The 113140-nt window shown below is 62.3% G+C and carries 110 protein-coding genes and 2 tRNA genes (2 of these 112 cut by a window edge); 54 read left to right on the top strand and 58 right to left on the bottom strand.

All coding sequences use genetic code 11. The features are described from left to right. Both kynA and A4R29_RS13620 read right to left on the bottom strand, forming a co-directional pair. Positions 1-686 carry the 5' portion of a tryptophan 2,3-dioxygenase gene (gene kynA / locus A4R29_RS13615; RefSeq protein ID WP_082827393.1) on the bottom strand. It extends 151 nt beyond the left edge of the window, so 686 of the gene's 837 nt are visible here — the first part of the coding sequence; the start codon lies at positions 684-686; its stop codon lies off the left edge, out of view. Next, on the bottom strand, positions 683-2308 hold the full coding sequence (locus A4R29_RS13620; protein ID WP_063172115.1) for an AMP-binding protein: 1626 nt from the start codon (positions 2306-2308) through the stop codon (positions 683-685). The genes kynA and A4R29_RS13620 overlap by 4 nt, the downstream gene beginning before the upstream one ends. A 313-nt stretch (positions 2309-2621) precedes the next feature. Between A4R29_RS13620 and A4R29_RS13625 the strand changes: the two genes are divergently transcribed. Further along, positions 2622-3452, top strand: coding sequence for an alpha/beta hydrolase (locus A4R29_RS13625; protein ID WP_024503339.1), 831 nt, complete (start codon positions 2622-2624; stop codon positions 3450-3452). A gap of 48 nt (positions 3453-3500) precedes the next feature. Here A4R29_RS13625 and A4R29_RS13630 read toward each other — a convergent pair whose 3' ends face one another. The 5 genes from A4R29_RS13630 to A4R29_RS13650 are packed head-to-tail and all read right to left on the bottom strand — an operon-like array spanning position 3501 to position 8906. Beyond that, complete coding sequence (locus A4R29_RS13630; RefSeq protein ID WP_063172116.1) at positions 3501-4706, bottom strand: molybdopterin molybdotransferase MoeA; 1206 nt, start codon at positions 4704-4706, stop codon at positions 3501-3503. Then, complete coding sequence (gene moaC / locus A4R29_RS13635) at positions 4706-5188, bottom strand: cyclic pyranopterin monophosphate synthase MoaC (RefSeq protein WP_013531740.1); 483 nt, start codon at positions 5186-5188, stop codon at positions 4706-4708. Before moaC ends, A4R29_RS13630 begins: the two co-directional genes overlap by 1 nt. Positions 5189-5190: 2 nt before the next feature. Beyond that, positions 5191-6003 (bottom strand): indole-3-glycerol phosphate synthase TrpC, encoded by an 813-nt coding sequence (trpC, locus tag A4R29_RS13640; protein ID WP_063172117.1) that lies wholly within the window; start codon positions 6001-6003, stop codon positions 5191-5193. Positions 6004-6006: 3 nt separating this feature from the next. Continuing rightward, positions 6007-7017: an anthranilate phosphoribosyltransferase gene (trpD, locus tag A4R29_RS13645; protein ID WP_013531738.1), complete on the bottom strand. Its 1011-nt coding sequence runs from the start codon at positions 7015-7017 to the stop codon at positions 6007-6009. Beyond that, a complete protein-coding gene (locus tag A4R29_RS13650; protein WP_024503334.1) occupies positions 7014-8906 on the bottom strand; it encodes a SurA N-terminal domain-containing protein in 1893 nt (630 codons plus the stop codon). The genes trpD and A4R29_RS13650 overlap by 4 nt, the downstream gene beginning before the upstream one ends. Before the next feature lie 145 nt (positions 8907-9051). On the opposite strand from A4R29_RS13650, the gene tpiA reads away from it, so the two are divergent. The 5 genes from tpiA to A4R29_RS13675 all read left to right on the top strand — a co-directional run bounded on the left by tpiA (position 9052) and on the right by A4R29_RS13675 (position 14119). After that, the gene (tpiA, locus tag A4R29_RS13655; protein ID WP_063172118.1) at positions 9052-9819 is read left to right on the top strand and encodes a triose-phosphate isomerase; all 768 of its coding nucleotides are present in this window, start codon (positions 9052-9054) and stop codon (positions 9817-9819) included. 170 nt (positions 9820-9989) lie between these two features. Next, complete coding sequence (secG, locus tag A4R29_RS13660) at positions 9990-10460, top strand: preprotein translocase subunit SecG (protein WP_013531735.1); 471 nt, start codon at positions 9990-9992, stop codon at positions 10458-10460. A 209-nt stretch (positions 10461-10669) separates the two neighbouring features. Next, positions 10670-11797, top strand: a complete 1128-nt coding sequence (locus A4R29_RS13665; protein ID WP_063172119.1) for a L,D-transpeptidase — start codon at positions 10670-10672, stop codon at positions 11795-11797. Between the two features lie 137 nt (positions 11798-11934). Then, positions 11935-13572 (top strand): CTP synthase, encoded by a 1638-nt coding sequence (locus A4R29_RS13670; RefSeq protein ID WP_013531733.1) that lies wholly within the window; start codon positions 11935-11937, stop codon positions 13570-13572. Positions 13573-13582: 10 nt separating this feature from the next. Then, positions 13583-14119, top strand: coding sequence for a DUF1697 domain-containing protein (locus A4R29_RS13675; RefSeq protein WP_063172120.1), 537 nt, complete (start codon positions 13583-13585; stop codon positions 14117-14119). Between the two features lie 38 nt (positions 14120-14157). Here the strand turns inward: A4R29_RS13675 and A4R29_RS13680 are convergent, their stop codons facing one another. Both A4R29_RS13680 and A4R29_RS13685 read right to left on the bottom strand, forming a co-directional pair. After that, positions 14158-15615 (bottom strand): NCS1 family nucleobase:cation symporter-1, encoded by a 1458-nt coding sequence (locus A4R29_RS13680; protein WP_027161571.1) that lies wholly within the window; start codon positions 15613-15615, stop codon positions 14158-14160. A gap of 239 nt (positions 15616-15854) precedes the next feature. Then, a complete protein-coding gene (locus A4R29_RS13685; protein ID WP_024503328.1) occupies positions 15855-16757 on the bottom strand; it encodes a LysR substrate-binding domain-containing protein in 903 nt (300 codons plus the stop codon). Between the two features lie 247 nt (positions 16758-17004). On the opposite strand from A4R29_RS13685, the gene A4R29_RS13690 reads away from it, so the two are divergent. From A4R29_RS13690 to A4R29_RS13725, 8 genes are all read left to right on the top strand, one after another. Further along, positions 17005-18516, top strand: coding sequence for a leucyl aminopeptidase (locus A4R29_RS13690; RefSeq protein WP_063172121.1), 1512 nt, complete (start codon positions 17005-17007; stop codon positions 18514-18516). Positions 18517-18568: 52 nt separating this feature from the next. After that, positions 18569-19474: a proline iminopeptidase-family hydrolase gene (locus A4R29_RS13695; protein WP_063172122.1), complete on the top strand. Its 906-nt coding sequence runs from the start codon at positions 18569-18571 to the stop codon at positions 19472-19474. A gap of 18 nt (positions 19475-19492) precedes the next feature. Further along, positions 19493-21154, top strand: coding sequence for an ABC transporter substrate-binding protein (locus tag A4R29_RS13700; RefSeq protein WP_024503325.1), 1662 nt, complete (start codon positions 19493-19495; stop codon positions 21152-21154). Positions 21155-21193: 39 nt separating this feature from the next. After that, on the top strand, positions 21194-22210 hold the full coding sequence (locus tag A4R29_RS13705) for an ABC transporter permease (protein WP_063167981.1): 1017 nt from the start codon (positions 21194-21196) through the stop codon (positions 22208-22210). Beyond that, the gene (locus A4R29_RS13710; protein ID WP_013531725.1) at positions 22210-23181 is read left to right on the top strand and encodes an ABC transporter permease; all 972 of its coding nucleotides are present in this window, start codon (positions 22210-22212) and stop codon (positions 23179-23181) included. The genes A4R29_RS13705 and A4R29_RS13710 overlap by 1 nt, the downstream gene beginning before the upstream one ends. Then, positions 23178-24137: an ABC transporter ATP-binding protein gene (locus A4R29_RS13715; RefSeq protein ID WP_024503324.1), complete on the top strand. Its 960-nt coding sequence runs from the start codon at positions 23178-23180 to the stop codon at positions 24135-24137. Before A4R29_RS13710 ends, A4R29_RS13715 begins: the two co-directional genes overlap by 4 nt. Before the next feature lie 8 nt (positions 24138-24145). Continuing rightward, on the top strand, positions 24146-25132 hold the full coding sequence (locus tag A4R29_RS13720) for an ABC transporter ATP-binding protein (RefSeq protein WP_013531723.1): 987 nt from the start codon (positions 24146-24148) through the stop codon (positions 25130-25132). A gap of 140 nt (positions 25133-25272) precedes the next feature. Continuing rightward, positions 25273-25575 (top strand): DUF982 domain-containing protein, encoded by a 303-nt coding sequence (locus A4R29_RS13725; RefSeq protein ID WP_024503323.1) that lies wholly within the window; start codon positions 25273-25275, stop codon positions 25573-25575. A 110-nt stretch (positions 25576-25685) separates the two neighbouring features. Here the strand turns inward: A4R29_RS13725 and A4R29_RS13730 are convergent, their stop codons facing one another. The 3 genes from A4R29_RS13730 to A4R29_RS13740 all read right to left on the bottom strand — a co-directional run bounded on the left by A4R29_RS13730 (position 25686) and on the right by A4R29_RS13740 (position 28283). Continuing rightward, positions 25686-26384, bottom strand: coding sequence for a DUF1194 domain-containing protein (locus tag A4R29_RS13730; protein ID WP_167355175.1), 699 nt, complete (start codon positions 26382-26384; stop codon positions 25686-25688). Between the two features lie 150 nt (positions 26385-26534). Continuing rightward, positions 26535-27236, bottom strand: a complete 702-nt coding sequence (locus tag A4R29_RS13735) for a hypothetical protein (protein ID WP_145923756.1) — start codon at positions 27234-27236, stop codon at positions 26535-26537. 48 nt (positions 27237-27284) lie between these two features. After that, positions 27285-28283 (bottom strand): DMT family transporter, encoded by a 999-nt coding sequence (locus A4R29_RS13740; RefSeq protein WP_063172125.1) that lies wholly within the window; start codon positions 28281-28283, stop codon positions 27285-27287. Positions 28284-28434: 151 nt separating this feature from the next. Here A4R29_RS13740 and A4R29_RS13745 point away from each other — a divergent pair, with 151 nt between their 5' ends. Together A4R29_RS13745 and dusA are read left to right on the top strand one after the other, a co-directional pair. After that, positions 28435-30417: a BTAD domain-containing putative transcriptional regulator gene (locus tag A4R29_RS13745; RefSeq protein ID WP_063172126.1), complete on the top strand. Its 1983-nt coding sequence runs from the start codon at positions 28435-28437 to the stop codon at positions 30415-30417. Between the two features lie 242 nt (positions 30418-30659). Continuing rightward, positions 30660-31658 (top strand): tRNA dihydrouridine(20/20a) synthase DusA, encoded by a 999-nt coding sequence (dusA, locus tag A4R29_RS13750; protein ID WP_063172127.1) that lies wholly within the window; start codon positions 30660-30662, stop codon positions 31656-31658. Positions 31659-31668: 10 nt separating this feature from the next. Here the strand turns inward: dusA and A4R29_RS13755 are convergent, their stop codons facing one another. Continuing rightward, positions 31669-32373, bottom strand: coding sequence for a TIGR02281 family clan AA aspartic protease (locus A4R29_RS13755; RefSeq protein WP_013531717.1), 705 nt, complete (start codon positions 32371-32373; stop codon positions 31669-31671). Positions 32374-32380: 7 nt separating this feature from the next. Beyond that, positions 32381-32614: a DUF1289 domain-containing protein gene (locus A4R29_RS13760; RefSeq protein ID WP_024503316.1), complete on the bottom strand. Its 234-nt coding sequence runs from the start codon at positions 32612-32614 to the stop codon at positions 32381-32383. A gap of 197 nt (positions 32615-32811) precedes the next feature. On the opposite strand from A4R29_RS13760, the gene A4R29_RS13765 reads away from it, so the two are divergent. Further along, positions 32812-33810: a nicotinate-nucleotide--dimethylbenzimidazole phosphoribosyltransferase gene (locus tag A4R29_RS13765; RefSeq protein WP_063173677.1), complete on the top strand. Its 999-nt coding sequence runs from the start codon at positions 32812-32814 to the stop codon at positions 33808-33810. 12 nt (positions 33811-33822) lie between these two features. On the opposite strand, the gene A4R29_RS13770 is transcribed toward A4R29_RS13765, so the two are convergent. Together A4R29_RS13770 and A4R29_RS13775 are read right to left on the bottom strand one after the other, a co-directional pair. Beyond that, positions 33823-34383, bottom strand: a complete 561-nt coding sequence (locus A4R29_RS13770) for a GNAT family N-acetyltransferase (RefSeq protein WP_244506959.1) — start codon at positions 34381-34383, stop codon at positions 33823-33825. A 21-nt stretch (positions 34384-34404) separates the two neighbouring features. Further along, a complete protein-coding gene (locus tag A4R29_RS13775) occupies positions 34405-35925 on the bottom strand; it encodes a sensor histidine kinase (protein WP_024503313.1) in 1521 nt (506 codons plus the stop codon). Between the two features lie 75 nt (positions 35926-36000). On the opposite strand from A4R29_RS13775, the gene A4R29_RS13780 reads away from it, so the two are divergent. The 4 genes from A4R29_RS13780 (at position 36001) to A4R29_RS13795 (ending at position 38496) form a co-directional block, all read left to right on the top strand. Further along, positions 36001-36621, top strand: coding sequence for a thermonuclease family protein (locus A4R29_RS13780; RefSeq protein ID WP_063167987.1), 621 nt, complete (start codon positions 36001-36003; stop codon positions 36619-36621). A gap of 43 nt (positions 36622-36664) precedes the next feature. After that, on the top strand, positions 36665-37276 hold the full coding sequence (locus A4R29_RS13785) for a glutathione S-transferase (RefSeq protein ID WP_027161586.1): 612 nt from the start codon (positions 36665-36667) through the stop codon (positions 37274-37276). Continuing rightward, positions 37216-37896 (top strand): uracil-DNA glycosylase family protein, encoded by a 681-nt coding sequence (locus tag A4R29_RS13790; RefSeq protein ID WP_013531711.1) that lies wholly within the window; start codon positions 37216-37218, stop codon positions 37894-37896. The genes A4R29_RS13785 and A4R29_RS13790 overlap by 61 nt, the downstream gene beginning before the upstream one ends. A 108-nt stretch (positions 37897-38004) precedes the next feature. Then, positions 38005-38496, top strand: coding sequence for an Lrp/AsnC family transcriptional regulator (locus A4R29_RS13795; RefSeq protein ID WP_006205209.1), 492 nt, complete (start codon positions 38005-38007; stop codon positions 38494-38496). Positions 38497-38523: 27 nt separating this feature from the next. Here the strand turns inward: A4R29_RS13795 and A4R29_RS13800 are convergent, their stop codons facing one another. The 12 genes from A4R29_RS13800 to moaA all read right to left on the bottom strand — a co-directional run bounded on the left by A4R29_RS13800 (position 38524) and on the right by moaA (position 47794). Then, the gene (locus A4R29_RS13800) at positions 38524-39093 is read right to left on the bottom strand and encodes a DUF3299 domain-containing protein (protein ID WP_013531710.1); all 570 of its coding nucleotides are present in this window, start codon (positions 39091-39093) and stop codon (positions 38524-38526) included. Positions 39094-39217: 124 nt separating this feature from the next. Then, positions 39218-39922, bottom strand: coding sequence for a DNA alkylation repair protein (locus A4R29_RS13805; protein ID WP_063172128.1), 705 nt, complete (start codon positions 39920-39922; stop codon positions 39218-39220). A 9-nt stretch (positions 39923-39931) separates the two neighbouring features. After that, positions 39932-40801, bottom strand: a complete 870-nt coding sequence (locus A4R29_RS13810; RefSeq protein WP_063172129.1) for an NAD(P)-dependent oxidoreductase — start codon at positions 40799-40801, stop codon at positions 39932-39934. Between the two features lie 112 nt (positions 40802-40913). After that, complete coding sequence (locus tag A4R29_RS13815; RefSeq protein ID WP_063172130.1) at positions 40914-41735, bottom strand: ABC transporter permease; 822 nt, start codon at positions 41733-41735, stop codon at positions 40914-40916. Then, positions 41732-42451, bottom strand: coding sequence for an ABC transporter permease (locus tag A4R29_RS13820; protein ID WP_024503306.1), 720 nt, complete (start codon positions 42449-42451; stop codon positions 41732-41734). Before A4R29_RS13820 ends, A4R29_RS13815 begins: the two co-directional genes overlap by 4 nt. An 80-nt stretch (positions 42452-42531) precedes the next feature. Continuing rightward, positions 42532-43317: an ABC transporter substrate-binding protein gene (locus tag A4R29_RS13825; RefSeq protein ID WP_013531705.1), complete on the bottom strand. Its 786-nt coding sequence runs from the start codon at positions 43315-43317 to the stop codon at positions 42532-42534. Between the two features lie 157 nt (positions 43318-43474). Next, positions 43475-43984, bottom strand: coding sequence for a molybdopterin-guanine dinucleotide biosynthesis protein B (gene mobB, locus A4R29_RS13830; protein ID WP_024503305.1), 510 nt, complete (start codon positions 43982-43984; stop codon positions 43475-43477). After that, positions 43981-44607, bottom strand: a complete 627-nt coding sequence (mobA, locus tag A4R29_RS13835; protein ID WP_063172131.1) for a molybdenum cofactor guanylyltransferase MobA — start codon at positions 44605-44607, stop codon at positions 43981-43983. Before mobA ends, mobB begins: the two co-directional genes overlap by 4 nt. Positions 44608-44655: 48 nt before the next feature. Beyond that, positions 44656-45576, bottom strand: coding sequence for a DMT family transporter (locus A4R29_RS13840; protein ID WP_013531702.1), 921 nt, complete (start codon positions 45574-45576; stop codon positions 44656-44658). Positions 45577-45795: 219 nt separating this feature from the next. Continuing rightward, positions 45796-46155 (bottom strand): hypothetical protein, encoded by a 360-nt coding sequence (locus tag A4R29_RS13845; RefSeq protein WP_013531701.1) that lies wholly within the window; start codon positions 46153-46155, stop codon positions 45796-45798. Positions 46156-46274: 119 nt separating this feature from the next. Continuing rightward, the gene (locus A4R29_RS13850; protein WP_063172132.1) at positions 46275-46745 is read right to left on the bottom strand and encodes a hypothetical protein; all 471 of its coding nucleotides are present in this window, start codon (positions 46743-46745) and stop codon (positions 46275-46277) included. A gap of 53 nt (positions 46746-46798) precedes the next feature. Further along, the gene (moaA, locus tag A4R29_RS13855) at positions 46799-47794 is read right to left on the bottom strand and encodes a GTP 3',8-cyclase MoaA (protein ID WP_013531699.1); all 996 of its coding nucleotides are present in this window, start codon (positions 47792-47794) and stop codon (positions 46799-46801) included. A 199-nt stretch (positions 47795-47993) separates the two neighbouring features. On the opposite strand from moaA, the gene A4R29_RS13860 reads away from it, so the two are divergent. Next, positions 47994-48347 carry a gamma-butyrobetaine hydroxylase family protein gene (locus tag A4R29_RS13860; RefSeq protein WP_013531698.1) on the top strand — a complete coding sequence of 118 codons (354 nt, stop codon included), beginning with the start codon at positions 47994-47996 and terminating at the stop codon, positions 48345-48347. 65 nt (positions 48348-48412) lie between these two features. Beyond that, positions 48413-49024, top strand: a complete 612-nt coding sequence (locus A4R29_RS13865; protein ID WP_063172133.1) for a pyridoxamine 5'-phosphate oxidase family protein — start codon at positions 48413-48415, stop codon at positions 49022-49024. Positions 49025-49042: 18 nt separating this feature from the next. Here A4R29_RS13865 and A4R29_RS13870 read toward each other — a convergent pair whose 3' ends face one another. Beyond that, complete coding sequence (locus A4R29_RS13870) at positions 49043-49495, bottom strand: MarR family winged helix-turn-helix transcriptional regulator (RefSeq protein WP_013531696.1); 453 nt, start codon at positions 49493-49495, stop codon at positions 49043-49045. Positions 49496-49542: 47 nt separating this feature from the next. Here A4R29_RS13870 and A4R29_RS13875 point away from each other — a divergent pair, with 47 nt between their 5' ends. Next, positions 49543-50451, top strand: a complete 909-nt coding sequence (locus A4R29_RS13875) for an alpha/beta hydrolase (protein WP_027161593.1) — start codon at positions 49543-49545, stop codon at positions 50449-50451. 13 nt (positions 50452-50464) lie between these two features. On the opposite strand, the gene A4R29_RS13880 is transcribed toward A4R29_RS13875, so the two are convergent. Both A4R29_RS13880 and A4R29_RS13885 read right to left on the bottom strand, forming a co-directional pair. Further along, entirely contained in the window at positions 50465-50860 is a 396-nt protein-coding gene (locus A4R29_RS13880; RefSeq protein WP_013531694.1) for a rhodanese-like domain-containing protein, read from the bottom strand. A 55-nt stretch (positions 50861-50915) separates the two neighbouring features. Beyond that, positions 50916-51530 carry a TetR/AcrR family transcriptional regulator gene (locus tag A4R29_RS13885; protein WP_063172134.1) on the bottom strand — a complete coding sequence of 205 codons (615 nt, stop codon included), beginning with the start codon at positions 51528-51530 and terminating at the stop codon, positions 50916-50918. Between the two features lie 99 nt (positions 51531-51629). On the opposite strand from A4R29_RS13885, the gene A4R29_RS13890 reads away from it, so the two are divergent. Continuing rightward, a complete protein-coding gene (locus tag A4R29_RS13890; RefSeq protein WP_063172135.1) occupies positions 51630-52376 on the top strand; it encodes a 3-oxoacyl-ACP reductase family protein in 747 nt (248 codons plus the stop codon). A gap of 210 nt (positions 52377-52586) precedes the next feature. After that, positions 52587-54476 (top strand): L,D-transpeptidase family protein, encoded by a 1890-nt coding sequence (locus A4R29_RS13895; protein ID WP_063172136.1) that lies wholly within the window; start codon positions 52587-52589, stop codon positions 54474-54476. Between the two features lies 1 nt (position 54477). Here the strand turns inward: A4R29_RS13895 and A4R29_RS13900 are convergent, their stop codons facing one another. Both A4R29_RS13900 and A4R29_RS13905 read right to left on the bottom strand, forming a co-directional pair. Continuing rightward, complete coding sequence (locus A4R29_RS13900) at positions 54478-54960, bottom strand: hypothetical protein (protein WP_063167997.1); 483 nt, start codon at positions 54958-54960, stop codon at positions 54478-54480. A gap of 153 nt (positions 54961-55113) precedes the next feature. Next, the gene (locus A4R29_RS13905; protein ID WP_063172137.1) at positions 55114-55371 is read right to left on the bottom strand and encodes a PepSY domain-containing protein; all 258 of its coding nucleotides are present in this window, start codon (positions 55369-55371) and stop codon (positions 55114-55116) included. A gap of 677 nt (positions 55372-56048) precedes the next feature. On the opposite strand from A4R29_RS13905, the gene A4R29_RS13910 reads away from it, so the two are divergent. Further along, positions 56049-56402: a hypothetical protein gene (locus A4R29_RS13910; RefSeq protein ID WP_063172138.1), complete on the top strand. Its 354-nt coding sequence runs from the start codon at positions 56049-56051 to the stop codon at positions 56400-56402. A 400-nt stretch (positions 56403-56802) separates the two neighbouring features. Here the strand turns inward: A4R29_RS13910 and A4R29_RS13915 are convergent. Beyond that, positions 56803-56877 (bottom strand) — tRNA-Val (locus tag A4R29_RS13915). Between the two features lie 129 nt (positions 56878-57006). Further along, the gene (locus A4R29_RS13920) at positions 57007-57690 is read right to left on the bottom strand and encodes a phosphoglycolate phosphatase (protein ID WP_063172139.1); all 684 of its coding nucleotides are present in this window, start codon (positions 57688-57690) and stop codon (positions 57007-57009) included. 324 nt (positions 57691-58014) lie between these two features. Between A4R29_RS13920 and rpiA the strand changes: the two genes are divergently transcribed. The 3 genes from rpiA to gor all read left to right on the top strand — a co-directional run bounded on the left by rpiA (position 58015) and on the right by gor (position 60844). Beyond that, positions 58015-58746 carry a ribose-5-phosphate isomerase RpiA gene (gene rpiA, locus A4R29_RS13925; RefSeq protein WP_063172140.1) on the top strand — a complete coding sequence of 244 codons (732 nt, stop codon included), beginning with the start codon at positions 58015-58017 and terminating at the stop codon, positions 58744-58746. Next, entirely contained in the window at positions 58733-59335 is a 603-nt protein-coding gene (locus tag A4R29_RS13930) for a DUF2059 domain-containing protein (protein WP_063172141.1), read from the top strand. Before rpiA ends, A4R29_RS13930 begins: the two co-directional genes overlap by 14 nt. 117 nt (positions 59336-59452) lie before the next feature. Further along, positions 59453-60844, top strand: coding sequence for a glutathione-disulfide reductase (gene gor / locus A4R29_RS13935; RefSeq protein WP_063172142.1), 1392 nt, complete (start codon positions 59453-59455; stop codon positions 60842-60844). A gap of 60 nt (positions 60845-60904) precedes the next feature. On the opposite strand, the gene mgtE is transcribed toward gor, so the two are convergent. Together mgtE and A4R29_RS13945 are read right to left on the bottom strand one after the other, a co-directional pair. Then, positions 60905-62269 carry a magnesium transporter gene (gene mgtE / locus A4R29_RS13940; protein WP_063172143.1) on the bottom strand — a complete coding sequence of 455 codons (1365 nt, stop codon included), beginning with the start codon at positions 62267-62269 and terminating at the stop codon, positions 60905-60907. A 272-nt stretch (positions 62270-62541) separates the two neighbouring features. Then, on the bottom strand, positions 62542-64446 hold the full coding sequence (locus A4R29_RS13945; RefSeq protein WP_063172144.1) for an ABC transporter ATP-binding protein/permease: 1905 nt from the start codon (positions 64444-64446) through the stop codon (positions 62542-62544). 602 nt (positions 64447-65048) lie between these two features. Between A4R29_RS13945 and A4R29_RS13950 the strand changes: the two genes are divergently transcribed. After that, a complete protein-coding gene (locus A4R29_RS13950) occupies positions 65049-65477 on the top strand; it encodes a hypothetical protein (RefSeq protein WP_063172145.1) in 429 nt (142 codons plus the stop codon). 37 nt (positions 65478-65514) lie between these two features. On the opposite strand, the gene A4R29_RS13955 is transcribed toward A4R29_RS13950, so the two are convergent. Both A4R29_RS13955 and A4R29_RS13960 read right to left on the bottom strand, forming a co-directional pair. After that, positions 65515-66195 (bottom strand): DsbA family oxidoreductase, encoded by a 681-nt coding sequence (locus A4R29_RS13955; RefSeq protein ID WP_063173679.1) that lies wholly within the window; start codon positions 66193-66195, stop codon positions 65515-65517. 17 nt (positions 66196-66212) lie between these two features. After that, positions 66213-68033 carry an extracellular solute-binding protein gene (locus tag A4R29_RS13960; protein ID WP_063172146.1) on the bottom strand — a complete coding sequence of 607 codons (1821 nt, stop codon included), beginning with the start codon at positions 68031-68033 and terminating at the stop codon, positions 66213-66215. A gap of 260 nt (positions 68034-68293) precedes the next feature. Between A4R29_RS13960 and A4R29_RS13965 the strand changes: the two genes are divergently transcribed. Continuing rightward, positions 68294-68923, top strand: coding sequence for an invasion associated locus B family protein (locus A4R29_RS13965; RefSeq protein WP_013531658.1), 630 nt, complete (start codon positions 68294-68296; stop codon positions 68921-68923). Between the two features lie 73 nt (positions 68924-68996). On the opposite strand, the gene hspQ is transcribed toward A4R29_RS13965, so the two are convergent. After that, positions 68997-69320, bottom strand: a complete 324-nt coding sequence (hspQ, locus tag A4R29_RS13970; RefSeq protein WP_027161605.1) for a heat shock protein HspQ — start codon at positions 69318-69320, stop codon at positions 68997-68999. 125 nt (positions 69321-69445) lie between these two features. Between hspQ and A4R29_RS13975 the strand changes: the two genes are divergently transcribed. Continuing rightward, positions 69446-70408, top strand: coding sequence for an AEC family transporter (locus tag A4R29_RS13975; protein ID WP_063172147.1), 963 nt, complete (start codon positions 69446-69448; stop codon positions 70406-70408). On the opposite strand, the gene A4R29_RS13980 is transcribed toward A4R29_RS13975, so the two are convergent. Continuing rightward, entirely contained in the window at positions 70385-71596 is a 1212-nt protein-coding gene (locus tag A4R29_RS13980) for a UbiH/UbiF family hydroxylase (protein ID WP_063172148.1), read from the bottom strand. The two genes, A4R29_RS13975 and A4R29_RS13980, sit on opposite strands and share 24 nt — an antisense overlap. A gap of 70 nt (positions 71597-71666) precedes the next feature. On the opposite strand from A4R29_RS13980, the gene A4R29_RS13985 reads away from it, so the two are divergent. The 8 genes from A4R29_RS13985 to A4R29_RS14020 all read left to right on the top strand — a co-directional run bounded on the left by A4R29_RS13985 (position 71667) and on the right by A4R29_RS14020 (position 79974). After that, on the top strand, positions 71667-72605 hold the full coding sequence (locus A4R29_RS13985) for a DUF2182 domain-containing protein (RefSeq protein WP_082827564.1): 939 nt from the start codon (positions 71667-71669) through the stop codon (positions 72603-72605). Between the two features lie 14 nt (positions 72606-72619). Continuing rightward, positions 72620-73234, top strand: a complete 615-nt coding sequence (locus A4R29_RS13990; RefSeq protein ID WP_013531653.1) for a DUF1326 domain-containing protein — start codon at positions 72620-72622, stop codon at positions 73232-73234. A 23-nt stretch (positions 73235-73257) separates the two neighbouring features. Continuing rightward, entirely contained in the window at positions 73258-74064 is an 807-nt protein-coding gene (gene pcsA, locus A4R29_RS13995) for a phosphatidylcholine synthase (RefSeq protein WP_024503276.1), read from the top strand. A gap of 57 nt (positions 74065-74121) precedes the next feature. Then, entirely contained in the window at positions 74122-75099 is a 978-nt protein-coding gene (locus A4R29_RS14000; RefSeq protein WP_013531651.1) for a quinone oxidoreductase family protein, read from the top strand. 133 nt (positions 75100-75232) lie between these two features. Further along, the gene (locus A4R29_RS14005; RefSeq protein ID WP_063172149.1) at positions 75233-76810 is read left to right on the top strand and encodes an ABC transporter ATP-binding protein; all 1578 of its coding nucleotides are present in this window, start codon (positions 75233-75235) and stop codon (positions 76808-76810) included. After that, positions 76807-77937 carry an ABC transporter permease gene (locus tag A4R29_RS14010; protein WP_027161611.1) on the top strand — a complete coding sequence of 377 codons (1131 nt, stop codon included), beginning with the start codon at positions 76807-76809 and terminating at the stop codon, positions 77935-77937. The genes A4R29_RS14005 and A4R29_RS14010 overlap by 4 nt, the downstream gene beginning before the upstream one ends. Continuing rightward, positions 77937-78857 carry an ABC transporter permease gene (locus A4R29_RS14015; RefSeq protein WP_063172150.1) on the top strand — a complete coding sequence of 307 codons (921 nt, stop codon included), beginning with the start codon at positions 77937-77939 and terminating at the stop codon, positions 78855-78857. The genes A4R29_RS14010 and A4R29_RS14015 overlap by 1 nt, the downstream gene beginning before the upstream one ends. A 49-nt stretch (positions 78858-78906) precedes the next feature. Beyond that, positions 78907-79974 (top strand): BMP family ABC transporter substrate-binding protein, encoded by a 1068-nt coding sequence (locus A4R29_RS14020; RefSeq protein WP_013531647.1) that lies wholly within the window; start codon positions 78907-78909, stop codon positions 79972-79974. A gap of 47 nt (positions 79975-80021) precedes the next feature. Here the strand turns inward: A4R29_RS14020 and A4R29_RS14025 are convergent, their stop codons facing one another. From A4R29_RS14025 to A4R29_RS14070, 10 genes are all read right to left on the bottom strand, one after another. Then, positions 80022-81128, bottom strand: a complete 1107-nt coding sequence (locus tag A4R29_RS14025; protein ID WP_063172151.1) for an acyltransferase family protein — start codon at positions 81126-81128, stop codon at positions 80022-80024. 109 nt (positions 81129-81237) lie between these two features. After that, the gene (rimO, locus tag A4R29_RS14030; protein ID WP_013531645.1) at positions 81238-82551 is read right to left on the bottom strand and encodes a 30S ribosomal protein S12 methylthiotransferase RimO; all 1314 of its coding nucleotides are present in this window, start codon (positions 82549-82551) and stop codon (positions 81238-81240) included. A gap of 136 nt (positions 82552-82687) precedes the next feature. Further along, the gene (locus tag A4R29_RS14035; protein ID WP_013531644.1) at positions 82688-83350 is read right to left on the bottom strand and encodes a TerC family protein; all 663 of its coding nucleotides are present in this window, start codon (positions 83348-83350) and stop codon (positions 82688-82690) included. Between the two features lie 181 nt (positions 83351-83531). Then, positions 83532-83939, bottom strand: coding sequence for a DUF930 domain-containing protein (locus A4R29_RS14040; RefSeq protein ID WP_032808257.1), 408 nt, complete (start codon positions 83937-83939; stop codon positions 83532-83534). A gap of 56 nt (positions 83940-83995) precedes the next feature. Further along, complete coding sequence (locus tag A4R29_RS14045) at positions 83996-84694, bottom strand: DUF2161 domain-containing phosphodiesterase (RefSeq protein ID WP_024503270.1); 699 nt, start codon at positions 84692-84694, stop codon at positions 83996-83998. Positions 84695-84796: 102 nt separating this feature from the next. Next, positions 84797-85594: a sterol desaturase family protein gene (locus A4R29_RS14050; protein ID WP_063172152.1), complete on the bottom strand. Its 798-nt coding sequence runs from the start codon at positions 85592-85594 to the stop codon at positions 84797-84799. Positions 85595-85770: 176 nt separating this feature from the next. Continuing rightward, positions 85771-89601, bottom strand: coding sequence for an autotransporter domain-containing protein (locus A4R29_RS14055; protein WP_063172153.1), 3831 nt, complete (start codon positions 89599-89601; stop codon positions 85771-85773). A 227-nt stretch (positions 89602-89828) separates the two neighbouring features. Beyond that, on the bottom strand, positions 89829-90953 hold the full coding sequence (locus tag A4R29_RS14060; RefSeq protein WP_063172154.1) for a helix-turn-helix transcriptional regulator: 1125 nt from the start codon (positions 90951-90953) through the stop codon (positions 89829-89831). A 206-nt stretch (positions 90954-91159) separates the two neighbouring features. Continuing rightward, positions 91160-91249: transfer RNA gene (locus A4R29_RS14065), tRNA-Ser, on the bottom strand. A 474-nt stretch (positions 91250-91723) separates the two neighbouring features. Beyond that, a complete protein-coding gene (locus A4R29_RS14070) occupies positions 91724-92059 on the bottom strand; it encodes a hypothetical protein (RefSeq protein WP_013531580.1) in 336 nt (111 codons plus the stop codon). Positions 92060-92436: 377 nt separating this feature from the next. Between A4R29_RS14070 and A4R29_RS14075 the strand changes: the two genes are divergently transcribed. The 7 genes from A4R29_RS14075 (at position 92437) to A4R29_RS14105 (ending at position 100072) form a co-directional block, all read left to right on the top strand. Then, positions 92437-93669, top strand: coding sequence for a septal ring lytic transglycosylase RlpA family protein (locus A4R29_RS14075; protein ID WP_013531579.1), 1233 nt, complete (start codon positions 92437-92439; stop codon positions 93667-93669). Between the two features lie 103 nt (positions 93670-93772). After that, positions 93773-94939 carry a D-alanyl-D-alanine carboxypeptidase family protein gene (locus A4R29_RS14080; RefSeq protein ID WP_063173681.1) on the top strand — a complete coding sequence of 389 codons (1167 nt, stop codon included), beginning with the start codon at positions 93773-93775 and terminating at the stop codon, positions 94937-94939. 140 nt (positions 94940-95079) lie between these two features. After that, positions 95080-95754, top strand: a complete 675-nt coding sequence (tmk, locus tag A4R29_RS14085; RefSeq protein WP_063173682.1) for a dTMP kinase — start codon at positions 95080-95082, stop codon at positions 95752-95754. Then, positions 95751-96806, top strand: coding sequence for a DNA polymerase III subunit delta' (locus A4R29_RS14090; RefSeq protein ID WP_063172155.1), 1056 nt, complete (start codon positions 95751-95753; stop codon positions 96804-96806). Before tmk ends, A4R29_RS14090 begins: the two co-directional genes overlap by 4 nt. Positions 96807-96896: 90 nt before the next feature. After that, complete coding sequence (gene metG, locus A4R29_RS14095; protein ID WP_063172156.1) at positions 96897-98447, top strand: methionine--tRNA ligase; 1551 nt, start codon at positions 96897-96899, stop codon at positions 98445-98447. After that, entirely contained in the window at positions 98447-99241 is a 795-nt protein-coding gene (locus A4R29_RS14100) for a TatD family hydrolase (RefSeq protein WP_063172157.1), read from the top strand. The genes metG and A4R29_RS14100 overlap by 1 nt, the downstream gene beginning before the upstream one ends. Before the next feature lie 3 nt (positions 99242-99244). Next, the gene (locus A4R29_RS14105; protein WP_063172158.1) at positions 99245-100072 is read left to right on the top strand and encodes an MBL fold metallo-hydrolase; all 828 of its coding nucleotides are present in this window, start codon (positions 99245-99247) and stop codon (positions 100070-100072) included. 4 nt (positions 100073-100076) lie between these two features. On the opposite strand, the gene A4R29_RS14110 is transcribed toward A4R29_RS14105, so the two are convergent. Both A4R29_RS14110 and A4R29_RS14115 read right to left on the bottom strand, forming a co-directional pair. Further along, positions 100077-100721 carry a GNAT family N-acetyltransferase gene (locus tag A4R29_RS14110; protein WP_244506960.1) on the bottom strand — a complete coding sequence of 215 codons (645 nt, stop codon included), beginning with the start codon at positions 100719-100721 and terminating at the stop codon, positions 100077-100079. Positions 100722-101139: 418 nt separating this feature from the next. After that, entirely contained in the window at positions 101140-101622 is a 483-nt protein-coding gene (locus A4R29_RS14115; protein WP_063172160.1) for a RidA family protein, read from the bottom strand. A gap of 192 nt (positions 101623-101814) precedes the next feature. Between A4R29_RS14115 and A4R29_RS14120 the strand changes: the two genes are divergently transcribed. Beyond that, a complete protein-coding gene (locus A4R29_RS14120) occupies positions 101815-102510 on the top strand; it encodes a TetR/AcrR family transcriptional regulator C-terminal domain-containing protein (protein ID WP_063172161.1) in 696 nt (231 codons plus the stop codon). Between the two features lie 312 nt (positions 102511-102822). Beyond that, the gene (locus A4R29_RS14125) at positions 102823-103794 is read left to right on the top strand and encodes an SDR family oxidoreductase (protein ID WP_024505521.1); all 972 of its coding nucleotides are present in this window, start codon (positions 102823-102825) and stop codon (positions 103792-103794) included. 249 nt (positions 103795-104043) lie between these two features. Here the strand turns inward: A4R29_RS14125 and A4R29_RS14130 are convergent, their stop codons facing one another. Further along, entirely contained in the window at positions 104044-104550 is a 507-nt protein-coding gene (locus tag A4R29_RS14130) for a YciE/YciF ferroxidase family protein (protein WP_013531567.1), read from the bottom strand. Positions 104551-104785: 235 nt separating this feature from the next. Here A4R29_RS14130 and A4R29_RS14135 point away from each other — a divergent pair, with 235 nt between their 5' ends. Next, positions 104786-106495: an HAD family hydrolase gene (locus tag A4R29_RS14135; RefSeq protein ID WP_063172162.1), complete on the top strand. Its 1710-nt coding sequence runs from the start codon at positions 104786-104788 to the stop codon at positions 106493-106495. 46 nt (positions 106496-106541) lie between these two features. On the opposite strand, the gene A4R29_RS14140 is transcribed toward A4R29_RS14135, so the two are convergent. Genes A4R29_RS14140 through A4R29_RS14155 form a run of 4 tightly spaced genes read right to left on the bottom strand, consistent with a single transcriptional unit; the run spans position 106542 to position 110951 of the window. After that, positions 106542-107003, bottom strand: a complete 462-nt coding sequence (locus A4R29_RS14140; RefSeq protein ID WP_013531565.1) for a RidA family protein — start codon at positions 107001-107003, stop codon at positions 106542-106544. 23 nt (positions 107004-107026) lie between these two features. Further along, entirely contained in the window at positions 107027-109306 is a 2280-nt protein-coding gene (locus A4R29_RS14145; RefSeq protein WP_063172163.1) for a xanthine dehydrogenase family protein molybdopterin-binding subunit, read from the bottom strand. Positions 109307-109309: 3 nt separating this feature from the next. Further along, on the bottom strand, positions 109310-110332 hold the full coding sequence (locus A4R29_RS14150; RefSeq protein WP_063172164.1) for an FAD binding domain-containing protein: 1023 nt from the start codon (positions 110330-110332) through the stop codon (positions 109310-109312). Position 110333: 1 nt separating this feature from the next. Next, positions 110334-110951, bottom strand: coding sequence for a (2Fe-2S)-binding protein (locus A4R29_RS14155; RefSeq protein ID WP_063172165.1), 618 nt, complete (start codon positions 110949-110951; stop codon positions 110334-110336). Between the two features lie 182 nt (positions 110952-111133). Here A4R29_RS14155 and A4R29_RS14160 point away from each other — a divergent pair, with 182 nt between their 5' ends. The 3 genes from A4R29_RS14160 to A4R29_RS14170 form a co-directional block, all read left to right on the top strand. Next, positions 111134-111304 carry a hypothetical protein gene (locus tag A4R29_RS14160; RefSeq protein WP_082827566.1) on the top strand — a complete coding sequence of 57 codons (171 nt, stop codon included), beginning with the start codon at positions 111134-111136 and terminating at the stop codon, positions 111302-111304. A 99-nt stretch (positions 111305-111403) separates the two neighbouring features. Further along, complete coding sequence (locus tag A4R29_RS14165) at positions 111404-112579, top strand: HlyD family secretion protein (RefSeq protein WP_244506961.1); 1176 nt, start codon at positions 111404-111406, stop codon at positions 112577-112579. After that, positions 112576-113140: the start of a DHA2 family efflux MFS transporter permease subunit gene (locus tag A4R29_RS14170; protein WP_063172168.1), read on the top strand. Its footprint extends 1031 nt past the window's final position; only the first 565 of its 1596 coding nucleotides appear in the window; its start codon is at positions 112576-112578; the stop codon falls past the right edge of the window. The genes A4R29_RS14165 and A4R29_RS14170 overlap by 4 nt, the downstream gene beginning before the upstream one ends.

Below are 113140 nucleotides of genomic sequence, written 5' to 3' on the forward strand. Positions count from 1 at the left end.
AAATAATCCTCGAAGTCGACCAGCTTCTCGGCCAGTTCGTAGAACATCCAGTAGCGCTGCGGATCGCGGTAGATAGCCTGCCAGGCGACCAGGACCTCTTCATTCTCGGTTCGCGTCTCACGCCAGTCCGTGCGCCTGGCATCGGCACCGATGTCGAATCCGTGGCGCGCCAAAAGCAGCAGCGCTTCGTCGTAGAGCGATGGCTCGGCCAGGATGGCTTCCAGCTTTCCGCTGAGGTCAGGCCGATGCTTGTGAGGGCCGAGCATGGCCAGGTTGCGGTTGCCGGCCATGAACTCGATGGCGCGATACTGCCAGGACTGAAAACCCGAGGACTGGCCGAGCGCGTCGCGAAACTCGGTATATTCGCTGGGCGTCATCGTCCGCAGCACATCCCAGGCATTGTTCAGCTGCTCGAAGATGCGCGCGACTCGCGACAGCATCTTGAAGCTCGGCTCGAGCCGGTCGGCGCGGATCGAGCGGATCGCGGCGCCAATCTCGTGCAAAGCGAGCTTCATCCACAGTTCCGAGGTCTGGTGCTGGATGATGAACAGCATCTCGTCATGCGCCGACGACAGCGGCGTCTGCGCCTCCAGCACTTTCTCCAGGTGCAGATAGTCGCTGTACGACATGCGCTCGTTGAACGACATCTGTGCGCCTTCGGACGCCGGATCGTAGGGCTCGCTCAATTGACTTTCTCCGTGCGCAGCCGGAAGCGCTGGATCTTGCCGGTCTGGGTCTTGGGCAAAGCAGCAATGAATTTCACCGATCGCGGGTATTTGTAGGGCGCGATCGTCGCCTTGACATGGTCCTGCAGGCGCTTGGTGGTCAATGCGTCAGGCGCCGCGCCCTGCACCAGCACGACATGCGCCTCGACGATCTGGCCGCGCTCGGCGTCCTCGGCGCCGATCACCGCGCATTCGGCGACGTCGGGATGTGACAGAAGTGCGGCCTCGACCTCGGGGCCGGCAATGTTGTAGCCGGCGCTGATGATCATATCGTCGGAGCGCGCGGCGAAATGGAAGAAGCCGTCCTCGTCCTGCGTGAAGGTGTCGCCGGTGATGTTCCAGCCGTCGCGCACGTAGTCCTTCTGCCTGATATCGGCCATGTAGCGGCAGCCGGTCGGGCCGCGCACCGCCAGCCTGCCGGTCGCGCCGCGCGGTACTTCGCGCATCTCGTCGTCGACGATGCGCGCCTCGTAGCCGCCGACCGGCTTGCCGGTCGACGCGGGCTTCATGTCGCCAAAGCGGTTGGAGATGAAGATGTGCAGCATTTCGGTGGCGCCGATGCCGTCGAGGATCGGCTTGCCGGTCTTTTGCGTCCACTCTTCGAAAACCGGAGCGGGCAAGGTTTCGCCGGCTGAAACGGCAACCCGCAGCGAAGACAAATCGGCACCTTCATCCATGGCCTTCAGCATGGCGCGGTAGGCAGTCGGCGCGGTGAAGGAGATCGTGGCTTTGTAGGTCTCGATGATGTGGATCATGTTGGGTGGCGTCGCCTGCTCCAGCAGCGTCGCCGCCGCACCGAAGCGCAGGGGAAAAATAGCGAGCCCTCCAAGGCCGAAAGTGAAGGCCAGCGGCGGCGAGCCGACGAAGATGTCGTCCGGCGTCACCTCCAGGATTTCGCGGGCATAGGCGTCGGCGATGATCAGGAGGTCGCGGTGGAAATGCATCGTCGCCTTCGGCACGCCTGTCGTGCCCGAGGTGAAGCCGAGCAGCGCGACGTCGTCGCGGCCGGTGTTGACGGCGGTGAATGTCACCGGCTTGTCGAGAGCGGCACGATCGAGCTCGGCATCATGGTTGGCGGTGCCGTCGAAGCCTATGACCTGTTTGAGGAAGGCGCTGTCCTTGGCGCAGGCGGTCATCTCGTCCATCAGCCTGGTGTCGCAGAGCGCGACGGTGATTTCCGCCTTGTCGACGATCTTGGCCAGTTCGCCGGCGCGCAGCATAGGCATAGTGTTGACGACCACGGCGCCGACCTTGGTGGCAGCCAGCCAGCAGGCGACCATGGCGGGGTTGTTGGCCGAGCGGATCAGCACCCGGTTGCCGGGCTCGACGCCATAATTCCCGACCAGCGCGTGGGCGAGCCTGTTCGTCCAGTCCGACAGTTCCTTGTAGGTGCGGCGGCGGCCATTGCCGATCAGGGCTGTGCGGTCGCCGAGGCCCTTCTCGACCAGCCGGTCGGTAAGTTCGACACCGGCGTTGAGGCGTTCGGGATAGTCGAAGCCGTCGAGCAGTATATCGGGCCATTGCTCCGGCGGCGGCAGGTGATCGCGCGTGAACGTGTCGATATGCGCTGAAGGCCCAAGCATGTCGCCGCTCTCCCGTCTGCTGCCTGGCCAGTGCGCAATGCGCCTTGGCTGGATGTGGTGGATCCTAAGGTCCTGCTCTGAGGAGGCTTCGTGCTGCCCATCACGCCTGCTCGGAGATGCGCGCCGAAAGGGTGAACATCTGCAGGTGAGGGCAGCACAGCAGACCTCCCATTGTCGGCTGTTCGTGCGGGCAGGATCGCACCAGTCGAAATTTGTTTCAAGCCTAAAATGTTTTTGCCCTGGAGCATTGACGCATGGCGTGGCGCTGGCCATTGCTAGCGCAACAGCGATGCCGTTTTCGGGGAGGGCGCAGATGTTCGAACGTCACATCGTCGATTGGGATGATGCCTATGCCAACGGCGCGAACATTGCCGGCAGCGACCGTTGGCCAGCCGCCTGGGCCGAGCCAGCGGCAGCATTCCGTGATGCGCTCTCGGCAGAGAGCCGGGCACGGCTCGACATCGCCTATGGCGACGGGCCGCGCAATGGGCTCGATCTTTTCCTTCCCAAGGCCGCGCCCAAAGGACTGGTGGTGATTATCCATGGCGGTTACTGGCTGGAGACCGACAAGAGCTTGTGGTCGCATCTCGCCAATGGCGCGGTCGGCAGCGGCTTCGCCGTTGCGATGCCCTCCTACACGCTGTGCCCGGACATACGCATCGCAGGCATCGTCCGGGAGGTCGGGGCGGCGATTGGCAAGGCAGCGGCAATGGTTGACGGACCGCTGATGCTGACCGGACATTCGGCCGGCGGCCATCTCGCCACCCGGATGGTGACGACAACCACGCCTTTGGCGCCGGATGTGGCGCGGCGCATACGCCATGTCGTTTCGATTTCAGGTCTACACGATTTGCGTCCGCTCATGCGCACCGGCATGAACAAGGACCTGGCAATCGACGAAGAGGAGGCGCTGGCTGAAAGCCCAGCCCTGCTGCGCCCGATGGATGGCGCCCGCATCACCTGCTGGGCCGGCGGCGGTGAGCGCGCCGAGTTCCTGCGCCAGAATGCGTTGCTTGCCAACATCTGGACCGGCCTCGGCGCCACCACCAGCACCGTGGTCGAGCCCGACCGGCATCACTACGACATTGTCGACGGCCTTACCGATCCGGCGCATCCGCTGACGCAGAGCTTGATCTCCAGCTAGAGCCGAGATCACTTTCTCGTCTGTTATGAACGGCTTGCCTGGAATTCCTCAGCGCAGCATCAAAACGCTGCAAGCCTCGCCCGCGGCTGCTGCAGGGGCAAACGGCGCCCGCACGATCAGCCCGTTGGCGTCGGCCAGCATTCTCAGCATCGAGGAATCCTGAATGCCGAACGGCGTCGCCACCAGCGCGCCGTCATCTTCCCTGACCACGGCTCGGACATAGTCCTGGCGCAAATCATTGGCCGGCATTGCGGTACCCAGTCGCGCTGGGCGAATGTCCTGGCGATGGTTGCGGCCGCCGAGCCGCGCCAGCAGCGGCTTCAGGAACAGTTGCGAGCAGACCAGGCTTGCCACCGGGTTGCCGGGCAGGCCGATGCACCTGATATCGCCGAGGCGGCCGAACATCAGCGGCTTGCCGGGGCGCATGGCGATCTTCCAGAAGCCGAGCGTCATGCCTTCGCCGGTCAGCACATCGTGGATCAGGTCGTGATCGCCGACCGAGGCGCCACCAAGCGTCACGATGACATCCGCACCGGCCGCGACCGCTTTTTGCACCAGTTCGGCGATGGCCTCCTTGCGATCGGCGGCAATGCCGAGATCGAGCGCGCGGGCGCCGACCGAGTGTGCGGCGGCAGCGACGCCATAGGCATTGGACGAGATGATCTGGTCCGGGCCGAGATCACTGCCCGGCGGCAGCAATTCATCGCCGGTGGCGATGATGGCGACCAGCGGTCGTTTCACCACGTTGACCCGGGGATGGTTGGCCGATGCTGCCAGCGACAGTGCCGCCGGGTCGAGCAAACGGCCTCTTTCGAGCAGCATGTCGCCTGTTGAAAAATCGAGCCCGATGCGACGGATATTGCGCCATTGCGCCGTCGGCTCGGTCACTTCGATTTCGCCGCCGCCGAGGTCGCGGACATTCTCCTGGATGACGATGGTGTCGGCGCCTTCGGGCAGCGGAGCGCCGGTGAAGATACGCACCGCTTGTGCCTTGCCGATCCTACCGGCAAAACCACGTCCGGCCGGCGCCATGCCGATCACCGACAGCCTGGATGGGACCGACGTGACGTCGGCGGCGCGCGCCGCATAGCCGTCCATGGCGGAAGCATCGAAAGGCGGTTGGGTGCGGAGTGCCACGACCGGTTCCGCCAGAACACGATCCACCGCCTCGAACAGAGGAACGCTTTCGCCGGCTAGAGGTGCCGCACCATCGAGCAGGCGTTCAAGCGCCTCCGCGATAGGAACCAGCGCCATCAGGAGCTCGCCTTGTAGTCACCCGACTTGCCGCCGGTCTTTTCGACCAGGCGGATGCCGGTGATGACCATGGCGCGGTCTACTGCTTTGGCCATGTCGTAGATGGTCAGGCAGGCTACCGAAGCGGCCGTCAGCGCTTCCATCTCGACGCCCGTCTTGCCGGTGACGCGCGCCAGCGCGGTGACCTTCAGGCCCGGCAATGCATGGTCGGGCTCGATGTCGACGGAAACTTTGGTCAGCAGCAGCGGATGGCAGAGCGGGATCAGATCATGCGTCTTCTTCGCCGCCATGATGCCGGCAATGCGCGCGGTGCCGAGCACGTCGCCCTTCTTGGCGTTGCCGGCGAGGATCATCTTCAGCGTCTCGGGCTGCATCGCGACAAAGCCTTCGGCGATCGCCGTGCGCGTTGTTTCTTCCTTGTCGCCGACATCGACCATGTTGGCCTCGCCCTGCGCGCCGAGATGGGTCAGGCCTGATACCATCGTCAGATAGCCTCGGCCAAAGCCTTGCCTGTCAGAAGCAGGCGCGTCGCGGTGGTGACGTCCTGTTGCCGCATCAGGCTCTCGCCGACAAGAAAAGTGCCGATCTCGCTCTTTTGCAGCCTGAGGCAGTCGTCATGGGTGAAAATACCGCTCTCGCTGACCAGCAGGCGGCCGCCCGGCACCATGGGTGCCAGCCGCTCCGACGTTTTAAGGCTGGTTTCAAATGTTCTCAGATTGCGGTTGTTGATGCCGATCAGCCGCGACGACAGTTTTAGCGCGCGCAGCGTCTCGGCCTCATCATGCACCTCGATCAGCGCATCCATGCCGAGTTCGAATGCCGTTGCCTCAAGCTCGCTCGCCAGGGCGTCGTCGACGCTGGCCATGATGATCAGGATGGCATCCGCGCCCCAGGCGCGGGCTTCGTAGACCTGATAGGGATCGAACAGGAAATCCTTGCGCAGCGCCGGCAGCGCGACGGCGGCTCGCGCCCGGGTGAGAAATTCCGGCGCGCCCTGGAAGGACGGTGCGTCGGTCAGCACCGAAAGACAGGCAGCGCCACCCTTGGCATAGGCCTGCGCCAGCGCCGGCGGATCGAAATCGGCGCGGATCAGCCCCTTGGACGGGCTTGCCTTCTTGATCTCGGCAATCAGCGCAAAGGCGCCGGATTTGCGCTTTGCTTCGAGCGCGGCAAGAAAGCCGCGCGGTGCGTCTGCGTCCTTGGCTCGCGCCTTGATTTCGGCCAGCGGCACACGTGCCTTTGCCGCCGCGATCTCGTCGCGCTTGTAGGCCTCGATCTTGCGAAGAATGTCAGACACGTTTTATCCGTTCGAAATCTCGACCAGCCTGTCGAGCACTTGCAGGGCCCGGCCGCTGTCGATGGCTTGCGCGGCGAGCGCGATGCCGTCGGCAAGCGTCGTCGCCTTGCCCGCCACCACCAGGCCGGCGCCGGCATTCATCAGCACGGTGTCGCGATAGGCGCCGGCAGCGCCGCCCAGCATATCGCGCAAGGCTTTGGCATTGTAGTCCGCATCGCCGCCACGCAGTTCGTCCTTGCTGTGGCGCGGCAACCCAACCGCTTCAGGCGTCAGGGTGAAGCTGCGGATCTCGCCGCCGATCAGTTCGGCGACCTGCGTCTCGCCGGTGGTGGTGATCTCGTCATAGCCGTCGCCATGAGCAACCCAGGCATGCTCCGCACCCAGTGCCTTCAGCGTCTCGGCAACCGGCAGGATCCATTCCGGCAGGAACACACCGACCAGCTGCCGCTTGACGCCAGCTGGATTGGAGAGCGGCCCGAGCAGGTTGAAGATGGTGCGGGTGCCGAGTTCGACGCGGGTCGGGCCGACATGTTTCATCGCTGGATGGTGCGCTGGCGCGAACATGAAACCAACGCCAGCCTCGTGGATGCAGCGGCCGATGAATTCGGGCGAGATGTCGATCTTGACGCCGAGCGCAACCAGCACGTCGGCGGCTCCTGTCAGCGAGGACAGGCCACGATTGCCGTGCTTGGCAACCGGCACACCACTGCCGGCGATGACAAAGGCCGATCCCGTGGAAATATTGACGCTGTGGGAATTGTCCCCGCCGGTGCCGACGATATCGATGGCGCCGTCCGGCGCGTCGACTTGCAGCATCTTGGCCCGCATGGTGGCGACGGCGCCGGAAATCTCGCTCACCGTCTCGCCTCGCACGCGCAGCGCCATCAGGAAACCGCCGATCTGGCCGGGGGTCGCATCACCCGACATGATGATGTCGAAGGCCTCGCGCGCTTCCTCGAAGGAAAGCGCGCTACCGGTCGCGATCTTGGCGATATGGGTTTTCAGCGCGCTCATCTTGTCGAGGCTTGGGCGACGGCGGCCTGGTCGACGCGAACGTCGTACTGCGTCTGCAACTGCGCCACCAATTGGTCGAGCAGGTCGTCCGACATGCCGGAGGTGAAGGATTTCTGTGCGTCATCCGGCACCGAGCTGGCATCGGCCCCGGCGGGCTCGAACACTTCGGCGACCTTGTACAGTATCTGCCCGTCGCCGGTAGGCGAGGGGATCAGGCCGGTACCGCCTTCGCCGACTCCGAACATCGCTGCGGCACCTTCCTTGCCGAAATCGACGTCGTCAGCCTCGCGCTTGACACCGCGCTTGGTCTGCTTTTCCAGCTTCAGTTCGCTGGCAATGACATCGAGCGTTGCGCCGGCCTTGAGCCGCTTTTCCAGCTCGTCAGCCTTGGCGGCGAGCCGCTTGCTTGTTTCCGCCGCCGTCCAGTCGGCCACGACTTTCTGACGAACCTCATCCAGCGTGCGGTCGCGAGCCGGCGTGATGGACGCCACCTCATAGAAGACGAAGCCGTTGTCGGCTGTGGTCAAGGCATCGTTTTCCGTGTTGGGTTCGGCGTCGAAGACGGCTTTGATCAGCTCCGGCGATTGCGGCAGGTCCTTGACGATGCTTGCATCTGGCCGCAGTCCACTGCGATCGATGGCATCGATGGTGACGACCTTCAGCTTCAGCTTGGCCGCAGCGTCGGCCAGCGAACTGCCGGCGGCGCGGGTGTCATCGTAATTGTCGCGCACGTCCAGAAGGATGCGGCTTGCCTCGCCCAGCGCCAGATCCTTGCGGATCTGGTCGGACACCTCGGCCAGCGGCTTCACCACTTCGGGCTTGATCTCGGTGACACGCAGCAGCACCGGACCGAAGGCGCCCTGCACGACCTGGCTGACTTCATTGGCGTTAAGCGCGAAGGCGGCGTCGGCGACCGCCTTGTCGGCGATCTTGTCCTTGGCAAGCGTGCCGAGCAACGTGTCGGCCGGGGTCTTGCCTTCCGCCGTGACCAGCTTGTCGAAAGTGGCGCCTGCCTTGAGCGAATCGAACGCGGCCTTGGCCGCATCCGGCGTCTTGAACACGAGCTGCTCGATGGTACGCAATTCCGGCGTGGTGTAACGCGCCTTGTTCTTGTTGTAATCGTCGCTGACCTGTTGGTCGGTGACGGCGGTCGGATCCATGATGTCGACCGGCTCGAGGCGGACATAGGAGAATTTGCGGTATTCGGGTGCCGCATATGTCTTCTTGTTGGCTTCGAAATAGGCCGAAAGCACGCTATCGGATGGCGCCGCTATCGGCTCCACCAGTGCCTTGGGCAGCGTCAAATAGTCGATGGTGCGGTCTTCGCCGCGATAGAGCGCAACTGCCTTGAAGAAAGTGTCCGGAGCCTTGAGGCCGTCCGAGACCGCCTCGACAATCTGCTGGCGCACCGCCACCTGAGCACGGTTCTTCAAATAGTCCTCGGGTCGCATGCCAATCTGCTGCAGCATATATTCGAACGTTCTGCGATCGAACTGGCCGCCCGGGCCTTTGAAGGCCGGGTCTTCGCGTGTCAGCTCGGCCAGCCGATCCTTGGAAAGTCCGAGGCCCAGCTTGCGGGCCTGTTCATCGAGAACGGCACCCGAGACGAGCTGCGCCAGCACCTGGTTATCGACACCGAGCGCCTTTGCCTGTTCGTGGCTGAGACGTTGGCCGAACTGCTGCGACATGACGGCGAGCTGGCGATCATAGGCGAGACGGTATTCGTTGATCGACACTTTGGTGCCGCCAGCGGTTATCACCGAATCATGGCCGGCCAAACCGCCCATCAGCCGTCCGGAAACGCCCCAGACCAAAAAGCTGAGCACCAGCAGCACCAACAGCCCCTTCGCGACCCAGGTGCCTGCCGCGCTTCTCAATATACCAAGCATTTTTACTTCCGATTTATGCGCATTTTCGCATGCGCCGAGTCTGAAACAAGCGCAATAGCGCCCTTCCGGCCCACTGTCGATTGCTTTGTGGCCTGATTTTGGTAGTGAGGGCCAGAGCCCCGATATCATCCGGAGAAGCAAACCCATGACGCCAGGAATTCGCCCGCTCGTCGCCGGCAACTGGAAAATGAACGGCACCAGCGCCTCCCTCAACGAGCTCAGGATGATCGGCAACGGCTTCATGAGTGGGCTTGACGCGGAGACCGAAGCGCTGGTTTGCGTTCCCGCAACCCTGCTTGCCCACGCCGCCGAGATCCTGTCGCGCACGCCGGTGCATGCCGGCGGCGAAGATTGCCACACCAAGGAGAGCGGCGCCTACACCGGCTGCATCTCGGCGGAAATGCTCAGGGATGCCGGTGCGAGCCATGTCATCGTCGGCCATTCCGAATGCCGCGAGCAACGCGGCGAGGATGACGCCACTGTCCAGGCCAAGGCATCCGCCGCATGGCGTGCCGGGCTTGTTGCCATCATTTGCGTCGGCGAAACGCATGAGCAGCGTGAAGCGGGCGCCACGCTGGACGTGCTGTCGCGGCAGGTCGAGGGCTCGGTCTCGCCAAGCGCCACCCCGTCCAACACCATCATTGCCTATGAGCCGGTATGGGCGATCGGCACCGGCCTGACGCCGACGGCGGCCGACGTCGCTGCGGCACACGCACATATCCGCGAAAAGCTGTCGGAAAAGCTCGGCGGCGTCGCGGCGAAGGTGCGCATTCTCTATGGCGGCTCGGTCAAGCCCTCCAACGCGGTCGAACTGCTCGGCGTCAGGAATGTCGACGGCGCGCTGGTTGGCGGCGCCAGCCTGAAAGCGGCGGACTTTCTCGGCATCGCCGAGGCCTATCGCAATATTGCTTGAAGACATTTTCCCCGCCGGACAGGGCTTCCGGTGCACGAAATCGTTGCAAAGGACGGGTTGCTTCCCATATTCCGGCCACGGGCTTGGAAATGCCGTCAAAGCATTGTATGGAGCCGCCTCCAATTCACCGGTCGTGTCCGCGGCCGGGCAAGGCCTTGCCAGGATAAACTATGGAAACCGTACTGATCGTCATCCATCTCATGGTCGTGCTCGCCCTTGTCGGCGTGGTGCTGCTGCAGCGTTCCGAAGGCGGTGGCCTCGGCATCGGTGGCGGGTCCGGCTTCATGACCGCGCGTGGTGCGGCCAATGCGCTGACGCGTGCGACGGCGATCCTGGCGGCTGCCTTCTTCGCCACCTCCTTGACCCTGTCGATCGTCGCTCGCTACGGCGAAAAGCCGATCGATATCCTGGACCGCGTGCCGGCGACCTCGGACGGCGCCGGCAAAGGCGTGCTCAACCAGTTGCCTGGAACCACAACTCCGGCGCCCGCGGGCACCACCACGCCGACGCCGCCTTCCGGCAACGATGCTTCGGCTCCTGCGACTGCCCCGGCCACTGCGCCTGCCGCCGGCTCGACGCCGCCGGCGACCAACGGCACGGCTCCCGCCGCACCGGCGACCCCGCAGGTTCCAAACCAGTAGTCCTCGGTGCCTGAACGGCGATCTGTGGTCGTTTGAACACAGTCGCGGCAAATGCAGCGGGATCACGAAGATTCGACGGGGTGAGGCATGGCCCCACGCTTGAGGCGGCCGCGCTTATTCGACTATAGATTGCACGCGGCATTTCCGGCGCCCTTGGGGGGCGCTGGGCGACGCCGTGGCAACAAGCATAGAACGATCGGATCTTCGCCATGCAGCTTCGCAGCTTCATTTTCCTGGGACTTTGCGCCGCACTCGGCCTGAGTTCCCCCGCTTTCGCAGGCGTTCCGGCCAATATGGCCGCACAGCCTTCGGCTGAAACAACTTCTGCCATCAACATCGCCGTCAAGAGTGATGCGTCGCAATTGAAGCTTCTCAAGAAGAAGAAAAACCCGACGCCCGACGACCTCGCCCAGATCAAGAAGATCGAGGCCAAGATCGTTGCCGACAAGGAAGCCGCCAAAGCCAAGGCGCTCGAAGCCAGGAAGCTGGCAATGCGCGAGGCGGCAAAGGCCAAGGCCGACGCGGAACGGCAGGCGTTCCTTGCCAAGAAGGGCAAGAGCGCGCCGGCAACCGAGGTGGCCGATGCCAAGCCGGCCAGGAAGCAGGCTGCCAAGATCATCGAGCCTATCGAACCGATAGCGCCGATCCAGTCGGCCGAGCCGCTTCCGGCGGAGGCCATGAACGTCGCCCTGACCGGCAACAATGGCGAACTGCGCAGCGAAGTCATCGGCCAGAAGAAGCCGAGCGGCGGCGGCCTGTTCGCCGGCCTTTTCGGCGGGACGTCGTCCGGCTCCTCGATAAGCTATCTTCCCGAGACGCGGGCTCTCGATCAGGCTCTCGCCAAGAGGGAGGCCAAGAAGCAGTTCAAGGTGAAGCCGGAATTCGTGCCGCAGGACGTGGAATTCACTGGTTACGATGCCGGCACCATCGTCATCGACACCAGCGCGCGGCGCCTTTACCTCGTCGAATCATCTTCCACCGCGCGGCGCTACGCCATTGCGGTCGGTCGCGAAGGCCTGCAGTTCAAGGGCACGGTCGCGGTCGGTGACAAGCAGGAATGGCCGCGCTGGATCCCGACGCTGGACATGCAGAAGCGCGAGCCGAAGCATTACGGCCAGTATAAGGACGGCATGCCTGGCGGTGGCCAGAATCCGCTCGGCGCCCGCGCCATCTATCTCTATGACGGCAAGAAGGACACGCATCTGCGCATCCACGGCACCATCGCGCCGCAGTCGATCGGAACCAGCGCCTCTAATGGCTGCTTCCGCATGATCAACGAGCACGTCATGGACCTCTACAGCCGCGTCAGGGTTGGCACCAAGGTCGTCATCATCTGACGTTTTCGTCATCCTGCCGAAAGGGCCGGCTCAGCCGGCCCTTTTGTTTTGCCCTGTTCACGATCCGAGCGCCTTCTTGGGAAAAAACCTTCGCGGTGGTTTTTTCTCTGGCGGAATCAATCCGGCCGCGTTAAGCGATGACTCCCATGGCGCGATATGTATTCATCACAGGCGGCGTGGTTTCCTCACTTGGAAAAGGCATTGCCGCAGCGGCCCTTGGGGCTCTCCTGCAGGCGCGAGGCTATCGCGCACGCATCAAAAAACTCGATCCCTATCTCAATGTCGATCCGGGGACGATGTCGCCGTACCAGCATGGCGAGGTTTTCGTCACCGACGATGGTGCGGAAACCGATCTTGATCTTGGCCATTACGAGCGCTTCACAGGCCGCTCCGCCAACCAGCAGGACAACATCACCACCGGCCGCATCTACAAGAACATCATCGAGCGCGAGCGGCGCGGCGACTATCTCGGCGCCACCGTGCAGGTCATCCCCCACGTCACCGACGAGATCAAGAATTTCGTCCTCAACGGCAATGACGACTATGATTTCGTGCTGTGCGAGATCGGCGGCACGGTCGGCGACATCGAGGCGATGCCGTTCCTGGAGGCTATACGCCAGCTCGGCAACGACTTGCCGCGCAACAATGCCGTCTACGTGCATCTGACGCTGATGCCCTATATCCCGACGGCCGGTGAGCTGAAGACCAAGCCGACTCAGCATTCGGTCAAGGAACTGCGCGGCATCGGCATCGCGCCCGACATCCTGCTGGTCCGCGCCGACCGCGCTATCCCCAAGGAAGAGCGCAGAAAACTGTCGCTGTTCTGCAATGTGCGCGAAAGTGCCGTGATCCAGGCGCTCGACGTGCCGCATATCTACGACGTGCCGATGGCCTATCACAAGGAAGGGCTCGATTCGGAAGTCCTGGCCGCCTTCGGCATCGATCCGGCGCCGAAGCCGCGTATGGAGCCGTGGCAGGCGGTGTCCAACCGCATCCACAATCCGGAAGGCGAGGTGACCATCGCCGTTGTCGGCAAATATACCGGCCTCAAGGACGCCTACAAATCGCTGATCGAGGCGCTGTCGCATGGCGGCCTGGCCAATCACGTCAAGGTCAAGCTCGACTGGATCGAATCGGAGATCTTCGAAAAGGAGGATCCGACGCCGTGGCTGGAAAAGGTGCATGGCATCCTGGTTCCCGGCGGCTTTGGCGAGCGCGGCTCGGAAGGCAAGATCCTGGCGGCGAAGTTCGCGCGTGAGCGAAAAGTGCCGTATTTCGGCATCTGCTTCGGCATGCAGATGGCCTGCATCGAGGCGGCGCGGTCGCTGGCCGGCGTCGAGCATGCGTCTTCGACCGAGTTTGGTCCGACCGAGGAGCCGGTCGTCGGCCTGATGACCGAATGGCTGAAAGGCAACATGCTGGAGAAGCGCCGCGAAACCGGCGACCTCGGCGGCACGATGCGGCTCGGCGCCTATCAGGCCGAGCTCGCCAAGGGTTCCAAGATCGCCGAAATCTATGGCGACACGCAGATTTCCGAGCGCCATCGCCACCGCTACGAGGTCAATGTCGACTACAAGGAGCGGCTTGAGGATTGCGGCCTGGTGTTTGCCGGCATGTCGCCCGACGGCGTGCTGCCGGAAACAGTCGAGTATCCCGACCATCCCTGGTTCATCGGCGTGCAGTATCATCCGGAACTGAAAAGCCGGCCGCTCGACCCGCATCCGCTGTTCGCCAGTTTCATCGAGGCGGCGGTGGAGCAGAGCCGGCTGGTGTAGCCGGTCGGCCATGCAGACCTATGTCGCGCTGCTTTACAGCATCATTCTGGGCGAGGGCCGCCGGGTCGTCATGGCCGACCTCAAGGCCATGGCGGAAGATTTCGGGCTGAAGAACCCGCGAACCCTGGTGGCGACCGGAAATCTGGTCTTCGAGGCGCCGGCAACTGATATTGCCGACCTTGAACAGCGGCTGGAGGCAGCCTTCGAAAAAACCTTCGGCCGCCATGTCGACATCATCGTGCGTGGTGCCGAGGACTGGCTGAAGTTTGCCGCCGGCAATCCGTTCCCGGCCGATTCGGCCAAAGCAGGCGATCAGGTGGCCGTACGGGTGATGCGCAAGCCTGCGCCCGTGGAGGCCGTGACGGGGCTCCAGGCCTATGCCGGCGAGGATGAAAAAGTGACTTCGGTCGGCGGCGACATCTGGGTCGTCTTTTCGCGCGAGAGGCCAAGCTCGCGGCTGCTTGCGGCGATGAATCACAAGCGCATGGGCACGGGCACGTCGCGCAACTGGAACACGGTGCGCAGATTGGCCGAGATGCTCGGGTAGGTTTTGGGGCGGCTCTCGCCGCCCCAAAATTCACCTTGTCAGGCCTTCGCGGTCCTGGCGCCGGCGCCCAAGGCGGCGGTGCGCAGCACGTAGTAGATGATGCCGGCGATCGCCACGCCGAAGAACCAGCCATAGACACCCCACCAGGACGGCAGCCAGTTGGTGAAGTTGGGCAGGATCGACGAGAAGATGGCGCCGATGCCGGCGGCGATGAAGGCGTTGACGTGCCAGCCGCCCTGGAAGCGGAATTCGCCATCTTCGCGATAAAGCGCCTCGACGTCGACCTCACCCTTCCGGATCAGGTAGTAGTCGACCATCATCACCCCGAAGATCGGCCCCATCGTCGCGCCGATGATGTTGACGAAGGAAGCCGCACTGCCTTCCCATGGCGCGAAGGGATAGAGCAGCAGGGCGATCACGGCCGCGATATAGCCGCCCTTCTTGAAGTCGATCTGCCTGGGAAAGACATTGGAGAAGTCGAAGGCCGGCGAGACGAAGTTCGCCACCACGTTGATGCCAAGCGTCGCAACTGCAAAGGTCAGGGCAGCAAGCGCCGCCAGGAACCAGCTGTCGAATTTCGCCGAGATCTGGTCGGGATGCAGCAGCACCTCGCCATAGACGTCAAAGGCGGCAATGGTGGTGACGCCGGCGACCAGCGAGAACAGGATGAGGTTGATCGGCAGGCCCCAGATGTTGCCCTTGCGCAGCGATGCCTTGTCCGGCGCGTAACGGGCGAAATCGCAGAAGTTGAGATAGAGCGCCGAGAAATAGGTGACCCAGATCGCCGCCACCGCAAACAGCGAGGTCCAGGAGCCAGGCGTACCCGGCACGCCAGCATCCTTGGTCTTGTCCAGCAGCACGTCCATGGGGATGTCGCTGGTGAAGGCAAATCGTCCGGATTTGACACAGAGATAGATCGCCAGGATCAGCATCATCACCCAGACAGCGGGGCCGGCCCAGTCCTGGAATCGGCGGACCGTTTCCATGCCGTTCTGGATGATCAGCAATTGCAGCCCCCAGATGACCACGAAGCAGATCACCTCCAGGCCGGTATGACCGAGGAAGTGCGTGCTGGCGTTGAAATCGGCGAACCATTGCGTGCGGATCAGCAGCGCCACGATCGCGCCCGAGGCGGCGGCAGTCTGCGCGCCGTACCAGAAGCAGGCGACGATGGCGCGCACCAGCGCCGGTATGTTGGCGCCCCAGATGCCGAAAGAGGCGCGGGCAAGCACGGGGTAGGGCACGCCCGTCTTCACGCCGGCATAGCCGACCATGTTCATCAGCGCGTAGATGATCAGCGAGCCGATGCCTATGGCGATGATGAAATTGACGAAGCCGCCGCAGAACAGGAACAGACTGGCGGCAAGATAGTAGCCCCAAAGGCTGTGGACGTCCGACGTCCAGACGTTGAAGATCGAGAATGGTCCCCAGTTTCGAACTTTGGCCGGAGCCAGATCCTCGTTGTACAGATCAGGTGAAGCACCCTGTATCGTCATGGCAATGTTCCCCTTTTTCAGCACGCGCCCTCACGCGTTGGCCGCGTGCAGGTTAAGCCTGCCGCAGGGGAACCGACAAGCAACCTATTTGCCGGCTTTGGCCTTAAAGATATTCAATGAGAACTGCGATTATCGATGCACGGCGATGGTGGGTCATCGCTGAACCACGGATGAGTCGAGGTTCGACGCGGGGATTCCAATCTGAAGCGGTGGCTCCCGACATCTTCGGTTGGGGGCATCTAAGCGATTGCCATCACCTGCTTGTGGTCCGCGACTTCGGCGAGCAGCCAATCCTGAAACAGACCGGTGCCTGGCTTGTTGCCGATGCTGCGACGCTGATGCAGGTAAATGCCGGCCGGATAGGTGTGGCGGGCACGGAACGGCGCGACCAGCTTGCCTTGCTGCAGAAAATCTTGCGCCATCATCGTGTCCGCAAGCGCTATTCCGGCGCCATTGATCGCTTCGCGCATGATCAAGGTGCAATCATCCAGTGTTGTGCTGGATTTTGGCGTCGTTTCCAGAACGCCTTCCTGCTCCAGCCAACGCTTCCATCTCATGGTTTCGCATTCATGGATCAGATGATGATTGACCAGATCGGCCGGCGATCGCAGCGGCACAGGCCCCTCCAGAAGCGAAGGCGCACAGACCGGCGTCAAAAGCAGCGGGATCAGCAGCGTCAGAGCCGGGCCGGCCTTGTAGACGAACTCGTCGACAATGGCCAAATCGAAGTTGGCGCGCTTGCCTGAAGTGGAGATCTCCAGATCCACCGACGGATGCAACCGGCGAAAGTTCGGCAACCGGTCCGCCAGCCAAAGGTTCAGAACGGTGGGCACGCACAAGACCCGGACACGTTGGATCTTGCCGTGGCGCGACCCCTCGGAGAGGCTGACGTCATCGGTGGCGCGCCAGATCGCTTCGAACGCCTCCGAGAGGCTGCGCGCATAGTAGGAGCCCCTTATGGTTGGCGTTATCTGGCGAAAACCGCGTTCGAACAGGTCTTGGCCAAGATTTCGTTCAAGCGCGCGGATGTGCCGGCTGACAGCCGAGGGTGTCAGATGCAGTTCTTCCGCCGCGTCCTTGACGCTGCCAAGGCGAGCGGCGGCCTCGAAAGCGCGCATGCCATTGAGTGAGGGAAGGGCCATTGGCCGATCATGAATTGTGAGTTGAGTTTTTGTCAATCGACATGGGCGGAATTCGCGTTTGATCGCCTGCCCTGTTAGGGGATACCCAGACGACAAGAGCAATTAAGTCGTCTCAAGAAAGCGACCATTTGGGGACCGGCATTATACCACGAACGGCGGAGACCGGCTTGACCAGTCTCCACCGGGGTGAGCGAAGCGTTGCTCGCTACCCGGCTGGTATTGCCGCAATCGGAGAGAGCGCCAGCCTATGCCTCAATCGCCAGCGCCGGTTTTCGAGACCGCGGACGAGATTTCCGCCGCCTCCGTCGTCGTGATCTTGCAAACTGCCCAAACAGGCTTCGGCCCGCGGGCGTCCACCCTGGATGCCGAGATGGGCGGGATTCTCTCTCGTGCATGCTCCGACCCGGCCGCCTTGATCGAATCCGGCAGCTGCATCGATCTTATTGCCCCGCAGTCCGTATCAACCAAGCGCGTGGTCATTCTAGCTCTGGGCAAAGCTGAAGCCGTAACCACCCTGTCACTGGCGCGCGCCGGCGGTCTGCTTGCCGCGCATCTCGAGGGCAAGGGGGAATGCGCGCCCACCCTGGTCCTGGACCCGATCGCCGGCGTTGACCTGCCCGGCGCCGAAATCCTGGCGCGTGTCGCGCTTGGCATGCGGCTGCGCCGCTATCGTTTCGACATGCGCAACCGGCGGCAAGGGGCGGGAGCGGATAGAACCTTGCGGGTGAAACTGGTAGGGGCTCGCGGCCCGGATCTGACAGCGGCGCTGGCGCGGATCAATGCCATCGCCGACGGCGTCGAATATGCACGCACCCTGGTCAACCTGCCGCCGAACCACCTCCATCCCGACAATTTCCACGATCATCTTGAGCCCCTGCGTGAAGCCGGCATCGACATCGAAATGCTTGATGCCGCGCAACTGAAGGAGCTCGGCATGAACGCGCTTCTTGCTGTCGGATCGGGCTCGGCGCGCCCGCCGCGGGTCGCTGTCCTGCGCTACCGGGGCAAGGGTGCTCCCGCCCAACCACTCGCTTTCGTCGGCAAGGGCGTCTGCTTCGATTCGGGCGGCCTCTGCATCAAGGGCGGAGCGCAGATGTTCGACATGAAAGCCGACATGGGCGGGGCGGCCGCTGTGGTCGGCCTGCTGATCGCGCTCGCCCGGCAAGGCAGCCCGGTACACGTTGTCGGTGTTCTCGGCATCGCGGAGAACATGCCATCCGGCACGGCGCTCAAACCGCGCGACATCATCACGACGGCGTCCGGACAGACAGTGGAAGTGTTCGACACGGATGCGGAGGGACGCCTGCTTCTGGCCGACTGCCTCCACTATGCAGCCACGCGCTTCAACCCTTTAGTGATCGTCGATCTGGCAACGCTGACCTATTCGGTGACGCGTGGGTTGGGGTCGATATTCGCCGGCCTGTTCAGCACCGACGATGCCATCGCGTCACAGATGATCGCGGCCGGAGAAACGGTCGGCGAGCGGTTCTGGCGGCTGCCGCTCGACCGGGCCTACGACGAGGGCCTGCAATCGCCGTTCGCGGACCTGCGGCATCATGCCAAGGATATGGAAGATGGCGATGCTCCTTATGCCGCAGCCTTCCTGCGCCATTTCACGGAAGATCGCCCCTGGGTGCATCTTGACATCGCCAGCAAGGAACTGACCGACACCGATCGGCCGCTCGGCAGGCAAGGTGCCACGGCATTTGGCGTGCAGATGCTGGAAGAGTGGGTGCAGGTCACCCGTAACATGAGTTAGGCGCCTGCCGCCACGGACGATAAAAGTACCTTCAATCGCACTGGGAATTGGGATGTCATCTGAGATCATCGGCATGGAAGGACGGGCCGCTTTCGGCGCCTACGAGACCTGGTATCGGGTCAGTGGCGAACTCGGCGGCGAAAAGGCGCCTGTGGTGATCCTGCATGGCGGCCCGGGCGTCGCCCACAATTATGTCGATGCCTACAAGCTTCTTGCGCGAAGGGATCGCGCCATCATCCACTACGACCAGTTGGGCTGCGGCAATTCCACCTTGCTGCCTGAGAAAGGCGCCGATTTCTGGACACCCCGGCTTTTCATCGACGAGCTTGAAAACCTGGTTGATCATCTCGGCATTCGGGCGGGCTTCCACGTCCTCGGCCAGAGCTGGGGCGGTATGCTGGGCGCCGAATATGCCGTGACGCGGCCGCAAGGCCTGAAATCGCTGACCATAGCCAACTCACCGGCGTCCATGGAACTGTGGGTCGAAGAGGCCAACCGGTTGCGTGCGGATCTGCCCGCGGATGTGCAGGAGACACTGACCCGGCACGAACAGGCCGGCACGACGGACGATGCGGCGTACCAGGCTGCCACGATGGTGTTCTACGAGCGGCATGTCTGCCGGGTCGTGCCTTTCCCGCCCGAAGTCACGGAAAGTTTCGCCCAGGTCGTGCGCAATCCGACCGTCTATAATCTGATGAATGGGCCAAACGAGTTCCATGTCATCGGAACGCTGAGGAACTGGAGCATCGTCGAGCGCCTGCCGGCCATCGATGTTCCCACACTGATCATCTCCGGACGTCACGACGAGGCCACGCCCGCGACCGTGCAGCCCTACAAGGACGGCATCAAGGGGTCTCGCTGGGAGATATTCGAGCATTCCAGCCACATGCCGCATGTCGAAGAGCAAGATGCGTGCATGCGGGTGGTGGGAGACTTCCTGGACCACAACGATAACTGAAAAAAGGGGAATCAAGACATGAAGAAACTGCTTCTGGCGGCAACAGCCGCGGCATTGCTGGCCGGTACATGGCTGGCCCCGGCACAGGCCGAATATCTCAAGGAGCACCGAGGCGGCACCATCCGCCTGCTGGCCCGCTCCGCGGCGGGAACGCTCGATCCGCACATCAATTACACGGACCAGGGCTGGCAGATGTACCAGCCGATCTATGACGGCCTGGTGGCCTTCCGCAAGGCCGAGGGCATGGACGGTTTCACCATCGTCCCCGATCTGGCCGAGGCCCTGCCGCAGGTCAGCAATGACGGCAAGACCTTCACCTTCAAGCTGCGCAAGGGCATCAAGTTCTCCAGCGGCCAGGATCTTGGCGTGAAGGACGTCGTCGCTTCTTTCCAGCGCATCTTCAAGGTTTCCGGACCCACCTCCGGCACGTTCTATGCCGGCATCGTCGGGGCCGACAAATGCCTGGCCGACACCAAGAGCTGCACGCTGGAAGGCGGCGTTGTCGGCGACGAAGCGGCCGGCACCATCACCATCAACATCACCAAGCCGGATGCCGAGCTGCTCTACAAGCTTGCCTTGCCGCATGCCGTGGTCCTGCCGGCGGACACGCCCGCTGAAGACATGGGTTCCAAGCCCATTCCCAGCACCGGCGCGTACATGATCTCCGCCTTCGACCCGAACAAGGGCATGACGGTTTCCCGCAACCCCAATTTCAAGCAGTGGAGCGAAGAAGCCCAGCCGGACGGCTATCCGGATGTCGTCCAATATGATTTCGGCCTGTCCGAAGAGGCAGCCGTCACCGCGATCCAGAACGGCGAAGCGGACTGGATGTTCGACGCTCTGCCGAGCGATCGCCTGGGCGAACTGGGCAGCAAGTCCATGGACCAGCTGCACATCTCGCCGCTTTCGGCTTGGTGGTACGCGCCGCTGAACAACCGTCTCGCACCCTTCGACAATGAAAAAGCCCGCCAGGCCGTTGCCTATGCGATCGATCGCAACACGCTGGTCAAGCTGTTCGGCGGCAAGGTGCTGGCTTCGCCGGTCTGCCAGGTCCTGCCTCCGGACTTCCCCGGCCATGAAGACTATTGCCCCTTCACCAAGAATCCGGGCGCCAAATGGTCGGCCCCCGACCTCGACAAGGCAAAGCAGCTCGTCGAGGACTCCGGCACCAAGGGCCAGAAGGTGACGATCATCGTCGAGGACACCGCCATTTCGCGCTCCATCGGCGTCTATCTGCAGAGCGTGCTGACCAGCATCGGCTATGTCGCCGACGTCAAGCCGATCTCGTCGAACATCCAGTTCACCTACATCCAGAACACCAACAACAAGGTGCAGATGTCCGTCACCCAGTGGTACAAGGACTATCCGGCGGCTTCGGACTTCCTGAACATCCTGTTCAGCTGCGCCTCTTTCCGCGAAGGTTCGGACGCCTCGATCAACATCGCCGGCTTCTGCGACAAGGAAATCGACGCCAAGATGCAAAAGGCATTGGACCTCGGCGTCACCGATCAGAAAGCCGCCGATAAAATGTGGGCTGAAATCGACAGGCAAGTCACCGACAAGGCACCTGCGGTCGGCCTCTTCACGCCGAAGCGGCTCGACTTCGTCAGCAAACGTCTTGGCAATTTCAAGTTCAACCGGCAGTTCAACTGGATGATCACCCAATCCTGGGTACAGTAATGGCCTGGGTGCAGTAACGAACCGCGGAGGGGCACGTCCGTGTCGAACGTAGCTGTCGCCGCGCCGCGCAAAACGCGAGGGCCCTGGGCCGTCGCGTTTGCGAAGCTGGCAAGGGACAGGGCTGCCATGGCGTCGCTGGCCGTGTTCCTCCTCATCGTCCTTGCCTGCCTCAGTGCGCCTCTTTATGCGAAATGGGCCGGCGTGGACCCATTCGCCTCGACGCTCGACGCCGTCATCCAGATCGACGGCGCCGACGTTCCGGTGATGGAACAGTCGACTGAGGGGCTCGGGCTTGGCTACACACCGCTCGGCCCGACCTGGCGGCTGGGCAATTACTTCCTCGGCGCCGACAGCCAGGGGCGCGATGTCATGGCCAGGATGCTCTATGGCGGGCTGAGTTCGCTGCTGATCTCCGGAGCAGCCACCATCTTCACCCTGATCCTGGGCACGGCAGCGGGATTGATCGCCGGCTATTTCGGCGGCGTCACCGACACGGTGCTGTCGCGCTTCCTCGACATACTGTGGGCGTTCCCCATTTATCTGCTGGCGATTTCGCTCTCCATCGTCACCATCGCGCATGGCATCACGATAGGACCGATCCAGATCGAGTCCGGCAGTCTGTGGCTGCCTGTCATCATCATCGGTATCGTCTACGTGCCCTATGTGGCTCGTCCGATACGCGGGCAGGTTCTGGCACTGCGCAAAAGCGAATTCGTGCTCGCCGCGATCAATCTGGGCGTACCGGGATGGCGCATCCTGTGGCGCGACATCCTGCCCAACGTCACCACGACGCTGATCGTCTTCGTGCCGCTGATGATGGCGCTGAACATGCTTACGGAATCAGCCCTTTCCTTCCTTTCGATCGGCGTGCAGCCGCCGGCCGCGAGCTGGGGCACCATCATCCAGGACGGACAGGCGCTGCTCTACACCAGGCCACTGGTGGCGCTGGTGCCGGGCCTGGCGATCGCGGTTTCCGTCATGGCGCTCAATGTCTTCGGCGACGGTCTGCGCGACGCGCTCGACCCGCGCTCCAAGGTTCGGCTGGGGCGCGACTGATGATCTACGCAATCCTGCGCCGGTTCGGCCAGATGCTGTTCGTGATGTTCGGCATCTCGGTCATCGTCTTCCTGATTTTCTTCGCAACGCCGGGCTCCGATCCGGCGGCGCGCATCGCCGGCCGCAATGCATCGCCCGAAGTGCTGGAGGCGGTACGCCACAGCTTCGGCTTCGACCGGCCGCTCTACGTGCAATATGTGACGATGATGGAGAAGATCTTCGTCACCGGCGATCTGACCTCCTTCGTCAATCGTGGCTGGAAGGTGGTGCCGGCGGTCATGGATTCGATCCCGGTCACGCTCTCGCTGGTGTTCGGAGCGGCGATCCTGTGGGTGGTCGTCTCCATCATCATCGGCATCGCCGCCGCCGCCACGCGCGGCAGCTGGCTGGATAAGCTGCTGATGGCGCTAGGGCTGCTCGGTATTTCGATGCCGGTGTACTGGCTGGGCGAGGTGATGAACCTGATCACCCAGAGCCGCTACCACGACAGCTGGGCGTTCTCCTGGGTGCCGCCGCTCGGCTACAAGAACTTCTCCGACGATCCAAAGGGCTGGTTCCTGACCCTGGTCATTCCGTGGATCACGCTGTCCATTCTCTACATCGGCATTTATGGGCGCGTGCTGCGCGCGGCGATCATCGAATCCCTGCAGGAGGACTATATCCGTACGGCCCGGGCCAAGGGCCTGTCGGAGACCCGCATCCTGCTGCGCCATGCCTTGCGCACGTCGCTCATCGCCTTCGTCACCTTGTTCGGCCTGGATTTCGGTGCGCTGGTCGGAGGCTCGGCCCTGCTGACGGAGGTGGTGTTCGGGCTGCACGGCATCGGCAAGCTCACTTATGACGCGCTGCAGAATCTCGATCTGCCGATGATCATGGCAACGGTGATGTACGCTTCGATGTTCGTGGTTGTTGCCAATGCGGTCGTCGATTTCGTCTACATCCTTCTCGATCCGCGCCTGAGGACATCATGATACTGTCGGTGCGCGACCTCAAAGTATCCTTCCGCACAAATGATGGCCTGGTGCGGGCCATCGATGGCGTTTCCTTCGACCTCGAGGAGAGCGAGATCCTCGGCGTCGTCGGTGAGTCCGGTTCCGGCAAGACCGTGTCGCTGCTGGCCGTCATGGGTCTGATCACCGACCCCAACGCCACCATCGAAGGCTCGATCCGTTACAAGGGCCGCGAACTGGTGGGACTGCCCGCGCGCGAACTGAGGCGGCTGCGCGGCAACGAGATCGCGATGATCTTCCAGGATCCGATGACCGCGTTGACACCTGTCTACACGATCGGCTGGCAGATCGCCGAACAGATCCGCGCGCATCGCAACATCAGCAAGTCCAAGGCGATGGAGCGCGTGGAGGAATTGCTGGCCGAGGTGAATTTTCCGAACCCGCACGAGGCGATGTCGCGCTACCCGCACCAACTGTCCGGCGGCATGCGTCAACGGGCGGTGATCGCAATGGCTTTGTCCTGCAATCCGGCGTTGCTGGTGGCTGACGAACCGACCACGGCGCTCGACGTCACCGTACAGGCCGGCATTCTCGATCTGGTGCGCAAGCTGCGCGCGACGCACAAGTCGGCGGTGGTCTTCATCACGCATGACATGGGCGTGGTCTCCGAACTCGCCGACCGGGTCATGGTCATGTATGCCGGCCGCGTGGTGGAGCGCGGCAGTCGCGCGGAGCTGTTTTCCGATCCGCGACACCCCTATACGCGCGCGCTGCTCGGTTCGATCCCGCCGCTGACCGGCGAAAAACCACGCCGCCTGCCGGCCATTCCCGGTTCGCCGCCGTCATTGCTGCGATTGCCGCAGGGCTGTGCGTTCGGTCCGCGGTGCCCGGTTCACTATGAGCCCTGCGAGGCCGGCAAACCCGACCTCGGGAGCGGCACTCATGCCGCGGCGTGCTTCAGGGTGGCACAGGCATGAGCGGATCGATGACCGACAAGAACCGCCCCATTATCGAGACGCGTTCGCTGGGCAAGCGCTTTTCCATCGGCAGCCGTTTTTCCGCCGAAGGCAAGCGAACCGTTCATGCGGTCGACAATGTTTCCCTGACCGTGTGGCGCGGCGAGACGGTCGGCCTGGTCGGCGAATCCGGATGCGGCAAGTCCACGCTGGCGCGCTGCCTGGTGAGGCTCTACGACATATCGGACGGCGAGCTTCTGTTCGAAGGCAACGATATCACCTCGAAGTCGCTGTCCGAACTCAGGCCGCTCCGGCGCCGCTTGCAAATGGTTTTCCAGGATCCGTCGGCATCGCTCAATCCGCGCCGGCGCGTCGGCGACCTGGTGGCCGAGCCGCTGCGCATCCATGGCAGGCTCTCGTCGAGCGAGATCACCAGACGCGTGGCGGAACTGTTCGACCTTGTCGGCCTGCTGCCGGATCACGTCATGCGGTTTCCGCACGAATTTTCCGGCGGGCAACGCCAGCGCGTCGGCATCGCGCGGGCTATTGCATTGAACCCGGACCTCGTGGTCCTCGACGAACCCGTCTCCGCGCTCGACGTGTCGGTGCAGGCGCAAATCGTCAACCTGCTTGCCGATCTGCAGGAGAAGCTCAATCTCACTTACATCTTCATCGCCCACGACCTGTCGGTGGTACGTCAGGTTTCAACCCGCATAGCGGTCATGTATCTCGGCTCGATCGTCGAAGAAGGGCCGGCGGAAGAAGTGTTTGCAGCACCGGCCCATCCCTATAGCCAGGCGCTGATCTCGGCGGTTCCTATCGTGGAGACGACGCCCAGCGGGACGCGCAAGCGCATCATCCTCACCGGCGACGTACCGAGCCCTCTGAACCCTCCAACCGGCTGCCGTTTCCATCCCCGATGCCCGATCGCGGCGGAGCGCTGCCGTTCGGAGCGGCCGCAGTTGCGGGAATACCGACCCGGTCGCAAAGTCGCCTGCCACTTTCCGACGATGTAGGCGACACTCACCACCGCACAGGTGATCGCCTTCGCCTGACAGATTTCTCAAAAAATTCCATTTTTTGGCTGGAACCAACCGGCTGTTGGTGCGTTTGGTGGGGTTCGATCGAGCGCATTGCGGTCGACCGGGAGGAAACGATGGATCAATTGCATTTCTTTTCGCCCGTGCGGATTTCGCGCGGGCAAGGACACCCTGCGGAAGAAATCGATAGTGTTGCCGAAGCCATGATGTTCTTGCGGAAATGGCCAACGGGACGGCGCGGTCCGGTTTATCAGTGCGCGCTGAACTGTTGCTCGGCCGCTTTGTCGGGCCAGATGTCGGCCGAGGAAGCAAGGAAAGCGTTCACCGGCTTTGCCCGCATCACGCGCCTTCTCGACGATGACATGGCTTTGCCGGTAGGCGGCGAAGGCAAGGCAAGCGTGCACGCATTGCGGCGATAGGCTGTTGTCCTGACGGTCCTACAAGGTCTCGCGCTGCAGCGGCGCGGGGATCTCGTTGTGCAATGCGCTCCGGGATGGGGCCTCGAAAGTTCGTCCTACATGGCGCACTTTCACAGCGGACGGTCGTCGTTCATGCTTACTTCAGTCACGAGCTTGCGGCGAAGCGCCATGGTGTAGTCGTCTGGCCCCTTCGGCGTCATGACGAAGGCCTGGGAACCGCCAATGACCGATTTGGCAAAATAGGATGCCAGAGGTTGGTCGGGATTCTCATCCTCCGTCGGGATGGCGATGGCATTGATCGTATATCCCTTGGCTATGGCGTTCGACCTGCTCGGCTGGACGGGAAGCCCGTCGTTGTTCTCGCCATTGGAGGAGATATCGATGACTTTCTTTGCGGCCTTTCCCGGGAACTGGTCGAGCAGGAGACTGCCGATGTCGATAGCCGAGGAGACGGATGTTCCGCCACGCCCTCTGCGGATGAAGCCGGTATCGCCTTTCCTGCTGATCACCGCAGCCGCCGCTTTGGCATCTTCCAGTCCGCAGATGCTTGTCCACGGCAGCACGACGCGCGCGTGTCCGGGGCTCGACCACTCAAAATAGGCAACGCCGATGCAACCAACATAATTCCGGCTGATGGCGGCGATGATCTCTGGCGAGGTGAGTGCCGTGGCATGTCCCTCGCGTTGCATATCGGCGATCTTCGGATCGATGGATGACGAAAAGTCGACCGCGAACACGATGGCGACGTCAACGTTCGCGGCATGGGCAGAGACCCCCCAAAACAGCGAAGCTGCAAGTATTCCTGTCATTCTCGAGATTGAACCGGCCGGCGTCAGGAGACTGCCCCAGCCTGTCATCCGCACCCGTTCGCGAAAGGGTGGGGGGCCGGCGTCCTGATGATACACACTGCCAAACATATCATTCTCCATCTCGACATCCGGTCGTTTCAAAAAGCGGGTTCAACATGTGGAAATCTGGCGGGTGGCCTTGGTGCCCACGCCGAAGAGCAGCAGATCGGCCTTGGTCCACAAGAGATAACAGCCGAGCAAGGTCAGTGGCATGGCGAGGGCCGCGAAAGAGCCGCTCCACCAGACCTCAGGCAAAGCGCGGGCGAGGGCCACTGTCGTCGCCAGCATTGCCGGCAACCGGCTGGCGAGCACCGCACTGCGGAACGGATCGGGCCAAGCGGCCGGCCAGATCGAAATTGGCGTGCCGGGCCTGTGAAAGGTGCTGCCGAATTTGCCCAGCGCATGCAGCAGGCCGGAGGTCGCCGCAAGCAATGGATCGCCGAGCAGCAACAGGGCAATGCCGAGCCCGATCGCACCCAGGCCCGACAGGAAGTCGCCTAGACGGTTGAGGGCGGGATCGGGAGCATCCGGCCTTGCCCAGGCCCGGTGATAGGCCTCGCCGCCCCAGAAGAAGACCAGGGTGGTCAAGGTCAGCGCAACAGTGCCATGGCTGCCAGCGAAATATTCGATCACCGCCATGGTGACGCTGCTTCCCTCATGCAAGCCGACCGGCGCGGTGGCAATCTGGATCGCCAGACCGACAATGAGGCCGAGCGCATTGCCGCTGTTGTAGTAGCCACCCGGTCCCTTCATGCGGGCGCGAAGCGCCGATACCAAATGTGCGACCGGAAGAAGGATTGTCCGCGCATCCATCACTGCGCCCCCGCGACAAGTCCGGCCGGGTCTGGAATACGTTTCGCATCACCGGCAAGGGCCATCACATTCCTCCACTGGACCTGAATTGTTGGGATGACGATCGCCCGCCCGATTTGCGGACGCAGTTGCAAAGGCAGGGGCCGCGTCGAAGGGTTGAACCGAAGCGGTTCGCAAGGACGTGCGTGCCTGCGGCGCCCGGTTCGACATTGCAACGGACAGGATCGCACCCAGGATGATGCCGGCACCCAAGACGCTCGCGGACGAGCTCCGCTCGCCGAGAAAGATTGCCGCGCCCAGCGCCCCGAAAACGCTTTCTGCGCTGACGATCACGGCGGCGTGGCTGGCCGGCGTAAAGCGGAGGGCAACCGTCTGTATGCCGAAGGCAATCGCAGTGGAGAACACGCCGAGGATCGCCAGTTCCGGGCCGGCTGCGAATGCGGCGGCCAGCGACAGATTGCCTTGCATTGCACCGAGCGGCAGGGCGAAGGCTGCTGCGCCGAAGAACTGTGTCGCGGCAGCGGTGAACGGCCGCGCATGCACCTGCATGTGCCGGCCCAGCTCGACTGCCCAGAGCGCATAGCAGGCAGCCGAGAGGACAGCGGTAAGATCGCCACTGCTGAACCCGGCTATCCCATCCGACAACAGCAGGGCTCCAACAAGGGTCAATCCGGCGGCGATTGTAAGACTCGCTGTCGGACGTTCGCCTACGAGAAACCAGGCGGCCAGCGGTGTCATTACCGTTGCCGTGCTTACCAGGAAGCTCGCATTGGTGACGGAGGCCCCGAGATAGCAAAGCTGCTGGAGCGTGATGGAGATGGCAAACAGCGCGCCCACCTTGGCCAAGCTGGAAAAATAGTCCGGCCCGAGCGGAAGCCGCTTCTCCATGAAGACAAAGGGCAGCACAAGCAGCCCGCCGATCAGGCATCGCAGACCCACAGCACTCAGCGCGTTGAGATGCACAAGCACCATCTTTTGCGAGACATTGCCGAAGCCCCACAAAGCGGCTGCAAACAGCAGCAGCAAATTGGCTCTTGTCCTGGACACGCAGCCCCCTCGAACCAAGCCTTTCGTTGACTTGGTCGCCTTAATTTAGCAAAGCCTAAACAGCCTGCCGTTACGGCAGCGCTTGAGCGCGAAGGCCGACTGTTGCGAAGCGTTAGTTTTGAGTTAGGATTTCGTCAGGCTGGGATAGCAAATGCAAAGTGAGGACAGCGGCGCTGCAAATAGAATCTCACTCTTCGGCGGTTTCCGGATTGAAAATGAAACGGCCGGTCCGCTTCGGCTGACCGGGAAACGAGGGCCGGCAATCATCGCCTATCTGGCTCGGTGTCCGGGCATGGCGGCGACGCGGGAGAGGCTGGCTGACCTCCTATGGGGCGACAGCGACGCTGAACATTCGCGCAACAGCCTTCGGCAGGCCCTCAGTGTCCTGCGCCAGGATCTGGCGCGAGAGGGGGTGGATCTCATCCATTCCAGCGGTGAGTTGATCGCCCTGAGGCCAGAGCTGGTTCAAGTCGACGTGGAGAAGTTCGAAACGGGTCTCTCGGCCCGTTCCGCCCAGGACCTCGCGAAGGCTTTGGCGAACTACACCGGGCCCTTCCTCGACGGGCTTTATCTGGGAAGCAATACGTTCGATGACTGGATCACATCGGAACGCGACAGGCTGCTCGGCCGCGCGATTGAGTCCTTCGAAAAACTGGCCCGTCTCGTCGACCCCGATGCCGGGCTGATCCTGGCCGATCGTATTCTGACCATGGAACCGACACGGGAGGAATCCTATCGGCTCAAGATGGAATTGCTGCTCTCATGTGGCCAACGCGACAGGGCAATCAGGACATACGAAGCTTGCAGAAGCATGCTGAAGAAGGAGTTCGGCGTCGAAGCCGGCCCTGAAACGCGGGCGCTTTGGCAATCTCTGTTGCTCGCCGCCGACGACGCTTCAAATGTGCAGTCGACAAATGGTGTTCCGTCCAGCCAGCGCCTTGGGCGTCCGTCCATCAGCGTTGCCGACTTCGTCAATCTGACCGGAAAGCAAGGCGACGACTTCTTCGCAAAGGGACTTGTCCAGGACATCACGACAGCCCTCTCCGAAGTGGCCGACTATGTCGTGCTCGCCGCGCTTCCGCCCGAGAAGAGCGGCCCAGGCGAAGAAGCCAAGACACCAGGGATACTCCGGGCGCGATATATGCTCAGCGGCAGCGTCCAGAGATCCGGCAATGGGTTGAGGGTGAATGTCCAGCTCGTCGATGCCGCCGGCGGCCACCACGTCTGGGCCCAGAAGTTCGACGGCCACTCCGAGAACGCGCTCGAATTCCAGGACAGGATCGCACAATCTGTTGTTCTTGCCGTGATCCTCGAACTTCAACTGACCAACTGGAAGGTTAGAGACAAAAGCCCGCCAGGGATCCCTGAAGTGCGCAGGCTGGTGAACGAAGCCCTCATGAAATATTTTGAGATGACTCGGGACTCACTTTTGGTCGGGATAGAGCTTGCCGAAAAGGCCTTCTCGATAGGTCCCGACAACGCCCGTGCAAAGCGGACGCTCTCGATCGTGATATCCATGGGCGTGGCGTTTGGTGCGCTGCCTCGGGAGCGTGGGGTGATCGAGCGTGCGGTCGAGCTTGCGGAAGCCGCAGTGCGGGCGGTACCGGACGATGAAATTGCCCGATGTATTCTGTCGTTCGCTCTCGAAAGTTGCGGTCGCATCGACGAGGCGATCGCCGAATGCCGCCACGCGATCAGCCTCAACCCAAGCTACCCAACTGGCCACGGCGATATTTCGATGCTCTTTGCGTTGCGCGGACAGGTCGACGAAGCGGTGCGTGAGGCCAACGAAGCAATCCGGCTCGGAACGCACGATGTCATCGACTTCTGGCGCCACCACGGCCTGGTTGTGGCGCTCTTCGCTGGCGGAGACAACCAGCGGGCGCTCGAAGCCGCCCGCAAAGTGGTCAGGACAAAGCCTGGCTTCGTTCGCGGCGCCCTTTATTGGGCCGCGACCGCATCGGCCACCGGAAACAACGAAGAAGCGTCCCGGGCCATCCACCATTGCCTGTCACAACTTCCGCATCTCAATCTGAGCAATGTCTGCCCTGGCTTTGTGCCGCGCTATGTAAAGGATCATCATCATTCCCGGTTCCTTGAGATGCTGTCGAGGGCTGGCCTTCCCAGTTCCTAGCCACATCGTTGGCGCAGACACCGTCATACGAAGCTGGAGGGTTCCGTCCTCCGCCCAGGCATCGAAAGCAGACGACGCGTTGGCAATTCCGGCCAGGTCGACCTATACGCTACCCTGCGATTGAGGTATTCGACGCCGCACGCCGTGGCGCCGGCCAGTCATCCGCCGATTTGCGGCTTGGGCCTATCATGGCGCGTGATAGAGCCCGTACGACGCGATCCAACCTGTCGAAGTTATGAAGCATGAAAGATTATCAAAGGTTTAGGATAGCCATAGCGCCCATGATGGACTGGACGGACCGGCATTGCCGGTTCTTCCACCGCCAGCTGTCGAGCCATGCGCTGCTTTACACCGAGATGGTGGTGGCCGACGCCGTCATCCATGGCGCACGCGAGCGTCTGCTCGGCTTCGATGCGTCAGAACATCCGGTCGCGCTGCAGCTCGGCGGCTCGGATCGCGAAAAACTTGCCGAGGCGGCGCGCATCGGCGAGGCCTTTGGCTATGACGAGATCAACCTCAATGTCGGCTGTCCGTCAGACCGCGTCCAGTCGGGCACGTTCGGCGCCTGCCTGATGAAGGTGCCGGACCTCGTTGCCGGCTGTGTCGCGGCGATGAAGGCGGCGGTGACAATTCCCGTGACCGTCAAATGCCGCATCGGCGTCGACGAGCAGGATCCGGAGCCGGCCCTCGATGCGTTGGCGGATGGAGTTTTCGACGCCGGCGCCGACGCATTGTGGGTGCATGCACGCAAGGCGTGGCTGGAAGGGCTGAGCCCCAAGGAAAACCGTGACATCCCGCCGCTCGATTACAACAGAGTTTATCGGCTGAAGGCTAGAAAACATAACGAATTCATTGGCATCAATGGCGGCATTCAGACGATCGAAGAGGCGTTGGCGCATCTCGACCATGTCGATGGCGCCATGCTTGGCCGCGCCGCCTACCACACGCCCGGCATTCTGGCTGGCGTCGATGCCGCTTTCTACGGCGTCCAGTCCGAGCCGTTCGATTTCGCCGCGCTGATCGATACGATGGCGGACTATGCGGCACGTCATACCGAGCAGGGTGGGCGGCTTGGACATGTCACCCGCCACATGGTCGGACTGTTCCATGGCTTGCCCGGCGCGCGCCGCTACCGGCAGATCCTGTCCACCGACGCGACAAAACCCGGCGCCGGCCCGGACGTGCTGAAGGCGGCTTTCGCGGCCGTCGAGCTCGGCGGAGCGGCAGCCGAAGCGGCTTGAGATTCGGGGATCAGTCCCTGAGGATCATGCGGTCGCCGCGCACGTCAAAACCCGACAATGAACCGATGAAGTTCATGCCGAGCAGGCTCTGGCTGAGCATGCCGGGTGCGGCGATCATCACCGACATATCCCTGCGCGTGATGCCGCCGATCGCAATCTGATCGGTTTTCACGGCCGCGGCGCGTGCCATGCCGTTGGCGGTCGAAACCGGTATGGTGTAGTTGAGCGCCGCTGGATTGAATCCGGCGGCTTGTGCGTCTTCGGACGTCAGCACGGTGCTGGTCGCGCCGGTATCCACCACGGCCCGGACCGGGTTGCCATTGACCAGGATGCGCGCTTCGAAATGGCCATTGTCCGCCTTGTCGAGCGTTACGGTGGCGTGACCGTCTTCGATACCCAGGGCCAGCGGACTGCCGGGAACAAGGCCCGCGGTCACCCGGCTGGCGACATCCTGCAGTTCGTAGCGATACTGGTAACCGGCGATCAGCGCGAGCGCGATGGCCGCCCAGGCGCCTAAGTTGCGGGCCATGGCGCCCAGGGGTCGGCCCGAGCGAAGCAGGCCGGCGCCGATAAGGGCGCCAAAGGCGCCGAGCCAGATCAGCCGGCTGAAATCGTTGTTCTCCACGCCGAGGGTGCTGCCGGCGGAATCGTTGAGCATGAGCAGGACTGCTCCCACCCCGATCGCGGCCATCAATATCCAGAACAACCGGCTCATCCGCACCTCACGACAGCGCGTCGCGTTCGCGCGCCATGCGGGTGCGGCGCGTTTCCCGGCGCGGCCGGCGCTCGACCGTTTCCAGCCGGGCCGGCAATTCAGCCATGACGCTGCGGCGCGTTTCCGGCGTCATCCCGATCCAGGCGCCGATTTCCTCGCGCGTGCGACCGCACCCGAAACAGAAGCCGGTTTTCATGTCGATCGAACAGACCAGGATGCACGGGGATTCGATGGCCGTCATGACTTTCTCTTGGGCTTCCATCCGCAATCCCTTGTTCCACCTCCACATGGTGCAACGGTAAAGCCAATGCAAGCCCTCGCGATTGCGCCCTGCGGGGCCGGCTTTGCGGCAAATCCAGGCCCATCATCCCAGAGGTTGTGCCAACCCCGCAAGGCGGCTATGCCGCTTACCAACTCCAGGGAATGATCGATAACAAGATGACCAGCGCACTGCCTTTCGACGATTTTCGCAACCTGTTGGCCAATCTGCCGGCGGCCGACACGGCAGCCGAGACCCGCGTGCGCACGCTGTTTGCCAAGGCCGACAAACCGGGCAATTCGCTTGGCCGCATCGAGGACATCGCCGCCTGGCTGGCCGCCTGGAGCGGGCGGGCTCCGCCCGCGGTGACAAGACCGCTGATGGCGGTCTTTGCCGGCAATCACGGCGTCACGCGCCACGGCATTTCGCCACGGCCGGTGGCGGCGACCGCCAACGCGGTCGAACTTTGCGCCGCCGGAGGTGCCGCGATCAACCAGATCTGCATTGCCTACGATCTCGGGCTGAAGGTCTTCGATCTTGCCCTGCACATCCCGACCGCCGACATCACCGAAGAGGCCGCGCTGGACGAGCGTGGCTGTGCCGCCACCATGGCCTTCGGCATGGAAGCGATCGCCGGCGGCACCGACCTTTTGTGTCTCGGCGATCTCGGCGTCGGCAACTCCACCGTCGCCGCCACCCTGTTTGCGGCGTTGTTCGGGGGCAGGGGCGCCGATTGGGCCGGCCCGGGGTCAGGCGCCGATGCGACGATGCAGGCACGCAAAGCCGACGTGGTCGATGCGGCGCTGGCTTTTCATGACGGCCATCTCGGCGACCCGCTCGAGGCGCTGCGCCGGGTCGGCGGCCGGGAATTCGCGGCGATCGCCGGTGCCATCCTGGCCGCGCGGATGCAGAATATCCCGGTGCTGCTCGACGGATTGGCGGCGACGGCAGCCGCAGCGGTACTGCATGGCGTCAATCCCGCCGCGCTCGACCATTGCCTGCTGGCCAGCCTTTCGCCAGAACCCGCGCATGCACACGCCGCCCAACGGCTCGGGCTGCACCCGTTGCTTGATCTGGGCATCAGCCATGGCGAAGGGGCAGGGGCCGCCCTTGCCGCGGGTCTGGTCAAGGCCGCCGCGCTGACCAGTTCGGGCATGGCTGCGGCGGTACGCGGTTAGCGTCTTGACCTGCTAGCGCCGGAGATTGGGAATACGATAGACGACGGCGTTGTATTTTGGGTTGGAGCGGCTGCCGACTATTACGCCTCCAAGGCGTTCCGCTATTCTTCTGCTGGCCACGTTCCTTTCGGCAACCGGATATTCGAAGCAGTCCGGTTCGAGCGCCTTGGAGGCCCACTCCGCGACAGCAGCAATTGCCTCTTGGCCAATGCCGTTTCCTTGAGCGTCCTCTCTGATCCAGATCCCGAGTTCGGGACACACGGTCTTCGCTGCATGAAGGCCGACAAGCCCCAGACAGCGAGCGTCCGCCAAGGCACGCACAACAAAGTGCAAATCCGATCCGTCCTGGATTGGCGCCAGCCAGGATCGCCATACTTCGGCAAAGGCCGCCAGTGATCGAGGTGGCTCCCACTGCATGAAACGGGTGATGGCGGGAGTGATGGCGACAAAGAGGTCTTCAGCGTCGTCGGCTGTAAACAGCCTCAAGCGAAGGCGGTCCGAGTTGATGTCTATGCCACCGACCATGCCAGTCACCTTCTGCCATCGTGGGGTGCCGTCCTTCTTGCTGGCCATCGACACAGTCCGCCGCGACGCCTACCGCCGTCGAGCCGCCACCGCCGCGGTCGGCAGTGCTGGCAATTCCTCCATCACCCGGCTCAGCGGGAAGATGGCGATCGCCTCGGTGCCTTCGCGCAGCTTGGAATGAAGTTCGAACTCGCCGCCATGCATTGCGAGCAGCCCTTGCACGATCGGCAGGCCAAGCCCGGTGCCTTGCTCGGCGCTCTTGATGGCGATGGAGCCCTGGCCGAAGGCGGAAAGCACGATCGGGATCTCGTCTTCCGGTATGCCCGGGCCATTGTCCTTGATCGAAATGTATTGTCCGCCGCCCGCCGTCCAACCGACACGGACACGGATTTCGCCGCCGGTGGCGGTGAATTTTATCGCGTTCGACAGAAGGTTGAGCGTGATCTGCCGCACGGCCCGTTCATCGGCGAACAGCCGAGGCAGCTCGTGCTCGAAATCCTGGACGACACGGATATCCTTGTTGCGCGCCCTCAACTCCATCATGTGACAGCAGTCCTCGACGATACCAAGCAGCATCACCGGTTCTTCATTGAGCTGGTAGCGGCCGGCCTCGATGCGCGACAGGTCGAGAATCTCGTTGATCAGGTCGAGCAGATGCTGGCCGGATTCGTGCACGTCATGAGCGTAGTCACGATAGGTGGGATTGCTCATCGGTCCCAGCACCTCGTTCGACATTACCTCGGAAAAACCGAGAATGGCGTTGAGCGGCGTGCGCAATTCGTGGCTCATCGAGGCGAGGAACCGCGATTTCGCCAGATTGGCGTCCTCGGCCCGCCGCCGCGCTTCGTCCGACATCGATTTCGCCGTCTCCAGTTCGGCGATCAGCGCATCCTTTTCGGAGCGGAACGACAGCATCATCAGGGACGAGTGGTTGAGATGACGGGCCACATAGGCGAAAAACGGCAGCGACACGACCAGCAGCGCGGCCATGATCGCCTCGACCGGCATCCATAGCTTGGCGCCGGCATAGGCGTAGAGCGCCACGGGAACGGCAAAGGTCGCCAGCAGCGCGCCGCGCAGAGACGAGGTCATCACCGCGGTCGCCGCCATGGCGAACAACAGCACCACGGCCTTGACGATGTGGAACGGATCGACCTCGCAGACGCTGCAGCCAAGCCACACGAACCAAGCCCAGCCGAGACCGCACAGGAAATGGCCGATCAGGAATTCCCGCCGTGCTTGCAAAGGGTTGAGCTCGGAAGCTTCAGTGCGCTCGATGCGCCGCGCCATGAAGGCAACGATAGTGTAGCAGGTTAGCGTGAACAGCGCCCAAAGCCCGATCTCATTGCCGATTCCGGCCAGCCGGCCACCCGCGGCAATCGCCAGCACGAGAAGCGGGATGGCGATGGCGCCGCTTGTCATCGCTCGGGCATGCAGCTTCAGCAGTTCGCGATCGAAATCGGGATTGCCGGCCTGCTGCGAAAGACGGTCACGCGTCTTGCGCACCGCGCGCGCGACATCGCTGTTGCGATGGCGTTTCCTGCGGTCCACAATGAACTTGTCCGCTGTGTTCGAGCGTTGCAAGGGCATCAAAACTTCAATTTATGCGAGCAGCGGTTTCCAAGTGTTAAGCTACGTTCGAATGATTAACCAACCGTTTGCCATATGAGCCGTTCATGGTCGCCGAGGCCGCGCCGGCGATACGTTGCGCGCCCCAGAAGCCTGTGGCGCCGGCTGGTGGATTACGGGCTTGCCGTCATCATCCTCGGACTGCTGATCCTGCTGGCGGCCCGCCTCGACCGGGTGGAGACACGCAAGACGCAAGGCGTGGCAATCATCAACGACGGCGATTCGATCACGCTTGGCACCGAGCGTATCCGCATGCGCGGCATCGATGCTCCGGAATATACGCAGACCTGCCGCAAGAACGGCGCGGACTATTCCTGCGGCACGCTTGCGCGTCAGTCGCTCGTTCGCCTGATCGCCGGCAAGCCCGTCTCTTGTACCGGCTGGCAGCGTGATCGTTATGGCCGGCTGCTCGGCGACTGCACCGCCGGCGGCAAGGATCTCAACCGCGCGCAGGTCGAGGCGGGCTGGGCGGTTGCCTATGGCGACTTCGAGAGCGAGGAAGCCATCGCCCGCGCGGCAAAGGCCGGCATCTGGGCGGGAACGTTCGATCAGCCGCAGAATTGGCGAGACAGCCATCACGGCGAAGTCGTCGAGAAGAAGCACGGCACACTGGCGTCGATCGGCGATGCCGTGCGCGAGATTTTTCGCTTCTGGTGATGCGCATCCTGGAACTGGAACCGAGGACGAACAGGAGGATGGAATGAAGCTCTTCGACGGTGGCCGGGCGCCCAATCCAAGGCGGGTCCGCGTTTTCCTGGCCGAGAAAGGCATCGAGGTTCCGCAGGTGCCCATCGATATGGGCGCGTTGGAACACAGGCAACAGGCGGTCAGCTCGCGCAACCCCTTGCAGCGTCTGCCGGTGCTGGAGCTCGACGACGGCACCGTCATCACCGAATCCGTCGCCATCTGCCGCTATTTCGAGGAGCTGCATCCCGAACCGGCCCTGTTCGGGCGTGGCGCACTCGGCAAGGCGCAGGTCGAGATGTGGCAGAGGCGGATGGAATTCAATTTGCTCAGCTGCGTCACGCAGGCCTTCCGGCACATCCATCCTGCCATGAAGGAATGGGAAATCCCGCAGGTCCCTGAATGGGGTGAGGCCAACAAGCCGAAGGCCGTGGCGTTCCTCAGGCTGCTGGACGGCGAACTGGGCAGCCGGGAGTTCATCGCCGGTGACAGCTATTCGATCGCCGACATCACCGGCCTGATCGCTGTCGACTTCATGAAGCCGGCACGCATCAAGGTACCGGATGAGTGCGCGAATGTGTTGCGCTGGCATCAAGCCGTTTCCAGCCGGCCGAGCGCATCAGCCTGAGAATGACTGCCGAACTCGAAAACCTCGTCGCCAGGGTCCGCGCCTGCCGCATCTGCGTGGAAAATCCGGCCGGCAAGCCGTTGCCGCATGAGCCGCGACCAGTGCTGCGCCCATCATCCACCGCCCGGATCCTGATCGCCAGCCAGGCGCCCGGCACCAAGGTGCATCTGTCGGGCATGCCGTTCACCGACGCTTCCGGCGACCGCCTGCGCAGCTGGCTTGGCGTGACGAGCGACGAATTCTACGACATCGAAAAATTCGCAATCGTCCCGATGGGCTTCTGCTTTCCCGGCCAGGATGCCAAGGGGGGAGATCTGCCGCCGAGGCGCGAATGCGCGGCGGCCTGGCGCGCACCTTTGATGGCCTCTATGCCACGGATCGATCTGGTGCTGACGATCGGTATCTACGCGCAGTCCTGGCACATGGGTGCGGCGCGCCGGCCCTCACTGACGGAAACGGTCATGGACTGGCGCTCCATCTGGGAGAATTCCATCGGTCCGAAAGTGCTGCCGCTGCCGCATCCCTCGTGGCGCAACACGGGCTGGCTGAAGAAGAATCCGTGGTTTGAAATGGATTTGCTGCCTTTTCTGCGTTCGGAAATCCGCTATCGCCTCGGCTGACCTTTCAGCAAGAAATCACTCGCTTTTTGCCCGATCAGCAGAATTTCTTTCTTGTGAAAGGCCTGGATAAGGCAGAGTATAGGCATTCTATTCCTTTGGGAGCACGATATGGATCGCCTCGATAGAAAAATTCTCCGCCTCTTGCAGGAGGACGCGACACTCGCGGTCGCCGATGTCGCCAAGAAAGTCGGGCTGTCGACGACGCCTTGCTGGAGACGCATCCAGAAGCTCGAGGAAGAGGGCGTCATCAAGCGGCGCGTTGCCATTCTCGACCATGAAAAGGTCAATGTGCGCGTCACCGTCTTCGTGTCGATCCGCACCAATTCGCATAGCCATGAATGGCTGCGGCGTTTCTCGGAAGTCATCCAGGAGTTTCCCGAGGTGGTCGAGTTCTACCGCATGAGCGGCGACGTCGATTATCTCCTGCGCGTCGTGGTGCCCGACATCGCCGCCTATGACGCCTTCTACAAGCGGCTGATTGCCAAGATCGAAATTCGTGACGTGTCGTCGTCCTTCGCCATGGAGCAGATCAAGTACACGACCGAAATCCCGCTCGACTACATGGTTCTGGACAAGGAATCGGGTGCCAACGCTGCCTGAGCTGAACGTCACATAAAGTCATCCCGCTTAGTTCTTCTTTTTGTTGAGGAAACTCCAGGGTGAGTTCACCGGCAGAGTGATCGTATCCGGCACGGTCTCGACGCTCACCACATCTGCCTTGCGCACGCTGTAGCCAGACTGGATGATGCTGACGCCGTCGAGGATGAACAGCTGGCTCTTCTCCATGTCCGGCTTCAGCGCGCCGGTGACCGCTACAGGCTGATAGGCCTCGGACATCTTGTAGGGACGGGCCGGCGTAACCAGGACAATCTGGTTGGGCGGCGGCGTCGGCATGTGACTGCAGGCACCCGTCCAGGGTACCAACAGGAACTGGTAGACAAGATCACCGTCGCGATCGACCGGCAATGCGTAGCCGGCTAGCTGAATGCTTTTGTCCTGAAGATTGACGGACAGCGTTTCGCCATGGTCGGGCAATTTTGCCGCGATCATCGGCAGCCCGACGTTTTCGGCGGCGGATTGCGTAGCCGGACGCAGATCCTTCCAGAATATGTGCGCAGTCTCGGCCGAGGCATCGGCGGCAGCGGACACAAACAAAGCGGCAGCGAGCGCCAGGGTTGATTTTAGAGGATTGCTCATCGGCCGCTTCCTTTGAGCCTCAAGTAAAGACGCCGCTGCCAAAGACGTCAACGCTCGAGGCGCATCACATGTCGGCAGCCACTTCACATGTCGGCGAGATCCTGACATGGCGGAACGCGCGCCGTCAGCCTTTCCTGGCGGCGATCCGCGCGAGCGTCTTGGCATTGGTCAGCTCCCTTACGGCGTCCTTGCCGATCCAGCGCGCCGTCTTGTCTGCCGACTGCGCCAGTCGTTCGGCGACAGCCAGGGCGGCACCGTGCATGTTCATCGATCGCTTACCGATCGACCGAAGCGCCCAGTTCACGGCTTTCTTCACGAAATTGCGGCTGTCGTTCGCGTGCGTTTCGATGATCGGCAGGAAGGAGAGGAAGGTCGCCCCTGGCTCCTGCTTCCGGTGGACGACAGACCAGGCCATCATGGCGAAGGCCGTGCGCCGAACGAACTCCCGCTCGTCGGCCGCAAACTCGGCGATCAGTTCTTTCCAGGCGTCCGTATCGACAAAGAGATCCGAGACGCCGTCGACGATGTCCCAGGAGTCGAAACTCGCCGCCCATCGTCTTGCATCTCCAGCAGAAAACCGTTTCGGGTCAGCCGTGACGGAGGCAATGAACTGCGCCTCCATGATGCCGCTGTCCCATAGCTCGAAGGCGCGCTCGTGGTTGCGTTTGATCGTCCGCGCGATCTGCCGCTGCATGCCGTGCGAGATGCCAAGTGCACGGTCGATCTTGATGCCGTAGCGCAATATGCCGAGGCGGTTCTGCTCGGATCCGATGGCGCGAAGATGGGCGACGATTTCCGCGGCACTGGATTGAGGCGAGAGCTCTGCCACGGCAGAGACCTATTTTTCGAGACGGGCGAGCAGCGAGGACGTGTCCCAGCGCTTGCCGCCCATCGCCTGCACATCCTTGTAGAACTGGTCGACGAGTGCGGTGACCGGCAGTCTGGCGCCATTGCGGTCGGCCTCGGCCAGGCAGATGCCGAGATCCTTGCGCATCCAGTCGACGGCGAAGCCGAAATCATATTTGCCGGCGTTCATCGTCTTGTGGCGGTTCTCCATCTGCCAGGAGCCCGCGGCGCCCTTGGAAATCACCTCGATCACCTTCTCGATGTCGAGCCCGGCCTTCTTGCCGAAATGGATGCCTTCGGCCAGGCCCTGGACGAGACCGGCTATGGTGATCTGGTTGATCATTTTGGTGAGCTGGCCGGCACCGGCCGACCCCATCAAGCCGACCATGCGCGCAAAAGCGTCGATGACAGGCTTCGCTTTGTCGAAAGCGTCCTGCTCGCCGCCGACCATCACGGTCAGCACGCCGTTCTCGGCGCCGGCCTGGCCGCCCGAGACCGGCGCATCGAGAAACGAAAACCCGCCGGCTTGCGCCGCCGCCGCCAGCTCGCGAGCGACCTCGGCCGAGGCGGTGGTGTTGTCGATGAAGACCGAACCCTTCTTCATCGATTTGAAGGCGCCTTCCGGACCGGTCGTCACCGAACGCAGATCGTCGTCATTGCCGACGCAGGAGAATACAAAATCCTTGCCCTCGGCGGCCTGCGCGGGGGTCGCCGCCAGGCTACCGCCATGCTGGCCAACCCATTGCTCGGCCTTGGCCTTGGTCCGGTTGTAGACGGTGACGTCATGGCCGCCCTTGTTCCTCAAGTGCCCGGCCATCGGATAGCCCATCACGCCAAGACCGAGAAATGCAACAGATGCCATGAGCTTGCCCTTCAGAATGGAAACGGAATTTGCTGTGAAAGCTCTAGGCTCTGCGCTCAATTCGTCAAGACGCGTAGAGCCTGATCGACTGGTGCAGCTGAATTGAAAATCGTCAGCGTTTCAGGTGAACGGTGATCCGGCGCTCGATCCATTCGACGCCATGCCGCAAGATCTCGACCATCACCAGATAGACGAGGGCGACCCAAATATAGGCCTGGATGTCGAACGAGTTGGCGAAGGCGAGCTTGGCGTTGCCCATCAGATCGTAGACCGTGATGATGGCGACGATGGCGGACGCCTTGACCATCAGGATCAGTTCGTTGCCATAGGGCCGCAAGGCGACGATCAAGGCTTGCGGCAGGATGATCTTGCGCAACGTCTGCAGTTTATGCAGGCCAAGCGAGGCCGCCCCTTCCCATTGCCCTCTTGGCACGCTCTCTATGGCGCCGCGCAGGATCTCCGCCTGGTAGGCGGCCGTGTTGAGCGCAAAGGCAAAGACGCCGCAATTGAACGCGTCCTTGAAAAAATCCCAGAGGCCGATCGACTGGAGTTCGACGCGGAACGAGCCCAATCCGTAGTAGACCAGATAGGTCTGGACCAGCAGCGGCGTGCCGCGGAAGAAATAGACGTAGCAATAGGCGAGGCCGGACAGGATCCGGTTGCTGGACATGCGCCCGTAAGCGACGGGCACCGACAGGATCGCGCCGAGTACCATCGATATGGAAACCAGCGCCAGCGTGACCCCAAGCCCGCTCAGATAAGCCGGCGCATATTTGGCAAAGAAATCGGGATTCCAGGCAAGGAAGAGATAGCTGACGATGCCGATACCGAACAAAATCCATAGGCCCACCAGCGCGTAACCGGCGATACGCCTGCGCGGCCAGCCGCGCGCCCGTGGCGGTGGACGTTCGACCATGGTGGCCGTGGCGCTCATCGCTGCGCCTCCCGCCGGCCAAGCGAGCGCAGGATCGCGTTGGTGGCGAAGGACGACAGGACGGCAAGGCCAAGAAAGACCAGCGAGGCGACGCCGAAGAACAGGAAAGCGTGCTTGGTGACGCGGGCCGCAATGCTGGCATTGCGCAGCGTCTCGGCCAGGCCGACGACCGACACCAGCGACGTGTCCTTGAGCAGGCTGAGCCAGCAGTTCTCCAGTCCAGGAAACGCGATGCGCAACAGCTGCGGCACGATCACCTTGCGCATGGTCAGCCAGTTCGAAAGACCGATGGCGTAGCCGCCCTCATACTGGCCTTTGGGAATGGCGCGGAAGGCGGAAAGGAAAACCTCACTGGCATAGGAGGAGAAGATCAGTGCAAGCACGATCATGCCGGCGACAAAGCTGTTGACGTCGATGGTGACGTCAGGCCGGAAATACCTGACGAGATGCTGCAGCAGGATCGGCATGCCGAAAAAGAACAGGAAGAGCGTCACCAGTTCCGGCAGGCCGCGAAAGACGGTGGTGTAGATGTTGGCGGCAAGGCGCAGCGACGGTTCTTCGGACTGCTTGGCGAGTGCAATGAAAAAGCCGATCGTCAATCCGATGGGCAGCGTGGCAAGCGCCAACGCAATGGTGATCAGTGCGCCATAGGCAATATCGTCAAGCCAGCCTTCAGGTCCCCAACTGAGAAGTGTCCATATGCTCTGGGCTGGCATCGACCGGTCTTATCCCCACGGCATTCCCAAGACGAATAGAAAGACGGCGGGGAAATTCCCCGCCGTCTTGAACTGGCTTATCAGGACTCGGCGCCGTAGACGTCGAACTTGAAATACTTGTCGTTGATTTCCTTGTATTTTCCATTGGCGCGAATGGCGGCGATGGCCGAATTGAGCTTGTTGACCAGGTCAGTTTCGCCCTTGCGTACGGCAATGCCGGCACCAGGCCCGAAAATCTCGACCGGCTGCGGCGAAGGTTGGCCGAGGATCTTGCAGCAGGCGCCGTCAGGCGAGTCCAGAAACTGCTGCAGCACGACGATATCGTCCTCGATGGCGTCGAGACGACCATTGGCAAGATCGGCCTGCTCCTCGGGGCTGCTCGGATAGCCCTTCACGGTGCTGTCGGTGTAGGTCTTCGAGGCATAGTTGAAATGCGTGGTGGTGGTGGCGACGCCGATGGTCTTGCCGGCTAGATCTTCCTTGGTCACGCCTTTCAGCGTGCTGTCCTTCGGCACGGCGATCGCCGAGGGCGTGTTGTAGTATTTGTTCGAGAAGTCGACTTTCTCCTTGCGCTCCGGCGTGATCGACATCGAGGCGACGATGGCGTCGAATTTACCGGCCTGGAGGGCTGGAATGATGCCGTCCCAATCCTGGGCGACGAAGGTGCACTTGACCTTCATCTCATCACAAAGCGCCTTGGCGATGTCGATGTCGAAGCCCACGAGCTGGCCATCGGCGGTAAGGTTGTTGAAGGGCGGGTAGGCGCCTTCGGTGCCGATCCTCAGGGTCTTTTCCTGGGCCTGGGCGACGCCGAGCGTCAGCAGCGCGGCCGAAGCGGCAAGCGCGATACGCAGTGAAATACGCATGATGGTCCTCTCTTTATGGTCCCGGCCGTCGTTCCGAACGGCTCTGTGGGGCGGTGCTTTTGACCGCCCGCTGGCGCGATACTCCCACTCTTTCCAAGAAAAAAGCAACTGCAAAACCATAAAAATGGGCAAGGCTATTCTGCCGTTGCGTCAGCGCTCAAGCAACGAGCCCGGTGGTGCGCTCGATGAAGTCGGCTATCGATTTTGCATCGTCGAGATCGAATACCGGCAGCAGCTCGCCTTCAATGGCAAAATCGGCGGCAACAGCGACGATGTTGGGATCCTCCGCCGAAAGCGGCGTGCGGTCCTTCGCATCCAGCCGGCGGGTTTCGATCTTGCTGTGGGCTTCGCGCTTGTAGCCCTCGACCAGCACGAGGTCGCAAGGGGCAAGCCGCGACAGGACAGTCTCCAATGTCGGCTCATCCTCGCCGCGCAGCTCGTGCATCAGTGCCCAGCGAACGCCGGAGACGATCGCGACTTCGGTGGCGCCGGCCTGCCGGTGGCGAAAGCTGTCCGCGCCAGGTTTGTCGATGTCGAAGTCATGGTGGGCATGTTTCACCGTCGACACCTTCCAGCCGCGCCGGACCAATTCGCTGACCAACCTCTCGGTCAAAGTCGTCTTGCCGGAATTCTTCCAGCCTGTGATGCCGAAGACACGTCTGTTCATGGCTTGATGCTCTGCAACAGACGCTCGGCAGACACAAGATCGTCCGGTTCGTTGATGTTGAAGAAAGGGTCGATCCCCGCCGATGGCGGAACCGGGAACTCCACCTCGACAAAACCGTGCCGGTCGATGAAAGCCGAAACCCGCCTGATATCTTCATCGACCAGAAAGTGCCGCAAGGCATCGCGGCAGCCGATCGGCCAAAGCGCGAAGGTCGGATGCCGCTTGCCGGCCGAGCGGGCAACGGCAATAGAACCGGGGCTTTGATCGGCGGCCCCTGCCAGACGCTCGACAAGGTCCAACGGCAGGAAAGGCGTGTCGCCGGCAGCGCTGACGATCGCCTTGCAAGACCTGTTGGCCGCGGCCCATTCGAGGCCGGTCAGGATTCCGGCGAGCGGACCGGCAAAGCCGGGCACGCTGTCGGCAAGCACCGGCAGTCCAAAGCGCAGGAATCGTGCAGGGTCGCCATTGGCGCTGAGCGCCATCGATTCTATTTGCGGGGCGAAGCGCGACACGACCTGGTCAAGCAGGCAGCCATCGCCAAGCGGCAACAGGCTCTTGTCGCCGCCGCCCATCCGCCTCGACTGGCCACCGGCCAGAACAATCCCCGCAATTTCTCGCTTCATGCCACGAAGCCTGTACGCCAGCCGTCGGAAATCACAAGAATGATCTGGCTAGATTCCGTCCGGAACCATGCTTGGCCCCGTGCTTTCGGCGACGATCTTGCGCCGGCCGACGACCCGCTCGCGGTAGAGCGCATAGAGGCCGGAGCCGATGATGATGGTGGCGCCGACGATCATCGGCAGATCGGGAATGTCCGCGAAGATGAACAGGCCAAGCAGGATCGACCAGATCAGGGCCGTGTAGCGGAACGGCGCGATGAAGGAGATGTCGCCCGCCCGCATCGCCATGATGATGAACTGGTAGCCGATAATCACCAGCACAGCAGCCAGGGCCAGCAGGGCCGTGCTGTTGCCCGTCATCGGCGTCCAGCCGCCCATTGCCGGCAACAGCGCCGCGCCGACGATTGTCATGGCAAGCGCGGTCGCGGTCGACACCAGCAATGTCGGAATGGCCTTGGGGATCCGCTTGGTGGCGAGATCGCGCACCGCGCAGCAGGCGACGCTGGCCAGCGCCGACAGCGAGTAGACGCTGAACCCTTCGAAGCCCGGCCGCACGATGATCAGCACGCCGGCAAATCCGATGGCGATGGCCAGCCAACGCCGCCAGCCGACAGTCTCGCCAAAGACAAGTGCCGCTCCCATCGTCACCGCCAGCGGCAGCGCCTGCAGCACCGCCGAAACATTGGCGATCGGCAGATGGGCGAGGGCGACGAGGAAACTCACCGTTGCGCCGGCCTCGCTGATCACGCGCAAGGCGACCAGAGGCTGCAGCATCGAGCCCGGGCGGGCGAGAGCGCCGCGCTGCCAGGCCAGCAGGCCGACGAAAAGCGAAGCGAAAGCCCCACGGATCAACATGACCTGCGCCATGTTCATCGATTGCGACGAGTATTTGGTTATGGCGTCGTTGAGGGTGAAGCCGGCCATCGCCACCATCATGAACAATGCGCCGCGAAGATTTGGAGACAGGGGCAAGACGGCTACCGGTTCTGCTAATACATATCGCCCAAAAGTGACCTCGGTTTGGGGAAACGACATGCATAAGAAACAAAGACCTGAAGCGCGTGGCTGAATCCGTTCAAACGCGACGCGCTTCAGGCAGCAAGCCTGTAACAGTCGGGCATGAAACAGCAACAGCAAAGGACTGGGCCACAGCCTTGTTTGTGGCCCTGAATATCGCCTGCGATGGCGAACTTACTTCTTCGGCGTAAGCACCTCGGTGCCATTGCCTTCCTTGCCGGCGATCGTCCAAAGACCGTGCAGCGAACCGTCCGCCGCCACCTTGTAGACGACGAGGCCAATGTCCTTGTCCATGACATAGCCGGCGGAGAAGGCATCATCGTTGCGCATGCAGATGCCGTCGGAAGATGAGCCACCAGTTTCCCAATGGATCGCGCAGGTCGTCCCGCTGGTCAGCGTGATGGTGGCTTCGCCGCCATAGGCCGAGCCGTCGAAATTGGTGCCGGCAACCGTATAAGTGCCGCCGATCGACTGCGCCGCCGCGGGCACGGCCGCGAGGCCAAGCAGTGCCAGAGAAAGAACGAGTTTGCGCATGGTGTATCCCCCTGTGAGCGAAGAGCAGCTTCCAGAGGAAGGCTAGGCTGGAACAGACTGGCCGTAAATCCGGCTGCGGTTCGCGAACAAGACTTTTTCTGGGGTGTGGTCCGAAACCGTCATGGCCCCTTGAGACTGCCGGCGATGGCGCCGACCAGCGGATCGTATTTCGACTTCAGCGCCGGCGGGTAGTCGACCCAGACCGTACGGACGATACCGTCTTTCCCAAACAGACGTCGCTCGTAGAATATCTTTCCATCCCTCAGGCCCGACAGCACGGCCCAGTCCTTTCCGGCCTTGCTGTAGGTGATCTTGTAGCCCGGCTCCTTGCTCGCCTTCTCCGCCGCGACAAAGCCTTTCGGCGTGTCGTCGTCGACGTTGAGGATGCCCGAGCAGATCAGGCTGGCGCCATCGGCGCTCAGCCATTGCTGTCCGTCGCCATTGTCGGGCTCCGGCTGGCGATCGGTGAAGACGTCGTCGGGAAAGGTGCAGACAGTGCCGAAGCGATCGTTCACATAGGTGAATGGCGCGGCGACCGCACTGGTTGCTGCCATTGTCGCAATGACCAGGAATGAAGAGTGCAGCCGCATGCTCGCCTCGAAGTCATGATCCCGAAGCGATATTGCATGAATTTCACGGAAGATCAGCCGCCAGTGACGCTCATGTGGCGCGACACCGATGGGCGGCTGGTGCGGCGGTCGATGATGAAGTCATGGCCCTTGGGCTTGCGGCCGATGGCTTCGTCTATTGCTTCGGCGACCAGCTCGTTGCCTTCCGAGGCGCGCAAGGGCGCGCGCAGATCGGCGGCATCTTCCTGGCCGAGACACATATAGAGGGTGCCGGTGCAGGTCAGCCGGACGCGGTTGCAGCTCTCACAGAAATTATGCGTCATCGGCGTGATGAAGCCGAGCCGTCCGCCGGTCTCGGCGACCTGGACGTAGCGCGCCGGGCCGCCGGTCTTGAAGGGAATGTCGGTCAGCGTGAACTGGCGTTCGAGCGACGCGCGCAGCAGCGACAGCGGCAAATACTGGTCGGTGCGGTCGGCATCGATCTCGCCCATTGGCATGGTTTCGATGACCGTCAGGTCCATGCCGCGGCCATGCGCCCAGCGCATCATCTCGGGCAGCTCGGCGTCGTTGAAATCCTTCAACGCCACTGCGTTGAGCTTGACCTTGAGCCCGGCCGCCTGCGCGGCATCGATGCCTTGCATGACCTTGTCGAGATGGCCCCAGCGGGTGATCTTGTGGAATTTGTCGGCATCGAGCGTATCGAGCGAGACGTTGATGCGCCTGACGCCGCAATCGGCGAGTTCGGCGGCAAAGCGCGACAGCTGCGAGCCGTTGGTGGTCAGCGTCAGTTCTTCCAGCGCGCCGCTTTCGAGATGCCGCGACAGCTGGCGCACCAGATGCATGATGTTCTTGCGCACCAGCGGCTCACCGCCGGTCAGCCGCAATCGCCTGACGCCCTTTTCGATGAAAACCGTGCACAGCCGGTCGAGCTCTTCCAGCGACAGCAGGTCCTTCTTCGGCAGGAAGGCCATGTCCTCGGCCATGCAATAGGTGCAGCGGAAATCGCAGCGGTCGGTAACCGACACGCGGAGATAGCTGATCGTGCGGCCGAAAGGATCAATCATGTCCATGCTTCAAGCGCTTCCCGTGGCCGTGAACGGCTTCGTTATATACCGCTATGTGATACGATCCGGCCTGCTGTTCAAGATAGCGCCTCTCGATCTTTGGTAACATCTCTCAGCCGACATCGCATGTCGGTCGGTCTCATCAGACCTTTTCCCGTTTGGCGAAGCGGCGTAGGGAAGGGCGGATGACACGGGATCGAACAGCATGACCGCACCGAAAGAACTCAGGGTTTCCAAGGACCGCAAACTTCTGTCCGTCACCTTTCCCGACCACCATCCGTTCGAACTGCCGGCGGAACTGCTGCGCGTCGCCTCGCCATCGGCCGAAGTGCAGGGCCATTCGCCGGATCAGCGGGTGACGGTCCCCGGCAAGCGCAATGTGGCGATCCTGAAGATCGAGCCGGTCGGCAACTACGCCGTGCGCATCACCTTCGACGATTTCCACGACACCGGCATCTTCACCTGGAACTACCTGCATACCCTCGGCCACGAGAAGGATGCGCGCTGGGAAGCCTATCTCGCGGAGCTTGCGGAAAAGGGATTGAGCCGGGACCGCTAGGGCATCGCTGTCGTGAAGATGTCATCGATCTGGGATAGCGCCGGCAAAGGTTTGGAGGCGAAAACATGTCCGTCATCACCACGGTCGAGCAGCTCGAGGCACTCTATGGCGTTCCAGGCGAGGCCTCGCTGGTCAAGGAACTCGACCACGTCATTCCCGAATATGCTGCCTTCATCGAAGCCTCGCCCTTTGTCGCGCTGGCGACCAGCGGGCCGGAGGGGCTGGACTGTTCGCCGCGCGGCGATCTCGCCGGCTTCGTGCGCATCCATGATCCGAAAACGCTGATGATGCCGGACCGTCGCGGCAACAACCGCGCCGATTCGCTGAAAAACATCATCCGCGACCCACGCGTCGGCCTGCTGTTCCTGGTGCCGGGCTCCGGTACGACGCTGCGCGTCAACGGTCGCGCCCACATCACAACGGATACAGCGCTGTGCGCGTCATTTGCGGTGGACGGCAAGGCGGCGCGATCGGTAACCGTCGTCGACATCGATGCGGTCTATTTCCAATGCGCCCGGGCCATCGTCCGCTCCGAGCTCTGGAACCCGGCAAGGCATGTCGAGCCGAAGTCGCTGCCGACGCCCGGACAGATCCTGGAAATCACCAGCCGCAAGAACATCGACGGCGAAACCTACGACAAGGAATGGCCGGAACGGGCGAAGAAGACGATGTGGTAGGGTTGGGCTGAAGGGCGCTCAAGCCTCATTCAGCACATCATAGATCTTGCGCATCTGCTCGCCGATCATGTCGCATTGTTCCGGCGTCGACTGGCTCATCGCCTTCTCGATCAGCGCCATATGCACTTTCAGCGCCTGCATCAGCAGCGCCTCGCCGGCCTCGGTGAGCGCGAGCCGCAGGATGCGCTTGTCCTTCTCGTCGCCTTCGCGGCGCAGCAGGCCACGCGCTTCCAGCTGCGGCAACAGCATGGTGATGTTGGAGCGGCCGACGAGCAGCTTGCGGGCAAGATCGTGCTGCGACATTCCGGGGTGGCGATAGAGGTTCATCAGCACGTCGAGCTGCGCCGGCTTCAAATCGAGCGGCGCAAGTTTCACCGCCAGCGTGCGCTCAAGCACATGGCAGGCGCGCGCCACCGCGACCCAGTTGCGGAAACGCGGGTTGTCCCAAGGCAGCTCTTGTTTATTGTTCATCTTTGAACTATTATGTTCATGCTTGAACGTATGGATGGATTCTCACTATGGCATCATTCGGGCTGAAGGTCATCCGGGGCGTGTTCGGTGCGGCAGAGCGTGTCGCGCCGCGGCTCAGCGGACGCGCGGCGTTCGAATTGTTCTGCCGCACCCCGAATGTCAAGGCGCTCAGCGATGGCGAGCGCCGCGCTGTCGAGCGTGCGACGGGGTTCATGACCGAGGCGCGTCATCACCGGCTGAAGACCGCGACCGGCTGCGTCATGGTGCACGAGTTCCGGCCCGAGCCGGGCAGGGCGGCCGTCGGCACGGTGCTCGTCGTCCATGGCTGGCGCTCGCGCACCGAATATATGCGCGCCTTGATCGAAGGCTATCGCGCCGCCGGCTACAGGGTCGTTTCGCTCGACCTGCCTGGCCACGGCCAGTCGCAGGGCCGGCGCCTGAACATGGTCAATGCGGTGGATGCGGTGCGGGTTGCCGGCGAATGGTTCGGCCCGTTCGCGGCGGCGGTTGGCCATTCCTTCGGCGGCGCCGTCGCCGCCAATGCCATCGCCGGTTCGGTCAAGAACATCCCGCCGCTGGCGGCGGGACGCCTGGTGCTGATCGCGGCGCCAAGTTCCCTGCCGGCGATCTTTGCCGACTTCAGTCATATGTTGAATGTCGGCCCGCGCTCGCAAGCCGCCATGGCGGACCGGGTCGAGCATCTTTCCGGCCGGCCGCTGCACGAATTCACCGGCGACCGCCAGCTCGCCCAGGCACCGGTGCCGACCCTGGTCATCCACGCGCCGGACGACCGCGAAGTCTCGGCCGATCACGCAAGGCGCTATGCCGGTGCCGGCGGCCATGTGCGGCTCTACTGGGCCGACGGGCTTGGCCATCGCCGCATTCTTGCCGACAAGGGCGTGGTCGAACGCGCGGTCGGCTTCGTGACGCATCGCGAGCCATTGCTGCTGCATTGAGCGGCGGTCGAGATTATTTCTTCTTCTCGCCGGGTTCGACCGGCAGTCCGGCGGCCTTCCAGGCGGTGTAGCCGCCGAGGATGTGCTTGACCGGCGAAAGCCCCATGTCCTGCGCCGTCTTTGTGGCCAGGGCAGAGCGCCAACCGCCGGCGCAGAAGAACACGAAGCTCTTTCCCGAGGCGAAGAACGGCTTGTGGTAAGGGCTTTCGGGGTCGATCCAGAATTCCAGCATGCCGCGCGTGACATGTTTGGCGCCCGGAATCCGGCCGTCGCGTTCCACTTCGCGTGGATCGCGCAGATCGACGAAGATGGTGTCTTCATCGTCGAGCAGCCCGGCCGCTTCCTCCGGCGAAACCACCTCGATCACGGCGTTCGCCTCGTCCAGCAGCTCGCGATAACCCTTTTTCACGCTCTCGTCCCTCCCGGCCTTGCTGGCGGATTTCGAGCACACCAGCCGGCGTTTGTCACGCCGCGTTGCCGCCGGCCAACGTCTGCCAGGCAGCCATGGCCCCGGCAACCGTCGCCAGCAGGGCAGCGTGCGAGGCGCCGTCTCGCGCCTGGATCGACATGCCGTGCTGGACCGTGGCGAAGAAGGTCGCGGCAGCGCTCGCGTCGAAATCCGCCGGCAATTCGCCTTCGGCAATACCGCGCTCCAGACGTTTTTGCAGGGCGGTGTGGTTTTCGGCACGACGGCGGCGCAGATCGTCGCAGATGGCGCCGCGGCTCGAATCCTGATGCAGTGCGCCCAGCGTGATCAGGCAGCCCTGCGGGCGATCGCTCTGCGCATAGGCTTTCGCCGTCAGGCACAGGAATTGTTCGATCGCCTGCCGCGCGGTCGGAGCCTCGTCCAATGCCAGCCAGATGTCGGCACCCTCGGTGTGCGAGTAAAAATCCGTCGCCTCCAGGAACAGCGCCTCCTTGCTGCCGAAGGCAGCGTAGAGGCTGGGCGAGTTGATGCCCATGGCGGAGGTCAGCTCGCTCATCGATGCACCTTCGTAACCACGCGCCCAAAACACCTGCATCGCGCGGCGCAGGGCTGCGGTTCGATCGAAGGTGCGGGGACGGCCTCGTTCCGACATGACGCTCTTTCTGTGTTGATCGATACATAATTCAGTTGACGCCAGCGGGCAAGGCTGACAGATATTTATGTATCGATCATTACATAAAAGGAGAATTCGATGTCTTCCAGCAGATTGAACGGTAAGGCCGCGCTCGTCACCGGCGGCAGTCGCGGCATCGGCGCGGCGATTGCGCGGAGGCTGGCGGCCGATGGCGCCAGCGTCGCGCTGACCTATGTGCATGGCGAGGAACAGGCCCGCGCTGTCGTCGCCGAGATCGAGGCCAAGGGCGGCCGCGCCATCGCGATCAAGGCCGACAACCGCGATGCGGTCGCCATAGACAAGGCGGTCGACGACGCCGTAACCGCCTTCGGCCGGCTCGACATCCTGGTCAACAGCGCAGGCATCTGGCGCGCCGCCCCAATCGACACGCTGTCGCTCGCCGATTTCGACGAGACCATGGAGGTCAATCTCCGGGCCCCGTTCATCGCTTCCAAGGCCGCGGCCGCCCATATGGGTGAGGGCGGCAGCATCATCTCGATCGGCAGCAACCTTGCCGAGCGGGCGACCGACGGCAGCCTCACGGCCTATTCAGCCAGCAAGGCGGCGCTGGTCGGCCTGACCAAGGCGCTGGCGCGTGACCTCGGCCCGCGCGGCATCACCGCCAATGTCGTCCACCCCGGTTCGACCGACACCGACATGAACCCGGCCGACGGCCCGCATGCCGAGCATCAGCGCCGGAAGATGGCAACGCCGCGCTTCGGCAAGGCCGACGACATTGCCGGCATGGTCGCCTGGCTCGCAGGCCCGGAAGGCCGCTTCGTCACCGGCGCTGCCCTGACCATCGATGGCGGCGCCAACGCCTGATCCCGCGGGGATTTCCGGCTGGGGCGGAACCACCCTCCGCTCCAGCCGTCACGATCTTGTGAAACCGTTCTGCAACAGGCTTTCCAAAATTTATGAAAGCTTAACGAAATCGGTATGAATCAGTATAGTCGCGCCTTACATCCGCCATGCGGTGAGCGGGACGATCGAGCGTGCGGAACGGGAACCGGTTGCGGCCGGAGCGGGTGATTCATGAAATTCCTCGGAAACAAAGCAACCGTGATGCCGCTGATGGCAATCACGGCGACGCTGGCTTTCGGTGTACCCCAGGCAGGCGCGCAGGGGCTCTTCGACATGCTTTTCGGCGGCGGCGTCAGGCATGCGCCGAAAGGCGAGTTTCCGCCCCCGCCACCGAAGAACAAGCCAAAGCCGAAAGTGTCCGGTGGCGGCGGCGGCAATGTGAAGATCAGCAGCCCGTCCTACTACACCTACAAGGCCGACCGGCTGGTTCGCGTCGACTTCTCGGCATTGGCCGCGACGCCGGCGCCGGCGACACCGCAGGACGCCGCCTTCGTCCCGTCGGCTACGGGTGCCGCGTTTCGTGATGCGGTTGCCAGCTTGGGCGACTACGAACTCTTAGCCGAGCCCGACATCGCCAAGGCGCTGATCGCGTACTACTCGGCCAATCCGGATTTCATCTGGATAAGCGGAACCAGCCTCAACAGCCGTGCGCAGGATGCGGTGCGGGTGCTTGGCGAGGCTTCAAGCTATGGCCTCACGCCCGCCGACTATACGGTCGAAGTGCCCGCTGCCGGCGCATCGTCGACCGATGCCAATGCGCAACTGAAAGAACTCGTCCGTTTCGAGATGGCGCTTTCGGCGCGTGTGCTGCGCTATGCCCACGACGCCCAGAACGGCCGCGTCGATCCCAACCGCATGACCGGCTATTATGATTTCCCGGCCAAGCCGCTCGATCTGCAAGGCGTGCTGAAAACGCTGGCTCATACCCAGCAGGTGCGCACCTATCTCGAATCGCGGCACCCGCAGAATGCGGAATACCAGGCGCTGCGCGTCGAACTGGAAGCGCTGCAGGCCAGTGCGGAAAACGAAATCGTCGTCGACCCCAAACTGCTGCTGAAGCCGGGCGAAACCAGCCCCGAACTGCCGAAGCTGCTGACCCTGATCGCGCGCAATCTCGATGACGAGATGGGCGGCGCCTATGGCGAGGTCCTGTCCAGGCTGGCCACCAGCGACGTCTATGATCCGGAACTGGTCCCGGTCATCAAGGCCGTGCAGCAGAAGGCAGGCATGAAGGGCGACGGCGTCATCGGCCCGCGCACCGTCGCGACGCTGGCCGGAACATCCAAGGCCGACAAGCTGCTGAAGGTGGAAGTGGCGCTGGAGGAACTGCGCTGGCTGCCCTCCGATCTCGGCAGCCCGCGCGTCTTCATCAACCAGCCGGCCTTCACCGCGAGCTACATCGACAATGGCGAGGAAAAGCTCAAGACGCGTGCCGTCATTGGCCGGACCACCAACCAGACCTCCTTCTTCTACGACCAGATCAAGCAGGTCGATTTCCATCCCTATTGGGGCGTGCCCCAGTCGATCATCGTCAACGAGATGCTGCCGAGATTGCGCAACGATCCGGGCTATCTCGACCGGTCCGGCTATGAGGTGACGGATTCGCGCGGCAAGCGCATTCCTTCGTCGGCGGTCAACTGGGGCGCCTATGGCTCGAACATCCCCTACAGCGTGCGCCAGCAGCCGAGCGAGGCCAACGCGCTGGGCGAGTTGAAGATCCTGTTCCCCAACAAGCATGCGATCTACATGCACGACACGCCGCAGAAATCGTTCTTCCAGCGCGATATGCGCGCGCTCAGCCATGGCTGCGTGCGGCTGCAGGATCCGCGCGGCATGGCGGCGGCGGTGCTTGGCACCTCCGTGGACTATATCGCCGAGAAGCTGAAGCACGGCCACGCGACCGAGAACGTGACACGCACGATCCCGGTCTATGTCGCCTATTTCACCGCATGGCCCGATCTGTCGGGCAAGGTCGAATATTTCGGCGACGTCTACGACCGCGACTCGCGGCTGAAGCAGGCCCTGGATGCCACGGAGGCGGTTCGCTCGCCTTCGAGTTGATTTAGCGCTCGAACAGTGGTCGTCGGAAGCCGGCGTCGCGCCCGGCGATCAGCCAATAGAGCAACCCGGCGACAAGGCCGGCAGCGGCAATGATGCCGATGTCGACCCAACGCTCCGGGTCCATGTCCTCCGGTGCGCTCGGCCAGATCAAGGCGAAGCCGCCGACTGCGGCGCCAGCGCCGAAAACCATGTGCAGCAGGACATTGCGCAACGAGAAGAACTCGGCAATCAGCGCGAAGATCAACGTCTGCAGCGCGGTCACCACGATCGTCAGGAAATAGACGAACATGCCGAGCGGCGGCACCAGCAGCACCGCGATCGGCGAAACGCCCATGACGTCGAAATAGTTGGGCGCGTTGGGCAAGGAACTGAGCACGCCATAGATCACCGCCACGGCGATCAGGCCGACCAGCACCGATACGAAGTAGCCGGCCAACATCATCAATATGCGCTTCATCACGTGCTTTGCCGTCGCCATCCCCATCCCCCAATGCGGCGCCCGGAGCTATTCCAGGAAACGACAGTCAGCCATCAAAGCTCGACTGACGCAAGGGGAGGCGCCCGCGCCAGGGCGATCGCCGAAGTTGGCGCCGGGAGCCCGTGACGCAGCCGAGAACGAATTCGCGCCGGAACGTCCCTATTTCGGCTCCGCCGTCACGGGATCATAGGTGATTTCGACCTTCGCCTTGTCCGCCGTGTAATAGGTGACGGTGTAGGCGCCGCTGTCCCAGTCGACCTCGTCCACATAGCGAAAGCCGTCGCGCTGCTCGACCTTGGCGATGATCTCCGACAGCTTCTTGGCATTGGGCGGCGGCAGCGGCTTGTCGTCCGCGGCCAAGGCCGGCCCGCCGGCGAGAAGAACGGCGACGCTGGTCGCCAGCAGAAATCTGGACATGGCTTTCCCTCAAGTTTCGTCGGACAGAAACTCGCTGGCGCGCCGGTTTGTTCCGCAGCTGGAACAGATGACGATTTGGTCTGCCGATTTGCAGTTGCCCGAATGAGGGGGCCGCCGCCCGCTTGACTTACGCGGCGCGTCGTTGAGCGGGGTGGAGACCTGAACGGGTTCGACGAGGGTCGACGGCGGTCACGATGCTGTGGTGGTGATCGCAATAGACGCGATCCGCCGAGGTCGGCCCGGCACAAAAACGATAACCGCCGGGTACCGACCGGTCTTCGCTTACCGGGAAGCGGCACTGATAGACGCCTAGCTGAATGAGGGGGACGTCTTTCGAAATTGGTCTGACATTTTCAGGCATTGTTTTTCAGGTTCCTGGTTCATAGCCATTGCCGGCTGACGGCCGCTGTGCGACCGCGTCAAGGCGAGCTTCTCTCGTTTTGGAGGGCTGTGGATCACCATATGGTGTCGCTCGCAGTGTCAATGAAGCCCCGAAACCCTGCTTTCGCAAGCCAATCATTGCGACTTATGGCCACACTGGCCGCTGGGAGCGGCGGGCTGCGGAAGCGAATACATTTTGTCAGCAGACAGTGTGGTCGCGTCCCGGAGCATCTCTTCGAACCATTGCGCCGGTGCTAGAGTGGGCCTGCACTCACCAAACAGCAGGGATATGAGGCATGCCCGAAATCACCCGCCGTACACTTCTTGCGTTCACTGCCGTGGCCTCGGTCATTGAACCGACATTTGCCGAAGCGGAAGGGGCCTCACCCGAATTGCGGGCGCTGATCGGAGCCCATGAAACCAGCTATGTCGGGCTTCACAGGGTTGTTCATCAAGCGGGCAGCAGCAGCCACGATCGCAAGAGGGCAGACCGGATTGAACAGGAAGCATTGCTTGCCATCTGCTCCTATCCTGCGATCAGCCGAGGCGACCGCCGGGCCAAGGCCGATTACCTGTTGACCGCCGAGGCTCGGGGCGAACTCGACCTGGAAGAGCACATGCAGGCCATCCTGCACGCGATGAAGCGCTGATCGCGGCTCGACCGGCGTAGGGCAGAGTTTGGCCCCATCGACAGGAGTTCATGCGCGGCGACTATCTCGCCGCCTTCCATTGCTGCGACTACGCATCTTTGGCTAACGGACGAAGCGGTCAGCGACCTGTCGGGCAAGTGGCGCTCGATGAAGCCCGGCCCATGGAGCAAGCCCGAGCGCTGAGCCGGAACAACGCTATACGGTCTTTTGCGCCGACGACCGCATCGACGTGTCGTTTTGGATCGCGAACAGATGAAGGTCCGAAACGGCTCCGACGTCTGCCCGTTCCAGAGATATGCGAGCTACAGCAGCGCGTGGAATTCGCCCAGAAGAATTTTGGCGGGCAAGGGGCGGGGTGTAGTTGCTAGGCATTTTGGGGTGCGGCGTTCAGGAAGGCCGATGGTGGGCGATGCAGGGATTGAACCTGCGACCCCACCCGTGTGAAGGGTGTGCTCTCCCGCTGAGCTAATCGCCCGCTCGTTGCCCGAAGGCCAAGCGAGCCGCGATATAAGGGAGGCAGGTGCGGGAAGTCAAGGCGCTGTCCGGCGTTCTGACGAGGATCGGTTTTGCTGTGCTTTGCGCCCTGTCTCCCGCCGCCTTCCGGTCAGTTTCCGGCGGCAGCAATCAGCCTTTGCGCCAGGTCGAGCGTCAGGGCGTCGAAATGCGAAATGACAGCCGACGGTTCGAATTCGCGCACATGGCGGTCGGTGTAGCCGAAATCGACCGCCACCACCTGAATGCCGGCGGCTTTCGCCGTGTCGATGTCGGTTTGCGAATCGCCGACCATCAGGGCGCGGTGAGGGTCGCCGCCGGCCAGCTTTATGGTCTCGATCAAATGGCGCGGGTCGGGTTTGCGGAAGGCGAACGTGTCCTGGCCGGCGATCGCCGCGAAATGTTTGGTCAGGCCGAGCGCCTCGATCAGCGCCAGCGAGTTGGCTTCGTATTTGTTGGTGCAGATGGCGAGGATATAGCCGGCCTCCTCGAAGCGCGCGATCGCCTCGACGACACCGGGGTAGGGACGCGACTTGCCGGGGATGTTGAGCGTGTAGTGGTCGAGGAACAGTTTCAGCAGCCGGTCGTGCTCCTCGACGGCAAGCGATCGCTGATGGGCGGCGTGCGCCCGCTCGATCATCACCCGGCCGCCGTGACCGACAAAACGCCTGAAGCCGGCTTCGTCAACCGCCGCGATCTCGCTGGCGGCCAGGCTGTGGTTCAGGCTGTCGAGCAGGTCCGGCGCTGTGTCGATCAGCGTACCGTCGAGGTCGAACACGATGATCGGTCGGGTCATGGTCTGTCCTGGGGCAAGTTTCTACAGGGGCAGGCGATAAAGGCTGCGGCGCGTCAAGGCAAGCGCTGGGCCAGCTCGTTCAGGCGGGGCCTGCTTATCAGGCCGGGCATTCGCAGCGTGCCCGTCCGATATGAAAAAACCCGCTTGGACGGCGGGTTGTTGGCGCAAATCAGCACCATGGGCAAAAATGTAGCATAGCTGCACTCACCGGTCAAGGAAATAATTCCTACGCCGGATCACCTTGGGGACCCGCCGCCTGGGGCTTTGACCGGACCGGCAAAAATGCTACGAGCCCGACAGCGAATTTCCGGGGCAATAACCGACATGGATGCAAGGCAGTTGAAGGTCGAAGCCGCGCGGGCAGCACTCGCCCATGTAAGCGACGGCATGCGACTTGGCATCGGCACCGGCACCACGGCCGAGGAGTTCGTGCGGCTGCTTGCCGAAAAGGTTGCAACCGGCATGGCGATCATCGGCGTGCCGACTTCGGAGCGCACCGCGTTGCTGTGCCGCGAGCTTGGCGTGCCGCTGTCGACGCTGGAGGAAACGCCAGAGCTGGATCTCACCGTCGACGGCGCCGACGAAGTCGACCCGGAACTGACCTTGGTCAAGGGCGGCGGCGGCGCGCTGCTGCGCGAGAAGATCGTCGCCGCGGCGTCCCAGCGCATGATCGTCATCGCCGACCGCTCCAAGATGGTCGAGACGCTCGGCCGTTTTCCCCTGCCGATCGAAGTCAATCCGTTCGGCCTGCGCGCCACTGAAATCGCGGTTGCCGCAGCGGCTGAAAAGCTCGGTCTTTCCGGACCGGTCACATTGAGGATGACGGGCGGGCAGGCTTTTGTTACAGACGGCGGCCATTTTATCCTCGATGCATCTTTTGGCCGCATTCCGGATACAAGAGCGCTTTCGAATGCTCTCCACGCCATTCCGGGCGTGGTCGAGCATGGTCTTTTCATCGGGCTGGCTTCAGCGGCCATCATCGCCGGCGGCGACGGTATCCAAACCGTCCATGCCGCCCGAAAACCAGGGAGTTCTACCGATCATGACGTTGCATAACCGGGTTCGCAGCCTTTCCGTCCTTCTGGCGGCCTCGGCCGTTTTCGCCTTCTCGTCGCCGGCGTTTTCGCAGGATGTCACGGAAGCGCACCTGAAGGCCGCCCGCGCGGCGGTCGCTGCGATCCACGCGACCGACCCGTTCGACAACATCCTGCCGCAGGCAGCCGCGGCGCTCGAATCGCAGCTGATCCAGAAGAACCCGGACATGCAGGAACTGATCGGCAAGACCATCAACGAGAAGGCTCTGGCGCTGGCCTCGCGCCGTGCCGACCTCGAGAAGGAAGCCGCACTCGCCTACGCGAAAGTGTTCTCCGAAAAGGAACTGACCGACATCGCCGCCTTCTACAATTCCGATTCGGGCAAGAAGCTGCTCGATAGCGGCCCGATGGTGACCCGCGAATTGGTCAAGGCAGCCGACATCTGGCAGAACGGCCTCGGCCGCGATCTCGCCCAGCAGGTCGGCGAAACGCTGGCCGCTGCCGCCAAGGCAAAGGCGCAGGCAGCACCCGCCGCGCCCGCCGACGGAGCCGCCGCTCCGGCCGATGGCGCAGCGCCCGCCGATGGCGCGGCCCCCGCGGACAACAACTGACGCGCATTTTCAAATTGGCCTTGCGGCCTACTGCGAAAGCCCGGCCTGTCCGGGCTTTTCTTTTGCCGTTTTGCGGCCTACCTGTCTGACACATTTCTGAAGCCTGGGAGCCGCATCATGGCCGGTTACGACTACGATCTTTTCGTCATCGGCGGCGGCTCGGGCGGGGTGAGGGCGGCGCGCGTCGCCGCGGCTCTCGGCAAGCGTGTCGGCATCGCCGAGGAATACCGCTATGGCGGCACCTGCGTCATCCGCGGCTGCGTGCCGAAAAAGCTCTACGTCTATGCCTCGCAATTTCCCGAGCACTTCGCCGACGCCGCCGGCTATGGCTGGACGGTGCCGGAAGCCAGTTTCGACTGGCAGACGCTGGTCGCCAACAAGGATCGCGAGATCAGCCGGCTGGAGGCGATCTACGTCAGGAACGTCGAGGGCGCCGGCGGCGAGACCTTCCACTCGCGCGCCATGATCGTCGATCCGCATGTCGTGCATCTCCTGGGTGAGGATCGCACCGTCACAGCAGACCAGATCCTGATTGCCACCGGCGGCCGCCCGGCGGCGCATCCGGCGCTGCCCGGCCACGAACATTGCATCTTTTCCAACGAGGCTTTCGACCTCAAGGAATTGCCCAAGGCGATCATGATCGAGGGCGGCGGTTACATCGCCGTCGAGTTCGCCAACATTTTTCACGGTCTCGGCGTCGACACCACGCTGGTCTATCGCGGCAAGGAGATCCTCAGCCGGTTCGACATGGACCTGCGGCGCATGCTGCACGAAACGATGGAAAAGAAGGGGATAAGGATCCTTTGCCATTCCGTGTCCGAATGGATCCGCAAGCGGCCGGACGGCCGGCTCGACGCGCTGGTCAGCGGTGGCGAGGTGCTGACCGTCGACCAGGTGATGCTGGCCATCGGCCGCATTCCCAATACCGAGAATATGGGCCTGGAAGGCATCGGACTGGAGATGACCAAGACCGGCGCCATCGCCGTCGACCAATATTCCCGCACCAATGTCGACAACATCTGGGCAATCGGCGACGTCACCAACCGCGTGCAGCTGACGCCGGTGGCGATCCATGAGGCGATGTGCTTCATCGAAACCGCCTTCAAGGGAAATCCGACCGCTCCCGATCACGAGACGATCGCGACCGCCGTCTTTTCACAGCCCGAGATCGGCACTGTCGGCCTGTCGGAGGACGACGCCGTCAAGCGCTTCCCCGACATCGAGATCTACCGCGCCACATTCCGGCCGATGCGGCACACCCTGTCCGGGCGCGACGAGAAGATGCTGATAAAGCTGGTGGTCGATGGCGCGTCGAAGAAAGTGCTTGGCGCCCACATATTGGGGCCGGACGCCGGCGAGATGGCGCAGCTTCTCGGCATCCCGCTGAAGGCCGGCCTGACCAAGGACGATTTCGACCGTACGATGGCCGTGCATCCGACAGCGGCGGAAGAACTGGTCACCATGTACAAGCCGACCTATCGCGTGAAGGACGGCGAGCGGGTCGATTGACGGCAAAGCCGGGTTGAGGAACTCCGCCGCGGCAAGGACATGCCACGGCGGAGATGGTTGCTACAGCAGCGTGCCGCGCAGGATCACCAGCGCCACCGAGAAATAGATCACCAGCCCGGTGACATCGACCAGCGTGGCAACGAACGGCGCCGATGCGCTGGCCGGATCGAAGCCGATGCGCTTCAAGGCGAACGGCAGCATCGACCCCGACAGCGAACCGAAGGTGACGATGCCGACCAGTGCAGCACCCACCGTGGTGGCGATCAGCGGCCAGTGCGGGCCATAGTCGTAGAAGCCCATATACTGCCAGAGCGCGATGCGGCAGACGCCGACCACGCCGAGCATGGCGCCCAGCACCAGGCCGGTGGGCAGCTCGCGCAGCGCCACCCGCCACCAGTCGCCAAGACCGATCTCGCGCAACGCCAGCGCGCGGATGACCAGCGAGGTCGCCTGCGAGCCGGAATTGCCGCCGGAGCTCATGATCAGCGGGATGAACAGCGTCAGCACGATCGCCTTCTCCAACTCGCCCTCATAGCTCTGCATGGCGTTGGCCGTCAGCATCTCCGAGATGAACAGCGCGCACAGCCAGCCGCCGCGTTTCCTGATCATGGCGAGGAAGCTCATCTTCATGTACGGCTCGTCCAGCGCCTCCATGCCGCCGAAACGGTGCACGTCCTCGGTCGTCTCCGCGATCATCGTGTCGATGATGTCGTCGATGGTGACAATGCCGAGGATCTTGCCATGGTCGACGACCGGAACGGCGAGCAGATCGTATTTGGAGATCGTCTGCGCCAGCGTTTCGCGATCGGTCAGCGGGCCGACCGTCACCGGAAGATGATCCGGCGCCACCGTCATGATCGAATCGTCCGGCTCACCGGTGATCAGCCGGCGCAGGCCCGTCGAGCGCACAAGCAGGTGCGTTTGCGGATCGACGATATAGATCGCATAGACGGTCTCGCGCGTCCGCTCCACCTTGCGGATGTAGTCGAGCGTTTGCCCGACGCTCCAGTCCGAGGGCACGCTGACGAACTCCGTCGTCATGATCGATGCGGCACTGCCTTCGGGATAGCCGAGGATGGAGAGCAGCGTTGCGCGCAGCGGCGGCGCAAGTCCGCCGAGCAGCTCGGAACGCGCCGGCTCGTCGAGCTCGCGCAAAATGTCGGCGGCCCGGTCGACCGACATGGCGGTGAGCAGCTTGCCCGCCTTGGCGCGCGGCAGCGCCTCCATGCGTTCCGACGCGCCGTCGAGTTCCGGCTGATCGAAGATCTCGACCAGACGTTCGAACGTCACTTCACAGAGCAGTTCCGTCGCGGTCTCTCGAGGCTCCCTGTTCAGGGCCTCGACAATGTCGGCGACGTGATCGTTGGCTAGGATACGGGCAATCGCGACGGCCTCGTCGCTTGCCACCGTGGTAAATTCGTTCATGGCTCACTCCTTGCCGTCCGGCAGGACATGAACCATGTGAGGTCACGTCAGGGCGGACGGCTGTTGCGTTCGACTGTGACTGTCGCCAGGCATGGCGCGGTGACCTTTCCGCTTGCGGGTTCGCGTTTGATTGTCTGCAAGCGGGCGCAACATAGGAGCGCGCCTTGCCGTGTCAATCGCGGTGAGGAGGGAAAATGCCGACGAGCGGGCAAGATCGCGAGACTGTGATCACCGGCCGCCGTTCGACCAGGCAGACCAGGGTGGAATAGCCGTTATTTCTGCTTCAGCCGGCGCGAGAAGCGCAGCCACTTGTCCTCGACCGGCCTTGGGGCCGGCCTTGGCTGCACCAGAATGGTGGTGAGTTCGGCGGGCAGGGTCGGAACCAGCGGCTTCTTGGTGGCGACGCCGTCGGCGATCGCGACGATGCTGTGATAGAATTCGCTGCCGGTCATTGATCTCGGCGCCACCGCCTCGTGCATGACGGAGATCACCGTGACATCGGGGCAGTTGTCCTTGATGGCCTGGTGGAAGGCGACCTTGCCATCGGGGTCGAGCGCGCCGGTCGCCTCGTCGAGGAACAGCAATCCCGGCTGCTGCAGCACGATGCGGGCCACCACCAGCTTCTGTTTCTGGCCGCCCGACAGAACCTGGTCCCAGCTTTTGCCTTCGCGGCTTTCGCCGGCCATGTGCTCGATAAAGTCGCCGAGCCCCGCCTTGTGCAGCGCCGACGCCACCTGCGCATCGCCATGGTCGTGCTCGGAGCCGGGCAGGCAGACCAACTGTTTCAGCGACACAGGCTGCAGCTTGACCTCCTGGGCGGCATAGAAACTCTTGACGCCTTCGGGGAAGACGATGGTGCCGCGGCCATAGGGCCACAGGCCGTTGATCGCCTTGATCAGCGAGGTTTTGCCGCAACCGGACTCGCCTTTCAGGAAAGTCCATTCGCCGCGCCGGAAGCGCAGATTGGCGACGCTGAGAAAGGGCGTCGCGTCCTCGCCCTGATGCGCCAGTTCGAGCTTCTGGATGGTCAGGCCGAAAACCGGGTTCTGGCTGGCATAGTGGAAGTCGGAGCGGCCGGTCTGGCTGTAGAATTCCTGCGGATGCTGGACATTCTCGATCGCATTGGCCAGCTCGGTGACACGCTGGCTGTTGGCGCGCAACGTGGCGATGGCGGGCATGACGTGGATGAACCACGAACACTGGCCGATCAGCGAATTGACCAGTTCGGAGCCGGTTATGTAGCCCTTGAGGTCGAGACCGTTGTGGATGAACGGCACCAGGCCCGGTCCGTAGGCGACAATGCGGGCACCGATGAAATTGTAGATCAGCTCGAACGACATGTAGACGGTGTTAACGATGTTCAGCCGCGTCCAGGTGCCGTCGATGTCGACATAAAGCCGGCCATGCATGGTCCTTTGCACGCCTTCGCCCTGAGACGCCGCGACATGGAAGGAGCGGCGCAGGAATGTCGTCAGCTCGCCGCGATAGCTGCCCTCGGCCTGCTGCATCCTGACGTTGAGGCGCTCGAGCAGGCCGCCGAGCTTGACCGCGATCCAAGTGTTCAGCGGCACGTAGGTGGCGACGGCCAGGAAGGCGAGGATGGCGCTGCCATAGCTGCCGAGAAATTCCAGCCCCTTCACCTCGACGGAGTTTTCGAGCAGCTTCTGGCCGACGAAATAGAGCGATGTGGCAACGCCAAGCACGCCCATGGCGAGCCCGATGGCGCCACCGGTCATGTCCTTGATGGATTCCTGGACGCGCTGGTCGATGTTGTCGGGGGCCGGTGCGCCGCTGCCGGTCGACGCGTGCTGGGCATGGAAATGCGTATGATTGCCGTCCAGCAGCGCTTCATTGAAGCGGCTGTCCAGCCAACCGCGCCATTTGCGGTGCAACGTCGCCGAGACAAGGTTGCGGATGCCGGTGAAGCCAGCGTCCTTGAGTACGACCAGCAGCACGAGGACGCCGGCATTGACCAAAAGCGAGCGAAGCGGCGTGGTGTTGGCGGCGTCATGGAAGAAGGCGATGGAATTGACCAGTTCGCCCGAGGCTTCGGCGAACCAGACACCGGCCTTGCTGGACAACGCCGTGAGCAGCGCGATCACCAGCGTCAGCGTCCAGGCTTCCTTCCAGCGGTCGGAAACCCAGTAGGCCCGCATCAGGCCCCAGAAGCTGCGCATCGACGACACCGGCGTCAGAAGCGATCGCCCTGCGGCATCGCGAGGTGTTTTTTCCGGTACTGACTCTTGCGATGGTCTACCGACCCGAATCACTATCCCGCCCAAACCTTTTTTCTTTTGTTACGGATGGTAACACCAATTGATCATTTTCCATTAATTTAAAACCGGGCCGACCGGATTGCCCCGACAGCCGTTGCCGTGAGGCAACAGATTACATGCTGAAATATAGCGACAACGGTCGACAAAAATCCGGATATTGCTTTTAATTTCATGTGTTTGATCTATCGAGTCGTGACGCTGGTGCGGCTTCCCTTAGGGAAGGCTTTCACACGGTTTCGTGAACTCGAAATCGTGTCGAGCGATCGGTTTTCTCACTGCGGACGGCCCAGAGAGCTCGAAAATCTGCGGCTCGTGACTCGCCAGGATTGCCGTGGTCGTCCCTGCCGGGGGCAGGAATTGACGAGAGAATCGATCGAGCGGCGCGTTCCGTCTTGTCGGATCGGCTGAGGGACTGCGTTTGACAATTCATCCGCCTGGGATTGAACCTTGCCCGGCATCGTCGACACTCATGCATGTCCGGTTCTCCAATAAGGAAGCTCCCAATGCTTGCACGCGCGGCCGCAATCCTGTCCCTCTTTGCCTTTGTACCTTTGGCGCATGCCGGCGAGCAAAGCATTCCGGCCAGCGCCGAGGGCCAGATCGAGTTCGACACGCCGTCCGGCAACATCGGCTGCATCTACACGCCCAAAGGCGGCACCGGCACCTATGAGCCGAGGGATGGCGGCCCGGAGCTGAGCTGCTCGCGCGTCGAGCCAAACTACGTCACGATTATCCTGGGTCCGAAGGGGCCAGCAACGCTGATCAAGAACCCAGGCGAGCAGGGCTGTTGCAGCGATGTCGACAAGCTTGGCTACGGCAACAGCTGGAGCGCCGGGCCGTTCTCGTGCCAGTCGTCAACCAAGGGACTGACCTGCACGGCGACGAACGGCCATGGATTTTTCATCAGCAAGGCCAAAGCGACGGTGAAGTAACGTTTGCTGCCGTCGCGGTGAGGAGAGGGCGGTCGGCTCAGCCGGCCTTTTCCAGTTCGCCTCGCGCCTTGGCAGCCGCCACCTGGCGAATGGCATCGGCCAGCGTATCGGCATCCTGCGCGCCCATGACGGCGTATTTGTCCTCGAGCAGGAAGCACGGCACACCAGAAATGCCCATGCGCGACGCGGTGGCGATCTCGGTGCGCACCGCCTCGACATCGGCCTCGGTCGGCAAAAGCGAGGCGACCACGGACGCATCCATGCCGGCCTCGCGCGCCGCCTCGACCAGCACGGCATGATCGCCAATGTTGGCGCCTTCCTCGAAATTCAGCTGGAACAGCCGCCGTACAAGCCTGTTCTGAATGGCTTCGCCGGCGGCCCCTGCCCAGCGGATCAGCCGGTGCGCATCCAGCGTGTTCGGCGCCACCTTGATGGCGTCGAAGGCAAAGGAAATGTCTTCCGCTTCGCCCAGCGGCTCGATGCGGGCGTGAATTTCGCGGATGCGCTCGTCGCTGCCGAATTTTGCCAGCATGTATTCGCGCCGGTCCTTGCCTTCGGGCGGAATGGTCGGATCGAGCTGGAACGGCCGCCAGCGGACATGCACGTCGACATCGCTCACGGCCGCGATTGCCCTGTCGAGCCGCTTCTGGCCGATGAAGCACCAGGGGCAGACGACATCGGACACCACATCGACGGTGATGGCGTTCAATTCGCTCATCTCGATCTCCTGATCCCTCAGTTGGGTTTGCGCCACCATGTTGGCAGTTGATACCCGAATATGGGCGTCTTTTGCGGATGTTCCAGGTAGTTCCAGTAGGCGATCCATTGCTGCGTGTTGTACTGCATCGGCACCATGTAGTTGCCGGAGATCAGCAGCCGGTCGAGAACGCGAACGGCGGCAACATAATCCTCCTTGGAACGGGCGCGCAGCATCGCCTCGATTGCCGCGTCCACAGCCGGGTCGGCGACGCCGGCGAGATTGAACGAGCCTTCCGTCCGGGCGGCAGTCGAACTCCAGCGCCCGCTCTGCTCGATGCCGGGTGACAACGAATTGTTGAAGCCGCTCGATCCGACCAAGACCTCGAAATCGAAGCGCTGCTTGCGCGACTGTATCTGATCGCCGTCGAGGCTGCGAATGGTGAGATTGATGCCGATCTTCTCCAGCGTGCGCTGATAGATGCCGGCAAGGCGCTCCTCGTCCTGCGAAGCGGTCAGGATCTCAAAGCCGAAGGGTTTGCCTTCGGGATCAAGCATCGTTCCATTCTGCACGTGGTAGCCGACACTTTTCAAAAGATCGAAAGCTGCCTTCAAGACGCGCCGATCCTGGCCCGATCCGTCGGTCACCGGCGGCCGCCATGTGCCGTCCATGACATCGGCCGGCACGCGGCCGGGGTAGGGCGCCAGAAGCGCTTTCTCCCTGTCGTCGGCCGGATGGCCGAGCGCGGAAAGCTCGGAATTCTGCCAGTAACTCATCGTGCGCGTGTATTTGCCGCCGAACAGGTTCTTGTTGGCCCATTCGAAGTCGTAGAGCATGCCGAGCGCGCGCCGCACGACCGGGTTGGCGAATTTCGGCAACCGCGTGTTGAACAGGAAACCGGTCACCACCGGCGGAATGCCGGTGTCGAAGGTTTCGGCGATCACGTCGCCCTTGTGGAAGGCCGGAAAATCGAGATCGCGCTCGCGCTTCACCGGATCGCTGTCGTCATCGATGGCGCAGAGGCCTTTCTTGAACGCTTCGAGCTTGGCGTTGGCGTTGAGGAAATACTCGATGGTGATCTGGTCGTAATTGTCGAAACCGCGCTTGGCGGGGACATCCTTGCCCCAATAGTCCGGGTTGCGCTTGAAGACGATGCGCTGGCCTGGCTGCACCTGCGCGATCGTATACGGACCGCTGCCGATCACCGGCTTGAGCGTCGTCCTGTCGAAAGTCTCCTTGTCGAAGGCGTGCTTCGGGATGATCGGGGTCAGCGCGATGATCAGCGGGAATTCGCGATCGGCCTTGTCGTTGAAGGTGAAGCGCACGCTGTGGTCGCCGGTCTTTTCGAGCTTGGCGACCCTGGCCATGCGGTCGCTGTAAGGCGGGCGGCCTTTGTCGGTGTAGACATCATAGCTGAACAGCACGTCCTCCGGCGTCACCGGCTGACCGTCCGACCATTTGGCCCTCGGATTGAGATGGAACTCGATGCTCTTGCGCTCCGGATCCATGTCGGCGCTGTCGGCCAACAAACCGTAGAGCGTGAAAGCCTCGTCGGCATTGCGCTGCATCAACGGCTCGAAGACCAGATTGCCGAAGATCGTATCCATCATGCCGCGCGCCGTGGTGCGCAGGCTCTTGAGGATGAAAGGGTTGAGATTGTCGAAGCTGCCGACGACGCAATAGGTGATCGAGCCACCCTTCGGCGCGTCGGGATTGACGTAGTTGAAATGCGTATAGTCGGGCGGCAGCGCCGGCTCGCCCTGCATGGCGATGGCGTGCTTCGGCTCCGATGCGGCCGGCTGATGCGAAAGGGCGAGAAACGATATCGCGGTGATCAGCCAAACAAGAACGCGGCCCATGACCGTCTCCTTACTGGGCGGCTTGATGATTCGGACTGCACCCTAGCATGGCGCCACCGCGCTCCGGCCAGATACATCAGCCCAAATCGCACGGCCCAAATCGCACGGCCAAGAATCGCAGGCGCCGGGCTGGATTCGGCCTCGCTTGCAGTGTAACACGCCCTCCGAAGTCATTCTGTTGCCTCATTTCGGCAACAGGTAGCTGGACCACACGGCACGAAGAAGCCGGTCCCGGGATCATTTGAGAGGAAGTGCACGACATGACGAGCCTGAACAGCAACGCGTACCGCCTGTCGGTCATGGCCGCTGGCGTGGTCGGCTTTCTCGGCGCAGGACTTCCCGCCGCTTCCGCACAGCAGCAGCAGCAGATTCCGCAAGGCTGGTTCAAGGCCTGCACCAAGCAGGAAGACGTCGACATCTGCAACGTCCAGAACATCACCACTGCCGGCAATGGCCAGCTGGTCACCGGCGTCAGCCTGATCGAGCTCAAGGGCAAGGTGAACCGCAAGGTGTTCCAGGTGACGGTTCCGACCGGCCGTCTGGTGCCTCCCGGCATCGGCCTGCAGATCGACACCGGCAAGGCGCAGAAGCTCGACTATGTGATTTGCTTCCCGGATCGTTGCGTGGCCGAAGTGCCGCTGACCGATCAGCTCGTCGCGGCATTCAAGAAAGGCCAGGCGATCACGCTGACTTCGGTCAATTTCCAGAACCAGCCCAATCCGATCAAGATCGCCCTGCAGGGCTTCAGCGGCGCCTATGACGGCCCGGCGCTGCAGCAGTCGGACATCGAGGACAGGCAGAAGAAGCTTCAGGACTTCGTCGCCAAGAACAACCAGGATTTCGCCAAGAAGCTCAAGGAAGAGCAGGACAAGGCGAAGACCGCCAACTGATCGGCCGATATCGCCGAGCCAACAAAAAAGCGGGGTTCATGCCCCGCTTTTTTTGTGATTGTCTTCCAGTAGGCTAATGCGTGGACTGCCGTTTCGGCTGGTAGCCGCCGTCCGGCCTCTTGTCGAACATCTCTTTGATCTGCGGATGCCGGACCGGCTCACCCGACTGATCCTCAAGCAGATTCTGCTCGGAGACGTAGGCGATGTATTCGGTCTCCGAATTCTCGGCGAGCAGATGATAGAAAGGCTGATCCTTGCGCGGCCGCACGTCGGCGGGGATGGCTTCGTACCATTCGTCGGTGTTGGCGAATTGCGGATCGACATCGAAAATGATGCCCCTGAATGGAAACAGCCGGTGGCGAACCACCTGTCCGATTGCGAATTTGGCTGTTTTCATCGTACTCACCACTGAATTCCTTGAGCTTATTTGGCGCAGACCGCGCATCAATTCAATCCCGAGGCGCTTGACGCCCTATTAAGCAACGGGCTAGCCCGGCGCCAGGGTTTCGGACCAGCATAAAAATGTCTGACGTCGTCGGTCTTGTTCTTCCATTCTTCGGCTTGATTTTTGTCGGGTTTCTGGTGGCGCGCATCACCAGGCAGCCGCTGGACGCGCTCGGCTGGATGAACACGTTCATCGTCTATGTCGCGCTGCCGGCACTTTTCTTCCAGCTGCTTGCCAAGACGCCGTTTGAAGACCTGACGGAATGGCGCTTCATCTTCGGTTCGGTCGTCTCGACCTTCATGATATTTTCCTTGATGTTCATGGGATCGGTCCTGACGTCGCGCGGCGAGATAGCGCAATCGACCATCAAGGCGCTCGCGGCCGCCTATGGCAATATCGGCTATATGGGGCCGGGGCTGGCGCTGCTGGCCTTCGGCGAGGAGGCGGCTGTGCCGGTCGCCTTGATCTTCTGTTTCGAGAACATCATGCATTTCGCCATCGCGCCCATGATGATGGCGCTGTCTGGCGACGAGAAGACCACTCCTCTCCGGCTTGCCCTGGGCGTCCTGCGCAAGATCGTGCTGCATCCGTTCATCATCGCAACCGCCCTGGGTGTCGGCGCCGCCTATATCGGCTTTCGACCGCCCGTGCCGGTGGAGCGATTTCTAGAATATCTTTCCCATGCGGCCGCACCTTGCGCGCTGTTTGCCATGGGCGTCACGCTGGCGCTCAGGCCGCTCAATCGCGTCCCGCATGAGATGGTTCCGATCGCGGCGCTGAAGCTGATCCTGCACCCGTTGCTCTGTTATGTCGTGCTGAGCTGGATCGGCAATTTCTCTGAGACATGGGTCTTCTCGGCGGTGCTTCTGGCCGCATTGCCGACCGCCACGAACGTCTTCGTCATCGCCCAGCAGTATGGCGTCTGGGTACAGCGAGCGTCGGCCAGTGTGCTGATCACAACCTGCCTGTCGGTCGTGACCGTTACCGGGCTGCTCTACCTGATCCGGCACAATATCCTAGCGCCGGACCTGTTTCCCTAATCCGCCGGCAAGCGCGGCAAAACCACTGCCGGGACGAAGCCCCTCGCGCATGAAAAAAGCCCGAAGCGGCGCGAAGCCTCCGAGCACGCCGAGCCCGGCAACGCGGGCCATCTGCGCCGGCAGCATGTCGGAAAGCAGCGACATGTTGAGCAGGTTGACCGCGCTGCTGCGCGCCAGAATGTCGGGGCGGCGCTTGAAATCGTAGGCTGCAAGCGCCTTGGCTGCGCCCGGATCGGATCGATTTTCACATGCGATTCCAATTAGATCGTCGACGTCTCTGATGCCGAGGTTGAGGCCTTGCGCACCGATCGGCGGAAACACATGGGCGGCTTCGCCGACCAGCGCCACCCGATCCCTTGCGAAACGCAGCGGCGTCACCGCCGATAGCGGGTAGATCTGCCGGCCCGGCTCGACAGCCACCCGGCCCAGCATCGACTGCATCTGCTGTTCGACCCGCTGAGAAAGTGTCGCATCGTCCAGCGCGGCGAGCTCGGTCGCGGTCTCGGGCTTGACCACCCAGACCAGGCTGGAGCGATTGCCGGGCAGCGGGACCTGCGTGAACGGACCGGTCTCGGTGTGGAATTCGGTCGAGGTGAAGGCGTGGTCGCCGCTATGGCCGAAATTGAGGACGAGAGCTGCCTGCGGATAGGAGCGGGCCGAAGTCGAGATGCCGGCTGCCTGGCGCGCCGGTGACAACCGCCCATCGGCGGCGACCGCCAGCGCTGCGTCGACCGTGCTGCCGTCGGTCAGGACGGCACGGACGTGCTCGGCATCGAGATGCCAGTTCGCCACCATCGACCTCAGCCAGTCGATGCCGGCATGCGCGGCAACGGCGCCGGCGAGTGCCGGGGTGAGGACGCTGTTGGGAAGGTTCAGCCCGAATTCATCCTCGTCGATCTCGCTGGCACGGAAGGTGACGACCGGGCTGCGGATCAGCCGGCTGGTGGCGTCGACGATGCGCATCACTTTCAGAGGCGCCGCCTTGGATATGACGGCTTCGAGCACGCCGAGCCGGTCGAGCACTTTCAAGGCAGGGTTCATCAGGGCCGTCGTGCGACCATCGGGGGCGGTAACCTCCGGCCCGACCAGTGTCACCGGGAAACCTTCGGCGGCAAAACCCAGTGCCGCGATCAGCCCTGCCGGCCCCGTGCCGGCAACCAGTATCCGCGCAGTTTGCTGATGCTCCAAGATCGGCTTCCGGCTTGCAATGCGAGGCGGTCCACCCGACCTGCCGTTCGATCAGCATATAGGTCAGATCATGCCGCTTGATCAACGCGGCGATTCGGCCCATTCGGATGTCATGACCGGTCAGCAGGACGACTTCAGCCATCTCGACCGCGTCGGCCGCGCCGTGGCCGGCATCGCGCGCAATCCCCGGGTGACGGTAAACGTCGTTGTCGGCGCTTGCATCCTGCTTGCATGGCTGTCTCTTGCGGCGATGGCAATCCGCGGGGCTGAGACAGGGATTGCGGGCGTCGGCGCCCCTGGCGACACGATCCTTCGCAGCCTGCCGCAACTGCCGCTGCCCTATTTCCTGGAACGGTTCTTTGTGCTGTGCCTCTCACCGGTCCCTTTGGACGCAGGTCTCGGCTTGCGGGCCGGCGCGCTCGTTTCGATGTGGTTCCTGATGGCGATCGCGACGATGCTGCCTTCGGCGGCGCCGATGATACGCACCTATTGCGAGATCGCTGACACGGCACGCATCAAGGGCGAACCGGTCGTTCACCCGCTGCTGCTGGTCGCCGGCTATCTCAGCGTCTGGCTCGCCGCTTCAATTGCGTTCGCGGCGCTGACCTTGGCCGTCCATGCATTCGCTTCGTCAGCCGGGATTCTCGATCCGGTCGTCGGCATTGCCGGTGCGCTCGCTCTGCTGATTGCCGGCCTCTACCAGTTCAGCGGCCTGAAGGAAGCTTGCCTGAAGAAATGCAAGAACCCGTTCTCGATCCTTTTCGCGAGCTGGAGCGCAAGGCCCCTTAACATCTTTCGGCTCGGTGTCGCGCAAGGTCTGTGGTGTCTGGGCTGCTGCTGGGCCTTGATGCTGGTGATGTTCGCCGTTGGCATCATGAACGTTTTCTGGATGGCGTTGATCGGCCTGTTCACCCTGATCGAAAAACAAACGGCCAGCAGGGTTCCAACCCGGCTGGCCGGTGCGATACTGCTTGTCTGGGCAGCCGCGCTGCTAGTAGTCTCGCTGTGAGTGGGGGAAAATCGATGGCAGACCAGAGCTGGGCGATGAAGGGAGAGCTCGTACTCTCCTGCAATTGCACGGTTTTTTGCCCTTGCGTGCTCTCGCTTGGCAATCATCCGCCGACCGAAGGCTATTGCCAGACATGGGCCGGGTTTCGCATCGATGCCGGCCATTTCGGTGAGGTCGATCTGTCCGGGCTCAATCTTGGGCTGATCATGGAAATCCCAGGCTATATGAGCCGCGGCAACTGGACCGCGGGCCTGTTCATCGACAGCCGCGCCTCTGTCTATGCGGTCAAGGCGCTGACAAAGATCTTCACGGGCAAGGCAGGTGGAACCACATCGCTGCTCTCAATCCTCGTCGGCAAATTCCTCGGTGTCGAGCAGGTGCCGATCACCTATGAGACGCGTGACAAAACGCGTATCTTCCAGATACCCAGGATTATCGACGGAGCGGTCACACCCATCCAAGGCAAGGACCGTGACAAGGATACGGTGATCAGCAATTCGGAATACTGGATCGCGCCCGAGATCATCGTGGCCAGGTCCGACAAGAGCAAGATGCGGGCTTTTGGCCGCAACTGGAATTTCGCCGGCCGTTCGGCCGAAATCTGCAAGCTGGATTGGCGGGGCCCGTGAGCAAGAACACAACGGCCAGGAATTTGGCAGCACGAAAAGCCGCCAAAAAGATCACGGACCGGATTCCGCGCCCGAAGAAGAAGGTCACCTGGCCGCAGGCGAGGGCGTTCTCCGTCCACCTTTTGACCGCCTCGGGGTCATTCCTGGCCTTCCTGTCGCTCGTGGCGGCAAGTGAAGAGCGCTGGACCGCAATGTTCTGGTGGCTCGGGCTGGCCCTGTTCGTCGACGGCATCGATGGGCCGATCGCCAGAAAACTCGAGGTCAAGGAGATCCTGCCGACATGGTCGGGCGAACTGCTCGACAACATCATCGACTACGTGACCTACGTGCTGATCCCGGCCTTCGCGCTCTATCAGCGCGGCTTCATGGGCGAGGGCCTGTCATTCCTGTCGGCGGCGATCATCGTCGTTTCCAGCGCCATCTACTATGCCGACACCGGCATGAAGACGAAGGAGAATTTCTTCAAGGGATTCCCGGTGGTCTGGAACATGGTGGTGTTCACCCTGTTCGTCATCGAGCCCGGACAATGGGTTTCGTTCGCGGTGGTGGTGGTGGCCGGCGTCCTGACTTTCGTGCCGATCAACTTCATCCACCCGGTGCGGGTGGTGCGGCTGCGGCGCATCAACCTTGGGATGACCCTGTTGTGGTGCGCTTTCGGCGCGCTTGCCCTGGCCCAAGCGGCACTCGCCGCCTTCTACGATCAGATCGGCGTGCTGGGCGAGCAGGTCAGCACCTTCACCAAGATCGGCATCACTATCACCGGGCTTTATCTTGCCTGCATCGGTGGCATCATGCAGTTCTTTCCCAATCTCGGTGCCAAAAAGGCCTGATCGGCCACTCCCACAGGGAGCCTGGCCCCACAAGCCTAGCCCACAGGAAGCCTAGCAATGTCCAAAGCGATCCGCATTCATGCCAATGGCGGCCCGGAAGTTCTGACCTATGAGGACGCTGATCCCGGCCAGCCTGGATCCGGGCAGATCCTGGTCCGGCACACCGCGATCGGCCTTAATTTCATCGATGTCTACCATCGCTCCGGTCTCTATCCGCCACCCGGCGGCTTCCCGCTCGTGCCAGGCAGCGAAGCCGCCGGCGTGGTGCTGGAGGTCGGCCATGGCGTCGACTGGCTGAATCCGGGCGATCGCATCGCCTATGCCGTGACGACGGGGGCTTACGCGCAAGAACGCGTCATCGATGCCAGCCGCGTGGTCAAGGTTCCGGATGGCATCAGCGACGAACAGGCCGCAGCGATGATGCTGAAGGGCATGACCGCGGAATATCTGCTGCGGCGGACGTTCAAGGTGAAGGCCGGCGACACGATCCTGTTCCATGCCGCTGCAGGCGGCGTCGGCCTGATCCTCGGCCAATGGGCAAAACATCTCGGCGCCACCGTCATCGGCACCGCCAGCTCGTCCGACAAGATCGAGCTCGCCAGGGCGCATGGTTTCGATCACGTCATCAACTACAAGGAACAGGATTTCGTCGCCGGCGTCGCCGCCATCACCGGCGGCAAAAAATGCGATGTCGTCTACGATTCGGTCGGCAACGACACGTTTCCGGCTTCGCTCGACTGCCTGCGGCCGCTCGGCATGTTCGTCAGCTTTGGCCAGTCCTCGGGACCTATACCGCCGTTCAGCATGTCGTTGCTGGCACAGAAGGGCTCGTTGTTCGCAACAAGGCCGACACTGTTCGTCTACAACGCAAAACGCGAGGACCTCGACGCTTCTGCTGCCGCCCTGTTCGAGGTCGTGCTCAGCGGCGCGGTCGAGATCCAGATCAACCAGCGCTACGCGCTGAAGGACGCCGGCAAGGCGCATTCCGACCTCGAGGGCCGCAGGACCACAGGGACGACCATTCTCATCCCTTAGTTCGTTCTGCCTTGCTATCCCTTGAATTTCCGCTGAAATTCTTGAAGCTCTTTCAAGACGTGTGCCGCTTTCCGATGAGAGCCGGCCGCGCCTACCATGCCTGCGGGAACACAGAACATGTCTGGCTAACCAGATGGGAGGCACTGTGAGTGCAAATCAGGACGGCACGAACCTGCTTGAGGTGCGTGGCCTCACCAAGATATTCGGCACGCTGACGGCGTGCGATCATATCGATCTCGACATCGCCAGGGGTGAGATCCACGCCTTGCTCGGCGAAAACGGCGCCGGCAAGTCGACGCTGGTCAAGATGCTGTTCGGCTCGCTGGAGCCCAATGCCGGCGAGATCTTCTGGAACGGTCAGGCCGTCAGGATTTCCAGCCCGGGCGTCGCGAAAAAGCTCGGCATCGGCATGGTGTTCCAGCATTTTTCGCTGTTCGAGGCGCTGACCGCGGCCGAAAACATCGCGCTGTCGCTGGACGACGGCTCGCCGATCAGCAGCATCGCTGCGAAGGCGAGGGCGCTTTCCTTCAGCTATGGCCTGCCGCTCGATCCTGAATCGCTGGTCGGCGACCTGTCGGTGGGCGAGCGCCAGCGCATCGAAATCATCCGCTGCCTGCTGCAGACGCCGCAGCTCATCATCCTGGACGAACCGACCTCGGTGTTGACGCCGCAGGAAGCCGACAAGCTGTTCGAGACGCTGGAGCGCCTGCGCTCGGAAGGCAAATCCATCCTCTACATCTCGCACCGGCTCGAAGAGGTCAAACGCATCTGCGACCGCGCCACCGTGCTGCGCCACGGCAAGGTGGTCGGCCATTGCAATCCGCGTGAGGAAACAGCCTCTTCGCTGGCTCGCATGATGGTCGGCAACGAGGTGCAGGCCGTGGTGCGCGCGCCGGTCGAGGGCATCGACAAGGCGCAGCCGCTGCTCGAAATCCGCAATCTCAGCCGCAAACCGGCAACGCCGTTCTCGATCCCGCTCAAGGGCATCAACCTGAACGTCCGCGCCGGGGAGGTGATCGGCATCGCCGGCGTCGCCGGCAATGGTCAGGGCGAGTTCTTCGAATCCGTTTCGGGCGAAGTGCTGCAGCAGGATGCCGCCTCGGTGCGCATTCGCGGCAAGGATTCGGGAAGCCTCACCATCACCGGACGGCGCCTGCTGGGCGCTGCCTTCGTGCCGGAGGAACGCCTCGGCCACGGTGCCGCACCGCGCATGAAGCTTTCCGAAAACCTGCTGCTGTCGCGCCATGCCACCGACGGCAACGCGTTCGTCGGTTCCGGCGGAATGGTCAAGAGCGCCGCCATCCAGGCCGCGTCCCAACGCATCATCGAGGCGATGGATGTGCGCAAGAGTGCGCCGGATCCGGAGGCCGCGGCTCTTTCGGGCGGCAATCTGCAGAAATTCATCGTCGGCCGCGAACTCGACCGCCGGCCAAGCGTCATGGTGGTGAACCAGCCGACCTGGGGCGTCGATGCGGGCGCTGCCGCCCACATCCGCCAGGCCTTGATCGAGTTGTCGCGCAGCGGATCGGCAGTGCTGGTGATCAGCCAGGATCTCGACGAGCTGTTCGAGATCTCGGATGCGATCGCCGTCATGCACAATGGCGAGTTGTCAAAGCCGATGCCGATCGCCGAAGCGACCTTCGAGAAGGTCGGCTTGCTGATGGGTGGCGCCGAACCCGGTCACGCCGAACACACGTTGGAGACGGCATGATGCGCCTCGAACTCGTCAAACGTCCGCAGCGTTCCATGCTGTTTTCGGCCCTGTCGCCGTTCATCGCCTTCGCGCTGACCATCATTGCCGGGGCCGTCATGTTCGCGCTGCTCGGCGTCAATCCGCTGACTGCGTTCAACATCTATTTCATCGAGCCGATCAGCCAAGTCTGGCAGTTGCATGAGCTGGCGATCAAGGCCGCGCCGCTCATCCTGATCGCCGTCGGCCTGTCGGTTTGCTACAAGGCCAACATCTGGAACATCGGCGCCGAAGGCCAGTTCATCCTCGGCGGCATCGTTGGCTCGATGCTTCCAGTACTGTTTCCGCAGTTCGAAGGCCCGCTGGTGCTGCCGTTGATGCTGTTGCTCGGCATGGTCGGAGGTGCGGCCTATGCGGCGATCCCGGCTCTGCTCAAGACGCGCTTCGGCACCAACGAGATCCTGACCAGCCTGATGCTGGTCTATGTCGCGCAACTTTTCCTTGACTGGCTGGTGCGCGGCCCCTGGCGCGATCCGCAGGGCCATGGCTTCCCGCAGACCATCCAGTTCAACGATTCGGCCGTGTTGCCGGAACTGATGCCGGATGCCGGACGGGCAAACTGGGGTTTTGTCTTCGCGCTGGTCGCCGCGGTGCTGGTCTGGATCCTGATGAGCCGCATGCTGAAAGGTTTCGAGGTGCGCGTGCTGGGCTCGAGCCCGCGGGCAGGACGCTTCGCCGGCTTCGGCCTCAACCGGATGGTGTTCTTTGCCTTCCTGCTGTCGGGCGCGCTGGCGGGACTTGCCGGCATCTCGGAGGTCTCGGGCGCCATCGGCCAGCTGCAGCCCGTCATTTCGCCCGGCTACGGCTTCACCGCCATCATCGTGGCGTTCCTCGGCCGTCTCAACCCGCTTGGCATCGTTGCCGCCGGACTGGTGCTGGCACTGACCTATCTCGGCGGAGAAGCAGTGCAGAGCGCGCTCGGCATCTCCGACAAGGTGGCGCGGGTGTTCCAGGGCATGCTTTTGTTCTTCGTACTCGGCTGCGACACGCTCATCCACTACCGCATACGCCTGGTCGGCCTGGCGCTGACCAAACCGGAAGGCGTGGCCAAACTCGAAGCCGCACCGAAGCTGAAGGAAGCCCGTTGATGGACATCACCGTAAACATCCTTCTGACCATCGCCACCGCGGCAACGCCGCTGCTGATCGCGGCAATCGGTGAGCTGGTGGTCGAGCGCTCCGGCGTACTCAATCTCGGCGTCGAAGGCATGATGATCATGGGCGCCGTCGGCGGCTTCGGCGCAACCTATCTCACCGGATCGCCCTGGATCGGCCTTTTGGCGGCCATTGCCATGGGCGCGGTGTTCTCGCTGCTGTTTGCCGTCATGACGCTGTCGCTGGCCACCAATCAGGTGGCGACCGGCCTGTCGCTGACGCTGCTCGGCCTTGGCCTGTCCGGCATGATGGGCACCAGCTTCGTCGGCCAGCCCGGCGAAAGGCTGCCCAACCTCGACATTCGCGGCTTGACGGAAATCCCTGTGGTCGGCAGGCTGCTGTTTGGCCAGGATCCGATCTTCTACATTTCGATCGCGCTGACCGCCGCCGTCATGTGGTTCCTGTTCAAGACCCGCACCGGGCTGACGCTGCGTTCGATCGGCGACAGCCACACCTCGGCGCATGCGCTTGGCATCAAGGTCATCCGCTACCGATACCTCGCGGTCATCTTCGGCGGCGCCTGTGCCGGTCTCGCCGGCGGCCATCTCTCGCTGGTCTACACGCCGCAATGGGTGGAGAACATGAGCGCCGGCCGCGGCTGGATCGCGCTGGCGCTGGTGGTGTTCGCCTCCTGGCGGCCATGGCGGGTGCTGGCCGGCGCCTACATCTTCGGCGCGGTGTGGATCGGCCAGCTTCATGCACAGGCTTTTGGCATTCCAGTGCCCTCACAGTTCCTTTCTTCGCTGCCCTATCTGGCAACCGTCGTGGTTCTCGTTCTAATCTCGCGCAACAAGCGTCTGACGATGATGAACACGCCGGCTTCCTTGGGGCAGCCATTCGTTCCGGATCGTTGACAACAAAAACAAACGGGAAGCTCCAAGGCTAACTCAGAGAGGTAACACGATGAAAAAACTGCTTATTGCCCTGATGACCACGACCGCCGCCATGTCGCTGGCAGCGACGGCCGAGGCCGCGGACAAGCTGAAGGCCTGCTGGGTCTACACCGGCCCGATCGGCGATTTCGGCTATTCCTACCAGCACGACCAGGGCCGTCTCGAAGTGGAGAAGGCGCTCGGCGACAAGGTCGAAACCGCCTATCTTGAAAACGTCTCGGAAGGCCCCGACGCCGACCGCGCTTTCGAGCGCCTGGCACGCGAAGGCTGCAAGATCATTTTCGGCACCTCCTTCGGCTTCATGGACCCGGAAGTGAAGGTCGCCAAGAAATTCCCGAAGGTGATGTTCGAGCACGCCACCGGCTATAAGACATCTGACAATCTCGGCATCTACAATGCGCGTTTCTATGAAGGCCGTTATGTGCTCGGCCAGATCGCCGCCAAGGAATCGAAGGCAGGCGTTGCCGGCTACATCGTTTCCTTCCCGATCCCGGAAGTGGTGATGGGCATCAACTCCTTCATGCTCGGCGCGCAGTCGATCAACCCGAACTTCAAGGCCAAGATCGTCTGGGTGAATTCCTGGTTCGATCCGGGCAAGGAAGCCGACGCCGCCAAGGCGCTGTTCGACCAGGGTGCCGACATTATCGTCCAGCACACCGATTCGACCGCTGCCCTGCAGGTGGCCGAGGAGCGCAAGCTGCACGGCTTCGGCCAGTCCTCCGACATGATCAAGTTCGCGCCGAACGCGCAGCTGACCTCGCTCACCGACGAATGGGGTCCCTATTACATCAGCCGGGTCCAGGCAGCCCTCGACGGCACCTGGAAGCCGGACAATGTCTGGCTTGGCATCAAGGACGGCGCGGTCAAGCTCGCCCCCTACACCAACATGCCCGACGACGTGAAGGCGATGGCGGAGGCCACCGAGAAGAAGATCGCCGGCGGCTGGAACCCCTTCACCGGGCCGATCGCCAAGCAGGACGGCACGCCGTGGCTGAAGGATGGCGAAGTCGCCGATGACGGCACGCTGCTCGGCATGAATTTTTATGTGAAGGGTGTCGACGACAAGCTGCCGCAGTAAGCAGCGCAAGAGATCGAAATGAGGAGGGCGCCGCGAGGCGCCCTTTTTCATTCGGCGGGCTGCGCTCCGGCTGAGACGCGACGAAATCGCGCCAGGCCAGCATCGACCGCGCGGCCGAGCCAAATCCTCAGCAACCGCTGTGCGGGTCGTTCGCAGGCGCGCCAGATTGCCCACGAAACGAAAAGCATAAGTGCGCCGCAGCCAAAGGCGGCAAACCATTTGCCGATAAGGGGCGTTGCCGCATTGATGACGAGATAGCCGATGTCCTGGTGCAGCAAATAGAGCGGATAGGTCAGCCCGCCCAGCGCCAGAGTGAGCCCCGATGCCCTGATACGGCCGCGCAGCAGCACCGCACCGATCAAGGCCGCGTGCATGACGACGTTGGCGATGACGAGATTGGCCGACGAAACGGCGATGCCGTAGTGGCCAAGCATCCAGTGCTGCGTCACCGACAGCGTGCCGCAGGAGATCAGGAAGGCGGCGGCAAGCAGCAGCATTGCAGGCAGTGAACGGCCATGCGCATGCAGGTGGTGGACCAGCACGCCGGCGGCGAAGAACGGTCCAAACTCGGTGATGAACAGCAGCCTGGCGGCGCCGCTGCCGATGAAGAACTCGTTCAAGGCCGAGATCGCCAGCCAGATCAAGATCAGCTCCAGCTTGCGTCTCTGAAACAGCCCGGTGAGCAGCGCCAGCGTCACCCAGCCGTAGAACACCAGCTCAAGAACGATCGACCAGTAGACGCCGTCCATGAAGGGCTGGCCGAACGCCGGCGCCAACATCGACAGATTGGCGGCATACTGAACGAAAGAGGCCGAAAGCAGCGGCGACCCGGCAAGGAAGACAATCGCGAAGGTGATCGTCATGCAGAGCAGGAAGCCCGGATAGAGGCGAACGAACCGCGCGACCGCAAACTGGTCCCAACTGCGGTTTTCCGCCGACCAGGCAATGACGAAACCGCTGATCAGGAAGAACAGATTGACGCCGAGATAGCCGTAGAGGGCGAACGGTGCCGCAAGCGGATAACCCTCAGCCAGAATGCCCTCGGCAGCCGCGCCGCGAAAGAAATAATGGAAGAACACGACAGCCATCGCCGCGACCAGCCTGAGCAGGTCCAGCGTCGCAATGTAATTTTGTTCCGCAGGTCTGGTGTTCATCCGCATTTCCCGCATCTACGGTCAGCAAACCATAGAGCGGATCGCGGCTGAGCGGGTTAAGAGGCCTAGATTATCGCCAGATGTAGTAAATTTACGGCGGAACGAGGCGTCAGACCGCCGAACCATAGAGGTCATAGGCGTCGGCACGGTCGATCTTGACGGTGACGATATCGCCTTGGCGCAGCGGACGACGCGACTGGATGTGCACCGAGCCATCGATCTCGGGCGCGTCGTATTTGGTGCGGCCCTTTGCCGATGTGCCATGCGCCTCGTCGATCAGCACCGGGAGGCGCTTGCCGACTTTTCTGGCCAGCTGTGTCGCCGAAATCTTCTGCTGGCGCTGCATGAAGCGGTGCCAGCGCGCCTCCTTGATTTCCTGCGGGACCTGTTCGAGACCGAGATCGTTGGAGCGGGCGCCGCGGACCGGCTCGTATTTGAAGCAGCCGGCGCGGTCGATCTTGGCTTCATCGAGCCAGTCGAGCAGCATCTCGAAATCGTCATCCGTCTCGCCGGGGAAGCCGACGATGAAGGTCGAGCGGATGGCCAGATCCGGACAGACCTCGCGCCAGCCGCGAATGCGCTCGAGCGTCTTTTCGCCATGCGCGGGCCGTCGCATGTTTTTCAGCACCTGCGGCGAGGCATGCTGGAACGGGATATCCAGGTAAGGGAGGATCTTGCCCTCCGCCATCAGCGGGATGACGTCGGCGACATGCGGGTAGGGGTAGACGTAGTGCATGCGCACCCAGATGCCGAGCTTGCCCAGTTCCTCCGAAAGATCGAGGAATTTTGCGCGCACTTCACGGTCGCCGAACATCGACGTCTGGTACTTGATGTCGATGCCGTAGGCGCTGGTGTCCTGCGAGATGACCAGAAGTTCCTTGACGCCAGCCTTGGCCAGTTTCTCAGCCTCACGCAGCACATCTGCCGCCGGCCGCGAGACGAGGTCACCACGCAGTGCGGGAATGATGCAGAAGGTGCAGCGGTTGTTGCAGCCTTCGGAAATCTTGAGATAGGCGTAGTGGCGCGGCGTCAGCTTGACACCCTGCGGCGGCAGGAGATCGATATAGGGATCGTGCGAAGGCGGTGCGGCCTCATGCACCGCGGCCATCACGCTCTCATAGGCCTGCGGCCCGGTGATCGCCAGCACATTCGGGTGCTTTTCGCGAATGACGTCCGGCTCGGCGCCCAGGCAACCGGTGACGATCACTCGGCCGTTTTCCGAAAGCGCGGAGCCGATGGCGTTGAGCGACTCGTCGCGGGCGGAATCGAGAAAACCGCAGGTGTTGACGACGACGAGGTCGGCGCCGTCATGCTTGCGTGCGATTTCGTAACCTTCGGCGCGCAGGCGCGTGATGATGCGCTCCGAATCCACGAGGGCCTTCGGGCATCCAAGACTGACAAAACTCACGCGGGGAGCGGACATAGAGGGTTTCCGGGCTTTTCAGGATTGCCGGCGCAGTACCACACTTATTGCGGCATTGGTATGGGCAGGCCCGCGATGCGGCAAAACGCACGGCGGTCTTGCTTCGACGGAGTGAAGATGCGGATGTCCGCCAGCTTCAGCCGACCACGTTGTTCACATGTGGCCAGACCTCCACCGCGCCACGATAGACCATGTCCAGCGCGACATAGAGTATGATCAGCAGGCCGACATAGGCGATCCAGCGGTGGCGATGCAGCAGCTTGGCAATGAAGGTCGCAGCCAGCCCCATGAGCGCGATCGACAGCACAAGGCCGATGACCAGCACCGGAAAATGATCACGCGCCGCTCCAGCCACCGCCAGCACGTTGTCGAGCGACATCGACACATCGGCGACGACAATCTGCAAGGCAGCCTGGCCAAGGGTCTTGCGCTTCGACTTGCCGGCGACTGCTTGGTCACTGTTGAGGTCCGAATTCGACAGCGCCTCGGTCGCTTCCAGCTCATCGGCATGTGACGTGCGCAGCTCGCGGTACATTTTCCAGCAGACCCACAGCAGCAGGATGCCGCCGGCCAGCAGCAGGCCGACGATCGCCAGCAGCTTGACGGTAATTGCGGCAAAACCGATGCGCAGCACCGTTGCCGCAATCACGCCGATGAGGATCGCCTTCTTGCGTTGGTCAGCCGGCAGGCCGGCAGCGGCAAGGCCGATGACGATCGCATTGTCGCCGGCCAGCACGAGGTCGATGGCGATGACCTGGAGCAGGGCGGTCAGGCTGGCAGCGCTGAAAAAAATGTCCATCGACCGGAAGCCCTTGCTGATTTTGCCGAGTGTTCGTCGATTACCCAGAGGCCCTAACTTGGTGGTCCCTTGGCGTCAAGGGATCACGCGTGGCGCCATCACCGAAGCATCGTTACGTCAAGCCAGATCCAATGCTCGCGGCACTCGCCGACAGCCAGGCAAAACCATGGCCGATCGCCAATCAATCGTAGAGATTATACTTTGCCCAGTCGGCTTCCGGAATCTCGTCGCCGATCCGGTAGCGGAGTTGCAAGACTTCCATATGGTCCGGCCCGGTCTGGCACTTGAATTTCAGCCTATACCACTGCCCCTTGCTGCGAAACGCAGCACCCGGGCTCTTGATTGCATCGGCGCCCATCTCGGGCGTGGCAAAGGCGTAGGCGACGACGCGATCGGCTTTGAACTTGCGATCGTCATGGGTGATGCGGTCGAGCACTTCGGCGTCGCAACGCTGTTCAAGGCGAGTTTGGGGATCGAGTTTCATCAGTCCGGCGCGCAATGCATTGTCCATTGCGCTGGCTGGAAAACTCAGTGTCACTGACGCCAAGGCGGTCATGCAGAGCTTCTTCATGGGCGGGACAAGCAACATATTTTGTCGGAGAAATCAACCGAGCGGACCGCCTCGGACGCTGCGGGAATCTTCAATCATATGGCTGCTGCGTTCAAAATTGCGTGTCGGGATTCGTCGTGCGATGCCTGCGGCCAACGGACCAAAGAGGCACGGCCGGCATCGGTAAGATCGTACAGGCCGCGGTCGACGCGCGCGAACCAGCCATAGACATTGTGCTGCAGGATCTTGGGCGCGATCGGCGTCACCGCCTTCAGATCTCGCGGCCGCCTGGGGCCATCCACCATGGCGGCAGCGCAGGCGAGGGCGCTTTGGCGATAGGCGGTCATGATCGGATTGCGCGATCCTCCTCCGGCAACGGGATCGCCGCGACGGCGCTGGTGCTCGTCGACCAGGCGGGAGCGCCGGCGGGCATTTTTGCGCGGCGCCAGCGCGATCGGGCTGAGAAGCACCTCGACCCGGTCCGTCGCGGTCACGCCAAGCAAGCCGAAGCCAAGCCGGCGGCAGAGATTGCGGAACCTGGCATCGCTTTCGCGTCCCTTGCCGCGAGCCGACATGCGCGCGGCCAGCCACACCTCGTCGCAGGCCGCCGCACGATCGACACCTTGCAGCACCAGTTCGAGATTGAACTGCAGCTTCAACTCGCAGATGACGACAACCGGCGGCTCCCCCTCGCGCAACGCAACAACATCGCAGCCGTCGATCTCGCCTTTGACGACAAAGTCGAGGCTTTCGAGGAACCGCTTCACCGGCGCATAGAGTGAGGTCTCGTTCATGGCGCAAGGTTTAGCCGATTCGAGACGAAAAGCCTTCCGGTGGTTCGGCGTTCTGCGGCTCGAAAGGGGACCGGTGTGGATACCGCAACGCCGGGCCAGCCGTCAGGCTTCGGCGTTCGGCACCGCCCGGTTCGGCAGCTTCCTGCGGCGCAGGAGCGGATAGCCGATCTGGCCGAAATAGGTGGAAGGGATCGGATCGTCGACGCCGTACTTGTCCGGCACCTTGTCACCGGTGGGATTGTAGGTGCCGAACAGCACGTCGAGGAAAGGCAACTGCCCGGCGAAGTTCTTGTCATAGGCTTCGCGCTGGTTGGCATGGTGCCAGCGATGGAACTGCGGGCTGGCGATCAGCCACCTCAAGGGGCCGAACGGAATCCGCACGTTTGAATGCACAAGCAGCGTATGTCCAAGGTAGAGAGTCGAAAAGACGGCGATCGACGCTTCCGAGAAGCCGAGGAAAAAGATCGGCGTCAGCGATATTGCCTTTGTGACGATGGCGTCGACGGGATGATTGTGGAAGGCCCCGAGCCAGTCGAGTTCCTCAATGCCGTGGTGAACGGCATGGAACTTCCAAAGCGCCGGGATTTTGTGAAAGGCCCGATGTGTCCAGTAGACGCCGACATCGGTGATCACGATGATTTCGGCAACCTGCAGCCAGACGGGCTGGCCGCTGACGGCATGCGTTATCGCTTGCGGGACCAGGAGTGCAGCGGCACCGAGCGCGCCTGCCGCCATCATGACGATGGCCAGCTTTATGATGAAGCCGTTGAACAGCAGATAAATCAGATCGACAGCGAAGCCCTTGCGAAAGATCTTCTGCGGCCGCTCGGCAAACAGATGTTCGAACGGAATGAAGATCAGGGCGCAGATCAGAAGTGCCTTGATGCCAAAGATATCCATCGATTCGCCTCAGCGCGCAGTCCGCGCCTCTGAGAGGAACCACATCTCCCTTTCCAAAGGCTAAAGGCTCTGCCTTTTGCGCAAGTGGCGGCGGCAAACGCGGATTGTGAATGGAACGCGGGCGGACGAGGAGACGCGAATGCGGGCTCGTCCTGCGGCGCGTGGCCCATCCCCAACTAGAACCTGACCGCGAGATTGGCTTTCACGCTCTGGTCTGCGGCGCGACTGCCGAATTGTCCCCCATAGGTGAGGCCGAGCGTGGCATTGTGTGCGATGGCGATGTCGAACCCGACATCGAGTATCAGCCCGTCCTTGGCGATCGGCACGCCCGCGACGGTGAATGATGCGCCGCCGGCGAATGCGAAGCGCGACAGCGGTACGGTCTCGCCGAAGGCATGGCGCCAGCCGAGCGTGCCGCGAACCGTCGCCGCCATCTCGCCGACGGTGAACTCGCCTGAGGCATGTAGGCCGAGCGTGGTGAAGGTCGCATCGGTGATTGCCGAAGCGCTTGTCAGCGTCGCCGCGCCGCCTGTCTCGGTGAAGCCGTCGGTCCGGAGGTTCACATAGGCGAGATTGGCAAAGGGCTCAAAGCCTAAATTTCCAGCATGGATACCATAGCCCAGTTCGCCGAACACCTGCGCCGTTCCGGCGCGATAATCTGCCTTGAGGCTGTCATTGAAACCGGGGAAAGTGACGGAGCGGCTCGTCGCGATGTCGTGCCAAGTATAGGATGTACCGGTGCGCAAGCCGAGCGTGCCGCCCCCAACATCCCAAGTGGTGCCGCCATAGAGGCCGAGATGATAGTTGTCGCTCGAGCCCGACGAGGCGCGGTCTTTCACATCGAGGTTGGTGCGGCTGTATCCCGCCATGATACCCAATCGCCAGGTGTCGAAAATGGCGGCGTCACCGCCAGCCAGGAAACCGCCAGTCGAGCGGTCAACGCGGGCAGCATTGCCGTCGCTGCCAGTATGGCCCCATGAACCAAAGCCCTGACTCCAGAGGGCGAAGCGATCGGTATCCAACGCCACTGCAGCGGTCGTATTGGGATCGAGCGAGACATGGGCGCCCGCAGCACCGCCATAGGTCTGATCGGCGTAGGCCATGACCGGAGCGGCCGATGCACCGACGATACCGAAAGCGGCCCGGATGCGGTTCGTCGCCGCGTCGCGCAGAAGACGGCTATCTTCGATGAGGGAAGTCTGCGCCGAGGGATACACCTCGCCCGAGAGCTGGTCGAAGGCATCACGTGCCTGCACGTCGGTCGCGAGGTTGAGGATGACGTTGTACAGGGATCCGGATGTCGGCAGGCTCTCGAGCCCCCCAGCGGTTGCGATCTGATTGCGGGTCAAGGCTGCGTCGGTGAAGTTGCGGTATTTCAGGATGTCGAGATAGGCGTTGTTGGTGTCATAGGTATCGACAAGCCTGAGGAAGGCGGTGTTGACAACTCCAGTCAAGGCAGCGAACTGCCCGGTCAGCCCGGCATCGGCGGTCAACACCGTATAACGGGTGCCCGGCACCGCAATGCCGCCCGCGGCGTTCACGGTCAGCGTCGCGCCAGTGATCGTCGCGGTGCCGGAGGTGCTGAACCTGTCGGCCTGGCCGGCCGTGTTGATATCGATCGCCATGATGCTGCCAGTCGCGAAAGCGGTATTGCCGCCGGTTTGCCGGATCACATCGCCGGCGCCAGCGTCGGCCATTGTCAAGGTGCCTTGATTGGTGAACTGAAACAGATTGGTCCATTGCGTCGTCTCCGCGACGCCGGCGGAGTTTCCACCGACGGCGGTCCCGTCGTTGACCAGCCTGCTGGCGCCACCGCCGAAATCACTGGTTCCACCGGCGCCGTTCCAGTTCCCGTCGTTGGCGAACAGTGTCGCGCCGCCGGCAAACTGCGCTGTACCGACGATCGAACCGGCGTTTGTGAGCGCCATCGTCGCGGCATTGGTCTCGATCGCCGCATCGCTGGACAATCCGGAAAGACTACGGATCGCGCCCGACGAGGCGACGTTGATGGCGCCCGTCCCACCAGTCAAAGTCAGGCCACGCGTCGCGCCCGTCACCGTGCCGGCGACTTGCACATCCACTACGCCGTTGCCCGTCGCGACGATGCCCTCGGCCGACGTTCCGGTCACCGCGCCATTGGCGATCACCGTGATCGCGCCCGTGCCAAGATTGGTTGCCTGGATACCTGTCGTACCCGAGACATTGCCATTCGTCGTCACATTGATCGTGCCAGCGCCCACCGGATTGTCCTGGAGCGCGATGATCGCCGTAGCCGCAGTTGCGTTCACAGCACCCGTTATCACCGCGACATTGCCGGCCGAGCTTTCAGCGTCGATACCTCGGCCAGTCGTCGCGGTGATCGGACCAACCGCCTTCACGGTCACCGAACCTGTACCGACAGTCCCTGCGACAATCCCGCTGCTCGCGTCGATCGCGCCGTTCGCCGTGACATCGACGTTGCCGCTTCCCGAGGAAAGGCCAGCGAAGATACCGGCGCCGCCCGCCTTCACGTCGCCGTTCGCCACGATCGTCACATTGGCCGTCGCCGACAGCGTCTCAACGTCGATGCCGATCCTGCCGGCAGCCAGCGCCGTCACCGCGCCCGTCGTGACGCCGATGTTGCCGCCTGTTGCTGTGTCGCCCACCACGATGCCGCCGCCACTCGTCGAGCTGCTGGCGCCGGATATATCGACCGTGACCGTGCCCGAACCATTGTTCTGAATGTTCGCCGCATCGCCGCTGCCGCCGACGAAGCCGCCGGTGCCCGTCACCGAGATGTTGCCCGTGCCGCCGCCACCACCAATCAAGGTCAGGCCGGAACGCGCGCCCATCACGGTGCCGGCGACCTGCACGTCCACCGCGCCACCACCGTTCGCGACGATGCCGTCAAAGGATGTGCCGGTCACCTCACCATTGGCGATCACGCTGATCATGCCCGTGCCGGAGTTACCTGCGAGGATGCCTCCAGTGCCCGAGACATTGCCGTTGGTCGTCACATCGATTGTGCCTGTGCCTGTGCCGGTCCCTATTGCATAGACCGCCTGACCGCCCGTCGAGGTCACCGCACCCGTTGTTATCGAGACATCGCCCCGGCCCTGAGCGAAGACGCCAAGGCCCGACGCCATTGTCGCGGTGACCGGTCCCATCGCCTTCACCGTCGTCGAGCCGTTGCCCAAGTTCTGCGCGATAATGCCGTTGCCTGCGTCGATGGCGCCGTTCGCCGTGATATCGATGTTGCCAGTTCCTGTGGAGGAAACTCGACCCAAGATACCGGTATTGCCCGCCTTCACATCGCCGTTCGCCACGATCGTGAGATTGCCTGTCGTCGAAGACGACTGGACGTCGATACCGAACATGCCAGCAGCCAGCGCCGTCACCGCGCCCGTGGTGACATCGATGGAGCCACTCGCCGCCGTGTTACGCACCACAATGCCTGAGCCGGCAGCCGCCGTGATATCGCCGGTGGCATCGACATCGATCGAGCCCAGGCCATTCTGCCTTATTGCGAAGGCATCGCCACTGCCGTTATTGGTGATCGCGCCGCTGCCTGTGTACGTGATCAGGTTGGAGGCGGCATCGATATTGAGTGCCGCGGTCCCGCCGGCTGTTGGCGTGTTGCCCGCATCGACACTGATCGTGCCGTTGTTGACGACCATGACGGCGCCATTGCCGGTATTCTCGATCGCGAGGCCAAATCCGCTGACCGTCGCCCCGGCATCGATCGCGAGGTGGGCCGTAAACGGTGAAGCAAATGAATAGCCCCGGTCGTTGGGAGGAGCAGCCGGATTGACGGCATTGACCGTGGAGGTGGTGCCGCACTGCACATCAGTTCCCAGAGTGACCGTACATGCCGCCTGCGCCTGCGGGGAAAAGAAAACAGCCGAGCCGGCGAAACCGGCCATGCCGATTGCGAAACGCAGTGCCGAGCGACTGGCCTGCGAGAGGAGTTGCGCGCGCAAGGAAACGAGTGGGTAGGCTTTGTCTGCCGAAAAACCGTAGAGTCTCATGATAGGCCCGCCCCATCGTCCAATAAATGCAATCTGCCGTCATCAGAACAGCCCAAGCAAAGCAATGCTTCGAGCAAATCAGTGCTTCAGATTCGCAATAACGGATGATGGGTGGGCGATATATATATCAAATGCCATAGACCGGCCAAAGAGTGGCGCACTGTCGCTGGCTCGCCACAGTCGCAACGCCCTGCACTCGAAGAACCTTAATGTGCTATTGCAGCTTGTTAGGGCAGAAGACGAAATGCATTCAGCAGCGCAATGAGCTGACTCTGCCTCTGCGTATCTGTCTTGCGAAAAATCTTGTCCAGATGAACGCGTGCGGTGCCGTAGGCCATGTTTTCCCTGATCGCTATTTCCTTCAAGGACAATCCGCTTGCGAGCGCGAGCGCGACGGAAGCTTCTTTCCCTGTCAGCCCAAAGGTTTTTCGCAGTTGATCGGCTAAGCTCGTCGACAGGGCCAAACGTGATTCGCGCGCCAGCACCACCGCGCAAGGTCCAGCCGACAGGCCGAACATCTCGCCGTCGGGCAACAATCCAATCGACAATACCAGTTGGTCGCCGCGCTCCGACCGCAAGATCAAATCGGCAGCCGAAATGGGAAACTCGCTCTCGTCCACCCGGCAGACTCGTGCGACCGCACGTTGCAGCATTTGGGTTTGCGTGGAATCGGAGGTGGCCAGATGGCCACCGTTCGCCGTCAGCAGAGTGATCGGCTGTACCAAAAGTCTTTGCGCGGCGTCATTCATGTCAAGGATGCGCAGGCGCGGATCGACGATAAAGCCGGCGAAGGGCAGGTGGCCGAGCAGCGATTGGAGCACAGGTCGCGCCTCGAAATGTCGGCCCAAACCCGCAGCGCGCTGCAGATGAGGCGTGATCAGGGCGAGCATCGCACGATCATCGGCGTCGAACGCCGGCTGCCCTCGGCCTCGCTGCACGTCGAAGAACCAGTAGTTCTTTTCCGACGCGCGCAGATTGCAGAACATGCCGTCATACATGTCCTGCGGCATCATCCATTCGTTCCAGACGGAGGTGCGTTCAATACGGTGCCGCCCAATCAACTGGGTGTCGCTAAAAACCCGGCCAAGCGGCGCGGCCACACGCGGCGCAAAGAGTTCGTTGGTCGCGAAATGGTCAAGGAAAATCCTGTCCCAATAGGGGTCGCGGCTCGGTGAGACGCAAAAGCTATCCTCGACATTGGCCCAGTCGATGCCCGAGAAACAGGCTCTGGAGCCATGAAACATGGCTTGCAACTGAAGGACCACGTCAAGCCAAATCGATTGATCGTAGGCGGCCTCATATATGCGACCGATCACTACCGACAGGCGCTCGTGAGAGATCGAATATCCCATAAGCCTTGCGAAATATACAACCAGAATGAAGTGTTAGCATACCTCTGATTGCGGTCGATGCAAGGGATAGAACGTCGAATGAGCAGGGGGGTTACCAGTGCTGACGCCCAAGGTCAGGAGAAAGCAGACATGATGTTTGACGCTTCGCCCTTACGTCCACGGAGGCGGAAATCGGCGTACTCAGTTCTGTATGCTTCTCGATCGAATGGCGGAGGAAGTGGGATTCGAACCCACGGTGAGCTTGCACCCACGCCGGTTTTCAAGACCGGTGCCTTAAACCGCTCGGCCATTCCTCCATCGTGGTTTTTCAACCATTTGGGCAGCGCGGGGCCAACTCGTTTGGCCTGTGGCACCGGATTGGCACCGAAGGCGCTCCCGGCTGGTTCACGCCTCATTCCTGTAAAGCGGCATTGAGGGCTGCGTCAACCACCACTGTGTCGGTTCCTGCCGTCGTTGCAGGCTCTGAGTTTGTCGGAATCGAGCACCGGAACTCGCTATCGCATTGGTGCATGATGAAGAAGGAGCCCGCCGACTGGCGATGTACAGGTTTGCGCGCGAACGCAAGAAGCCTGACGCTGGAGGGCTTTCGTGCAGGCCCAACCGAGGGCGCGACCTACCGACCAAGCCATCCTCGGAATTGAGCGGAGGGAATCCCTACGGGTCAGCCTCTTGGGACAGCTGCGGTATCCCGCAGAATTTAACTTTCGCCAAGGGAACAGCTACTGGTGAGGAAGGCCGAAGCTGCAAATCGGCTCCGGCCTGTACGGTCCTCAGTCTTTGCAATTTTCGTCCGCCTTTGCCGCCGCGGCCTTATCACCGTGCTGCTGCGCCTCGATATCCTGCTGCGAGGTTGCAAGGTTTTTGTCGCCGCCGCCTTCAGCGCCCGCCAATGGCATCGTGGTGCCATCCTTGGCGGCTGGCTTGTTCGCGTTGCCCATGGCCTTCGGAGTCTCTAAAGGCGCGTGGGTTCCATCTTTCGAAATACCGGCGGTCTGTCCGGCATCGGTCCCGGTGTTCGAAGCTGACTTGTCCGGACATGCGGCGATCGCAGACCCGGCAGAAAGCGACATCGCGATCGCGACCATCAATGAAGTCATTTTCATCATGCTCGTCCTTCTGTTCGAGTGCCCTGCGGATGAAACTAGCGGCGCATTTCTTTGTTCCGGCGGTCGGTCCGCTGCCCGACAAAGCCCGGTCAACCGGCAGACACGGCGGGCAGGAGCGAAGCCAGGCTTTCTGTGGCAGAGGGCATCACATCTCTCGCGTGGAAGCACGAAAACCGTTACTTTTCAGAGAGCTCTTACGGTGGAGACGCCACAATCTTGCCCGGTTGCAGCCACAATCGGTTAATACCGTGATAAGCAATTCCTGCGCACAAAGGATCGGGGTTTTAAGCGTCGTTGGTATTGTCGGGTGAGTTTTTTGGCTCCTCTGGTGGTTGAACGCGACGCCTTGAGTTGAGACTGAAGGGGACATCAGGAAAATGCAGGCTGTGACGCCACCGCGTCTTCGTCGCGCTGCTACCGTCGCGTTGTTCGCCATGTCGGCCGCCTTGCTGGCTGCCTGCGCGTCGCAGCCTGAGCCGAAAGCGATGGTCAACAAGAAGACCCGCTCCAAGGAGTATTTCGCCGAATCCGAATATGGCGTGAAGGCAAGCCCGCGTGTGATCTCCCGGAACGGGCGCATCCAACGTGGCGGCGGCAGGGATCAGCTTGGCAAACCCTATCAGGTCCGCGGCAAGTGGTATTACCCGAAGGAAGACAAGCGTTACGCCAAGGTCGGCCTCGCCTCCTGGTATGGCGATGCCTTCCACGGCCGGCTTACCGCCAATGGCGAAGTCTATGACATGACCCATCTGACGGCGGCGCACCCGACCATGCCGCTGCCAAGCTATGCCCGCGTCACCAATCTCAAGACCGGCAGTTCGGTCATCGTTCGCGTCAACGATCGCGGCCCATATCACGAAGGCCGCATCATCGACGTATCGGAGCGCGCTGCCCAGATGCTTGACTATGCCAACACCGGCACCGCTCAGGTAAAGGTCGAATATGTCGGCCGCGCGCCGCTCGACGGCGATGACGACCAGTATCTGATGGCCTCCTATCATCCCGGCAACAGGGCGCCGGACCCGTCGGATGGACTGCCGACCGGCGTCATGGTCGCCATGAACGGCCCGTCGCCAAGCCTGCCTGCCGGCACTGCTGCCGTGCCGTTTCCGGGCCAGTTGACCGATTCCGGTTCTGTCCAGCCGATCATGTCGACGCAGTCGTCGGCCTATGGCGATCTGGCGCTTCCGGATTTCGGCCCGATCGTGCCGGAGCGTCCGCAGATCAATCTGCCGCCGCAATCGCCGTTTGCCGTGGCCTCGCTGTCCTATGCCGACGAGCGGGTCGAACGCACCTCAAATGCCTTCGCCGCGATGGGTGGCGACGGCATGTCGCCGGCCGATGTGCTCCAATCATGGAAACGGCAGCCGCCAACGGCCGGTCCGTCCACTGACTACGTCGCGGCTGGTTCGTTCGAGGATGCAGCGGAGGCCAAGCGTGTTGCCGCTGAGCTTGCCGCATACGGCAAGATCGAGATCCAGCGTTCGGAACTCGATGGCGAGGATTGGTATTCGGTCAATCTCTATCCCGATGGCCACCGCAATCTCGATGATTTGCTGCAGGCTGCCTGGTCGCATGGCGCGCCCGATGCGCTGGCTGTGCGCAACTGAGCGCAAGCCTGATGGGATTTCCGCTGCGCGGTTGATCCGCCGCGCAAAAAGCCTGATACTTTTCACGGGCTTGCCGGCGGTGCCGGCCAACGGGTCGAACATCATGCAATTTCGCTTGCTCCCGCCTCTCGCCGGGCTTCTGGTTTTTGGCTTGCTGCTGTTTTTCCAGGCTCCGGCCGGTGCACAGCTGTTCGAGACCAAGGCCGCGCAGGCCTTCATGATCGATGCCGAGACCGGGACGGTGCTGTTTTCCAAGGAGGCCGACAAGCCGATACCGCCGGCCTCGATGGCCAAGCTGATGACCATGGAAGTGGTTTTCAACGCCATCAAATCCGGCCGCCTGAAGCTCGACGATACGTTCGTGGTCAGCGAGAACGCCTGGCGCAAGGGTGGCGCGCCTTCGGGAACATCGACGATGTTCGCCAAGCTCAAGTCGTCGATCCGGCTCGAAGACCTGATTCAGGGCGTGACCGTGCAGGCGGCCAATGACGGCTGCATCGTCATCGCCGAAGGCATGTCGGGATCCGAAGACAATTTTGCCGCGCAGATGACCGAACGCGCCCGCCAGATCGGCCTCAAGACGTCGACTTTCGTCAATTCGACCGGCCTGCCGGCGGATGGCCAGCAGACGACCGTGCGCGAGCTGGCGCAGCTCGCCCTGCACCTGTGGCGCGATTATCCGGATTTCTATCGCTATTATGCCCAAAAGGATTTCACCTGGAACAAGATCTCACAGAGGAACCGCAATCCGCTGCTGGCGATGGACATCGGCGCCGACGGCCTGGCGGTCGGGGCGAGCGAGGCAGCCGGTTTCGGCATCGTCGGTTCGCTCAGCCACAATGGTACCCGCGTGATCGCGGCGATGAGCGGGCTGGCCTCGGACAAGGAGCGCGCCGAGGAAGCGCGAAAGCTGCTCGACTGGGGTGTCCGCTCCTTCGAGAAGACTGAAATTTTCGCCAGGGACGAGGTGGTTGGAGAAGCCCAGGTTTTCGGCGGCGCCAAATCCGGGGTGACGCTGAAGGCCAAGGGTCCGATCGACATCTTCCTGCCGATCACCAACCGCGACAAGCTGACGGCCAGGATCGTCTATGACGGCCCGGTTGCAGCACCGGTGGAGGAGGGGCAGCCGGTGGGTGCGCTGCGCGTCTGGATCGGCGATACGCTGAGCCAGGAGACGCCGCTTTTCGCAGCCGAATCGATCGGCGTCGGCACGCTGCCGCAGCGCGCGCTCGATGCCGTCAAGGAACTGGCGATCGGCTGGCTGCGCTAACGCATGTCGCTCAAAGCCAGCCATGATTTTGGGGAACGGCATGCATAAGGGCAAAAAATCGACGGCATGGACGTTTGGCCCAACGCGGACTATCTAGAGCGCTACAATCCCATTCAGCCATGGACAAGAAGGCCTCTCGGTTGGCACGCGGTTTTTTCATCACTTTCGAAGGCGGCGAGGGGGCAGGCAAGTCGACGCAGATCGAGCGGCTGGCCAGGAAGATGCGCGCCAAGAAATACGACGTGCTGCTTACCCGCGAACCCGGCGGCTCGCCGGGCGCCGAAGCGGTCAGGCATGTGCTGCTGTCGGGCGCAGCCGAACCGTTCGGGCCGAAGATGGAAGCGCTGCTTTTCGCCGCCGCGCGGTCCGATCATGTCGAGCAGGTGATCCGGCCGGCGGTCGAGCGTGGCTCCATCGTGCTTTGCGACCGCTTCCTCGATTCCTCACGCGTCTATCAGGGCGTCACCGGCGGCATCGATCCGGCGTTCATGGATGCGCTGGAACAGGTCGCCATCAACGGCATGATGCCGGACATGACGCTGATCTTCGACATCGACCCAGCGGAAGGCCTGAGGCGCGCAACGCTGCGGCGCGGCGCCGAGGCAGTCGCCGACCGTTTCGAAAAGGAGACGCTGGCGATCCACCAGGCCCGCCGCGAGACGTTTCTGGCGATCGCCAAGGCCGAGCCGGAGCGCTGCATCGTCGTCGACGCAGCCGCCGAGCCCGACGCGGTTGAGAACGTCGTCACCGCGGCAGTGTTCGCGGCGCTGGCGGCGAGAGCGCCGGCACGCGACAGGCAGGCGACGCCGGCATGATCTTCGAGCGCATCGCACCCGAGCAGCACGACACGCTCGACGGCGTGCCGGAGCCCTCCGAAACGCCCCTTCTGGTCGGGCACAGCCAGGCTGCAGGCGTGCTCACCGCCGCCTATCGCGCCGGCAAGCTGCCGCATGCGCTGATCTTTTCCGGGCCAGTCGGCATCGGCAAGGCGACGCTCGCCTTCCACCTTGCGCATCATCTGCTGAAGCACCCGGATTTCGCGCAGGCGCCGGAAAGCCTTGCCGCTCCCGATCCGGCGTCGTCGCTGTTTCGCCAGATCGCCACCGGGGCGCATCCTTCCGTGCTGCATCTGACCCGGCCGCTGAACGACAAGACCAAGAGTTTCAAGACGGTCGTCACCGTCGATGAGATCCGCAAGGTCAGCCGCTTCCTGTCGCTGACCTCGCATGACGGCAGCTACCGGCTCGTCATCGTCGACCCCGCCGACGACATGAACACCAATGCCGCCAATGCCTTGCTGAAAAATCTTGAAGAGCCGCCGGCACGGACGCTGTTCATCCTGATTGTCCACGCGCCGGGCAGCCTGCTGCCGACGATCCGGTCGCGCTGTCAGGTGGTGAGATTGAACCCGCTCGACGCCGACGACCTGATGACGGTGCTGGAAACGACCGAGCCGGCGCCGCCTGAGGATCCGGCGGCACGCGCGGCACTGGCCGAGCGGGCAGGGGGCAGCGCCCGCACCGCGATCCTCTTGACGCAGTATGGCGGGTTGGAGATCGCTTCGACGCTCGACGCTCTGGTCACCGGGAAAAAGAGCGATGTCGGCGGCGCGTTCCGCCTCGCCGAAGCCGTGGCCGGCCGCGATCAGGCGATCCAGTTCGATATCTTCAACCGCCGGGCGCTAGACCTGTTGTCGGACGCGGCAAGTCAGGCAGCACTGGCTGGCGATCTCGCACGAGCCAAAACGCTGTCGGACACTTGGCATGAGGCGCTGGACGCTATATCTGAGACCGATACTTACAATCTCGACAAGAAGCAGCACGCCTTGATCATGATCGACCGCCTGAATTCTGCAATGCGAATGTGACTGGGTTTCCTGGATCGGGATGGCAAATGCTGCCTCGATACGATATCCACCGCCACGCCTTTCCATTCAGACATTCATGACGGTTCATTCATGTCACGCGACAAATTCTACATCACCACCCCGATCTTTTATCCGAACGGCAAGCCGCATATCGGCCACGCCTATACGGTCATTGCAACCGACGCCCTGGCACGCTTCCAGCGCCTGGACGGCAAGGACGTCTTCTTCCTGACCGGCACCGACGAGCATGGCCTGAAGATGCAGCAAACGGCCGAGAAGGAAGGCATAACGCCACTGGCGCTGGCCGACCGCAATTCGGCGATTTTCCGCGCAATGACCGAGGCAATGGGCGGCTCGAATGACCAATACATTCGCACGACCGAACCGCGCCACTACGAATCCTGTCAGGCGATCTGGAAAGCGATGGCCGCCAATGGCGACATCTATCTCGACCGCTATAGCGGCTGGTATTCGGTGCGCCAGGAAGCCTATTTCGACGAGAGCGAGACGACGCTCGGCGACGACGGCGTGCGCCGCGAACCGCTTGGGTCGCCGGTCGAATGGAACGAGGAAGAAAGCTATTTCTTCCGGCTTTCCGCCTATCAGGACAAATTGCTGGCGCTTTATGAGAGCCAGCCCGACTTTGTCGGTCCGACCGAGCGCCGCAACGAGGTGCTCAGCTTCGTCAAGTCGGGGCTGAAGGATCTGTCGATCTCGCGCACGACCTTCAAATGGGGCGTGCCGGTGCCAGGCGACGACAAGCATGTGATGTATGTCTGGGTCGACGCCTTGACCAACTACATCACCGCCGCCGGCTATCCCGACACAAAGGCCGAGCAATGGCACTATTGGCCGGCCACGCACATCATCGGCAAGGACATTGTCCGCTTCCATGCGGTCTATTGGCCGGCATTTCTGATGTCGGCGGGCATCGAGTTGCCAAAGCGCGTTTTCGCGCATGGCTTCCTGTTCAACCGCGGCGAGAAGATGTCGAAATCTGTTGGCAACGTCGTCGATCCATTCGCGATGGTCGAGCACTACGGTCTCGACCAGGTGCGCTACTTCTTCCTGCGCGAGGTGCCGTTCGGTAACGATGGCAGCTACAGCCATGACGCGATCGTCAACCGCACCAATGCCGATCTTGCCAACGGCCTCGGCAACCTGGCGCAGCGCTCGCTGTCGATGATCGCCAAGAACTGCGGCGGCGTGGTGCCGCAGCGCGGCGAGCTGACGGATGCAGACAGAGCGATCCTGGATCAGGCCGCCGCCGCGCTCGACACCGCGCGCAAGGCGGTCGCCGAGCAGGGCATCCATCTGGCGCTGGCAGCGATCTTCGGCGTGGTGGCGGAAGCCGATCGCTACTTCGCCGGCGAGGCACCATGGGCGCTGAAGAAGACCAACCCGGCGCGCATGGAAACGGTGCTGTGGACGACCGCCGAAGTCGTGCGCCGCGTGGCGGTGCTGTGTCAGCCCTTCACTCCGGGCTCGGCCGCGAAACTGCTCGACCTGCTGGCGGTGCCGGCGGAGAGCCGCGATTTCGCGCATGTCCACGCGGACCATGCGCTGGTGCCGGGTACTGCGTTGCCCGTACCGGAAGGCGTGTTTCCGCGTTATGTCGAACAGCCGGACGCGAACATCTGATGCTCGTCGACAGCCACTGCCATCTGGATTTTCCAGATTTCGCCGAGGAGCGGGCGGCCATCGTCGCCCGCGCTTTAGCCGCCGGAATTGGCCGTATGGTGACGATCTCGACACGCGTGAAGCGTTTTCCGCAAGTACTTGAGATCGCTGAAACTTTCGACGAAGTCTATTGCTCTGTCGGCACTCATCCGCACAATGCGGCCGAAGAACTGGATATCACGGTCGAGGAGCTTGTGCGGCTATCCGCGCACCCGAAAGTAGTGGCCATCGGCGAGGCCGGTCTCGACTATTTTTACGACAAGGCGCCACGCGATGCACAGGCGCAAGGCTTTCGCAATCACATCGCCGCCGCCCGTGAAACGGGGCTGCCGCTGGTCATCCATTCGCGCGATGCCGATGCCGACATGGCTGATATTCTCGAGGACGAAACAGGGAAGGGCGCCTTCCCCTTCATCCTGCATTGCTTTTCTTCCGGGCGCCGGCTTGCCGAGGTGGGCGTCGCTCTCGGTGGCTACGTGTCGTTCTCGGGCATCCTGACCTTCAAGAATTCAGCTGAGTTGCGTGCCATTGCCGCCGATGTCCCGCATGCCCGATTGCTGGTCGAAACCGATGCGCCCTATCTGGCGCCCGTGCCGTTTCGCGGCAAACGCAACGAGCCCGCCTATGTCGCCCATACCGCCAAGGTGCTGGCCGAAACGATCGGGGTAAGCGAAGCTGAAATCGCCGATCTGACCACAGATAATTTCTTCCGGCTGTTCGGCAAGATGCCGCGGCCTGCAGAGCAAAGTGCCTGAACGATGACTGACCGGCTGCGCCTCACCATTCTCGGCTGCGGCTCGTCCCCAGGTACGCCGCGCATCACCGGCGATTGGGGCAATTGCGACCCCGACAACCCCAGGAACCGGCGCACCCGTGCCGCCGCGCTCGTCGAGCGGATCGCGGCGAACGGCAGCCGAACGACTGTCGTCATCGACACGGGGCCGGATTTTCGGCAGCAGATGCTGCTGGCCGGCGTTAAACGTGTCGATGCGGTCGTCTATACCCACCCGCATGCCGACCATATCCATGGCATCGACGATCTGCGCGGTTTCGTCCTCGATCAGCGCCAGCTCATCGACGTCCATGCCGACAGGGCGACGATGCTTCGGCTGCGGGAAGCGTTCGGATACTGTTTCGAGACGCCGCAAGGCAGTTCCTATCCGCCGATCGTCAGGCCGCATCTCATCGACCACACCAGGCCGGTGGTCGTTGAAGGAGAGGGGGGTACCCTCACCCTCGAGCCGCTGCCGCAGATCCACGGCGACATCGTATCGCTCGGTTTCCGCATTGGCGATCTCGCCTATTGCCCCGACATCAGCGACTTTCCGGAACCCACCGCCGAACGGCTGGGCGACCTCGACGTGCTGATCATCGACGCGCTGCAGTACCGGACGCATCCAAGTCACCTGTCGCTTGGCGAAGCGCTTGAATGGATCCAGCGGCTGGCGCCGATACATGCGGTGCTGACACATATGCACGTGCCGCTCGACTACGTCTCGGTGATGGCCGAGACACCAGCCAATGTCGAACCCGCCTATGACGGCATGGTTATAGAAATCCCTTATGAATCAGCACGATGCGAATAGAGCTTCATGAGGGCTTTCGGCTCCTTGGTGCAAATATCAGCAGCGTTCCGATCCGCTCGTAGCCCATCCGAGGATAAAGCAGCGCCCCGGCATGGGTTGCTGCCAGCACCGAGTACCTTGACCCGCGCGCGTGATCGTCGTGCAACATTTTCGATATCAAAGCCTGACCAATGCCGCGACGCCGGTGCGACGGCTCGACATACATGCTCGAACACCAGGTGGCTCCCACGGCATCCAGGCTGCGAACGCGCCCAACGATGTCGGCGCCGTCGATTGCCACATACTGGCGGAACGGCGCGGTATCGCCGAGCAAATCGTCTGGGATCGGCTGCCTGCGGATGATCTTTCCCAACTGTGCCGCCCGTTCGGCCGTCTGCACGCGTTCGACCGAAGCAACCGATGGCGGGTTCGGAAGCCGGTGCAATCGGTGGACGAAAAAGCCTTCGGTCCGCAGCAGCCGGTAGCCGAGAGCTTTGTAGGCGGTTCGTGTCGGCCCGTCCGGATCGTCGTTCGCGATCACAACGGAAATGGCAAAGCCCGGCCGTGCATGCTGCCGCACGACGGCATCGGTCTCTTGAGCGGCGACGTCATGGACGACCCATTCTTCGCCGCGGTAATCGCGAGGATTCTTGCGTTCGGCATCGCGCATCAGCCACAATGGTCCAACCCGGCTGGCCTCGTAAGGAAAGGTGCGGCTCCTGTCAGCGCTGAAGCCATGCACGAACACTTCGATTGCCGCTTCGATCTCGCTGTTTGCCATCTTCATTTCGACAGCCTAGCGTTGGCGATCCGCTCAAGGCAATACGCCACAATCGGCTCAAGCCTATGAGAATCAGCGGCAATTTACAGTTCTTGGTCCATGCGTTAGTTCCATAATCTATCTTATGCGACTTTTGGATACGGCGAGCGGCATGGATGCGGCGGTCACCGACTTCACTTTCCAGTTCCCTTGGAGGCTTCAGCCTGGAAACACGTGAGGCTTGGAAACATCCGCTCGATATTGTGAGCGCGCAGCCGTCGGCAGCGCGCTCGACTCTTTGTTCGAACGATCGGGTCAATCGGAGCGACTATTCCAGAATAACGGTGGCTTCCACCTCGAAAAGCATGGGATCGATTGCAAGCTTGGGAACGGGAACCAGAGTCTGCGCCGGCAGCGCCTCGCCGAACATGTCCTTGACGTTCCTGGTCAACACCTCGAGCTTGGACATGTCGTGGTCGACCACGAAGACCGTGAGCTTCGCCACCTGATCCGGCCTGGCGCCGATGCCCTCAAGCGCAGCATGCAAATTTGCGTAGGCCTGCTTCACCTGGACGGCGAAATCCGGTGACAAGGCTCCTGTGCTGTCTTGGCCGCCCTGCCCGGAGATGTAGGCGATCCGAGCTCCGAGCGGTGCGATTACGGCGGTGCTGTAGCCATTCGGCGACGGGTCGTAGAGTGCCTGTGGATTGACAATAGTCAGCTTGAACTCGTTCGCCGGCGACGCAGTGGGGACTGCAATGGTCATGATGATTAGCCCTCCGATAAGCAGATGCTTGATTGCGCGTGACATGGTTTTTCGCTTGGCTCCGCAGCCTGCGAGCAACCTACCCTGGCGCCTGCAGATTGAACTTTAACCCAATCGCTACGCGAATCGTGCGATGTACGAGTCATCGTATGGTACGTCGTACGAGTCAATCGTTCAAGATCGACATTTGTCGCGTTGCCGGTCAAAATCGATGTTCTGAAAAAGCGAGGACGACGGATGGTAGCCAAACGCAGCGGCGCCCGGAGCAAAGGGGATCAACGGATAAGCGTGTCGCTCCAGCCCGTGCAGCAAGCGAGCAGCGAGCCGCCGCTGTCTCGAGAGCGTATCGTGGCGACCGCGGTGGAACTGCTGGACGCCCAGGGCATAGACGGATTGACAATGCGTCGGCTGGCCGATCGCCTCGGCTCGGGTGTGATGAGCCTATATTGGCACGTCGACAACAAGGAGGATGTCTTTGATCTAGCAATCGATTCGGTGCTCGAACATCGCGGATCGCCTGAAACAGGTGAGTCTCCGGACTGGCGCGGAGACGTCGTTCATATGCTCGAAGACTGGCGCGCCAGAATGTTGCGCCATCCTTGGTCGGCATCGCTGTTGCCGCGCCGGGCGCTCGGCCGGAACATTCTCGGTCGCCTGGAAATGCTGAGCAAGACCTTGTCCAGAGCCGGTGTTGCGGACGCGGATCTGAACGCCGCGATATGGTCGCTCTGGAACTATGTGATGGGCGCTACCCTCACCCGGGCAAGCTTCGACCTCTCGGAAGAAGACAGGGCAGCCGCACAGCAGCGTCTTACACATCTCAGCGAACACTACCCGACAATCGAACGCTCTCGTCTGCTGTTGGACAACGATTGGGATGGCGCCTTCCGAAGAGGCCTCGACTTCCTGCTCGACGGCCTCTCGCCAAGATAGAATTCCGGCGCTCCGCCCGGAGCAGACCGGATGGCGCTGCTTTGCGCACGCCAGTTTGACGCAAGAGCTTCCCAGTCCACATCATCACGTTTGGCTCGCCGCCAGGGCGGCGCAGGCAGCGGGCAAGCCCCAGATGCTCGATCCCATCGCGGCGGTGGCTGGTGCGGCTGCATTGCAGCTGAATTGTTGCAGTTGGCGATGTCGTCGCCACGCATTGCCAACCGCTGGTTGGAATCCTCTCTGCAGTCGATCTTTTGCGCAAACCTTTTTGGCCGACATGCGTTGTTTTCTCTCCAAGCCAAGGAGACGATCATGCAGATGAAGTCGGAAATAGCCGGTGAAGCGGCCAAGCAGCGCCATATCCAACGTGGCATCGATGCCAAGGACAAATCGAAAGGCGATGGGAAGCTGCAAGGCGCCATGCAGGCTGGCGCCCGCGAATATCCCGAGCCCCCTTTCCCTGAGCAACATCAGCCCAAACCGGGACATGAATGGGCCATAGAGCCGGCGCCGCTGTACGATGCGCCTTACTATCTCGGATCGAAAAAACTCAACCAAAAGGTAGCGCTCATCACGGGCGGCGATTCGGGCATCGGCCGCTCGGTGGCGGTGTTGTTCGCCCGCGAGGGCGCCGACGTCGCGATCGTCTATCTGGCCGAGGACAAGGACGCTGAAGAGACCAAATCCGCGGTGGAAAAGGAGGGACGACGCTGCCTCCTGGTCAAGGCCGATGTCAGCGAACGCAGCCACTGCCACAAGGCGGTCATGGAGACCGTTGAAAAATTCGGCCGCATCGACGTGCTGGTCAACAATGCTGCGTTCCAGATCCATTCCAGCGACTTCGGCGAGCTCACCGAAGAACATTTCGACACGACGTTGAAGACCAATCTTTACGGCTATTTTCATATGGCGCAGGAAGCGGTGCCGCACATGAAACCCGGTTCGGCGATCATCAACACCGGTTCGGTAACCGGTATCGACGGTTCAAAACAGCTGGTCGACTATTCGATGACCAAGGGCGGCATCCATGCTTTCACGCGGGCCCTGTCGGGCAATCTCATCGGCAAGGGCATAAGGGTGAATGCGGTAGCACCGGGTCCGGTGTGGACGCCGCTCAATCCGTCGGACAAGGAAGCTGACGACGTCTCGAAATTCGGCGCCGACACGCCAATGAAACGACCAGCGCAACCGGAAGAGCTCGCGCCGGCCTATGTGTTCCTCGCTTCGCCGCATTGCTCGAGCTACATCACCGGCGAGATCTTGCCCGTCGTCGGAGGGTACTGAGGATGGCCGAAACGAAGTCCGCAACGAAGGAGTAGGATGGATGGGCCGTCTGCTTTTCATGGTGGCGTTCGCTTGTGTAGCGTATCGCATCTACACGGAAACCGCAGGGTCTGCTCGGCATGTGCCGCAGGATGACGGTGAGGCGCTGCGCAGGCAATCAGCGGCACTGGGCGTCGACCCGTCTCGCTGACGGGATGGAACCTACCGGCAATCCGGCCGGCCGAGTTACCAGCCGGCCGGATTGCAGCCTTATTCGGCTGCCTGCAGGTTGATCTTGCTTTCCGCCATTTCGGTGAGCTTGCGATCTGTCGCCTGCTCTTCCTTGAGATTCTTGGCCAGCACATTGGCGCAGTCGGTGCGGCCAAGCTGCTTTGCCCAGGCGATGAGCGTGCCGTAGCGCGTCATCTCGTAGTGTTCGACGGCCTGCGCCGAAGCAATCAGCGCCGCGTCGAGAACCTCCTTGTCATCGACGTCACCGCTCACATCGTCGGCCTCCTCGAGAATGCCGTCGATTGCCGGACAGTTGACCTCCTTGGCCTTGACGCCATGCAACTCAAACACCTGTTCGACGCGCTCGACATGGCCTCTCGTCTGATCGAGGTGTTTTTCAAATCCGGCTTTCAATTGCGGGTCGGTTGCCTTGTCGATCATCTTCGGCAGCGCTTTCTCGATCTGCTTTTCGGCGTAATAGATGTCGCGCAGCGTGTGCACGAAGAGATCGTCGAGTGTCTTGATGTCCTTCGAAAAGAAGCCCATGGCCTTACCTTTCATTGCGCTTGGTGTGGATTTCGGCGACGGGGTTTGCGCCGCCAACAAAGACCGGGACGGTTCCCGGCTTGTCTGGTCAACGTGCCGGCACCGAAGGAGTTCCTGATTCCGAGGGCGGACCCGTTCCCCCTTCTCCAAGACCTGCGATCCGGTCGGTGGGGAGCCTTTGTCTCGATCACACGTTCTAGTCGCAGAGCAATCGGAACCGAGAAGGGTTGGCGGAATGTATTTCATTGCATTGGCGACTGACTATGACGGCACGCTGGCTCATGATGGGGTCGTCGCCAAGAAAACGCTCACTGCGCTTGAGCGGTTCAAGAAAAGCGGCCGCAAGCTGGTTCTCGTCACCGGGCGTGAACTGCCCGATCTCAAGGGCGTCTTTCCCGAGCTTAGCCTCTTCGACAAGGTCGTCGCTGAGAATGGCGCGATGATCTACACGCCGGCCAGCGAGGAAGAGCGGGTGATCGCCCCACCGCCCGAGCCCAAATTCGTCGCCAGTTTGAAGAGGCAGGGCGTCAAGCCGCTTTCGGTCGGGCGATCCATCGTCGCGACCTGGGAACCGCATCAAGCGACCGTGCTTGAGGTCATCAAGAAGATGGGTCTCGAACTGGAAATCATCTTCAACAAGGGCGCGGTGATGATCCTTCCGAGCGGCATCAACAAAGCCACCGGGCTCGCCGCGGCCCTTCAGGACCTTCGACTTTCGCCGCACAACGTCGTCGGCGTCGGCGACGCCGAGAACGATCACGCGTTCCTGCAAGCCTGTGGCTGCAGCGTCGCCGTCGAGAATGCAATTCCGGCGATCAAGGATACAGCCAACCTGGTCATGCATGGCGCCCGAGGCAAAGGCGTGGAGCAACTGATCGCAAAGCTGATAAAGCGTGATCACGCGATAGTGCCGAAGCGCCATGACGGCATCGTTCTTGGATCATCTGGCGGCGATGATACCTACCTGTCGCCGAGCGACACGATCCTCATTGCCGGGAGTTCCGGTATCGGTAAATCCACCTTGGCCACCGCGCTGACCGAACGCTTCGTCGAAAGCGGCTTTCAATTTTGTGTCTTCGATCCCGAAGGCGACTATGATGGCCTCGAAGGCGCCGTTCGCCTGGGAGACGGCTCAAGCGCGCCGACAAAGGCGCAAGTGCTGGATCTGATCGCCAAGGCCGACAGCAATATAGTCGTCAATGGACTGGCCCTGCGGGTCGACGAGAGGCCGGATTTCTTTGCCGACCTGCTGCCTGGCCTCAGCAGTTTCCGCCGGCGCACCGCGAGACCGCACTGGCTCGTGATCGATGAAGCGCATCATCTTCTGCCCAAGCGGCGCGACGATACGCGGGCGGTTCTGTCATTGGAATTGCCTGGCACAATCCTGATCACCGTTCACCCCGAGGCGATCTCGACAGACGCCTTGCGCCTGGTGACAGCCATCATTGCGCTTGGCCCCAAGGCAAAGGACGTCGTGAAGGTCTTCTGCCGTGAAACCGGCATTGAGCCGCCGAAAGTCATCCCCAGCCCGAAAGGTGCGCGCGTGCTGTTCTGGCGGCCGCAGGCAGGCAAAAAAGTCAAGACGGTCAAAGTGGTCGAACCACGTCAGTCACTCAAGCGGCACAGCCGGAAATATGCCGAAGGCCAGCTCGACGAAGCCGGCAGCTTCTATTTCCATGGCCCTGAGAATGCGATGAATCTCAGGGCTCACAATCTGATGATCTTCGCTCAGATCGCCGAGGGCATAGATGACAAGACCTGGGAGTTTCATTTGCGCACCGGCGACTATTCCAAATGGTTTCGACATCAGATCAGGGACAAGGACCTGGCGCGCGAAACCGCCCAGGCGGAAGAGGACAAGACCCTGTCGGCGGAGGAGAGCCGCAAGCGGGTGCTTGATGCCGTGCGCCGCCGTTACACGGCTCCCGCCACAGCCCCGGAGTGACACGCGAGAGCCAAGGCAATCAAGCCAGCGCTGCATGCGAAATTCTTCAGTCAGGCAACGCCGCCACCGCAACAATTTCAACGACGATGTCGGCTTGCGCAAGCGCGGCAACTCCGATCACCTCCGAAGGCGGCGGGTTGTTATAGCTGCAGTGCTTCGGGCAATGCTCGGCAAAGAACTCGTCCAGTACGTCGAGACGAAAATTGGGTGAACTCAGAACGCCGCCATCGGGAAATGGCCCCTTGATGAAGAAGGTCAGCCGGATGAGATAGTCGAGCGCGCTGCCGAGTTCTTCCAGATCTGATTTGATGTTCGCCAGAATTGCGCGCCACTGTGCCGCAGCATCGCCAGTGAATCCCCCTCCTCTCTTTCCGGTCGGATCATAATTTTCGGCGGTTGCCGTATTTCCGCAAAGGTAGACAAATCCCCTTGCTCCGGAGACGACCGTGCCTTTTCCCCACGGCATCAACCTTCCGTTTTTGAATTTCTTATGGGTTACAAGTTCCATGCTTCGTCCAGAACTCTTGATCGTCAGCCTATCAAATCGTCTATTCTGATCGGCAGATCGCGAATGCGCTTGCCGGTGGCATGATAGACGGCACTCGCCACGGCAGCAGCCGTTCCGACATTGCCGAGTTCGCCCAAACCCTTGACGCCGGCAGGGTTGACCTGATGGTCGATTTCGGGGACCAGGATAACGTCGACCTGTTTGATGTCGGCGTTGACCGGCACGAGATAGTCCTGCAGGTCGCGGTTGACGTAGCGCGCGTGTCGCTGATCGATTTCCGTCGCCTCGTGCAACGCCTGGCCGACACCCCAGATCATGCCACCCATCAGCTGGCTGCGCGCGGTGCGCGTGTTCATGATGCGCCCGGCGGCGAAGGCCCCGACGATGCGCGGGGCCCGGATTTCGCGTGTATAGCTGTTGATGCGCACTTCGACGAACTCGGCGCCAAAGGCATATTTGACCGAATCTTCGTCGTTCTCTCCACCATGAAATTCCGACTGTCCGGCATAGAGTTTGCTGAGGGCTTCAGGCGAAGAACCCTTCGGCGCAAACTCGGCATATTCCTCGATGGCGCCGACTTGCATAGCCTTGAAGACATCAGCCAGCTTTGCGGATTTGCCGGTCTCGGTGACGACCTCTTCGTCCTTCAAGTCCAGCTTCGCATTGCCCGAACCGGCCAGCGGAGCCCCCCTGCCCGCAGCGGCGGCGAACAGCTTTTCGCGTATCGCGTCGCAGGCTTTCATGACCGCCGAGCAGACACTGGCGGTCGAGATCGATCCGCCCGACACGGGAGCCGGCGGCAAGGCACTGTCGCCCATCTCGACGCTGATCTTGTCCATGCCGATGCCCAGTCTTTCGGCCGCCATCTGGCCGGCGATGGTGCGAACGCCGGTGCCGATTTCATGCGAGCCGCACTGGACTCGAACCTCGCCGTCGGCGGTGAGACGAACCCGGGCCGCGCAGGGCGCGGCGGCAGTCGGATAGATCGCCGTCGCACAGCCCATCCCGACCAGCCAGTCGCCGTCGCGCATCGAGCCGACCTTGGGATCGCGCTTCGACCAGCCAAAGGCCTCCGACGCCTGGTCGTAGCACTTGATGAGTGAGCGGCTGGAAAATGGCTTGCCTCCGATGGGCTCCTTCTCCGGTTCATTGATGCGACGAAACTCGACAGGATCCATGCCGAGGGCCACAGCCATTTCGTCCATGGCGTTTTCCAGCGCGTAGACATAAGGCGTCTCCGGCGGCGATCGCATGTAGCCAGGCGTGTTGCGGTCGGCATGAACCAGCGAAACATGCGTCAGAACGGCGCCGTAATTGTACATGCGCGCGGTGGCGGACGTGCCGCCGACGACATAAGGGTCAGGGCGTGACGTCACCTCCCAGGCCTCATGTCCGAACGCCGTGATGCGGCCGTCCTTGCCGGCGCCCATGCGGATCCGATGCCGCGTTTCGGCGCGATAGGTCTGCGTACCGAAGGCTTGCATGCGATTGACGACGCAGCGAACCGGGCGGCCAATGCGTCGCGCCGCGACGGCAACGATAGCGGTGCGTGCCGTCATCGGCCCCTTGGAGCCGAAGGCACCGCCGATATAGGGACTGACGATCCGCACATTGGCCGGATCGAGCTTCAGCTGGCGTGCCAGTTCCACCTTCCAGCCCGTAACATTCTGGCTGGGCTCGTGTATCGTCAACTGGTCGCCTTGCCATATTGCGGTGGTCGAAAACAGTTCGATCGGATTGTGATGCTGGGTCGGCGTCGAATATTTTTCGTCGATCTTTACCGTCGCATCCGCCCAGGCGGCATCGAAATCACCGGCCTTCGCATCCTCCTTGAACATAGGGTTTTTGCCGGCAGCCGGCTCCATCTTCACGCCCTTGGAATCAAAGCTGGCGGCCGGCCGTTCGTCCTCATAGTCGGCGCGGATCAACATTGCGGCTTCCTCCGCCGCCTCGAAGGTCTCGGCAACCACCAGAGCGATGATCTGACCGTCGTGAAAAACCGTCTTGTCGTGCAAAGGCCCGATCGAACTTGCGCCGGTGTTGCCGAATTTCGGCGTGTCGGTCTGGTCCATATCGTCATAGGTGACGATGTCCAGCACACCGGGTACGGCCCGGGCGTCTTTCGTGTGAAGTCCCGAAACCTTGCCCCGGGCAATGCTGCTGGTGGCAAGGGCACCGTAGGCGACGTTGGCCGTGACGATGTCGGCGGGATAGCCGGCCTGTCCGGTAACTTTTAGCCGGGCGTCAATGCGGACAACCGGATCGCCCTGGTTTTCCCTGGGGGCGGGTGCAGCTTGGTTCATGGCTCAGCCCTTCATATCCCGGGTTTCGAGCAGCGCCCGCACCAGCGTGCGCTTGCCGAGCGGTATCTTGAATGCGTTATGCTCGCGCGGTCTGGCATCGGCGAAGGCAGCCTCGGCAGCCTCTTGCGCCGCGGCTTCGTCAAGCACTTTGCCCTGTAGCGCGTCCTCTGCTTCGCGCGCCCGCCACGGCACCGTCGCCACACCACCAAGCGCAATGCGCGCACTCCTTACCGTCTCGCCATCCATGTCGAGCGCAACAGCCGCGGACGCCAACGCAAACGCGTAGGATTCGCGATCGCGAATCTTCAGATAGCGCGACCGGCTGCTCCACCGTTCGAGCCGCACTTCGATGGCGGTTATGAGCTCGTCGGCGGCGAGATCCGTCTCGATGTCGGGCGTGTCGCCCGGCCGTTTGTGCAGCTTGGCAAATGCAAGCGTGCGCCTTCCCCGCGGACCTTCGATCTCGACGGTGGCATCGAGCGCAACCAGCGCCTGCGCGAAATCGCCGTGATACGTGGCGATGCAGGCATCGCTCGTACCCAGCACGGCGTGTTGGCGATTGGACCCTTCCATCGCAGCGCAACCGGAGCCGGGTTCGCGCTTGTTGCACGGCCAGGAAATCTCTCGAAAATACTCGCAGCGCGTACGTTGCAGCACATTGCCGCCCAGGCTCGCCATGTTGCGAAGCTGACCGCTGGCGGCGAATTTCAGGCTGTCGGCAAGGGCCGGGCAACGCCGCCGGACGTCATCGTTGTCGGCTGCTTCACCCATGCGGACCAGTGCACCAAACCGGATCGTGTCATCGTTTATCCTGATCTGCCGCAAGGCTGGCTCGGCAAGAGTGTTGAGGTCAAGCAGTCGGTCCGGCCGCGCGACACCGAGCTTCATGTAGTCGGCCAGATTGGTGCCGCCGGCGATGAATTGCGTGTCGGCGCCGGTTGGCGGAACGCGCACGGCATCGACACGGGATGCCATGGCGATTGCAGCGGAGACGCTGGTTGGTCTTTCATAAACGAAGGGGCGCATCCTAGGCCCTCCTGATCTCGTCGCGCGCCTGGACGATCGCCGCAACGATGTTGGGATAGGCCGCACAGCGACACAGATTGCCGCTCATGTATTCGCGAATGTCATCTTCCGACCCCGCATGGCCTTCGTTGATGCAACCGATGGCGGACATGATCTGACCCGGTGTGCAATAGCCGCATTGAAAGGCATCGTGGTCGACGAAGGCCTGCTGGACCGGATGCAGTTCCCCGTCCGTCGAGGCCAGGCCTTCCACCGTTGTGATCTCCCGCCCCTGGTTCATGACGGCAAAGCTCAAGCAGGACAGTACCCGCTTTCCATCGATCAGAACCGTGCAGGCGCCGCACTGACCGTGATCGCAACCTTTCTTGGTGCCGGTCAGGCCGACGTGGTCGCGCAGAGCGTCAAGCAGGCTGGTTCGATTGTCGAGCGCGAGATTGTAGGTCTGTTTGTTGATACGCATTGAAACCGCCGACAAGTCGCGCGGTTCGGCTGGCTTTGCGGACGCTGGCTGGGCAGCTCTCGTCGGGGAATTCACAAGCGGCATCGCCGCCGCCGCCGAAACAGAGGCCGTCATGAACATGCGTCTGCTCAGGCCACTGGACATCTTGGCATCGGACATGGCTGGCTCCGGGCTGGCTGGGTCTCAAGCGGCCCAAACCAGTCGCGGAGGACAAAGTTCCCTCCTCACGAGCCTGTGATCCTTTTTTCTGCGGGCGGGATCGATGTAACCGGAACCTCACCTGTCGAGCGATGGTTGTGTGCCAAGAGCCGGTGTGTGCCAAGGGCCGGAAGGAGGCGATCATGAGCGATGGTCGGCATGACAAGGACGATGACAATGGACCTGTGTTCTCTGCGGAGCAGGCGAGACAGGGCGAGATCATCCTGCGAACGCGCACGCGTCGGGTTATCTTCATAGCCGGCTTGGTCGGTATCGTGATCCTGGTCATCGCGGTCAGATTGGCAATCGGCTGAACCAATTCCGCCAGGCGCGAAACCGTGCCCGGTCGCCAGGAACCTTTTACGACCAGTTGTCGTTGACTGGCCACGGTCAAAACTCCTGGGAGTTCTCCCGTGGACGCGAAAACCCAAACCGAAGAATCTGAAACCGGCGACACGCACGCCACGTCACGCAGGGCCACCTCAGAGGCGGCGCCAAAGCACCGGAGAGACGTCGGTCAGGAGCACAAGCAGGACAAGCAGGCCGGAGAACCAAAGCCCAGCCTGCTGAGCTTCCCTCGGCGGCACCCTTACATATCCATCGCCATCCTGCTCGCAGTGCTGCTGATTGCCGTAGGGCTGGTCTTGTGGTGGCTGGACCCGCGTCAGTATGAATCGACCGACGATGCTTTCATCGACGCCCGCACGGTGACGATCGGTGCCGAGATATCGGGTCGTATCACCGATGTCGCGGTCACCGACAACCAGTCTGTGAAAGCCGGCGACGTGCTCTTGCGCATCGACGACAGCGACTATCAGGCAAGCCTGGCGGAAGCCGACGCCGGTGTGGCCTCGGCGCAGGCCGAGATCGTCGATGTCGGTGCACAGATCGAAGCACAAAACGCCAAGATCGATGCGGCACAGAAGCAGGTGGCGCAGGCCCAGGCCGCGCTCGAGTTTGCCAAAGCGGAGGACAAGCGCAACCGTGAGCTGCTGGCCAAGGGAACCTCCACCCAACAGCAGGCGGAACAGGCCGCTTCTACCCTGCGCCAGGACCAGGCCGCCCTCGACAGCGCCGGAGCAAACGTGGCAGCCGCGAAAAGCCAGGTCACTGTTCTGCAGGCACAGACCAAGAGCGCGGAAGCAAAGCTCAATCAAGCCAAGGCCAGCCAGGAGCAGGCCCGCACCATGCTGTCGCGCACCATCATAACCGCGCCTGTCACCGGTCGCGCCACCAGTATCACGGCCGCCAAGGGCACCTACGCCCAGCCTGGTCAGGTGCTGATGATGTTCGTTCCCGACGAGGTCTGGGTGAAGGCTAATTTCAAGGAGACCCAGCTTGATCTGATGCGGCCGGGACAGCCCGTCGACATCGATATCGACGCCTATCCCGAAAAGAACTTCCACGGCCGCGTCGACAGCATCCAGGCGGGCAGTGGCACCGCCTTCAGCCTGCTGCCGGCCGAGAATGCCACCGGCAACTTCGTCAAGGTGGTGCAGCGCGTGCCCGTGAAGATCGTCTTCGACCGACCGCCGGGCGTGCTGCTGGGTCCAGGCCTGTCGGTGGTGCCGACAGTCAAGGTGAGATGAGCGCCGTCGAAATGGCTGGTGAACGGAGCGAAAGCCGGTCCGCCGCCGGCGGGCGCAATCCGTGGCTGATCGCCGTCGTCGTCTCGATCGCCACCTTCATGCTGGTGCTCGACACCTCGATCGCCAACGTGGCGCTGCGCAACATCGCCGGCAGCCTCGCGGCCGGGATGGACGAAAGCACCTGGGTGATCACCACCTATCTGGTCGCGAATTCCGTGATCATCCCGGTTAGCGGCTGGTTGGCCAGCGTCATCGGCCGCAAGCGTTACTACATGCTTTGCGTGGCGATCTTCACCATAGCGTCGCTGCTGTGCGGCCTGGCGCCCAATCTGGAAATGCTCATCGTCTTCAGGATCCTGCAAGGCCTCGGGGGCGGCGGCATGGCACCCAGCGAACAATCCATTCTCGCCGACACCTTTCCACCCGAAAAACGCTCCCAGGCATTTGCTCTTTACGGCATTGCCGTCATCGTCGCACCGACAGTCGGGCCGACCATCGGCGGTTGGCTGACCGACCATTTCTCCTGGCACTGGATATTCTTCATCAATGTCCCATTCGGCA

Source organism: Mesorhizobium ciceri biovar biserrulae (genome assembly GCF_001618845.1).
In the GTDB taxonomy this organism is placed as follows: Bacteria; Pseudomonadota; Alphaproteobacteria; order Rhizobiales; family Rhizobiaceae; genus Mesorhizobium; species Mesorhizobium ciceri.

Bases quoted from the DNA above. Each gene is read 5' to 3' on its own strand.
- A4R29_RS13620 (WP_063172115.1), bottom strand. From the start codon at position 2,308: ATGCTTGGGCCTTCAGCGCATATCGACACGTTCACGCGCGATCACCTG.
- A4R29_RS13625 (WP_024503339.1), top strand. From the start codon at position 2,622: ATGTTCGAACGTCACATCGTCGATTGGGATGATGCCTATGCCAACGGC.
- A4R29_RS13630 (WP_063172116.1), bottom strand. From the start codon at position 4,706: ATGGCGCTGGTTCCTATCGCGGAGGCGCTTGAACGCCTGCTCGATGGT.
- moaC (WP_013531740.1), bottom strand. From the start codon at position 5,188: ATGGTATCAGGCCTGACCCATCTCGGCGCGCAGGGCGAGGCCAACATG.
- trpD (WP_013531738.1), bottom strand. From the start codon at position 7,017: ATGAGCGCGCTGAAAACCCATATCGCCAAGATCGCGACCGGTAGCGCG.
- A4R29_RS13650 (WP_024503334.1), bottom strand. From the start codon at position 8,906: ATGCTTGGTATATTGAGAAGCGCGGCAGGCACCTGGGTCGCGAAGGGG.
- tpiA (WP_063172118.1), top strand. From the start codon at position 9,052: ATGACGCCAGGAATTCGCCCGCTCGTCGCCGGCAACTGGAAAATGAAC.
- secG (WP_013531735.1), top strand. From the start codon at position 9,990: ATGGAAACCGTACTGATCGTCATCCATCTCATGGTCGTGCTCGCCCTT.
- A4R29_RS13665 (WP_063172119.1), top strand. From the start codon at position 10,670: ATGCAGCTTCGCAGCTTCATTTTCCTGGGACTTTGCGCCGCACTCGGC.
- A4R29_RS13670 (WP_013531733.1), top strand. From the start codon at position 11,935: ATGACTCCCATGGCGCGATATGTATTCATCACAGGCGGCGTGGTTTCC.
- A4R29_RS13675 (WP_063172120.1), top strand. From the start codon at position 13,583: ATGCAGACCTATGTCGCGCTGCTTTACAGCATCATTCTGGGCGAGGGC.
- A4R29_RS13680 (WP_027161571.1), bottom strand. From the start codon at position 15,615: ATGACGATACAGGGTGCTTCACCTGATCTGTACAACGAGGATCTGGCT.
- A4R29_RS13685 (WP_024503328.1), bottom strand. From the start codon at position 16,757: ATGGCCCTTCCCTCACTCAATGGCATGCGCGCTTTCGAGGCCGCCGCT.
- A4R29_RS13690 (WP_063172121.1), top strand. From the start codon at position 17,005: ATGCCTCAATCGCCAGCGCCGGTTTTCGAGACCGCGGACGAGATTTCC.
- A4R29_RS13695 (WP_063172122.1), top strand. From the start codon at position 18,569: ATGTCATCTGAGATCATCGGCATGGAAGGACGGGCCGCTTTCGGCGCC.
- A4R29_RS13700 (WP_024503325.1), top strand. From the start codon at position 19,493: ATGAAGAAACTGCTTCTGGCGGCAACAGCCGCGGCATTGCTGGCCGGT.
- A4R29_RS13710 (WP_013531725.1), top strand. From the start codon at position 22,210: ATGATCTACGCAATCCTGCGCCGGTTCGGCCAGATGCTGTTCGTGATG.
- A4R29_RS13715 (WP_024503324.1), top strand. From the start codon at position 23,178: ATGATACTGTCGGTGCGCGACCTCAAAGTATCCTTCCGCACAAATGAT.
- A4R29_RS13720 (WP_013531723.1), top strand. From the start codon at position 24,146: ATGACCGACAAGAACCGCCCCATTATCGAGACGCGTTCGCTGGGCAAG.
- A4R29_RS13725 (WP_024503323.1), top strand. From the start codon at position 25,273: ATGGATCAATTGCATTTCTTTTCGCCCGTGCGGATTTCGCGCGGGCAA.
- A4R29_RS13730 (WP_167355175.1), bottom strand. From the start codon at position 26,384: ATGACAGGAATACTTGCAGCTTCGCTGTTTTGGGGGGTCTCTGCCCAT.
- A4R29_RS13735 (WP_145923756.1), bottom strand. From the start codon at position 27,236: ATGGATGCGCGGACAATCCTTCTTCCGGTCGCACATTTGGTATCGGCG.
- A4R29_RS13745 (WP_063172126.1), top strand. From the start codon at position 28,435: ATGCAAAGTGAGGACAGCGGCGCTGCAAATAGAATCTCACTCTTCGGC.
- dusA (WP_063172127.1), top strand. From the start codon at position 30,660: ATGAAAGATTATCAAAGGTTTAGGATAGCCATAGCGCCCATGATGGAC.
- A4R29_RS13755 (WP_013531717.1), bottom strand. From the start codon at position 32,373: ATGAGCCGGTTGTTCTGGATATTGATGGCCGCGATCGGGGTGGGAGCA.
- A4R29_RS13760 (WP_024503316.1), bottom strand. From the start codon at position 32,614: ATGACGGCCATCGAATCCCCGTGCATCCTGGTCTGTTCGATCGACATG.
- A4R29_RS13765 (WP_063173677.1), top strand. From the start codon at position 32,812: ATGACCAGCGCACTGCCTTTCGACGATTTTCGCAACCTGTTGGCCAAT.
- A4R29_RS13770 (WP_244506959.1), bottom strand. From the start codon at position 34,383: ATGGCCAGCAAGAAGGACGGCACCCCACGATGGCAGAAGGTGACTGGC.
- A4R29_RS13775 (WP_024503313.1), bottom strand. From the start codon at position 35,925: ATGCCCTTGCAACGCTCGAACACAGCGGACAAGTTCATTGTGGACCGC.
- A4R29_RS13780 (WP_063167987.1), top strand. From the start codon at position 36,001: ATGAGCCGTTCATGGTCGCCGAGGCCGCGCCGGCGATACGTTGCGCGC.
- A4R29_RS13785 (WP_027161586.1), top strand. From the start codon at position 36,665: ATGAAGCTCTTCGACGGTGGCCGGGCGCCCAATCCAAGGCGGGTCCGC.
- A4R29_RS13795 (WP_006205209.1), top strand. From the start codon at position 38,005: ATGGATCGCCTCGATAGAAAAATTCTCCGCCTCTTGCAGGAGGACGCG.
- A4R29_RS13800 (WP_013531710.1), bottom strand. From the start codon at position 39,093: ATGAGCAATCCTCTAAAATCAACCCTGGCGCTCGCTGCCGCTTTGTTT.
- A4R29_RS13810 (WP_063172129.1), bottom strand. From the start codon at position 40,801: ATGGCATCTGTTGCATTTCTCGGTCTTGGCGTGATGGGCTATCCGATG.
- A4R29_RS13815 (WP_063172130.1), bottom strand. From the start codon at position 41,735: ATGAGCGCCACGGCCACCATGGTCGAACGTCCACCGCCACGGGCGCGC.
- A4R29_RS13820 (WP_024503306.1), bottom strand. From the start codon at position 42,451: ATGCCAGCCCAGAGCATATGGACACTTCTCAGTTGGGGACCTGAAGGC.
- A4R29_RS13825 (WP_013531705.1), bottom strand. From the start codon at position 43,317: ATGCGTATTTCACTGCGTATCGCGCTTGCCGCTTCGGCCGCGCTGCTG.
- mobB (WP_024503305.1), bottom strand. From the start codon at position 43,984: ATGAACAGACGTGTCTTCGGCATCACAGGCTGGAAGAATTCCGGCAAG.
- mobA (WP_063172131.1), bottom strand. From the start codon at position 44,607: ATGAAGCGAGAAATTGCGGGGATTGTTCTGGCCGGTGGCCAGTCGAGG.
- A4R29_RS13845 (WP_013531701.1), bottom strand. From the start codon at position 46,155: ATGCGCAAACTCGTTCTTTCTCTGGCACTGCTTGGCCTCGCGGCCGTG.
- A4R29_RS13850 (WP_063172132.1), bottom strand. From the start codon at position 46,745: ATGCGGCTGCACTCTTCATTCCTGGTCATTGCGACAATGGCAGCAACC.
- moaA (WP_013531699.1), bottom strand. From the start codon at position 47,794: ATGGACATGATTGATCCTTTCGGCCGCACGATCAGCTATCTCCGCGTG.
- A4R29_RS13860 (WP_013531698.1), top strand. From the start codon at position 47,994: ATGACCGCACCGAAAGAACTCAGGGTTTCCAAGGACCGCAAACTTCTG.
- A4R29_RS13865 (WP_063172133.1), top strand. From the start codon at position 48,413: ATGTCCGTCATCACCACGGTCGAGCAGCTCGAGGCACTCTATGGCGTT.
- A4R29_RS13870 (WP_013531696.1), bottom strand. From the start codon at position 49,495: ATGAACAATAAACAAGAGCTGCCTTGGGACAACCCGCGTTTCCGCAAC.
- A4R29_RS13875 (WP_027161593.1), top strand. From the start codon at position 49,543: ATGGCATCATTCGGGCTGAAGGTCATCCGGGGCGTGTTCGGTGCGGCA.
- A4R29_RS13885 (WP_063172134.1), bottom strand. From the start codon at position 51,530: ATGTCGGAACGAGGCCGTCCCCGCACCTTCGATCGAACCGCAGCCCTG.
- A4R29_RS13890 (WP_063172135.1), top strand. From the start codon at position 51,630: ATGTCTTCCAGCAGATTGAACGGTAAGGCCGCGCTCGTCACCGGCGGC.
- A4R29_RS13895 (WP_063172136.1), top strand. From the start codon at position 52,587: ATGAAATTCCTCGGAAACAAAGCAACCGTGATGCCGCTGATGGCAATC.
- A4R29_RS13900 (WP_063167997.1), bottom strand. From the start codon at position 54,960: ATGGGGATGGCGACGGCAAAGCACGTGATGAAGCGCATATTGATGATG.
- A4R29_RS13905 (WP_063172137.1), bottom strand. From the start codon at position 55,371: ATGTCCAGATTTCTGCTGGCGACCAGCGTCGCCGTTCTTCTCGCCGGC.
- A4R29_RS13910 (WP_063172138.1), top strand. From the start codon at position 56,049: ATGCCCGAAATCACCCGCCGTACACTTCTTGCGTTCACTGCCGTGGCC.
- A4R29_RS13920 (WP_063172139.1), bottom strand. From the start codon at position 57,690: ATGACCCGACCGATCATCGTGTTCGACCTCGACGGTACGCTGATCGAC.
- rpiA (WP_063172140.1), top strand. From the start codon at position 58,015: ATGGATGCAAGGCAGTTGAAGGTCGAAGCCGCGCGGGCAGCACTCGCC.
- A4R29_RS13930 (WP_063172141.1), top strand. From the start codon at position 58,733: ATGACGTTGCATAACCGGGTTCGCAGCCTTTCCGTCCTTCTGGCGGCC.
- gor (WP_063172142.1), top strand. From the start codon at position 59,453: ATGGCCGGTTACGACTACGATCTTTTCGTCATCGGCGGCGGCTCGGGC.
- mgtE (WP_063172143.1), bottom strand. From the start codon at position 62,269: ATGAACGAATTTACCACGGTGGCAAGCGACGAGGCCGTCGCGATTGCC.
- A4R29_RS13945 (WP_063172144.1), bottom strand. From the start codon at position 64,446: ATGCGCAGCTTCTGGGGCCTGATGCGGGCCTACTGGGTTTCCGACCGC.
- A4R29_RS13950 (WP_063172145.1), top strand. From the start codon at position 65,049: ATGCTTGCACGCGCGGCCGCAATCCTGTCCCTCTTTGCCTTTGTACCT.
- A4R29_RS13955 (WP_063173679.1), bottom strand. From the start codon at position 66,195: ATGAGCGAATTGAACGCCATCACCGTCGATGTGGTGTCCGATGTCGTC.
- A4R29_RS13960 (WP_063172146.1), bottom strand. From the start codon at position 68,033: ATGGGCCGCGTTCTTGTTTGGCTGATCACCGCGATATCGTTTCTCGCC.
- A4R29_RS13965 (WP_013531658.1), top strand. From the start codon at position 68,294: ATGACGAGCCTGAACAGCAACGCGTACCGCCTGTCGGTCATGGCCGCT.
- hspQ (WP_027161605.1), bottom strand. From the start codon at position 69,320: ATGAAAACAGCCAAATTCGCAATCGGACAGGTGGTTCGCCACCGGCTG.
- A4R29_RS13975 (WP_063172147.1), top strand. From the start codon at position 69,446: ATGTCTGACGTCGTCGGTCTTGTTCTTCCATTCTTCGGCTTGATTTTT.
- A4R29_RS13985 (WP_082827564.1), top strand. From the start codon at position 71,667: ATGCCGCTTGATCAACGCGGCGATTCGGCCCATTCGGATGTCATGACC.
- A4R29_RS13990 (WP_013531653.1), top strand. From the start codon at position 72,620: ATGGCAGACCAGAGCTGGGCGATGAAGGGAGAGCTCGTACTCTCCTGC.
- A4R29_RS14000 (WP_013531651.1), top strand. From the start codon at position 74,122: ATGTCCAAAGCGATCCGCATTCATGCCAATGGCGGCCCGGAAGTTCTG.
- A4R29_RS14005 (WP_063172149.1), top strand. From the start codon at position 75,233: ATGGGAGGCACTGTGAGTGCAAATCAGGACGGCACGAACCTGCTTGAG.
- A4R29_RS14010 (WP_027161611.1), top strand. From the start codon at position 76,807: ATGATGCGCCTCGAACTCGTCAAACGTCCGCAGCGTTCCATGCTGTTT.
- A4R29_RS14015 (WP_063172150.1), top strand. From the start codon at position 77,937: ATGGACATCACCGTAAACATCCTTCTGACCATCGCCACCGCGGCAACG.
- A4R29_RS14020 (WP_013531647.1), top strand. From the start codon at position 78,907: ATGAAAAAACTGCTTATTGCCCTGATGACCACGACCGCCGCCATGTCG.
- A4R29_RS14025 (WP_063172151.1), bottom strand. From the start codon at position 81,128: ATGAACACCAGACCTGCGGAACAAAATTACATTGCGACGCTGGACCTG.
- rimO (WP_013531645.1), bottom strand. From the start codon at position 82,551: ATGTCCGCTCCCCGCGTGAGTTTTGTCAGTCTTGGATGCCCGAAGGCC.
- A4R29_RS14035 (WP_013531644.1), bottom strand. From the start codon at position 83,350: ATGGACATTTTTTTCAGCGCTGCCAGCCTGACCGCCCTGCTCCAGGTC.
- A4R29_RS14040 (WP_032808257.1), bottom strand. From the start codon at position 83,939: ATGTTGCTTGTCCCGCCCATGAAGAAGCTCTGCATGACCGCCTTGGCG.
- A4R29_RS14045 (WP_024503270.1), bottom strand. From the start codon at position 84,694: ATGAACGAGACCTCACTCTATGCGCCGGTGAAGCGGTTCCTCGAAAGC.
- A4R29_RS14050 (WP_063172152.1), bottom strand. From the start codon at position 85,594: ATGGATATCTTTGGCATCAAGGCACTTCTGATCTGCGCCCTGATCTTC.
- A4R29_RS14055 (WP_063172153.1), bottom strand. From the start codon at position 89,601: ATGAGACTCTACGGTTTTTCGGCAGACAAAGCCTACCCACTCGTTTCC.
- A4R29_RS14060 (WP_063172154.1), bottom strand. From the start codon at position 90,953: ATGGGATATTCGATCTCTCACGAGCGCCTGTCGGTAGTGATCGGTCGC.
- A4R29_RS14070 (WP_013531580.1), bottom strand. From the start codon at position 92,059: ATGATGAAAATGACTTCATTGATGGTCGCGATCGCGATGTCGCTTTCT.
- A4R29_RS14075 (WP_013531579.1), top strand. From the start codon at position 92,437: ATGCAGGCTGTGACGCCACCGCGTCTTCGTCGCGCTGCTACCGTCGCG.
- A4R29_RS14080 (WP_063173681.1), top strand. From the start codon at position 93,773: ATGCAATTTCGCTTGCTCCCGCCTCTCGCCGGGCTTCTGGTTTTTGGC.
- A4R29_RS14090 (WP_063172155.1), top strand. From the start codon at position 95,751: ATGATCTTCGAGCGCATCGCACCCGAGCAGCACGACACGCTCGACGGC.
- metG (WP_063172156.1), top strand. From the start codon at position 96,897: ATGTCACGCGACAAATTCTACATCACCACCCCGATCTTTTATCCGAAC.
- A4R29_RS14100 (WP_063172157.1), top strand. From the start codon at position 98,447: ATGCTCGTCGACAGCCACTGCCATCTGGATTTTCCAGATTTCGCCGAG.
- A4R29_RS14105 (WP_063172158.1), top strand. From the start codon at position 99,245: ATGACTGACCGGCTGCGCCTCACCATTCTCGGCTGCGGCTCGTCCCCA.
- A4R29_RS14110 (WP_244506960.1), bottom strand. From the start codon at position 100,721: ATGCGCGATGCCGAACGCAAGAATCCTCGCGATTACCGCGGCGAAGAA.
- A4R29_RS14115 (WP_063172160.1), bottom strand. From the start codon at position 101,622: ATGTCACGCGCAATCAAGCATCTGCTTATCGGAGGGCTAATCATCATG.
- A4R29_RS14120 (WP_063172161.1), top strand. From the start codon at position 101,815: ATGGTAGCCAAACGCAGCGGCGCCCGGAGCAAAGGGGATCAACGGATA.
- A4R29_RS14125 (WP_024505521.1), top strand. From the start codon at position 102,823: ATGCAGATGAAGTCGGAAATAGCCGGTGAAGCGGCCAAGCAGCGCCAT.
- A4R29_RS14130 (WP_013531567.1), bottom strand. From the start codon at position 104,550: ATGGGCTTCTTTTCGAAGGACATCAAGACACTCGACGATCTCTTCGTG.
- A4R29_RS14135 (WP_063172162.1), top strand. From the start codon at position 104,786: ATGTATTTCATTGCATTGGCGACTGACTATGACGGCACGCTGGCTCAT.
- A4R29_RS14140 (WP_013531565.1), bottom strand. From the start codon at position 107,003: ATGGAACTTGTAACCCATAAGAAATTCAAAAACGGAAGGTTGATGCCG.
- A4R29_RS14145 (WP_063172163.1), bottom strand. From the start codon at position 109,306: ATGAACCAAGCTGCACCCGCCCCCAGGGAAAACCAGGGCGATCCGGTT.
- A4R29_RS14150 (WP_063172164.1), bottom strand. From the start codon at position 110,332: ATGCGCCCCTTCGTTTATGAAAGACCAACCAGCGTCTCCGCTGCAATC.
- A4R29_RS14155 (WP_063172165.1), bottom strand. From the start codon at position 110,951: ATGTCCGATGCCAAGATGTCCAGTGGCCTGAGCAGACGCATGTTCATG.
- A4R29_RS14160 (WP_082827566.1), top strand. From the start codon at position 111,134: ATGAGCGATGGTCGGCATGACAAGGACGATGACAATGGACCTGTGTTC.